Origin of the sequence: Paenibacillus planticolens (assembly GCF_013141725.1) — a bacterium.
GTDB lineage: Bacteria > Bacillota > Bacilli > Paenibacillales > NBRC-103111 > Paenibacillus_E > Paenibacillus_E planticolens.
Genome location: NZ_WHNZ01000015.1, coordinates 343,570 through 458,912, shown reverse-complemented (window position 1 = coordinate 458,912; position 115,343 = coordinate 343,570). Strand labels below are relative to the sequence as shown.

111 protein-coding genes, 2 riboswitches and 2 other annotated features (1 of these 115 running past the window's edge) are annotated in these 115,343 nt (G+C 48.1%); of the genes, 21 read left to right on the top strand and 90 right to left on the bottom strand.

The window, feature by feature from the left end; genetic code table 11:
* The 4 genes from GC097_RS08235 to GC097_RS08220 all read right to left on the bottom strand — a co-directional run.
* Positions 1 to 213, bottom strand: the 5' portion of a protein-coding gene (locus tag GC097_RS08235; RefSeq protein WP_246294041.1) for an MFS transporter. Its footprint begins 1,017 nt before the window's first position; 213 of the gene's 1,230 nt are visible here — the first part of the coding sequence; its start codon is at positions 211 to 213; its stop codon lies off the left edge, out of view.
* A gap of 111 nt (positions 214 to 324) precedes the next feature.
* On the bottom strand, positions 325 to 1,644 hold the full coding sequence (locus GC097_RS08230; protein ID WP_171682811.1) for an ABC transporter substrate-binding protein: 1,320 nt from the start codon (positions 1,642 to 1,644) through the stop codon (positions 325 to 327).
* 172 nt (positions 1,645 to 1,816) lie between these two features.
* Positions 1,817 to 2,653 (bottom strand): carbohydrate ABC transporter permease, encoded by an 837-nt coding sequence (locus tag GC097_RS08225; protein ID WP_171682810.1) that lies wholly within the window; start codon positions 2,651 to 2,653, stop codon positions 1,817 to 1,819.
* A complete protein-coding gene (locus GC097_RS08220; RefSeq protein ID WP_171682809.1) occupies positions 2,653 to 3,537 on the bottom strand; it encodes a carbohydrate ABC transporter permease in 885 nt (294 codons plus the stop codon). The genes GC097_RS08225 and GC097_RS08220 overlap by 1 nt, the downstream gene beginning before the upstream one ends.
* A 158-nt stretch (positions 3,538 to 3,695) precedes the next feature.
* Between GC097_RS08220 and GC097_RS08215 the strand changes: the two genes are divergently transcribed.
* From GC097_RS08215 to GC097_RS08200, 4 genes are read left to right on the top strand one after another with little or no spacing between them, the layout of a single operon-like run.
* Positions 3,696 to 5,519, top strand: a complete 1,824-nt coding sequence (locus tag GC097_RS08215; protein WP_171682808.1) for a cache domain-containing sensor histidine kinase — start codon at positions 3,696 to 3,698, stop codon at positions 5,517 to 5,519.
* Positions 5,519 to 7,147, top strand: coding sequence for a response regulator (locus GC097_RS08210; protein WP_171682807.1), 1,629 nt, complete (start codon positions 5,519 to 5,521; stop codon positions 7,145 to 7,147). The genes GC097_RS08215 and GC097_RS08210 overlap by 1 nt, the downstream gene beginning before the upstream one ends.
* A gap of 52 nt (positions 7,148 to 7,199) precedes the next feature.
* Positions 7,200 to 7,631 (top strand): hypothetical protein, encoded by a 432-nt coding sequence (locus GC097_RS08205; RefSeq protein WP_171682806.1) that lies wholly within the window; start codon positions 7,200 to 7,202, stop codon positions 7,629 to 7,631.
* Positions 7,631 to 8,698, top strand: a complete 1,068-nt coding sequence (locus GC097_RS08200) for a phosphodiester glycosidase family protein (RefSeq protein ID WP_171682805.1) — start codon at positions 7,631 to 7,633, stop codon at positions 8,696 to 8,698. The genes GC097_RS08205 and GC097_RS08200 overlap by 1 nt, the downstream gene beginning before the upstream one ends.
* Before the next feature lie 583 nt (positions 8,699 to 9,281).
* Here GC097_RS08200 and GC097_RS08195 read toward each other — a convergent pair.
* Both GC097_RS08195 and trmL read right to left on the bottom strand, forming a co-directional pair.
* Positions 9,282 to 9,536, bottom strand: a complete 255-nt coding sequence (locus tag GC097_RS08195) for an AbrB/MazE/SpoVT family DNA-binding domain-containing protein (RefSeq protein ID WP_171682902.1) — start codon at positions 9,534 to 9,536, stop codon at positions 9,282 to 9,284.
* 182 nt (positions 9,537 to 9,718) lie between these two features.
* The gene (gene trmL / locus GC097_RS08190; protein ID WP_171682901.1) at positions 9,719 to 10,183 is read right to left on the bottom strand and encodes a tRNA (uridine(34)/cytosine(34)/5-carboxymethylaminomethyluridine(34)-2'-O)-methyltransferase TrmL; all 465 of its coding nucleotides are present in this window, start codon (positions 10,181 to 10,183) and stop codon (positions 9,719 to 9,721) included.
* Positions 10,184 to 10,329: 146 nt separating this feature from the next.
* Here trmL and GC097_RS08185 point away from each other — a divergent pair, with 146 nt between their 5' ends.
* Positions 10,330 to 11,046, top strand: a complete 717-nt coding sequence (locus GC097_RS08185; RefSeq protein ID WP_281364255.1) for a response regulator — start codon at positions 10,330 to 10,332, stop codon at positions 11,044 to 11,046.
* 103 nt (positions 11,047 to 11,149) lie between these two features.
* Here the strand turns inward: GC097_RS08185 and nrdF are convergent, their stop codons facing one another.
* From nrdF to serC, 4 genes are all read right to left on the bottom strand, one after another.
* Positions 11,150 to 12,136: a class 1b ribonucleoside-diphosphate reductase subunit beta gene (gene nrdF / locus GC097_RS08180; protein WP_171682804.1), complete on the bottom strand. Its 987-nt coding sequence runs from the start codon at positions 12,134 to 12,136 to the stop codon at positions 11,150 to 11,152.
* Positions 12,137 to 12,158: 22 nt separating this feature from the next.
* On the bottom strand, positions 12,159 to 14,243 hold the full coding sequence (gene nrdE / locus GC097_RS08175) for a class 1b ribonucleoside-diphosphate reductase subunit alpha (RefSeq protein WP_171682803.1): 2,085 nt from the start codon (positions 14,241 to 14,243) through the stop codon (positions 12,159 to 12,161).
* Positions 14,230 to 14,589: a class Ib ribonucleoside-diphosphate reductase assembly flavoprotein NrdI gene (gene nrdI / locus GC097_RS08170; protein WP_171682802.1), complete on the bottom strand. Its 360-nt coding sequence runs from the start codon at positions 14,587 to 14,589 to the stop codon at positions 14,230 to 14,232. Before nrdI ends, nrdE begins: the two co-directional genes overlap by 14 nt.
* A gap of 630 nt (positions 14,590 to 15,219) precedes the next feature.
* Positions 15,220 to 16,308: a 3-phosphoserine/phosphohydroxythreonine transaminase gene (serC, locus tag GC097_RS08165; protein ID WP_171682801.1), complete on the bottom strand. Its 1,089-nt coding sequence runs from the start codon at positions 16,306 to 16,308 to the stop codon at positions 15,220 to 15,222.
* A 150-nt stretch (positions 16,309 to 16,458) separates the two neighbouring features.
* Between serC and thpR the strand changes: the two genes are divergently transcribed.
* Positions 16,459 to 17,079 (top strand): RNA 2',3'-cyclic phosphodiesterase, encoded by a 621-nt coding sequence (thpR, locus tag GC097_RS08160; RefSeq protein ID WP_171682800.1) that lies wholly within the window; start codon positions 16,459 to 16,461, stop codon positions 17,077 to 17,079.
* 98 nt (positions 17,080 to 17,177) lie between these two features.
* On the opposite strand, the gene GC097_RS08155 is transcribed toward thpR, so the two are convergent.
* The 20 genes from GC097_RS08155 to liaF all read right to left on the bottom strand — a co-directional run bounded on the left by GC097_RS08155 (position 17,178) and on the right by liaF (position 37,092).
* Positions 17,178 to 17,798, bottom strand: a complete 621-nt coding sequence (locus GC097_RS08155) for an NUDIX hydrolase (protein ID WP_171682799.1) — start codon at positions 17,796 to 17,798, stop codon at positions 17,178 to 17,180.
* On the bottom strand, positions 17,795 to 18,316 hold the full coding sequence (gene mug / locus GC097_RS08150) for a G/U mismatch-specific DNA glycosylase (protein ID WP_171682899.1): 522 nt from the start codon (positions 18,314 to 18,316) through the stop codon (positions 17,795 to 17,797). Before mug ends, GC097_RS08155 begins: the two co-directional genes overlap by 4 nt.
* 137 nt (positions 18,317 to 18,453) lie before the next feature.
* Positions 18,454 to 19,317, bottom strand: a complete 864-nt coding sequence (bioC, locus tag GC097_RS08145; protein WP_171682798.1) for a malonyl-ACP O-methyltransferase BioC — start codon at positions 19,315 to 19,317, stop codon at positions 18,454 to 18,456.
* Complete coding sequence (locus GC097_RS08140) at positions 19,295 to 20,044, bottom strand: alpha/beta fold hydrolase (protein WP_171682797.1); 750 nt, start codon at positions 20,042 to 20,044, stop codon at positions 19,295 to 19,297. The genes bioC and GC097_RS08140 overlap by 23 nt, the downstream gene beginning before the upstream one ends.
* The gene (gene bioF / locus GC097_RS08135) at positions 20,041 to 21,243 is read right to left on the bottom strand and encodes an 8-amino-7-oxononanoate synthase (RefSeq protein WP_246294040.1); all 1,203 of its coding nucleotides are present in this window, start codon (positions 21,241 to 21,243) and stop codon (positions 20,041 to 20,043) included. The genes GC097_RS08140 and bioF overlap by 4 nt, the downstream gene beginning before the upstream one ends.
* A 13-nt stretch (positions 21,244 to 21,256) precedes the next feature.
* Entirely contained in the window at positions 21,257 to 22,255 is a 999-nt protein-coding gene (bioB, locus tag GC097_RS08130; protein WP_171682796.1) for a biotin synthase BioB, read from the bottom strand.
* A 16-nt stretch (positions 22,256 to 22,271) separates the two neighbouring features.
* Positions 22,272 to 23,012, bottom strand: a complete 741-nt coding sequence (gene bioD, locus GC097_RS08125) for a dethiobiotin synthase (protein WP_171682795.1) — start codon at positions 23,010 to 23,012, stop codon at positions 22,272 to 22,274.
* Positions 23,009 to 24,364 (bottom strand): adenosylmethionine--8-amino-7-oxononanoate transaminase, encoded by a 1,356-nt coding sequence (gene bioA / locus GC097_RS08120; protein WP_171682897.1) that lies wholly within the window; start codon positions 24,362 to 24,364, stop codon positions 23,009 to 23,011. Before bioA ends, bioD begins: the two co-directional genes overlap by 4 nt.
* A 180-nt stretch (positions 24,365 to 24,544) precedes the next feature.
* Positions 24,545 to 25,096 (bottom strand): NADPH-dependent FMN reductase, encoded by a 552-nt coding sequence (locus GC097_RS08115; RefSeq protein ID WP_171682794.1) that lies wholly within the window; start codon positions 25,094 to 25,096, stop codon positions 24,545 to 24,547.
* Positions 25,097 to 25,298: 202 nt separating this feature from the next.
* Entirely contained in the window at positions 25,299 to 26,723 is a 1,425-nt protein-coding gene (glnA, locus tag GC097_RS08110; RefSeq protein WP_171682793.1) for a type I glutamate--ammonia ligase, read from the bottom strand.
* A 234-nt stretch (positions 26,724 to 26,957) separates the two neighbouring features.
* Entirely contained in the window at positions 26,958 to 28,001 is a 1,044-nt protein-coding gene (aroF, locus tag GC097_RS08105) for a 3-deoxy-7-phosphoheptulonate synthase (protein ID WP_171682792.1), read from the bottom strand.
* A gap of 130 nt (positions 28,002 to 28,131) precedes the next feature.
* Complete coding sequence (locus GC097_RS08100) at positions 28,132 to 28,647, bottom strand: DUF2062 domain-containing protein (RefSeq protein ID WP_246294070.1); 516 nt, start codon at positions 28,645 to 28,647, stop codon at positions 28,132 to 28,134.
* Between the two features lie 60 nt (positions 28,648 to 28,707).
* Positions 28,708 to 29,664, bottom strand: coding sequence for a 4-hydroxy-3-methylbut-2-enyl diphosphate reductase (locus tag GC097_RS08095; protein WP_171682791.1), 957 nt, complete (start codon positions 29,662 to 29,664; stop codon positions 28,708 to 28,710).
* 46 nt (positions 29,665 to 29,710) lie between these two features.
* Entirely contained in the window at positions 29,711 to 31,180 is a 1,470-nt protein-coding gene (locus GC097_RS08090) for a sensor histidine kinase (protein ID WP_171682790.1), read from the bottom strand.
* Between the two features lies 1 nt (position 31,181).
* Positions 31,182 to 31,871 (bottom strand): response regulator transcription factor, encoded by a 690-nt coding sequence (locus tag GC097_RS08085; RefSeq protein WP_171682789.1) that lies wholly within the window; start codon positions 31,869 to 31,871, stop codon positions 31,182 to 31,184.
* A gap of 147 nt (positions 31,872 to 32,018) precedes the next feature.
* A complete protein-coding gene (locus GC097_RS08080) occupies positions 32,019 to 33,605 on the bottom strand; it encodes a S1C family serine protease (protein ID WP_171682788.1) in 1,587 nt (528 codons plus the stop codon).
* A gap of 145 nt (positions 33,606 to 33,750) precedes the next feature.
* Entirely contained in the window at positions 33,751 to 34,164 is a 414-nt protein-coding gene (locus tag GC097_RS08075) for a YugN family protein (RefSeq protein ID WP_171682787.1), read from the bottom strand.
* An 86-nt stretch (positions 34,165 to 34,250) separates the two neighbouring features.
* A complete protein-coding gene (locus tag GC097_RS08070) occupies positions 34,251 to 34,901 on the bottom strand; it encodes a response regulator (RefSeq protein WP_171682786.1) in 651 nt (216 codons plus the stop codon).
* Entirely contained in the window at positions 34,894 to 35,958 is a 1,065-nt protein-coding gene (locus GC097_RS08065) for a sensor histidine kinase (protein WP_171682785.1), read from the bottom strand. The genes GC097_RS08070 and GC097_RS08065 overlap by 8 nt, the downstream gene beginning before the upstream one ends.
* 9 nt (positions 35,959 to 35,967) lie before the next feature.
* On the bottom strand, positions 35,968 to 37,092 hold the full coding sequence (gene liaF, locus GC097_RS08060; protein WP_171682784.1) for a cell wall-active antibiotics response protein LiaF: 1,125 nt from the start codon (positions 37,090 to 37,092) through the stop codon (positions 35,968 to 35,970).
* A gap of 272 nt (positions 37,093 to 37,364) precedes the next feature.
* Between liaF and GC097_RS08055 the strand changes: the two genes are divergently transcribed.
* Positions 37,365 to 38,651: an ammonium transporter gene (locus GC097_RS08055; RefSeq protein ID WP_171682783.1), complete on the top strand. Its 1,287-nt coding sequence runs from the start codon at positions 37,365 to 37,367 to the stop codon at positions 38,649 to 38,651.
* 412 nt (positions 38,652 to 39,063) lie between these two features.
* Here GC097_RS08055 and GC097_RS08050 read toward each other — a convergent pair whose 3' ends face one another.
* From GC097_RS08050 to GC097_RS08035, 5 genes are all read right to left on the bottom strand, one after another.
* On the bottom strand, positions 39,064 to 39,441 hold the full coding sequence (locus GC097_RS08050) for a hypothetical protein (RefSeq protein WP_171682895.1): 378 nt from the start codon (positions 39,439 to 39,441) through the stop codon (positions 39,064 to 39,066).
* A gap of 328 nt (positions 39,442 to 39,769) precedes the next feature.
* Positions 39,770 to 39,904, bottom strand: coding sequence for a hypothetical protein (locus GC097_RS34670; RefSeq protein ID WP_281364254.1), 135 nt, complete (start codon positions 39,902 to 39,904; stop codon positions 39,770 to 39,772).
* A gap of 75 nt (positions 39,905 to 39,979) precedes the next feature.
* Complete coding sequence (locus tag GC097_RS34665) at positions 39,980 to 40,615, bottom strand: 3D domain-containing protein (protein WP_171682782.1); 636 nt, start codon at positions 40,613 to 40,615, stop codon at positions 39,980 to 39,982.
* Between the two features lie 198 nt (positions 40,616 to 40,813).
* Entirely contained in the window at positions 40,814 to 42,748 is a 1,935-nt protein-coding gene (gene thrS, locus GC097_RS08040; protein ID WP_167061886.1) for a threonine--tRNA ligase, read from the bottom strand.
* A 344-nt stretch (positions 42,749 to 43,092) separates the two neighbouring features.
* Complete coding sequence (locus tag GC097_RS08035) at positions 43,093 to 44,034, bottom strand: putative sporulation protein YtxC (RefSeq protein ID WP_171682781.1); 942 nt, start codon at positions 44,032 to 44,034, stop codon at positions 43,093 to 43,095.
* A gap of 195 nt (positions 44,035 to 44,229) precedes the next feature.
* On the opposite strand from GC097_RS08035, the gene GC097_RS08030 reads away from it, so the two are divergent.
* Complete coding sequence (locus tag GC097_RS08030) at positions 44,230 to 45,330, top strand: GGDEF domain-containing protein (protein ID WP_171682780.1); 1,101 nt, start codon at positions 44,230 to 44,232, stop codon at positions 45,328 to 45,330.
* A 72-nt stretch (positions 45,331 to 45,402) separates the two neighbouring features.
* On the opposite strand, the gene mqnC is transcribed toward GC097_RS08030, so the two are convergent.
* The 4 genes from mqnC to metA form a co-directional block, all read right to left on the bottom strand.
* Positions 45,403 to 46,539, bottom strand: coding sequence for a cyclic dehypoxanthinyl futalosine synthase (gene mqnC / locus GC097_RS08025; RefSeq protein ID WP_171682779.1), 1,137 nt, complete (start codon positions 46,537 to 46,539; stop codon positions 45,403 to 45,405).
* A gap of 137 nt (positions 46,540 to 46,676) precedes the next feature.
* On the bottom strand, positions 46,677 to 47,849 hold the full coding sequence (locus GC097_RS08020) for a trans-sulfuration enzyme family protein (RefSeq protein WP_171682778.1): 1,173 nt from the start codon (positions 47,847 to 47,849) through the stop codon (positions 46,677 to 46,679).
* Positions 47,849 to 49,015, bottom strand: a complete 1,167-nt coding sequence (locus tag GC097_RS08015) for an aminotransferase class I/II-fold pyridoxal phosphate-dependent enzyme (protein WP_281364261.1) — start codon at positions 49,013 to 49,015, stop codon at positions 47,849 to 47,851. The genes GC097_RS08020 and GC097_RS08015 overlap by 1 nt, the downstream gene beginning before the upstream one ends.
* Before the next feature lie 40 nt (positions 49,016 to 49,055).
* The gene (gene metA, locus GC097_RS08010; protein ID WP_171682776.1) at positions 49,056 to 50,000 is read right to left on the bottom strand and encodes a homoserine O-acetyltransferase MetA; all 945 of its coding nucleotides are present in this window, start codon (positions 49,998 to 50,000) and stop codon (positions 49,056 to 49,058) included.
* 103 nt (positions 50,001 to 50,103) lie between these two features.
* A riboswitch (SAM riboswitch) is annotated at positions 50,104 to 50,232 on the bottom strand.
* A gap of 220 nt (positions 50,233 to 50,452) precedes the next feature.
* Here metA and GC097_RS08005 point away from each other — a divergent pair.
* Both GC097_RS08005 and corA read left to right on the top strand, forming a co-directional pair.
* Positions 50,453 to 50,680 (top strand): hypothetical protein, encoded by a 228-nt coding sequence (locus GC097_RS08005; protein WP_171682775.1) that lies wholly within the window; start codon positions 50,453 to 50,455, stop codon positions 50,678 to 50,680.
* A gap of 313 nt (positions 50,681 to 50,993) precedes the next feature.
* A complete protein-coding gene (corA, locus tag GC097_RS08000) occupies positions 50,994 to 51,929 on the top strand; it encodes a magnesium/cobalt transporter CorA (RefSeq protein WP_171682774.1) in 936 nt (311 codons plus the stop codon).
* Between the two features lie 62 nt (positions 51,930 to 51,991).
* Here corA and tyrS read toward each other — a convergent pair whose 3' ends face one another.
* Complete coding sequence (gene tyrS / locus GC097_RS07995; RefSeq protein ID WP_171682773.1) at positions 51,992 to 53,248, bottom strand: tyrosine--tRNA ligase; 1,257 nt, start codon at positions 53,246 to 53,248, stop codon at positions 51,992 to 51,994.
* Positions 53,249 to 53,314: 66 nt separating this feature from the next.
* Positions 53,315 to 53,577, bottom strand: a binding site (T-box leader).
* Between the two features lie 62 nt (positions 53,578 to 53,639).
* Positions 53,640 to 54,653 (bottom strand): HRDC domain-containing protein, encoded by a 1,014-nt coding sequence (locus tag GC097_RS07990; protein WP_171682772.1) that lies wholly within the window; start codon positions 54,651 to 54,653, stop codon positions 53,640 to 53,642.
* Positions 54,654 to 54,851: 198 nt separating this feature from the next.
* On the opposite strand from GC097_RS07990, the gene GC097_RS07985 reads away from it, so the two are divergent.
* Complete coding sequence (locus GC097_RS07985; RefSeq protein WP_171682771.1) at positions 54,852 to 55,145, top strand: DUF3055 domain-containing protein; 294 nt, start codon at positions 54,852 to 54,854, stop codon at positions 55,143 to 55,145.
* A gap of 58 nt (positions 55,146 to 55,203) precedes the next feature.
* Positions 55,204 to 55,509, top strand: coding sequence for a hypothetical protein (locus GC097_RS07980; RefSeq protein WP_246294038.1), 306 nt, complete (start codon positions 55,204 to 55,206; stop codon positions 55,507 to 55,509).
* A gap of 354 nt (positions 55,510 to 55,863) precedes the next feature.
* Here the strand turns inward: GC097_RS07980 and GC097_RS07975 are convergent, their stop codons facing one another.
* A complete protein-coding gene (locus GC097_RS07975) occupies positions 55,864 to 57,348 on the bottom strand; it encodes a tagaturonate epimerase family protein (RefSeq protein WP_171682770.1) in 1,485 nt (494 codons plus the stop codon).
* Positions 57,349 to 57,524: 176 nt separating this feature from the next.
* Here GC097_RS07975 and GC097_RS07970 point away from each other — a divergent pair, with 176 nt between their 5' ends.
* Complete coding sequence (locus GC097_RS07970; protein ID WP_171682769.1) at positions 57,525 to 58,373, top strand: helix-turn-helix domain-containing protein; 849 nt, start codon at positions 57,525 to 57,527, stop codon at positions 58,371 to 58,373.
* A gap of 95 nt (positions 58,374 to 58,468) precedes the next feature.
* The gene (locus GC097_RS07965) at positions 58,469 to 59,443 is read left to right on the top strand and encodes an aldo/keto reductase family protein (protein ID WP_171682768.1); all 975 of its coding nucleotides are present in this window, start codon (positions 58,469 to 58,471) and stop codon (positions 59,441 to 59,443) included.
* Positions 59,444 to 59,525: 82 nt separating this feature from the next.
* Here GC097_RS07965 and GC097_RS07960 read toward each other — a convergent pair whose 3' ends face one another.
* From GC097_RS07960 to GC097_RS07805, 32 genes are all read right to left on the bottom strand, one after another.
* Positions 59,526 to 60,401 carry a 5'-3' exonuclease gene (locus GC097_RS07960; protein WP_376768372.1) on the bottom strand — a complete coding sequence of 292 codons (876 nt, stop codon included), beginning with the start codon at positions 60,399 to 60,401 and terminating at the stop codon, positions 59,526 to 59,528.
* A gap of 120 nt (positions 60,402 to 60,521) precedes the next feature.
* The gene (gene ssuE, locus GC097_RS07955; protein ID WP_171682766.1) at positions 60,522 to 61,064 is read right to left on the bottom strand and encodes an NADPH-dependent FMN reductase; all 543 of its coding nucleotides are present in this window, start codon (positions 61,062 to 61,064) and stop codon (positions 60,522 to 60,524) included.
* Positions 61,065 to 61,224: 160 nt separating this feature from the next.
* Positions 61,225 to 64,440, bottom strand: coding sequence for a glycosyltransferase family 39 protein (locus tag GC097_RS07950; protein ID WP_171682765.1), 3,216 nt, complete (start codon positions 64,438 to 64,440; stop codon positions 61,225 to 61,227).
* A gap of 84 nt (positions 64,441 to 64,524) precedes the next feature.
* Entirely contained in the window at positions 64,525 to 64,752 is a 228-nt protein-coding gene (locus tag GC097_RS07945) for a DUF7667 family protein (RefSeq protein ID WP_167061928.1), read from the bottom strand.
* A 402-nt stretch (positions 64,753 to 65,154) separates the two neighbouring features.
* Positions 65,155 to 65,346 carry a hypothetical protein gene (locus tag GC097_RS07940; protein WP_171682764.1) on the bottom strand — a complete coding sequence of 64 codons (192 nt, stop codon included), beginning with the start codon at positions 65,344 to 65,346 and terminating at the stop codon, positions 65,155 to 65,157.
* A 208-nt stretch (positions 65,347 to 65,554) separates the two neighbouring features.
* Positions 65,555 to 66,733, bottom strand: coding sequence for a DNA sulfur modification protein DndB (locus GC097_RS07935; protein ID WP_171682763.1), 1,179 nt, complete (start codon positions 66,731 to 66,733; stop codon positions 65,555 to 65,557).
* Entirely contained in the window at positions 66,733 to 67,869 is a 1,137-nt protein-coding gene (locus GC097_RS07930) for a DNA sulfur modification protein DndB (RefSeq protein ID WP_171682762.1), read from the bottom strand. Before GC097_RS07930 ends, GC097_RS07935 begins: the two co-directional genes overlap by 1 nt.
* A 92-nt stretch (positions 67,870 to 67,961) precedes the next feature.
* Positions 67,962 to 69,137 (bottom strand): aminotransferase class I/II-fold pyridoxal phosphate-dependent enzyme, encoded by a 1,176-nt coding sequence (locus GC097_RS07925; RefSeq protein WP_171682761.1) that lies wholly within the window; start codon positions 69,135 to 69,137, stop codon positions 67,962 to 67,964.
* Between the two features lie 32 nt (positions 69,138 to 69,169).
* On the bottom strand, positions 69,170 to 70,273 hold the full coding sequence (locus GC097_RS07920; protein ID WP_376768371.1) for a site-2 protease family protein: 1,104 nt from the start codon (positions 70,271 to 70,273) through the stop codon (positions 69,170 to 69,172).
* A gap of 1 nt (position 70,274) precedes the next feature.
* Positions 70,275 to 70,640, bottom strand: coding sequence for an arsenate reductase family protein (locus GC097_RS07915; protein WP_216625685.1), 366 nt, complete (start codon positions 70,638 to 70,640; stop codon positions 70,275 to 70,277).
* 139 nt (positions 70,641 to 70,779) lie between these two features.
* Entirely contained in the window at positions 70,780 to 71,712 is a 933-nt protein-coding gene (locus tag GC097_RS07910; RefSeq protein WP_171682759.1) for an RluA family pseudouridine synthase, read from the bottom strand.
* Positions 71,709 to 72,278, bottom strand: a complete 570-nt coding sequence (locus tag GC097_RS07905) for a cob(I)yrinic acid a,c-diamide adenosyltransferase (protein WP_171682758.1) — start codon at positions 72,276 to 72,278, stop codon at positions 71,709 to 71,711. The genes GC097_RS07910 and GC097_RS07905 overlap by 4 nt, the downstream gene beginning before the upstream one ends.
* The gene (locus tag GC097_RS07900; protein WP_171682757.1) at positions 72,275 to 73,888 is read right to left on the bottom strand and encodes a cobyric acid synthase; all 1,614 of its coding nucleotides are present in this window, start codon (positions 73,886 to 73,888) and stop codon (positions 72,275 to 72,277) included. The genes GC097_RS07905 and GC097_RS07900 overlap by 4 nt, the downstream gene beginning before the upstream one ends.
* Entirely contained in the window at positions 73,878 to 74,984 is a 1,107-nt protein-coding gene (gene cobD, locus GC097_RS07895; protein ID WP_171682756.1) for a threonine-phosphate decarboxylase CobD, read from the bottom strand. Before cobD ends, GC097_RS07900 begins: the two co-directional genes overlap by 11 nt.
* 17 nt (positions 74,985 to 75,001) lie before the next feature.
* Entirely contained in the window at positions 75,002 to 75,838 is an 837-nt protein-coding gene (gene cobS / locus GC097_RS07890) for an adenosylcobinamide-GDP ribazoletransferase (protein ID WP_171682755.1), read from the bottom strand.
* Positions 75,814 to 76,755 (bottom strand): adenosylcobinamide-phosphate synthase CbiB, encoded by a 942-nt coding sequence (gene cbiB, locus GC097_RS07885; protein WP_446686395.1) that lies wholly within the window; start codon positions 76,753 to 76,755, stop codon positions 75,814 to 75,816. The genes cobS and cbiB overlap by 25 nt, the downstream gene beginning before the upstream one ends.
* Before the next feature lie 54 nt (positions 76,756 to 76,809).
* Positions 76,810 to 77,391: a bifunctional adenosylcobinamide kinase/adenosylcobinamide-phosphate guanylyltransferase gene (cobU, locus tag GC097_RS07880; RefSeq protein ID WP_171682753.1), complete on the bottom strand. Its 582-nt coding sequence runs from the start codon at positions 77,389 to 77,391 to the stop codon at positions 76,810 to 76,812.
* Between the two features lie 27 nt (positions 77,392 to 77,418).
* Complete coding sequence (gene cobT / locus GC097_RS07875; RefSeq protein ID WP_171682752.1) at positions 77,419 to 78,501, bottom strand: nicotinate-nucleotide--dimethylbenzimidazole phosphoribosyltransferase; 1,083 nt, start codon at positions 78,499 to 78,501, stop codon at positions 77,419 to 77,421.
* An 18-nt stretch (positions 78,502 to 78,519) separates the two neighbouring features.
* Positions 78,520 to 79,302, bottom strand: a complete 783-nt coding sequence (locus GC097_RS07870) for a heme ABC transporter ATP-binding protein (protein ID WP_171682751.1) — start codon at positions 79,300 to 79,302, stop codon at positions 78,520 to 78,522.
* Between the two features lie 5 nt (positions 79,303 to 79,307).
* Positions 79,308 to 80,345 (bottom strand): FecCD family ABC transporter permease, encoded by a 1,038-nt coding sequence (locus GC097_RS07865; RefSeq protein ID WP_171682750.1) that lies wholly within the window; start codon positions 80,343 to 80,345, stop codon positions 79,308 to 79,310.
* A complete protein-coding gene (locus GC097_RS07860; RefSeq protein ID WP_512699045.1) occupies positions 80,346 to 81,356 on the bottom strand; it encodes an ABC transporter substrate-binding protein in 1,011 nt (336 codons plus the stop codon).
* 154 nt (positions 81,357 to 81,510) lie between these two features.
* A riboswitch (cobalamin riboswitch) is annotated at positions 81,511 to 81,651 on the bottom strand.
* 66 nt (positions 81,652 to 81,717) lie between these two features.
* A complete protein-coding gene (locus GC097_RS07855) occupies positions 81,718 to 82,248 on the bottom strand; it encodes a hypothetical protein (RefSeq protein ID WP_171682748.1) in 531 nt (176 codons plus the stop codon).
* Positions 82,249 to 82,307: 59 nt separating this feature from the next.
* Positions 82,308 to 82,574 (bottom strand): aspartyl-phosphate phosphatase Spo0E family protein, encoded by a 267-nt coding sequence (locus GC097_RS07850; protein ID WP_171682747.1) that lies wholly within the window; start codon positions 82,572 to 82,574, stop codon positions 82,308 to 82,310.
* 67 nt (positions 82,575 to 82,641) lie between these two features.
* Complete coding sequence (locus tag GC097_RS07845; protein ID WP_171682746.1) at positions 82,642 to 83,847, bottom strand: aminotransferase class I/II-fold pyridoxal phosphate-dependent enzyme; 1,206 nt, start codon at positions 83,845 to 83,847, stop codon at positions 82,642 to 82,644.
* 15 nt (positions 83,848 to 83,862) lie between these two features.
* A complete protein-coding gene (locus tag GC097_RS07840; RefSeq protein ID WP_171682745.1) occupies positions 83,863 to 84,354 on the bottom strand; it encodes an Lrp/AsnC family transcriptional regulator in 492 nt (163 codons plus the stop codon).
* A gap of 176 nt (positions 84,355 to 84,530) precedes the next feature.
* Entirely contained in the window at positions 84,531 to 84,827 is a 297-nt protein-coding gene (locus GC097_RS07835; protein WP_171682744.1) for a hypothetical protein, read from the bottom strand.
* 146 nt (positions 84,828 to 84,973) lie between these two features.
* Complete coding sequence (cysK, locus tag GC097_RS07830; protein ID WP_171682892.1) at positions 84,974 to 85,885, bottom strand: cysteine synthase A; 912 nt, start codon at positions 85,883 to 85,885, stop codon at positions 84,974 to 84,976.
* 80 nt (positions 85,886 to 85,965) lie between these two features.
* A complete protein-coding gene (locus tag GC097_RS07825; RefSeq protein ID WP_171682743.1) occupies positions 85,966 to 87,279 on the bottom strand; it encodes an MFS transporter in 1,314 nt (437 codons plus the stop codon).
* 118 nt (positions 87,280 to 87,397) lie between these two features.
* Complete coding sequence (locus GC097_RS07820; RefSeq protein WP_171682742.1) at positions 87,398 to 87,898, bottom strand: hypothetical protein; 501 nt, start codon at positions 87,896 to 87,898, stop codon at positions 87,398 to 87,400.
* Between the two features lie 137 nt (positions 87,899 to 88,035).
* A complete protein-coding gene (locus tag GC097_RS07815) occupies positions 88,036 to 88,455 on the bottom strand; it encodes a DUF350 domain-containing protein (protein WP_171682741.1) in 420 nt (139 codons plus the stop codon).
* Between the two features lie 113 nt (positions 88,456 to 88,568).
* Positions 88,569 to 89,249, bottom strand: a complete 681-nt coding sequence (locus tag GC097_RS07810) for a PspA/IM30 family protein (RefSeq protein ID WP_171682740.1) — start codon at positions 89,247 to 89,249, stop codon at positions 88,569 to 88,571.
* A gap of 134 nt (positions 89,250 to 89,383) precedes the next feature.
* The gene (locus GC097_RS07805; RefSeq protein ID WP_171682739.1) at positions 89,384 to 91,744 is read right to left on the bottom strand and encodes an endonuclease MutS2; all 2,361 of its coding nucleotides are present in this window, start codon (positions 91,742 to 91,744) and stop codon (positions 89,384 to 89,386) included.
* Positions 91,745 to 91,996: 252 nt separating this feature from the next.
* Here GC097_RS07805 and GC097_RS07800 point away from each other — a divergent pair, with 252 nt between their 5' ends.
* Together GC097_RS07800 and GC097_RS07795 are read left to right on the top strand one after the other, a co-directional pair.
* Positions 91,997 to 92,365 carry a phage holin family protein gene (locus tag GC097_RS07800; RefSeq protein WP_171682738.1) on the top strand — a complete coding sequence of 123 codons (369 nt, stop codon included), beginning with the start codon at positions 91,997 to 91,999 and terminating at the stop codon, positions 92,363 to 92,365.
* Positions 92,366 to 92,565: 200 nt separating this feature from the next.
* A complete protein-coding gene (locus tag GC097_RS07795) occupies positions 92,566 to 92,952 on the top strand; it encodes a cupredoxin domain-containing protein (protein WP_171682737.1) in 387 nt (128 codons plus the stop codon).
* A 63-nt stretch (positions 92,953 to 93,015) separates the two neighbouring features.
* On the opposite strand, the gene GC097_RS35230 is transcribed toward GC097_RS07795, so the two are convergent.
* From GC097_RS35230 to pheS, 5 genes are all read right to left on the bottom strand, one after another.
* Positions 93,016 to 93,588, bottom strand: coding sequence for a transposase (locus GC097_RS35230; protein WP_376768370.1), 573 nt, complete (start codon positions 93,586 to 93,588; stop codon positions 93,016 to 93,018).
* A gap of 504 nt (positions 93,589 to 94,092) precedes the next feature.
* The gene (locus GC097_RS07785; protein ID WP_171682735.1) at positions 94,093 to 94,641 is read right to left on the bottom strand and encodes a CvpA family protein; all 549 of its coding nucleotides are present in this window, start codon (positions 94,639 to 94,641) and stop codon (positions 94,093 to 94,095) included.
* A gap of 11 nt (positions 94,642 to 94,652) precedes the next feature.
* A complete protein-coding gene (locus GC097_RS07780; protein ID WP_171682734.1) occupies positions 94,653 to 96,629 on the bottom strand; it encodes a hypothetical protein in 1,977 nt (658 codons plus the stop codon).
* Between the two features lie 91 nt (positions 96,630 to 96,720).
* The gene (pheT, locus tag GC097_RS07775) at positions 96,721 to 99,174 is read right to left on the bottom strand and encodes a phenylalanine--tRNA ligase subunit beta (RefSeq protein WP_171682733.1); all 2,454 of its coding nucleotides are present in this window, start codon (positions 99,172 to 99,174) and stop codon (positions 96,721 to 96,723) included.
* 25 nt (positions 99,175 to 99,199) lie between these two features.
* On the bottom strand, positions 99,200 to 100,234 hold the full coding sequence (gene pheS, locus GC097_RS07770; RefSeq protein ID WP_171682732.1) for a phenylalanine--tRNA ligase subunit alpha: 1,035 nt from the start codon (positions 100,232 to 100,234) through the stop codon (positions 99,200 to 99,202).
* Positions 100,235 to 100,303: 69 nt separating this feature from the next.
* Positions 100,304 to 100,555, bottom strand: a binding site (T-box leader).
* A gap of 192 nt (positions 100,556 to 100,747) precedes the next feature.
* On the opposite strand from pheS, the gene GC097_RS07765 reads away from it, so the two are divergent.
* From GC097_RS07765 to glsA, 4 genes are all read left to right on the top strand, one after another.
* The gene (locus GC097_RS07765) at positions 100,748 to 101,176 is read left to right on the top strand and encodes a MarR family winged helix-turn-helix transcriptional regulator (RefSeq protein WP_171682731.1); all 429 of its coding nucleotides are present in this window, start codon (positions 100,748 to 100,750) and stop codon (positions 101,174 to 101,176) included.
* Positions 101,177 to 101,220: 44 nt separating this feature from the next.
* The gene (locus GC097_RS07760) at positions 101,221 to 102,867 is read left to right on the top strand and encodes an MDR family MFS transporter (protein WP_312875633.1); all 1,647 of its coding nucleotides are present in this window, start codon (positions 101,221 to 101,223) and stop codon (positions 102,865 to 102,867) included.
* Positions 102,868 to 102,999: 132 nt separating this feature from the next.
* Positions 103,000 to 103,920: an aldo/keto reductase gene (locus tag GC097_RS07755; protein ID WP_171682730.1), complete on the top strand. Its 921-nt coding sequence runs from the start codon at positions 103,000 to 103,002 to the stop codon at positions 103,918 to 103,920.
* A 22-nt stretch (positions 103,921 to 103,942) separates the two neighbouring features.
* The gene (glsA, locus tag GC097_RS07750; protein ID WP_246294037.1) at positions 103,943 to 104,899 is read left to right on the top strand and encodes a glutaminase A; all 957 of its coding nucleotides are present in this window, start codon (positions 103,943 to 103,945) and stop codon (positions 104,897 to 104,899) included.
* Positions 104,900 to 104,973: 74 nt separating this feature from the next.
* On the opposite strand, the gene GC097_RS07745 is transcribed toward glsA, so the two are convergent.
* The 7 genes from GC097_RS07745 to GC097_RS07715 form a co-directional block, all read right to left on the bottom strand.
* Positions 104,974 to 105,159: a hypothetical protein gene (locus tag GC097_RS07745; RefSeq protein ID WP_171682729.1), complete on the bottom strand. Its 186-nt coding sequence runs from the start codon at positions 105,157 to 105,159 to the stop codon at positions 104,974 to 104,976.
* A 54-nt stretch (positions 105,160 to 105,213) separates the two neighbouring features.
* A complete protein-coding gene (locus GC097_RS07740) occupies positions 105,214 to 106,869 on the bottom strand; it encodes a copper resistance CopC/CopD family protein (RefSeq protein WP_171682728.1) in 1,656 nt (551 codons plus the stop codon).
* 12 nt (positions 106,870 to 106,881) lie between these two features.
* On the bottom strand, positions 106,882 to 107,286 hold the full coding sequence (locus tag GC097_RS07735; RefSeq protein WP_171682727.1) for a DUF2203 domain-containing protein: 405 nt from the start codon (positions 107,284 to 107,286) through the stop codon (positions 106,882 to 106,884).
* A gap of 167 nt (positions 107,287 to 107,453) precedes the next feature.
* A complete protein-coding gene (locus GC097_RS07730; protein ID WP_171682726.1) occupies positions 107,454 to 109,208 on the bottom strand; it encodes a response regulator in 1,755 nt (584 codons plus the stop codon).
* A 51-nt stretch (positions 109,209 to 109,259) separates the two neighbouring features.
* Entirely contained in the window at positions 109,260 to 109,634 is a 375-nt protein-coding gene (locus tag GC097_RS07725) for a response regulator (protein WP_171682725.1), read from the bottom strand.
* Positions 109,635 to 109,722: 88 nt separating this feature from the next.
* Positions 109,723 to 110,109 carry a gamma-glutamylcyclotransferase family protein gene (locus GC097_RS07720; RefSeq protein WP_171682724.1) on the bottom strand — a complete coding sequence of 129 codons (387 nt, stop codon included), beginning with the start codon at positions 110,107 to 110,109 and terminating at the stop codon, positions 109,723 to 109,725.
* 137 nt (positions 110,110 to 110,246) lie between these two features.
* Positions 110,247 to 110,534, bottom strand: coding sequence for a CD3324 family protein (locus GC097_RS07715; protein ID WP_167062066.1), 288 nt, complete (start codon positions 110,532 to 110,534; stop codon positions 110,247 to 110,249).
* Positions 110,535 to 111,216: 682 nt separating this feature from the next.
* On the opposite strand from GC097_RS07715, the gene GC097_RS07710 reads away from it, so the two are divergent.
* On the top strand, positions 111,217 to 111,366 hold the full coding sequence (locus GC097_RS07710) for a hypothetical protein (RefSeq protein ID WP_171682723.1): 150 nt from the start codon (positions 111,217 to 111,219) through the stop codon (positions 111,364 to 111,366).
* 191 nt (positions 111,367 to 111,557) lie between these two features.
* On the opposite strand, the gene GC097_RS07705 is transcribed toward GC097_RS07710, so the two are convergent.
* From GC097_RS07705 to GC097_RS07690, 4 genes are all read right to left on the bottom strand, one after another.
* Positions 111,558 to 112,319, bottom strand: coding sequence for a LamB/YcsF family protein (locus GC097_RS07705; RefSeq protein WP_171682722.1), 762 nt, complete (start codon positions 112,317 to 112,319; stop codon positions 111,558 to 111,560).
* Between the two features lie 69 nt (positions 112,320 to 112,388).
* Positions 112,389 to 113,381, bottom strand: a complete 993-nt coding sequence (locus GC097_RS07700; protein WP_171682721.1) for a 5-oxoprolinase subunit C family protein — start codon at positions 113,379 to 113,381, stop codon at positions 112,389 to 112,391.
* Positions 113,371 to 114,183: a 5-oxoprolinase subunit PxpB gene (gene pxpB / locus GC097_RS07695; RefSeq protein WP_246294036.1), complete on the bottom strand. Its 813-nt coding sequence runs from the start codon at positions 114,181 to 114,183 to the stop codon at positions 113,371 to 113,373. The genes GC097_RS07700 and pxpB overlap by 11 nt, the downstream gene beginning before the upstream one ends.
* A complete protein-coding gene (locus GC097_RS07690) occupies positions 114,156 to 114,959 on the bottom strand; it encodes an alpha/beta hydrolase (RefSeq protein ID WP_216625683.1) in 804 nt (267 codons plus the stop codon). The genes pxpB and GC097_RS07690 overlap by 28 nt, the downstream gene beginning before the upstream one ends.
* Positions 114,960 to 115,343: the final 384 nt, after the last annotated feature.

Below are 115,343 nucleotides of genomic sequence, written 5' to 3'. Positions count from 1 at the left end.
CAGGAGGTAAACGATAATGCTGTACGTTCCGTTTACGGCTACGCTGTGTGTTAAGCGCCAAAGATATAAATTCAGAAACACACCCGACATGGAAGCGCCGAATTGAAAAGTAGAATGAATAATGAGCGAAATTACAGCTTCGCGTGTTAATCTTTTCTCTTGCGGCAGAGAATTGCCTCTGCTTTGCAGCCAAGTCCTAAATCTTACGTTCATCGTAGCCCCCCGCTCCTCAGTCCTCCTTATTGTAACAGCCCGATTTCTTTCTGTTAAACGGCAAAAAGCCCCAGCATTGGCGCTGAGGCTTTATTACGACCCACTATGGTGTTACTTCTTCAAGCTATCCCATGTTTTCTGGAATTCATCCAGCATTTGATCCTTCGTATACTTCTTCGCGACATAACCTTGCATAATATCGCCGAATTTTTTACTGGATGCTTCGCCGCCTGGGAATTTGAACCAGTTCCAGCTCAATGTTTTACCGGCTTTGCTGTACGAAATGATGTCTGCTGCTAATGGTCCAAGAACTTTCTCGTCAGCAGGAATGGATTTGAACGCAGGGATGAATTTGAATTCATCAGTAATGTATTTTTTACCTGTATCGGAAGTTACCATCCAGTTCAGGAATTTCTTCGCTTCGTCTTTCACAGCGGAGTTTTTGTTGATTACCCAGTTGTTAGGTACGCCTACGAACAATTTATCGTTCGTTACAGCGTCATCCGTGATCGGCATTGGCAAGAAGCCAATTTTGATATTCGGGTTCGTTTTAGTAATTTGAACTTGTGTCCAGTTTCCTTGCTGTGTCATAGCCGCTTTGCCTGTAGCAAAGTCAGTTACTTGCGTGTTGTAGTCTGTTTGCAGCGGGTTTTTGTTGCCGTATTGCAGCGTCAGATCAAACAATTTCGCCCATTGGTTGAATTGTTCGTTGCCTGGAATTTTCGCTGTTCCTTTGTTCAGACCGTCAATGAAAGCATTTGAATCTTTTTGGTAAGCAAATGGAAGGTTTACAAAGTGGTTACCCAGTACCCACCACTCGCCATAGCCGTTCTCAAACGGTGTAATACCTTTGGCTTGAAGCTTTTTAGCGGCATCTTCCAGCTGTGCAAGTGTTTTTGGCAGCTCAGTGATGCCTGCTTGTGCGAACAGATCTTTATTGTATTGGAAACCGTATCCTTCAAGGTTAAGCGGCTGTCCATAAATTTTGCCGTTTTTCGTCATTGGCTCTTTCGCAACGTCTACCAGATCGTTCACCCATGGTTGATCGGAAAGATCTTCCAGGTTTTCAATCCATTTATCCAAATCCGAGAAGCCGCCGTTGTTGAAAATGTCCGGTTTATCGCCGGAGTTGAACTTCGCCAGCAAAGCTGCGCCATAGTCCGCACCGCCGCCAACTGTGTCAACTTGAATTTTCACGTTAGGATTCAGCTTTTGATATTCTGCAACCAATTTACCCAATTGGTCCGCAATTTCTACTTTGAATTGGAACATTTTAATTGTAACCGGTTTGCCAGCCGGAGCAGGCGTTGTTGTTGCTGCTGCTCCCGTTGAAGCCGTTGGCGCAGGTGTCTCTTCTTTCTTGCCGCAGCCAGCTGCAACCAATGATAATGTAAGTACGGTAGCCATACTGATCATCGTTAATTTTTTCATTAAGGTAAAGCCTCCCTTTTTTTGTTTACTCATCATACATGATCACGGGCAGAGGATTCATTTCTCTCGTCGTCATCAGTTCACATGGTTTATTGTAAACACTTTCTTAAACCCTTAACACAGAGAATATTGAACATAAAGGTGGAAGATTTTGAACCACTTTACAAATTTGTCACCCTTTTACGGAACCTGCTGTAATTCCTTCAACAATATGCTTCTGCATAGCAAGGAAGAAAATAACGATCGGCAATACGCCAAGTGTCAAACCGGCAAGCGCCAAATCCCATTGTTTCGTATACTGTCCAAAGAAGGAGAACGTCGCCAGTGGTATGGTTCGCAAACCGGGACTGTTTAACACCAGGGAAGGCAGCAAGTAATCGTTCCATATCCACAAGCTGTTCAAAATAATGACCGTCGTGGACATTGGTTTAAGCAGCGGGAAAACGATGCGCCAGAATACGCCATAGGGCGAACAACCATCCACAGTAGCGGATTCTTCAATTTCCATAGGAATCGATTTAATAAAACCGTGGAACAAGAACACGTTAAGGGAAACACCGAAACCAAAATAACAAATGATTAATCCCAATTTGCTGTCCATCAGTCCAACTTGACTTGCAACGCGTACCAGCGGAATCATGATGGATTGAAACGGAATCACCATCGCGGCTACGAAAGCTAGGAAAACCAGATTGTTGAATTTACTCGGCTTACGCACCATCCGATACGCCGCCATGGAACTGATGATGACAAGCCCTACGTTACTGAAAACCGTAATGATCAAAGAATTCATGAAGGCGCTGGGGAATTTCATGATCGTCCATACTTTTTTGTAGTTATCAAAATACAAGCTTTGCGGAAGCTTCGCTGTGCTTGCAGCCAGTTCCGGGAATGTTTTGAGTGAGTTGACAATGACAAAATAGAACGGAACCAGAAATAAGAGAGCGATCAGGATACCCAACACTTCAAGTGTGAATAACCGTCCTGAATATTTTTTGACTGTATCCATTACACTTCAACCTCCTTGCGTTTCGTATACATGACTTGGATGGTCGAAATGATGGCCACTACAATAAAGAATACTAACGCTTTCGCTGTTCCTAAGCCATAGTTGTTATTGCGGAACGCTTCTTGATAAATATTGATAGACACCGATTCCGTCGAGTTGAACGGTCCGCCTTTGGTCAAGGAGAAGTTCAGGTCAAACATTTTGAAGTTCCACGAAATGGTTAGGAATAAACATACGGTAACCGCCGGCATGATCAGCGGAACGATAATGTTTTTGAGTACTTGAAAACGGGTAGCACCGTCAATATACGCAGCTTCAACCATATCTTTGGGCACATTCGAAAGCGCCGCAATATAAATGATCATTAAGTACCCGGCACCCTGCCAAATACTAACGATGGCAATCGCCCAGAATGCGGTAGGAGCGTCGCCTAGCCAAGGCAGTTGAAAAAAGCTCCAGTTCGTCAACTCGCCGAGCGTTCCGAATCCTTTAACGAAAATAAACTGCCAAATAAATCCGAGCAGAAGTCCGCCGATGACGTTCGGCATGAAGAAAATCGTGCGCAGCACATTTCTCGTTTTCAATGCTTGTGTCAACAAAAGGGCCAACAGGAAACCGACAACGTTCGTAAGGATCACATCTGTCACGGTAATCCGCGTTGTGAACCAGAACGCATTGCGGTAATCTTTGTCATCAAAAAGAAGGTGCTTAAAATTGTCCAAGCCGTTGAACTTCACGCTTGTCGTTACACCGTTCCACTCTGTGAATGAATAATAAATGCTCATGAGAAAAGGCGCTACAACGATGAGGGCAAAAAATAGGAACGCAGGTCCGATAAATACCCACTGCTGTAATAGTCCTGATACCCCTTTGCTCTGTTTCATGGGAATTTCCCCCTTACGATTAGGTAACTATAACCTATAGTATAAAACCCTTTCCCCTGATGAAACACAGATTATCGTGATGCATTAGGTGGAATTTGTTGACCTCTACTGCTACAATATAGGGTGAAAAGTCCACGAAGAAACTGAGTTGATTCGACATGTTCCGTCATAGTATACGCAATAAACTGATCCTTTTTTTGCTGATCGCGACGCTCGTTCCGTTCATAACCTCCATCGTTGTCTCCTATTTATTCACGAAGGGAAAAGTCACCGAAGACACTATCACGAACAATTCTGCCCTGATCTCTCAAGCAAAATTGAATATATTAAACTATTTAAACGGGGTTGTTCAAACGTCCGCAACCATTTATACGGGACAGCATTTGTCTGAGCTTGGACAATTATACGACATCCTGGAACGCGAACGTGAGATCGACTATATGAGCGATAAAGTGATCAAAAGCGGTTTGCAAGTCATGTCGCATGCCGTTAAGGAGTTCAAACAAGTCTACTTGTACGCTTCCGTCAGCGACCGCTCCTTCTTATCCAGCAACGATTTTCAAGGAAGCACGACCGGCAAATATGAGTCTCTGCGTCCTTTTCCGGAAGACAAAACGGTGTATTTCGAGACCACCCATCTGAGCCACAATTACAACATTGCACTTAACGTGTATTCTGCTCCAACCCCTGTCCTGTCTATGCACCGCAAGCTGATGTATTCACCGAATAACACATCCATCGGAGAGCTGATTATCGATTTTCATTTGGACCTTATTTCCGAAATTTCACAAAACCTGTACACACATGACGAGGAAGAACTGTACATTCTGGATGATGCGGGCTATATTGTGTTCGGTCCCGATCCTTCGAAATGGGGGAAATTGCTGGAAGGAAACTGGGGAGATGAAGCCATTCACAGCACGCTGGATAAAGGGTCCTACGAGTGGAGCAAAGGGGCCTACGCGGGCATAAATGTTTACGAAAAAATGAAAACTGACTATGTCAGCTGGACGATGGTCAAACGTCTTCCTTATGAGCAATTAACGAAAAATGCCAAACAGTTGACGTTGATTAACTCTCTCGTATTGACCTTTTTCATGTTAATTGTCATTGGGGGAACCATTTTCATCTCTATTCGCTTTACAGCGCCTATTAAACAATTAATTCGTTATATTACACGCATTCAGGCGGGGCAGGTTCAGCTTGGCCAAATGCATAAAGACATTGAACTGACGCGCACGGACGAAATGGGCATTCTCGCCAATCGTTTTCATGGCCTTATGCAGGACTTGAATCAAATGGTCATGCGCGAATATCGCTTGGAGCTTGCCAACAAGTCGAATCAGCTGATGGCGCTGCAAGCACAAATCAATCCGCATTTCTTGAATAATGCGCTGCAATCCATCGGTACGCTAGCTCTGCAGCATGATGCGCCGAAGGTTTATGCCCTAATCGCCTCCCTCGCCAAAATGATGCATTACAGCATGAATACGAACGAATCCGTCGTTCCCTTAGGCAAGGAGCTTGAGCATGTCAAAGCCTACCTGGAGCTGCAGAAGCAGCGATTCGAGCATCAATTCCATATCGTCTATGAGATCGAAGAAGAAACCAAAGCACTCTCCGTGCCCAAGATGATTCTGCAGCCGCTTGTCGAAAACTATTTCAAACATGGCTTTAAGCCAAGTGCAGCCGATGTGGGACTACTGCGCATTCAAGCGACGAAACAATCCGCTGAAGGGTATGAATTTTTACAGTTGGTTGTAGAGGATAATGGAGTTGGCGTTACCGAGGCGCGGCTGCGCGAAATGAGAAACAGGCTGCTGTCCCCTTCGACCGGCAATGAAGCCTGTATTGGGCTAAGCAATGTATTAACCAGAGTAAAATTGTATTTCACCGATGATGCTGCTCTCGAGATTGAACATGCACAGCCCCGGGGTCTAAGGATCGTCATCCATATACCGATGAATAAGGGAGCTATCTAATGAAAGTATTACTTGTCGACGATGAAAAACATGTACGTGACGCCATCCGTCTGCTTGTCAATTGGCAGCAGCACGGTATCGATACGATTCTTGAAGCGCCGGATGGCGAAAGTGCCACCGAGCTGATTGCCCGGCATCGCCCGGAAATTATTATGACCGATATGATGATGCCCATCATGAACGGCGTGAAGCTGCTTGAATGGCTGCAGGCGAATGCGCCGGATTCCAAAACGATCGTCATCAGCGGGCATGACGATTTCTCTTTGTTGCGCCATACTTTGAAGTATGGAGGAACCGACTATATTCTAAAGCCCGTTGATCCCGACCAGTTGAATGATGCGCTGGATAAAGCGATTCAGGCTTGGAACAAAGAGGAAGAGTTCCGCCAAACTAACCGCGAGCTCAATATTGAAATGAATACAATTAAGCCGATGTATTGGGACAAGCTCCTATCCGGAATGATTGCTGAGCCAGCCACTTACGAAGGTGCAGCTGAACAACTCGACAAAGAGCTGAATTTATCCCGCAGCGTTGGCGAATGCCGGGTTGCCATTTTATCTCTGGACACGATGGAACGAAGCGTGAAAAATAAGTTCAGCCAGAACATGGATCTGTTATTTTTCTCCCTGATCAATATTTGCAATGAATTTCTCACAACGGACGGACGCGGCTACGCTTTCCGCCATTGGCACAGCGAAACTGAAATCGTCTTGTTGCTATGGAAGGATTTGCCGGGCGCCGAGGCTTTTCTTGAGAAAATTAATGAAGGCATGCGCACGACGCTGCACGCCCGCGTAGATTTTGGGATCGGACGCATTCACGCCTTCCCGGCTGACTTGACCTCGTCCTATCAAGAAGCTCGCGATGCGCTTAGAAAGCGAAACCTCAAAGCCAAAGACACGTGGATTCATAGCATGCTGAACCCGGTTAAGTCGCCTCAACCGTCTCTAATGTTCAGCCATTATGAAGAGAAAATTAATCTGGCGATTCGCAGCGGCAGCAGCGGGCAAATTGAGGAAGCCATTTCGCAGTGGATGGATTCCGTCAAGCAGAGTGAAGTCATTACTTTGGAACAGCTCGACCATTGGTGGCGGGAATTCAGCGTGATGAAACGGCGCTTTGTCCAACAGTTCTTCTCAGGCGCCAGTGAAGACAAAGTAAAGCAAGTGCTGTCCGACGAGCCTGCCAGCGTCATTGTCCCGCTGGACGAGCATGGGATTCTATCCCTGTCCCAATGGCAGCAAGAGCTTACCCGGAGTATTGTGCACATATCCAAACTGCTGCTCGAAAATCAACAGAAGGACAAAAATGTTATTTTTGAAATTGCCGAATATCTCGAAAAGCATTATCACGAAGATGTGACGCTGCAGGATATAGCAGGCCGTTTTTTTCTGAGCCGCGAGTATATTTCCCGCAAATTCAAACAGGAATTCGAGGTCAATCTTTCCGATTATTTAGGTCAAATCCGCATGAGCAAAGCAAAAGTGCTGCTGCGCAACCCGCATCTTCGGATTTCTCAAGTCGCCGAAATGGTCGGTTATCAGGACGAGAAATATTTCAGCAAGGTTTTCAAAAAATTAGAGGGCATCACCCCCAATGAATATCGAAAAACATCGAATTCTATCTAAAATTCTGCATAAAATTTGGAATATGTTATACTAGGAAACAGAGGTGATTATCATGAGCATGCAAATCGAGACAACGACTGCGAATTCCTTCCCCCGGGCTGCAAAAGCCACAAGAAATGGAAGAAAAACGTACGTTTACTTGTTTCTTGGTTGGGTCATGCTGATCGCAATCGGAGTGGCAGCAGCCATGCTGTATACAGAGCATTTGAGACAAAAAATAGCAACCGATATCGCACAGCAAACTCAGCAGCAACTGCAAATCGTACAGCAAGATTATCAGAAGCAGGTTTCCGAATTGAAAGACAGCGTTTCAACCGACATGAAAGCCATGCAAACCAAAGTAGACGCCCTGAATGAATTGCTTGCCTTCACCAAGGACAGCGCCAACAGCAAAACGGATAACAGCAACCAACTCTACACCCAACTGGCCGATGTGAAAAAGAAGCTGGATGAGCTGCAGAAGAATCTGGATGTGTTAAAGTAATGAGTGCTATTCAAGGAATCAATCGCGTCTTTCTCTTAGCTTGCGCCCCGTTCGTAGGTATGTTGATTTGGCTGCTTTTCGTTTCCGCGAGTATCCCGATCAGTCCTTGGGCAACGGAAGCGCCGCCCCCTGTATCGTTTCACGAAGAGGCGCTCTCCCTGGACAGCTTGCTGACGAAAGCAACGAATGACGCTGCGCAAACCAAGACGATCATTCAGCAATATTTTGAGTTGTATGAGAAGAGCACGGCGGAAGTGACGGCTGCTCTCCAGGTCGCCACAGCCCAAATTGCTAAGCCGGGCATCATTTATGACACAAGGATCACGGCGAAGCTCGGTAGTCCTGTGAGACAAGCTTCCTCTGGGAATATCGATTTAAAGCTGTTTTCATTGAATGAAAATAACTACAAAGGTTATGCTCTTAAAGTAAACCTCAAGAGTGATAAAGCCATTAAGCTTGTTTTGGGCAAAGACAAAATGGGTTCCAGCGAGACAACCTTGGAAGCCGTCTCGCGCTACGGCGCCATTGCCGGTGTGAACGCAGGAGGCTTTGCGGATGACAGCAAAGGCAAACGCTATCCGCTCGATACGACGGTGATGAACGGCAAGTACCTCAATGGCTTCTTCCCGACGAAGAACGATACGACCTTTATCGGTTTGAACAAAGACCGCAAGCTCATCGGCGGCAAGTTCAGTTCGCAGGCCGAGCTCGACAAGCTCAATCCGCTGATGGGATCGACCTTCGTTCCGACGCTGCTTAAGAACGGCGCCAAAGCGACCATCCCTTATCAATGGCAAAGCTCGCCGGCACGTGCAGCCAGAACCGTCATGGCCAACTACAAAAACGACCAGCTGTTGTTTATCGTTACAGACGGCTATGATGAGAGCGGGAACTCAGGAGCAACGCTCGCCGAGCTGCAGGACAAGATGCAGCAGTTAGGCATCGTTGACGCCTATAACCTGGATGGAGGCGGCTCTACGACCTTGGTTATGGGAGGAAGCGTCATTAACCGGCCGTCCGATGGAAGGCTGAGACCGCTGGCTACGAACTTCTTATTTTTCAAATAAACGAAATTATTCACACTTTATTCGTTTCTTTTTTAAGGATGGTTGGGTATAATAAGCCTTAACTATATGCTTTTACGTTCTTTAAACTTGTAGGGGGTGCAGCAATGTTTGGCTTATCAACAACATTTTGGCTCGTTAATTCCGTTTTTGTACTATTTCTCGTCGCTATGATGACGGCTTCCTATAACGAGGACAAAACTAAAGGCCTGTAAGTTTACCAAAGACCGCCAGAATGATTCTCATTCTGGCGGTCTTTTTAATAGGAAAAAGGACCCCTTTCGGAGTCCTCTTTGACGGTGAATAATTGGATTGGTTTTGCCTTTGCCTTACATCAGCTCGGTCTCTACCTCATTACACTATTGCAGTATTGGATACTACATTTAATGGCCTTTGGCACATCTCCTCGCTTCTATACGGATTCAACAACAACCTCCCGGGTGTACACTGTCTTTGACACAACACCTCTCTGCTTTCACCGTCGAAAGATAGTATGTCCGTTTCACGCGTGCATATGCAGTCCCCTCACAACAAAAAAAGCACCGCTCTCTCTAACGAGAAGGCAATGCTTTTCCATTTACACCGTTTAAGCTCTTACTTTGAGCATATTCATTTCAGTTACGCACGTATTGCATATGTAACGCTCTTTGAACTCACTCACCGTTTCCATACTGCCGCAAAAAACACATTTCGGGCGGTATCTTTCCAAAATGATATGATCACCCTGCACTAAAATCTCGACAGGATCTCCTTCATTCATTTGATATCGTTTACGTAACGATTTAGGCAGTACAATACGTCCCAATTGATCGACTTTACGAACGACTCCGGCTGGTTTCATCATAGGACTTCACCTCTCTTCCGTTCTCATTTTCTATGCCTAGCCAATTGGCTGAGCATGCCTATACGGACTGATAGGGAATACTATTCGCCGTTCGTTAAGAAACTCCTTCTAATTAACAGCTGAAATTTCTTTTATTGTCAAATTTGTCGACCCAGACCTAAATGAAATCGAATAAGACGTTAGTCAAGCCCAGCGAAGCCTGTCTGACGCAGGCCCTCATACAACATAATCGCGGCGGAGTTGGATAAATTGAGCGATCGAACGCTATCTGACATCGGGAGTCGAAGCAGTGTCTCTGGATGCTGGCGCAGAAGCTCTTCCGGGAGACCTTTCGTCTCTTTGCCGAATACGAAAAAGTCACCGTCCTGAAATGTAAAATCCGTGTAACGCTTCTTCGCCTTCGTCGTTGCAAAGAAGAAGCGGTGCTCCTTATACTTTTCAAGCACCTCATCGAACGAATCATGATACTCGAGTTTAACGGAATGCCAGTAATCCAGGCCCGCGCGTTTCAACGTCTTGTCGTCCGTCTGGAAGCCAAGCGGTCTAACCAAATGAAGATGCGTCCCTGTTGCAGCGCATGTCCGTGAAATATTCCCTGTATTCGCAGGAATTTCGGGTTCAACTAATACAATATGAAAAGCCATCTCTGTCAAATTCACCTCATCTTCTATCCTATTATATGTCCATGCGGATTGCAATTTTACACAGGGTTAACTTTATCTTAATATGTCGATGATAGAGCTCCTCCATAATAGAGTTATCCTTCTCGATAAAAGGAGTCAAACTAACCATGATGAAAAAAAAGATCCTCGTTGTCGATGACGAACCTTCCATCTCCATGCTTATAGAGTTTAACCTGAAGCTCGTGGGCTTCGAAGTACATTGCGTATTCGATGGAGAAGCTGTCTTCGATGCTATCCAGACGTTTCGCCCTGATCTTATCGTTCTGGACCTTATGCTGCCGAAAATGGACGGCTTCCAAGTATGCCGCAAGCTTAGAAACCAGAATAACCTCGTACCGATTATTATGCTGACCGCCATGCAGGACCTTACGGATAAAATTGCCGGGTTGGATAACGGAGCCGACGATTATATGACCAAACCGTTTTCGCCGCAGGAGCTCATTTCCCGTATCCACGCCATTCACAGGCGTATTCAAACCTTGCCGTCCGCAACGGAAAACGCACCGATTACAATTGGTCAGATCTCGGTGAAAGCCGATCAACGCGAAGTTACGATGAACGGCGCACCGATCGAGCTCACGCCCAAAGAATTTGAACTGCTGCTCTTCTTATGCAAGCACCGCGGCAAAGTTCTCAGCAGACAGCAGCTGCTTCATGGTGTCTGGGATTATCATTTCCTCGGCGATACCCGGATTGTCGATGTGCATATCTCCCATCTGCGGGACAAAATCGAGCAAAATGCTCGCAACCCGGAATATATCATGACCATTCGCAACGTCGGTTATAAGCTGACAGAGCCTGTGGTAAAGGAATCGTTAGCTTAGGCACATGCAAGGAATTAAATTTCCTGAGCCTTCACGAGAACCGTAAAAAACTACCTTGACACCGCATATGTGACGGCCTCAAGGTAGTTTTTTTGTCTAACATCTAGAAAACAAAATCATCATCCGTCAACGCTTCAACATGAATCGTACGCACATACCCGTTCCCTTTTTTAGAGAAAAAGTCATGCTGCTTCGTCTTCGTGCTGAGTCCGTTCAGAACAATCGGATTGATTTCTTCTTCCTCGAAAATCGGCTCTACGCCTAGGTTCATGAACGCTTTGTTGGCGTTGTAACGCAGGAAAGCTTTCACGTCTTCCGCCAATCCCAGAGGCCCGTAAAGACTCTCCGTATAGCCCTCCTCATTGGCATGAAGCTCCTTAAGCAATGCACTGAGTGTCTCATACGCTTCATCCTGCTCTTGAGGACTTAGCTCAGCATAGACCTCTTGAGCCAGTACGCCTATGTACAGACCGTGAATACTCTCATCGCGCAAAATCAAATCAATGATTTCGCCGCTGCTCGTCATTTTACCCTGTCCGGCCAAGTAAAGCGGGTAATAGAAGCCGCTGTAGAACAAGTAACTCTCCAGCAAAACCGACGCGGCCATCGCTAAATACAGCTCTTTAGTCGTTGTAATATTCTCATAATAATGGGAAATCTTAGACGCTTTAAACTGCAGATAAGGATTGTGCTCTACCCATGTGAACAGCTCATTGATCTCTTCCGTCGTGGACAGTGTCGTGAAAATGGAACTGTACGACTTCGCATGAATTTGCTCCATCATGCCCATGAAGCTTAGCACCGCTTTGCGCTGAAGCCCGTCAACATGTTCAAGAATCTTAGGCATGCCTACGCCGCCTTGCATCGTATCGAGCAGCGTCAGGCCGCCAAGCACCTTCATGTACAGCTCGCGCTCAGCCGGAGTCAAAGTGATCCAGGACATTTTATCGTCAGACAATGGGATTTCCTCGTCTGTCCAGAACTGCATAATGTTCTGATTCCAGAAAGTTATCGTGAAATCATCGTCCGGCCGGTTCCAGTTCACGGCTTTTTTGACGGTTGGATGATTAACCGTAGTTGCAGTACTCATCTATATACAATCCCCTTCCCAATTACACCGAGCAGCTTACGCATTCCTCAACAGATAGCTGGTTTGTTCGCGTGTAGTAGAGCGATTTAAGTCCTTTGTGTGCCGCATACAAATATAGTCTGGCCAACTGTCTCGTGGACACATCGCTATTTACGTGCAAAATAGTCGAAATGCCTTGATCCACATGCGCTTGAATTTCAGCAATGAGATCGAGAATTTTGAATTGGTCCATTTGATACGCGGATTTATAGTAGAAAAAATTGTCGCGCGCCATGAACGGCATCGGATAGTAAGTCGTTGAGTTCGCGTAAGTACGCGTCTCGATAGGCTCTACAATCGGCATAACGCTCGAGGTCGAATTTTGAATATACGAAATGCTTTGTGTCGGAGCAACCGCCAAACGGTAAGCATGATATAGACCGTGCTTCTGCACTTCATCCTTCAGCTTGCTCCAGTCGCTCGGAGACGGAATCTCCATCCCCTCAAACAAACCCTTCACCTTATCGGTCAGCGGACGGTAATCCGTTTCCGTATAACGGTTAAAATAAGCGCCATTCGCATATTCGGACAGCTCGAAGCCTTCGAAAACCTGCCCTTTCGCTTTGGCGATTGCCATACTTTGCTCAATTGAATAGTAGTTCATCGCCATGAAGAACGTACGGACGAAATCTTTCGCTTCATCGCTCTCATAGCTAATTTTATTTTTGGATAAATAGCCGTGCAGGTTCATGACCCCTAATCCGACGGAATGCAGCTCACGATTCGCTTTGGCCACACCAGGCGCATTGCTGATCGTCGTCATATCGCTGACCGCTGTCAAAGCTGTCATGCCTTCGTGGACGGTCTCCCGCAGCTTCTTGCGATCCATCACATTGGCAATATTCATGGAAGCCAGGTTACAGCTGATATCGCGTAAAATCAGATCGTCTTGGCCATAATCATTGATTTCCGAAGTTTCTTGCAGTTGGAAAATTTCCGTGCAGAGATTGGACATTTTAATCGTACCGATCCCTTTCAGGGCATGATCCTTGTTCGCATTCGTGCGATTCATGATATAAGGATAACCGGATTCCAGTTGGGTAGTAGCGATTTTGACCAGCATGTCACGGGCGCTCATCACGACTTTTTTCTTTACTTTCGGGTTCGCCAGCAGCTCATCATACATCTCATCAATATTCAAATCATCCAAATGCTTGCCGTAAGCTTGCAAAACCGTATAAGGCGCAAAAACGTGAAGAGGCTTGTTCTCCTCCGCCAACTTGTAAAACTTATTCGGCACAATCAAACCGATGGAAAGAGTCTTCAGACGGGATTTCTCATCCGCGTTAATTTTCTTGCTATCCAGGAACTCCATGAGATCCCAGCCGAAAATGTTGTAATAAGCCGCTCCGGAGCCTTTGCGCTGACCCATTTGATCCGCATAGGAGAATGCGTCCTCCATGAGCTTAAGCACAGGCATAATGCCTTTGGCTGCGCGTTCCACACCTTTAATGGATTCCCCGCGTCCGCGAAGCTTTGACAAGTTCACGGCTACGCCGCCGCCAATTTTGGACAGCTGCATGCAGGTCGCCAGCACATAGTTGATGGAGTTGAGGGAATCGTCCATTTCCAGCAGGAAGCAGGATACCATCTCGCCACGGCGGCTTTTCCCTGCGTTAAGGAAAGTCGGCGTTGCCGGCTGCAAGCGCTGCTCCATCATCGATACAGCAAGCGTACTGGCCGTTTCTACGTTGCCGCGCCCCAAGCATAGAGCTACAATCGCAACGCGATCCGGGAAATGCTCCAGATACAAGGTCTTATCGTCACTGCGCAAAGCATAGTCCGTATAAAATTTCGAAGCTGCCATGTAAGAGGCGAACTCGAATTGATGATCGTGAGCCACTTGATAAACTTCGTTGACTTCATCTATGGTGTAATGCTCATAAACGTTCTCGTAGTAGTTGTTATCAATCATATAACGAACTTTCGAAGAGGTATCGGGGAAAGTGAGGCTTTTGCTGTGTACGTCCGCCATAAATACTTCAACGGCTTCTTTATCCTTCTCTAGTTGAAAAAAACCGTCCGCTCCGCGTTGCATTAATAAATTATTCAGCTCAATGTGCCGCAATTGCATGTACCCCCTGAACAAATCGTTCTACATCATTTTTGGTGCCGGATAACTCAAATTTCGTTAACACAGGCACATCATACAGTTGTGAGATGGTGTCTGCGCTCTTGGCAAACCCGTCTCCCCAGTTGCGGTTCCCGCTCGCTGCCACTCCAATGAGTTTGGAGGCATTACTTTCCAGGAAGGAAGCAACCTTCTCAGGAACTTGACCAAAACCGGTTGTATAGGTAACAAGCACGAAAGGCTCGTCCACTTTCATCGCTTCCTCGATTTGAATCGCCGGCATTTTGAGCTTGGCAATAAATCGGCGAACATTTCCCGTTTTCGAATCATAAGCAATCAGCATGGCTCCGTCTCCTAACATTTCTATCGTTCATTAAGCTATTCTCGTTCTTGTGTTTCTCTTAAATGAAACAAACCATATGTAGTGTGTAATATAAATCTTACCGTCTATCCATATGTAGTAAATCCACCGTTCCATCGACAAAATAAACAGTTCATCACACGTGGGAAAACGGTTGAAATCAGGCGGTAAATCAGGGTTTTACGCCGCATTTCGCGGTATTTTAAGGGCGAGTCAAGATTCTGTGCAATTCGCTTTTTCCCACGACATCTAGTTGATAGATTCAAATTTATATCAATATATTGTGTTTGTCAACGTGTCTTATGACACATTTCTGGGCCCAAAATAGCCAAACCCAGGCAGGACGCGCCTCGCGAGGATTTGAAAAAAAATTTTCATTTTAGACTTGAAATTTTCACATTTGTCGAAAGGAACAAGGCCAATAATTTCCATAACCGCACTACTAGATTTAGAGTCTCCCCCCCATGCAAAAAAGCCTCTCAAACGGTCTCAGAAGCCCTATTAAGACATTGTAAACGAACAACCGACCATTCTAACCCGCAACAAAAAAAAGCTACTCACGCGCACACGAGGGTGCCATGAATAGCTCATGAACAGGTATTCGATTCGATGTTAACCGTTGCGTTTTTGGAAATCAATCATGAAATCTGCGAGCGCTTTGCAGGACGCGTAAGGAACCGCATTGTAGGTAGATGCTCTCAAGCCGCCTACGCTGCGATGACCTTTCAACCCGACAAACCCGTTCGCTTCGGTTTCCTTGATGAACTTCTTCTCCAGCTCTTCATCCTGCAAACGGAAAGTAATATTCATCGCAGAACGGCTGCCTTTATCAACAGGACCGCGGTAGAAGCCTCCGCTTCCATCAATTGCGCTGTAGATCAAGCCTGATTTCTCCAGATTGTTTTTCTCGATAACAGCTAGTCCGCCTTGCTCCTGAATCCATTTCAGCACGAGGTTCACCATATAGATGGAGTACACAGGCGGCGTATTGTACAGGGAATTGTTTTTGCTGTGAATTTCATAACGAAGCATCGTCGGGATTGTTTTCGGCAGATCCTGCAGAAGGTCTTCTTTGACAATGACAACCGTCACACCGGAAGGACCGAGATTTTTTTGAGCGCCGGCATAAATCATGCCGAACTTCGAAACGTCAACTGGACGGCTCAAAATATCGCTGGACATATCCCCAATGAGCGGCACATTGCCTGTATCCGGATAACTTTGGAATTGAGCGCCTTCGATTGTCTCGTTGGACGTCAAGTGCAGGTAAGCGGAATCCGGGTGAATGTTAATCTCGCTGAGATCCGGAATTTTCATGAATTTATTTTCTTTGGAGGAGGCTGCAATCGCCACTTCCCCGAACAGACTTGCTTCCTGTACCGCTTTCTCCGCCCAAGCGCCTGTCAGCACATAGCTGCCCACTTTGCCCGGCTTTAAGAAATTTAGAGGAATCATTGCGAATTGGGAGCTTGCTCCGCCTTGCAGGAACTGGACTTGATAGCCATCCGGAATCCCGAAAATTTGTTTCAATAATTGCTGCGTTTCATTATGTACTTGCTCGTATTCTGCGCTGCGATGCGAAATTTCCATGATCGACATGCCGATGCCTTTAAATTCGACAAGTTCCTCTTGCGCTTTCTGCAAAACTTCTAGCGGTAATGCCGCAGGCCCTGCGTTAAAGTTATAGGCCCGATTTCCCATGAATGACCACACCTTTGCTTTTGTATTATGGCTATGATAGCAATATTCTCCCCATGCATCAAGTAAAACCTTAGTTGGCAATGCTAGTTAAAGCAGCAAACCATCACCCTTACACCGGTCAAAAAAAGTCATAAAGGAGTCCTCATTTCCATGCATCCTTCCGACCATTCGACAAAAACGCTTTCATCACCACCGGTCAATTATCGGCTGTTTGTCGGCATCCAGCTTCCGCCGGAGTCCAGGCGGGCGCTCGCCTTATGGACGGGCAGCCTTCGCGAGGCGCTGCCCTTTCAAAAGTGGACGCATCCGCAGGACGTCCACGTTACGTTATGCTTCCTCGGCGACACGTCCGCCGAGACAGCGGATGCGCTGGCGGACGAGCTTCGCCAGCTTGCTGCAGCGGCGCTGCCGCTGACCTTGCACGCCGAAGGGCTTGGCGTGTTCGGACCTCCGGCGGCGCCGTCGGTGCTGTGGGCGGGCGTCGCCGGCGACCTGGACGCGCTGGCTGCGCTGCAGCGCGAGGTCGCGGGCGCCTGCGCCCGCCATGGCTTTCCGGCCGAGGCTCGCCCCTATCGGCCGCATCTCACGCTGGCCCGCCGATACCGCGCTGCGGCGGGTCCGTTCTCGCGCGCCGCCCTAGCGGCAGGCGCGCCAACGGGCGGCCAGCCCGCGTGGCGGGTAGAGGACATCGTCCTCTACCGGAGCCACTTGGGCCGGTCGCCGGCGTATGAGCCGATCGGTGTTTTTCCGTTCGGCTCCAGCGAAAAATAGCCATTATTTTCACGAATAATGGCTAGGCTTTCATTTCTGAACTTGTCTTCGATGAATTGGACCCCGATCCCCCGATGTGCCAGCTGAGACGTCGCGTGTTAATCCAACAGCACGTGAGAAGCCGGGCCGCTCGCAAGCTCAAACATGCTCTGCACTTGTTCCACAGTGTTCCGCTCGATCGAAAGAGGCGGCAGCTCGTCTGCACCGAAGAAGCCGACCTCCGTCGTTTCCAAGCCGGCTTCCAGCGCCTCCCCGCCCGTCAGCTCACACAAGATGAATATCTTGTATGTATGGTTGGGGGAAGGAGGATGGGCGTGGCGCTTCTTATCCAGAACCGCCAGCAAACGAACCGGCTTGACGTCGTATCCGGCTTCCTCGCGAGTCTCTTTGATGGCGACTTCGGTCGGTGTAAGGCCAATGTCCGCCCATCCCCCCGGCAATGCCCAGGCGCCGTCGATCTTTTCCTTCACAAGCAGCAGCTTGTTCTCCTGCAGGACAACGGCCCGAACATCGACCTTCGGCGTCTGGTATCCCTTGTCGCTAGCGAATAATTCGGTCACTTTGTCAATCGGTGTGTCTGTGAAGTAACTCATCATCTCCACGCTGATCTTGCGAAGCGCCTCGTAGCGTTCCAAATCGTAGCCGTTCTCGCCGTATGCGAGCCCTGCTTGACTGATCGCTTGAATTTCTTTAGCCCAATGCAGCCACGGTATATTCATTCTTTTTCCATCTCCATCCCGATAAATGACTTGATCCCGCGATAGATAGCGACCATTTCCTCCAGTTTCATCCGAACGAGCCCGCTGGAAGACGGGCAAACATACTCGACAACACCCTCTACGAGAGGCTTCTGCTGGCTGCCCCACTGCATGCCTCTTCGTCCGCTGTACTGCTCGTAAACTCCTTTGCCCACAAAACATACAACCCGCGGTCGATACTTCTGAATTTTCCCCTTTAAAATCAAGCGGCCTTCCCGATATTCCTCAGGTGTAATTTCAGCAGCCGTTAGCGAGGGTCTCGCCACGATGTTCGTAAACCCATATCCAAGTTCAAGTAAATCTTGATCTTCTTGAGGCTTGTAAAGCCGTGGCGTTAATCCTGCCTGATGCAAAATACGATAAAACCGATTGTTCGGATTCGCATAGTGATGGCCGGTTTCGCCGGACCGAATACTAGGGTTATATCCCACGAAAAGGATGCGTAAATGCTCCTGCAAATGATCCGAAATCGGCTCAATCCCCATCGCTTCAGCCCTCCTTCCTTCTGACTGACGAAAACTCCGTCTTTTCTAGTAGGTTACCATGAATTGTAAATAAAGCAAAACAAGAATGATAGCCCTTTGGACCTACTATTGAGAACGTTGCCTTAAGATCATCAGAACCCGTCCGATCCTCTATCCTGATTAGGAGCTACTCCTTGCATCAACAAAAGCTCATAGGTTGCAAAAATGCCTCCTGGTACGCTAAACTTCGCCTCGTACACTTCGTACATGCCGGCAAACAGCCGCCGCTTGCTTAAGCCGGGCACAGCCTCAGCTTCCGAGGTGCTGGCGCCCATTGCCTTGACAGCAAGCAAAAAATCCCTTGGCGTCGGGTACGTTTCAACGTGAAAAGAGGATTGCTCTTCAATGTGCGCAAAACCTGAGTCTGCGAGCATTCTCCTCCATTGAACCTTGGATTGAAAAGACAGACCGTGCCGCTGCGGCTGCTGTCCCCTGCTTTGATACACTTCCCTGAAGGACTCGTGAAGCTCACCAAATGTTTCCGGCCCAAAGGTCGTAAACACCAACGAACCGCCTGGGCGAAGCAGCCGCCGCAGTTGCTGAAGCGTTTGTACCGGATGCTTCAGCCATTGAAAGCAAGCGCTGGAGACGATCAGATCGAATGAAGCCGTCTGTGCAGCAGCTGACCATTCCTCTACATCACCTTGGATGAAGCGTATTTCATAACCAGCTTGCTGATCGAGCCGCTGTTCCGCCGCCCGAAGCATCCCGGGAGCAATGTCCAAAGCGGTAATCGCCGCTTCAGGCCATATGTCAACCAGCCTGCTTGTCAGATTTCCCGTTCCGCAGCCAATTTCCAGAATGTCGCATACAGACGTGCGGCCTCCTTCGCCCTTTGTCTCGCCGAGCTTAGCTGCCAACTGATCCGCCATTATTCGCTGAACATCCGCGTGCCGATCATAAGATCCCGAGGAGCTGCGGTTAAATTGACGCTTAACCTCCATACTGCTGTTCATGCCACCAGCGCCTCACTTTCTCTGCGATCTCCTTCTCTCTTCCCAGGAACGGTACATGCCCGCAATCGGGGATAGAAAGCAATTGGGCTTGTGGCAGCCCATCTGCAAGCTCCTTCGCTCCTTTATACGGGCAAATCTCATCCTCCATGCCGTGGACCAGAAATACCGGGCAGACGATCTTCGAAAGTACAGAACTTACTTCTTCATTCCTCAAAATATGAAGACCCGCAAGCAGCGCCGGCATTGTCCAGCTGCCTATGGGAGGAAACATGTCGCATATCCCTGCACTCCGCTCCGATTCTGTCCACAGACGCTGTCGAAATTTGATTTCGACTGCTGCCGAATCTTGCATGACTGCTCTCATCATCTGTCTGACGTAGGCATCCGGTTGACCCAACTCTCCCTCGTCCTTCGAACGGATAAACCGGGCCGTAGCCGCAAACAAGATGAGGCCATCCGTCAAGCCTTTAGCCGCTAATCCCAGCGCCAGCAATCCGCCGAGCGACCAGCCTCCAATGAAGAGAGGACGGTGTTCTCCCGAATTTGCCAAACATTTTGCAACCGCTGCTTCCGTTAGCATCATGATGTCATCCGGTGATTCGGCATCGCTGAAATCGATGAGCACATGATGATAATCGGGCAGCTCCTCCCGAAGCTGTTCGAAAACTACAGAGGACATGCTCCACCCAGGCAGCCATAAAATCGTTCCACTTCTTGTTGCGCTCATCGCCTAATCACTCCAAGCTGCAGCCCTGCCTCGCGAATGCATGCAATCGCATCCCGCAGTTCCTCATCCGTATGGATGGCGGATAACGAAAAGCGTATGCGCGCAGTTCCCGCCGGCACCGTCGGCGGTCGGATGGCGACCGCTGCGATGCCTTTCTCTTCCAGCGCGGCGCTGAAACGCAGTGCGGTCTCATTATCGCCGATCGTAATCGGAACGATGGGGGAATCGCCTGCTGGGATCTGAAAACCTAAGCTTAGCAGCGAATCTCGAAAAAAACGGACAGCCGATTCTAGCCGATCACGCCGCCAGTGCTCCTGCTGCACCAGTACTAAAGCTTGAGCAATGCCTGCGAGCAGCGCAGGCGGCATCGCCGTCGAATAAATAAGCGGCCGAGCCTTATTTACGAGGAAATCGGCGAGGGTTCGACTGCCGCACACATAAGCTCCGTAGACGCCGAAGGCTTTGCTGAACGTTCCCATATGAATGTCCACTTCATCCTTGATCCCAAGTAGGTGGCATAATCCCTCTCCCCGTCCGCCATAAATCCCTCCGCTGTGAGCTTCGTCCACCATCAGCATCGCTCCGTACTCGCGCTTGAGCAGCGCAAGCTCGCGCAGTCTGGCTTGATCTCCGTCCATGGAGAAAACGGCATCGGTCACGATCAGCTTTCGCCTTTTATCGCGGTGCTTATGCAGCAGCGCTCCCAAATGCTCCATATCATTGTGCCGATACCGGGCCAGCTCCGCCCGGCTCATCAGAATGCCATCTACGATGCTGGCATGGTTAAGCTGATCGCTAAACACCACATCGTCACGGCCGACTACGGCACGAATAACTCCGGCGTTCGCCATATAACCATTGGCGAAAACAAGCGCCGCTTCGCAGCTCTGCCATTCGGCAATAGCCTCTTCAAGGAAGGAATAAGCCATCCGGTTGCCTGTCACGAGACGGGAGGCTCCAGCTCCCGCGCCTTCCTTAAGCAGAGTGTCCCGCATCGCCTCGACGATAGCGGGATGCTGGGATAGTCCAAGATAGTCGTTGGCGGACAAATTAAGCAGGTTGTTGGGTCCTGTTCCGCGAACCATGCGCCCCGGTGACCCTGGAACCGCGCTGTTTGTGCGGAGGGATCGCCTGAGCGAAGCTTCTTCCAATGAAGCAAGCTCCCGTTCCATCCATGTCAAAGCTGACATCGTATTCATTGCCGGCACCACCTTACAGAGCGTTAAGTTCAATTTCAAAGCCCATATCTTCGATGATTTGGTGATCCACACCGACCGCTTGACCGGCCGTTGTCAGGTAATCACCGACAAAAAGCGAATTCGCCGCATACAGTGACATGGGCTGCAATGTACGAAGATTCACTTCGCGGCCTCCCGCAACGCGGATTTCTTTGGACGGACAGATGAAACGGAATAAAGCCAGCACTTTTAGAGCTTTCATCGCGGGCGTGCGGCCTGCATGCTCCAAAGGCGTTCCCGGGATGGCATTCAGGAAATTAACCGGAATGGAATCACTGTCCAGCTCGCGCAGCGCATAGGCCATTTCTACGATTTCTTGATTGGTTTCACCCATGCCGATAATGACGCCGGAGCAAGGTGACATTCCGTATGTTTTTACTTTTTCTACAGTCTCAACACGCTGGTCATAGGTATGGGTTGTCGTAATCGATGGGTAATTCGCTTTACTCGTATTGAGATTATGGTTATATCGATGAACGCCGGCATCTGCAAGCCGCTGTGCTTGCTCATCTTTCAAAATACCCAGGCAGGCGCATATTTTGAGCGGCATCGTCTCGCGGATTTCTTTTACCGCGTCCACCACTTGCTCGAGCTCCTTGTCTGTCGGGCCTTTCCCAGCCGCTACGATGCAGTAGGTTCCGGCTTTGCGCGCCAACGCCTCGCGAGCTCCGGCAAGCAGCGTATCTTTATCAAGCAGCGTGTATTTCTGAACTGGCGCCGTTGAGACGATCGATTGCGAGCAGTAGCCGCAGTCCTCCGGGCAGAGCCCGCTTTTCGCATTAATAATCATGTTCAGTTTGACTCTTTTGCCGTAGTAATGTTTTCTGACTTGAAAGGCGGCCTGCAGCAGCGGGAGCACTTCATCGTTGTCGGCTTCAAGTACAGCCAGCCCCTCCTCGATGGTCAAACACTCCCCCTGTAATGCTTTTTGAGCTAACAAATGCCAATCCCTTTGGGTTGAAATGGTGTTCATGTTCTCCTCCTTGGCGTTAATTGCGGTTTAGCTTTAACGCTTGTTTTATGGGTTCAAGTTGTATGGATTGCCGAACCGTATGTATTAAAAATTCCCTCTGCACGTCTGCAGGCAAGCGCGGGAAACGCCCTAGGACATTAAGACCGCCGTACTGCTCGATAAGTTCCGCATTGGTGGCAACGCTCGGATCGTCCGGAGAATCCGGGCCTTCGCCGTCATTAAGAATGACGCCGGCTATGGGGATTCCATAGTGCCTGAGAAAGGCTGCCGTCAGAATGGTATGGTTAATCGTACCTAGACCGGAACGCGCCACAATAAGTGCAGGAATTCGGAGCTCCGCGATCAAATCCACAATCAAGGCGTCATCGCTCAGCGGAACGGCAGCACCGCCTGCGCCCTCTACGAGCAGCGCTTCGTATCGCTCAACAAGCGGTTTGCCTGCGGCGATCAACTCCTGCAGCGTTAAGGTTGCGCCGGCAAGCTTAGCAGCAAGCATGGGAGCCAGTGGCGCTTCAAACGTATATGGCGCTACCGTTTCCGGCCGCTCATTGATTTCCGTTAGCTCCAGCAGCCGTTCGGCATCGGTTGCTCCGCTGCCCAGGCTTGCGCCTGACTGCACAGGCTTCCAAACGCCTGCCTCCCACCCTTCTGCGCGAAGAGCCGCTGTTAACGCTGCCGTCACCATCGTCTTGCCGACGCCAGTATCCGTGCCCGTAATGAACAGACCTCGTATCGGTTCTGCTTGAACGATGTTCATCGTAGGACGCATCCTTCCGTGACGTGAACAATCGATTGGGCCAAAATATCCGTCATCTCCGCGAGCTCAGACTCCGTGCTGGCTAACGGCGGAATGAAAACTATCACATTGCCGAGCGGCCTGGTCAGCATGCCCAGCTCTCTTGCCCGCTGACTCGCCCGAACGCCTACCCGCTCTGCCCACTCGTACGGCTCCCGCGTATCTTTATTACGGACGAGCTCAATGCCGATCATCAGTCCTTTTTGCCTGATTTCACCGACATGCGGTCTGTCCTTAAGGGGCTCAAGTCGATTTTGAATACTTAACGCCTTAGCACGCACGCCCTCCAACATGCTCCGCTCCTCAAAAAGCCTCAAGCTGGCCAAAGCGACCGCACATCCGAGCGGATTCCCCGTATAAGAATGTCCATGGAAAAATGTCTTCTGCTCGCTATAATCCGCATAAAAGGCATTATAAATCTCGTCCGTCGCCAGCGTCGCTGCCACAGGCAAATAGCCGCCGGTCAACCCTTTTCCGACCACCATCAAATCCGGCTGTACGCCTTCCAAATCACAAGCGAACATCTCCCCCGTCCGGCCGAAGCCCGTCGCCACCTCGTCGGCGATAAACAGGACATGATGCTTACGGCAAAGCTCAGCCATCTCGCGCAAGCAGCCCTCCGGCATCACGATAATCCCACTGGCCCCTTGGACAATCGGCTCTACGATCAGGGCAGCAATCTCGTCCGCCCGTGCCTCGAGCAAATCTCTCAACGCATGTAAGGTTGCCTCCTTGGCACCTTCCGCCCCTCCTTCATGGCGATACGCATAGGGATAAGGGATGGTGTGCGACTGGAACAGCAAGGGACGAAACACCTCATGATACAGCGGGATCGCACCGACGCTAACGGCCCCAACCGTATCTCCGTGATACGCCTGATTCATCGTAACAAACGACTTTTTACCACGCGCACCTTGATTATGCCAATATTGGAACGCCATTTTGATGGCAATCTCAACCCCGGTTGCTCCTGAATCCGAATAAAACACTTTGTTCAATCCATTCGGCGTGATTCTGGCCAACTGCTCAGCAAGCTCAATGGCTGGAATATTCGCCATGCCTAGCAGCGTTGAGTGAGCCACAAGCTCCAACTGGTTCGTAATCGCCCGATTAAGCTCGGGCACATTGTGTCCATGTACATTCAGCCAAACCGAGGAAAAACCGTCATAATAAGCTCGTGCCTGGACGTCATAGAGTTTAACGCCTTCGCCGCGCTCAATGATGAGAGGATCCTCGTTGTTATAGTCTTTCATTTGTGTAAAAGGATGCCAAACGTGTGACTTGTTTAAGGCAGCAAGCCGTTCATAGGACATTGACACAAAAATCCCCCTTTTCTAAAAACTAATTGTCAACTTCGTTTTTGTTGTTTTGGTTAACAATTGAATGTCGTAATTCTAGCAGATAACAAAAAAAAGAGCAACACAAAGCGTCAGGAACACTTTGCATTGCTCATCTATAAAAATGTAAATTTAAATACGTTATTGTCGAACAACCTATTGTCGAACGGACAAGGCTGCTGTCAAATCAAGGAATCCATTTACGACACGTCGAACGCGTTTATCGACATCAGGATGAATATCGCTGTAGGCTATTCCGGTTTGAAAGCTTTTCCGCTGATCGCCGCCAATCGAAACCCACTCCGGGCAATTGATGCCGTGAAGGTTTCGAACGATTGTTTGCAGCTGGGTTAGCGAGCTTACAGCTACGGCACCGCCCGATGAACTTACGGAAAGTACAGCTTTGTTGTTAAAATAATCTTGCCCGAGATGATCAAGCGCATTCTTCAGAACCCCCGAGATTCCGCTGTGATACTCCGGTGTAGCGAGCACAATGCCATCGGCCTCATGCATCGCACGCTTCAAATTCTCCAGCGCCTCAAGACCTCCATGCGCATCATCCGGTGAATAGAAAGGAACCGGCGTTTGGTGCAGATCAATCAAAGTTGCTTCATGTCCCTGCGAAATTACCAAATGCTTGATATATTCGACAAGTTTTGTACTTGTTGCCGCCTGGTGGTTGCTTCCTGCGATAAGGGTTACTTTCATACATATCTTCCTTTCTGTCTTATCCGCTATGAGTTTGGAAATATTGCTGAATGCTCTCATTATACCTCACATACATAAATTTTCCAACGTTATTTAGAATTATTATTAAAAGATATTCAGTATTAATGAAAAAAACTACTCCCACCATGAATGACCATGGCAGAAGCAGTTCTATGATTATGACGATATAAGTGCTAAAGAATTAGCAGTCGAAGTACAGGTTGTACTCGTGCGGGTGAATGCGGATTGCAACTTGTTTAGCTTCGCCGCGTTTCAATTCGATGTAGTTGTCGATGAAATCTTGTGTGAATACGCCGCCTTCAATCAAGAAGTCGGAATCAGCTGCAAGAGCGTCAAGAGCTTCATCCAGTGTGCCAGGAACGCTGCGAATTTCACCTTTCTCAGCATCTGACATTTCATAGATGTTTTTATCGAAAGGACCGTATCCAAGTGCACGTGGATCAATTTTCTTTTTGATACCGTCAAGACCAGCCATCAACATTGCTGCGAAAGCAAGGTATGGATTAGCTGTGCTGTCCGGAGTACGGAACTCGATACGGCAGCCTTTAGGTGTTACTGCTGCGATTGGAATACGAACTGCTGCAGAACGGTTACCTTTGGAGAATACGAGGTTAACCGGTGCTTCGTAACCAGGAACCAAACGTTTGAAAGAGTTTGTGCTTGGGTTTGTGATTGCAATCAAAGCCGGAGCGTGGTAGAGAATACCACCAATGTAGTTGATCGCCATTTCGCTTAAGTTCGCATATGCTCCTTTTTCGTAGAACAAAGGCTCGCTTCCGTCGAAGATGGACATGTGAACGTGCATACCGCTACCATTGTCGCCAAACAGCGGTTTAGGCATGAAAGTTGCAACTTTACCATATTCTCTAGCAGTGTTAGCAACGATATATTTGTATTTGAGCAGGTTGTCTGCTGTTTTAGTCAATGTGTCAAAACGGAAGTTGATTTCAGCTTGACCAGCTGTAGCCACTTCATGGTGGTGACGTTCAATACGAAGGCCTGCATCGGCAAGCTTGTTACACATTTCGGAACGAATGTCTTGTTGAGAATCGATAGGAGCTACTGGAACGTAACCGCCTTTAACCGGAACTTTATAAGCAAGGTTTCCGCCTTCTTCTTTGCGGCCTGTGTTCCAACCTGCTTCTTCGGAGTCAACTTCGAAGTAAGACTTGTTCATACCATTTTCGTAACGAACATCATCAAAGATGAAGAATTCGGATTCTGGCGCGAAGAATGCTGTCGTACCTACACCTGTTGTTTGAAGATATTCTTCAGCTTTTTGAGCGATGCTGCGCGGATCGCGGTCATAGCGTTCGCCTTCAGGTGTGTGGATGTTGCTCATAATGATTAATGTTGGATGAGCTGTGAAAGGATCTACATACGCAGTTTCCGTATCTGGCATCATTACCATGTCAGATTGTTCAATACCACGGAATCCTGGGATGGAGGAACCGTCAAAAGCTACGCCGTTTACGAATGTATCTTCGTCTACTTCAGAAGCAGGCAAAGAAATATGCTGCGCTTTACCGGAAAGACCTACGAAACGAAAATCTACCCACTCAATATTTTTTTCCTTGATAAGGTTCAACACGTTTTGAACTGACATTTAAAAAACCCTCCCATTTCCGTACATTCAACGTACTTTACATGATTAATGTTCAACTTTTTGTTGTTATCTTGCACATATTATATAGCGATTGAGCTTACACAGTCAATACTTATGTCAGGTATTTTTTATTGGTGTGTAAGCTATGCTCACACTAGTTCACATTGTTTTCTTATATACAAATAAAGGAAACGAGTTCTTCTATAGAAGAAACCCGTTTCCTTGAACGAAATTTTATGCCAAAATAGCTTCTTTTTCCGTATCGAACTTCTTGCCCAGCAATGGCGCAAGCTTCTCTAAATCAACCAGCAATTTCGCGAATTGGTCCGGGAACAGTGACTGGACGCCGTCGCCAGTCATGGAGTTGTCCGGGTCCGTGTGCATTTCGATGATCAATCCGTCCGCTCCTGCGGCTACGGAAGCTTTCGTCATCGGAACAACAAGTTCTCTGCGGCCCGTGCCATGACTTGGATCCGAGATGACCGGAAGATGGCTGAGCTGCTTAAGAACAGGAATGGCAGATAAATCCAATGTGTTTCGCGTGTAAGTTTCGAATGTTCGGATTCCGCGTTCACAGAGCATGACATTCGGGTTCCCGCCGGCAAGAATATATTCCGCTGCATTTAGGAATTCATCGTAAGTAGAGCTGAATCCACGTTTGAGCAGGACAGGCGTTTGAATGGTGCCCAGCTTGCGAAGCAGGTCAAAGTTTTGCATATTGCGTGTGCCTACTTGCAGAATATCAGCGTATTGCGCGCACACATCCACATATTCAGGAGTCATGACTTCAGTGATCGTTAGAAGTCCATGCTTTTTGCCGGCTTCCGCCATCATGATCAAACCTTCAACACCGACGCCTTGGAAGCTGTAAGGTCCTGTTCTTGGCTTGAATGCGCCGCCGCGCAATACTTGCCCCCCCGCCGCTTTGACCAGACGGGCGATTTCGTCGATTTGCTCCGGCGTTTCTACGGCGCAAGGTCCGCCCATAACAACAAGCTGCTCGCCGCCAATTTCTACGCCTTTGATCTTGATAACGGTATCTGCCGGATGGAAGTCACGGCTTGCTAATTTGTATGATTTTGAAATTTTCACGACTTGTTCGACTCCTGTCATTTGGCGCAGCTGCTCTGCTAATTTGGGATCTGCTTTACCGATAATTCCGATGACTGTGCGATCTTCTCCTTTGGAGACATGAGCTTGCACACCTTGCTTCTCGATAAACTGTACAATTTCTTGAATACGTTCATCAGACGTTCTGTTGGATGTAATGGCGATCATGATATACACGCTCCTTATTTATATGGGCTGTTCCACTTAATCACTTCAACGCTTGTTCGCTTCTACGCTTTTAATCACTAAAGTAAATATACAACGCTTGACGAAGATTCGTCAAGCGTTAATTTATGTGCTATTCTTCTGTGTTGGATGATACAAGTTGATCTTTGCGGATTCTGCGTTTTTCTTTGCGGCGATTCGTATGGTATTTGAGGAAGAGCACGACCGGGAAATAGGCGATGATACCTAGGACGGTTCCAACCACCATACCGCCAACAATCAAGTCCAAACCACTTCTAATGATATTGGAGAGAATATGCGGCAAATGATGGATCAGATAAAACTTAACGTGCTTAGGTACCAACCAACTTCCTACCTGTTTATTAAGAATGGAGAACGGGATATAAATCACTTTCCCGAATACAAACCCAATTAATGCCGCAGGCAAGTTAGCTCTTAACAAATAAACCAAAGGAAAAATAAGAACGAAAGCAAACCCAGCTGTAGGCAAGGTAAACATTTCTATTGCCAAACCAATTGAAAAGCCGCGCGCTACCTTAGACGGTCCGCCTTTGGCACGTAAAAGAAGTAAATATTTGTACCTGAACCAGCGTTTGCTGCTTTTCCAATCGTAGCGAGTTTTCATCATTTTCACCTTCTGAGTGCTCTGCATGCTGGTCACAATCCCGCCCTGTGAAATAAATAGGAATTACTCACTGCTAGCCGCTTTGGATTTAACAGCCGGAATGAGCTTCTTCATATTAATAGTACGTGTAACTGCCCAAGTGGTTTCATCTTTCGGATCGTAACTTTCTAGGTAAGATATGACTTCTTTGGTAATCGGCGTCGGCGTTGATGCCCCGGATGTCACACCAACTTTGCGAACATGGGTTAACCATTCGCGATTCAGTTCGGTTACATCACCTACTCTATACGCCCTCACCCCGGCAATCTCCTCTGAAACTTGCGCTAAGCGGTTTGAATTATTGCTTTTGGGATCTCCAACGACAATCACAAGGTCAGCTTCCTTCGCCTGCTCAGCCACTGCTTCTTGCCGCACTTGTGTCGCAAGGCAGATTTCGTTATGAATTTCCGCTTTAGGGAACAGCTCTAATAAGCGATTCATAATATGTCTGATGTCCCACTGGCTCATCGTTGTTTGATTCGTAATAATGATTCGCTCAGCTTTGATATTCAGATGTTCGGCCTCTTCAACCTTTTCAATCAGGTGCACCAGGCCGGGAGCAACACCAACTGCGCCTTCCGGCTCAGGATGCCCCTTCTTACCAATATAGATAATTTCATAGCCATCTGCTACTTTTTCGCGAATTAAATCATGTGTTTTTGTAACATCCGGGCACGTCGCGTCGACAACCGTCAAACCTTTGTCTCTTGCCAAACGTCTAACCTCCGGGGAAACGCCATGCGCGGTGAAAATGACGGTTCCTTTTTCGACTTGTTCCAATATTTCAAGACGGTTTTCGCCATCAAGCGTGATGACTCCCTCTTCTTTGAAAAATTCTGTGACGTGCGCATTATGCACAATCATACCTAATATATAGATAGGTCTAGGAAGATTTAAATTTTTAGCTGTCTGCATAGCTAGTGCCATTGCGTCTACGACGCCATAACAATAGCCCCTTGGAGATATTCGAACCACTTCCATGCCTTCCACCTGCCTGCTTCATCGGTTTTCCTTTTATTATAGCGGATTACACAGGTAGAGGAAAGTTTGCCGGCAGCCATATCATAAATGTACTGCCCTCATCCTTCCGTGTAGTCACTTCAACGGATCCGCCGTGTTCATCAATAATCCATTTAGCGATCGAAAGGCCTAGTCCTGTGCCCGCGGTGAGCCCTCTGGATAAATCAGCGCGATAAAATCTGTCGAAAATATGGGGAATCTCTTCCTTGTCCATCCCGATCCCCGTATCCGCGATTTGAATGCCGATAAAGGTATCCGTCCGGGACACGTGCAACGATACGTTCCCATTCGGCGTATATTTGAACGCATTCTCAATGAAAATGAACAACAGCTGCTGCAAATAATCTCGATTGCCTTGCACAATGGCATGGTCTAAAACCTGGAGGTCACCCACCTGCCAGTCCGCCGTATGATCCAGCAATTGAGCCCTTCTCACAACCTCCTGCACGAGCGGCAGCATTTCGACAGGACTCTTCTCCATAATCACACCGGCGTCCGCTCTAGCCAGTGCCAGCAGGTCGTTTACGAGCCTGCTCATCCGCTGGGCTTCCCCGGCAATATCATGCATTGCTTCCAGTGACATTTGCATCTGTTCAGGGGTAGCAAGCTCCGTCCCAGACGTTTTCTTCCACATTTTTTCCAGAAGATCCACATTTCCCCGAATGGTCGTGAGCGGTGTTCTCAACTCGTGAGAAGCGTCCGATACGAATCTGCGCTGTGCGCGGTACGCTTCGTCCAACTCAAGATAAGTAATCTGGATACGCGAAAGCATGCCGTTAATCGTTTGCGTGAGTCGTCCGATTTCATCCAGCGGTCCTTGGTACTCGATTCGCTTCTCCAAATCATCCCCGCTCCCAATTTGATTCGCAGCATCAATCACGCGTTCAATCGGTTGGAGCGCCTTCCGTGATAAGAACCATCCCAGCGAAGCCGCAACGATAATCGTAAGCAGTGCCCAGACCATCAGCGTATAGCGGAGGGTAACGGCCGTTTTCTCATAACTGCCTATGGGTACAGCGGCTTGCAGAACTCCGATCAGTTGGCTGGTTTGATCATAGATTCCTTGATAATAGATGAGAAAATCTTGCCCTAATACTTTTGCTTTTTGAAAAAAGCCGCTGTCATCCACCATTAATTTATCGATGCTAGGTTTCTCAATGGGCAGAGAGACATTGTAAAATTGCAAGTTTGCCGAGCGATTATAGCTTTTGAGCTTCACATTATATAATTGCAGGAACGTATTCGTAGAATAAAAATCTCTGTTTTCCAGCTCCAATTCCACGACAAGCCCCTTCTGTGAAAGGGCAAAGCTTTTCTGGATACGCAAAGAGGTATTCCCTGCTTCTCTTCTCAAGTCTTGACGGATCTGATCGTACAAAAAATAATTCAGGAAAAAGTACAACACGATTCCGAAAAGCAGCATAGTCAGTGCCAAAACTCCCGAATACCAGAGCGTCAGCCGCAAACGAAGCGACATATCAGGATTCTCCTCTCAGTACGTAACCCGCTCCCCGGACGGTTTGAATCAATCGTTTGTGGCCGAACTCTTCGGTCTTTTGGCGCAGAAGCGCTATGTACACCTCGAGTACGTTGGATTCGCCGCTGTAATCGTAACCCCATATTTTTTCCATAATAATATCGCGGGAGAGCACCCGCTTCGGATTCTGCATAAACAGGTGCAGCAAATCGAATTCTTTCGTAGTCAATTCAATCAATTTATCGTCACGAAAAACTTCGCGCGTATCCAAATCAAGTGTCGTATCTTCATAACTCAGTCGATTCGTCGGCTGTTCAGTTCTCTCCGTTCTCCGGCGCAGAAGAACTCGCACCCTTGCCAGAAGCTCCTCAAGCGCAAAGGGCTTGACCAAATAATCGTCGGCACCGAGATCCAGGCCTTTGACGCGGTCGCTGATTTCATCTTTTGCCGTCAGCATCAGAATCGGCACCTCGCTTCCGCTTTCACGAACGCGGCGCACAACCTCCCAGCCGTCAATGTGAGGCATCATGACATCCAAGATCAGCAAATTAGGCTCCGATCTTAGCATTTGTTTAAGCCCCTCCGCGCCATTGCTAGCCGTTTCAACGGAATATCCTTCAAAAGCCAAGCCTCGTCTCAGCATAGAGGTAATTTTCTCATCATCGTCGATAACCATAATATTTTCGCGCATCGTTTGGCCCCCCTTCATTCTCTTCATTGTATCAAAATCAGCGATCCAAGCAAAAAGAAGCGGAGCCTGCAAGCTTCAAGCCCGCGGGTCTCCACTTCCTTGTAACCGTACGTACTAACCTTTGTTTATCTCTACAGATGTTTTTTATTATTGAGCGGGTGTTTCGGCCAGTGCGTTTTTGTCTCCAACCGTAAGCGGCACTTCCATGCGCTTGCCGTCTCTGATGATGCCCAGCGTTACTTTATCGCCTACTTTTGTCGCTTGAACTTTCGTGATTAGCTCTTGAGAGTTCTTGATCTTCGTACCGTTAAGATCTACGATCACATCATATTGGCGCAGACCGGCTTGGAAAGCAGGACTTTTACGTTGAACGCTGCCAACTAATGCCCCATCCGTATTCGAAAGCTTCAATTCGCTAACCCAGTCTTTACCGATATCCTGCAAGCCAACCCCTAGGTAAGGAACAGGCTCTTTTGGAATTTGTACGTTATTTTTCAAGTTTTCCAATACCGATGAAATCGTGCTCGTCGGAATAGCGAAACCGATACCTTGCGCTTGGGAGCTTACCGCTGTATTAATACCGATAACTTCACCATTCAAGTTAAGTAAAGGACCGCCGGAGTTACCAGGGTTAATGGAAGCGTCCGTTTGCAGCAAATGTTTGTATTCACGTGTTCCTTTGGTATCCGGAATGGAGATTGGACGTTCCTTCGCACTCAACACGCCAACCGTTACTGTATGATCAAACCCGTACGGGTTACCGATTGCGACAACCCAGTCTCCAACGCTAACATCTTCTGCCTTACCGAGAGGTAGAATCGGAAATTCTTTGTCTCCCTCAATTTTGAGTACCGCCAAGTCTAAGTCATAGCTGTTGCCAAGCAGCTTGGCTTTGAAAGGTTTATCATAGCCTTCGACAGTGATTTGAACTTCATCCGCACCATCGACAACATGTTCATTTGTTAAAATATAACCGGTTTTTTCGAAAATAAATCCGGTTCCCATCCCCGCAGGTTGTAGCTCACCGCTGCCCGAATCTTGCGTGCCGCTCTTCGGTGACGTACCGCCGCCGTTATCTCCGAAGAATTGACGGAAGAAAGGATCATCGAAGAGCGAGTTGCCGCCGCGCGTGGACTGCTTCGGTTTCACCAAAGATTCAACCTTCACGATAGCCGGTCCGGCATTCTGAGCAATGGCGGCAATATTGCCTGGACGGACAACGTCTAATCCTACATTTTTCACCTCGCCGTTCGAGCTCTTCGCCGAAGCTGTAGTCGAGCTGCCCGAGGCTAGCGGCTGGTTGCCTGTGAACAAGTTCAATTTGTCAGCGCTGAACATCAGTGCACTTACGACCAATGCGCCTGCCATGAAAGCAGCGAAAACGCTTTTCACGGAAGAACGTTTCTTAGCGTGCGGATCCCAGTGGCCAGGCCCTTGACCCGAACTTACATCCGGACCGAAACTGAAAGGGCGCAAGTTCTTCGGCGGCGTGACCTCAACGCTGGATGTTCCCTCTGCTCCTGAAGCGGAAGTTGTAAGTGCTTCCTGCTGCTCGGGATTTTCGTTAAAAGCCGACTTATAAGGTCCGTAAGAATAATAGTAGGAAGGTCTTTCTTTATTAGGATCATGCGGTTCTTGATGGTCAGCTTCTTTACCATTCGTTGAATCGTTAGAATCGTTATTGTTATTCTGCGACTTGAAGAAGTCGCTGTAGTCTTTTTTGTTATCGTCCATACTTTCTTACCTCCACTTGTTTAATAAGTTATAATGTGCATTTTCATTAGTAGGCTAATGTCTTGCTGTCTATGGTTCTATCATGCACTCACAACCTTAAACGAATATTAAAAAACAATAAAATGGAGGTAAAAAAAGGACAATATTATTGAATCCAAGCTTGCTCAACCTTTTTAAGCAATCCCGCGGCTTCTTTCACCCATTTGTCTTCCACATCGGCATCCGGATCCAGCGGCGCTTGAAACTGATCAATCATCGCTCCGTAGGTTTCCGCTTCCGCCCCTTGATCAAGCCCTTCATTATAAACGTGCTTCAGCACAAAAGGCGTACCCACTTCCACAATGGCATCCGTCGCCTCTGAATCGCCATCGATTCTGCCGGTGATGACTTGAAAGGGAATGCGAAGCCAAACTTTATTCGCTTCATCTAAATGGCGGTCGAAATAACCATGATCGTAATCCCAGTTTCCCCCTAATGCAAAGTCAAACTCATGCAGGTGGTCACGCACACTATCGAAGGACTCTCTGACTTGCTCTAACGATGATGATAATGTTTTCATTCTGACACTCCTTAAGCGCTCATATTAGTTGCCGTACGCATAGAATGTGCCAAAATGTAGTTTTTATGTGTCAGGTTCCTACTTCATCAAACCCAACCTTTACGGTGTGCAAAAATAGCTAACTGTGTACGATCGTCCAACTCGCACTTCATCAATAGATTGCTGACATGCGTTTTCACTGTTTTTATACTAATAAAAAGTTCCTCCGATATATCTTTGTTGCTTTTGCCTTCCGCAATCAAAAGCAGCACTTCCTTCTCGCGGGAAGTCAGCCCCTCTTCCTCCGGCATCGCATTGCGCTGTCTTACACCTCTCGTTAAGGCCAAAGATACTTCCGAGTTCATCACCGGCATGCCGCGGTACGCGCTCTGGATGGCATGAATCAATTGCTCGGAAGAGACCGTTTTCAGCATATAGCTGATTGCTCCCGACTCCACGGCCTCAAGCACTTTCGTTTCCTCCAAGAAACTCGTAAGCATGATGATTCGGATCTCCGGAAACTTGCCGCATATGAGTTTGGTAGCCCCTATCCCGTCAAGCACGGGCATCGTAAGATCCATCAAAATCACATCCGGAAGTTTTTGGGACAACTCGCCGCCGTTTAACTTGTCGAAAGCCTCCTGACCATTCCCTGCTTCGCCCACAACCTCCAGCCCCGGTTCCATGGATATATATGTCCTTAATCCTACGCGGACCATATCGTGATCATCTACAATCATTACCTTTATGTTACTCATCGCCATTACCCTCTTTCTCCTTTGTGACAAGTCCGTTCTGTCCCGTAAAACGCGGAATGCGCACCCGAACGCGGGTACCTGATCCTAATTTACTATCGATTTCCACATCGCCGCCGAGCTTTTGCGCCCGTTCTCTCATTGTCGATAAGCCATGGGAGGCTGACGGAATATCCCTTCGCTCGAAGCCTTGGCCGTCATCCTGCAGCTGAAGCACATATTGATGCTCTCTTTCGTAGATCGCGAGCCGAACTCCTTTGGCGGAAGCATGCTTGACCACATTCGCAAGACCTTCTTGAATAATGAGGAAAAACTGATGCTCGATCGCTTCCGAGATGGCTTCATGCAGCGAAACATCAAGCTGGCCCTGCAGTTCATGAGTCCGGCAATATTCCGGAAACCATTTCTCCAGGGCTTCTTGTAAGCTCATATCGTTTAATTCAATTGGTCTAAGCTGCGAAATCAAACCGCGCATCTGCTTCTGGGCATGATGCGACATTTGAATGAGCTGATTCATCACAGTCGGAGCTGCATCAGGGTTTCTTTCCAGTATTTTCGGCAAAGAAGAGGCGGACATATGAATAGCAAACAGCTCTTGACTGACAGTGTCATGCAGGTCGCGCGCCAGGCGGCGCCTTTCCTCCATCACCGCATTTTCCGTAAGCTCCTGATCGCGAATAGCCTCTGCCTCGCCTAATTTCTGCAGCAGTTGAACGCGCTCTTCAACAGAGGCAGCCATTTTATTGAAAGCATCATATAAATACATGAATGGTTCTACAGGCTCAAGCTCAACGCGGCTGGAGAAGTTCCCCTTGGACAATTCAAGCATGGCCACATGAAGCTCATCGACCTTGCGCTGCCATCTCTTGGTTGCTACATATCCTACGGTTAGACAGAGCGCTAAAATGGCAATGAGAAACCACATCCGGAACTCCCATGACGCAAGCTCCCGGCTGTAGTACTCAAGCACGATAAAAATACTTGAGACGGTGAGTATACTCGATATCAGAAAGTAATTCAGCAGCTGCCACTTCATATTGAACATTCGCAATTTGTACATGCTCCATCCTTAACCTATCTTTTTGATTGTGATGTCACCAATAAACATGCTGGTTGTAACAACGAGCTTCCGGTCTGCCTCTTCATAGTGCGAGGTTTGCGTTCTCACGCTGCGCAGGAATCCGCTCTCACGCCGGTCAAGCACCTTCATGTCTCCAATAAAAGAGCTGGCCATAACGCGTACTTCCACATCAAGATCGTTCGGAATAAAAATTTTCACATCGCCGATAAATGCCGTGACATGAATCGTTGTTTCACCTAACGGAATTGCCGCACGGGTCAAGTCAATGACAGAATCTCCAATAAAATGTGAAATTTGAATCGGCTTTAATTCCCATGCTTCTTGACCGAGATGCACATCTCCGATAAAGCCGTGCCGATGGAGCACATCGCCGGAATCGAAATTTCGCACGAAATCATCGTATCGATGGCCGTGATGCATGTTCTGTGTTCTTGGCTGTTCCTGCTTATCAAGTCGAACACGCGGGGCCTTAGGAGCAGGCTCTTCAGAGCCGAGCCATTCCTCCGCATGCTTCGTGTGGAATTCGCCATGAATATCCTTCAGTACCTCTTTTTCCTCATCGCTAAGTGTATGCTTCGTTTCATTTCCCGAGAAATGATCCTGTTCTGTTTTTTCCTTAGGGAACGGCGCCTTTGCTGTATGCGGATGCCAATTCGAGGAATCCCACGGATTGCTATGTCTCCCGTGTTCCTTCCTCCTTGCCTCCCGTCTTTCTCTTCTTGCTTGATCTTTCGCTTCTTTCATCGCTAGCCAATCGGGAGACTCTTTACGACCCGGTCGGAAGAGCACATTCAAACCGAATAAAATTAAAGCAGCCGGAGCCAAAATTTTAAACATTTCGCCTATAGACCGATCGGTCAAGTTTAAATTCTTTAAAAGGAAGATCGTTCCGACACCGGCGACAAGCAAGCTCCAAATCGAGCCCCCCCAATGATACTTCCGCTGCCACAGGAATCCAACGAGGCCATAAAAGATGAGAATGACAGGCCAATACGTGGAAAACATATAGGCAAGATCAACATGGATGAAACCCAGTTGATTAAGTAAAAAAAGGATACCTGCCGTCACGAGGACAAGCCCCCAAATCATGCGTTGAAACATATGCGGATTCATACGTTCTTCCTCCATTTGTGTACATCGTTGTTAAGATACTTCTAGTCTATAAGATACAAGCAAGATTGAAAAGAGACGAGGGATTGAAGGCTCCCTCGGTCTAGAGACCGAGTTTTTAAAAAGCCACAAGCAGAATAACTGACATGGTTTCTAGAGGATACGAACATTAAGCTTCATATGTTATGTTTTCTTACGTATTCCGTTGACATCTTTATCATCAGAACCGTATAATTGTTCCATTAGAACGCGTCGAATATAAGGAGAGATTACAAATGGATCAAATCCAACAGCTTTCCAGCGGTCTAGATACCATATGGGTGGTTCTAACCGCTGCCATGATTTTATTGATGGAGGGGGGCTTCGCGTTACTCGAAGCAGGCTTTGTCAGACAGAAAAATGCCGTAAGCATCATTATGAAAGTGTTTGTTGATATCGCTTTCGGAGCACTTATTTTCTATTTTATCGGCTTTGCACTTATGTACGGCAAAGACGCTGGGGGGATCATAGGAACGAGCGGTTTCTTCATGGGAGGAGATTTGACACATATCGTTTTGAACATCTCACATGAAACCTACTGGCTGTTCCAATGCGCTTTCGTTATCGCTGTTATTTCGATCGTATCCGGAGCCGTTGCCGAACGCATCAATTTCCGGGCTTACATCCTCTACACAATTGCCATGACAGGTTTAATCTATCCGATTGCCGGTCACTGGGTATGGGCCGTAGGTGGCTGGCTGGGGAAATTAGGCATGGTTGATTTTGCCGGATCGGCTGTCATTCACGGCCTGGGCGGATTCTCGGCACTTGCAGCTGCGATGATAATCGGTCCACGAATCGGCAAATTTTCCGCAAACGGTTCAGCCAACATCGTTCCTCCCTCTAATTTACCGCTTGCCTCAGTAGGAGCCTTCATTCTTTGGTTTGGCTGGTTCGGCTTCAACTCCGGCAGTACACTGAGCGCCACCAATACATCGATTGGCCATATTGCCGTAACAACAATGCTGGCAGCAGCAGCAGGCAGCGCAACCTGCATTTTGTTTACCATGCTGCGCTACCGCAAAGCCGATCCGCCGATGGTCATCAACGGCGCACTTGCAGGTCTGGTCGGCATTACCGCCGGCTGTGCTTTTGTCAGCGATGCCGCCGCCATTTTCATCGGGGCCGTGTGCGGAATCGCGATGGTCTACGCAACAGAGATGCTGGAAGCCAGACAAATCGACGATCCCGTCGGCGCGTTTCCGGTTCATGGCATCAGCGGCAGCATCGGGACATTGGCTGTAGGCTTATTCGCACAGCCTGACGCCATCCGCGAAGGAACCGCAGGGTTATTCTATGGCGGCGGATTTGGTCTGCTAGGCGTTCAAGCGTTAGGCCTTGTTACGGTTTGTATTTGGGGTTTCGCCCTCACCTGGGGCGTTATGAAACTTATTAATTTGATTGTTCCTTTGCGTGTGAGCAGAGATGAAGAACTCGTGGGCTTGGATGTAGGGATTCACGGAGTTCCGGCATACAGCCAGGAAGACGGTTTTCTGGATTTGGAGCAATTGAAAAAAGGATAGATGGACGATGCTGTCCCAAAAGGAGTATGTGTACCGCGCGAAGAGGAACTACGATCCCTTATTATTCGAAAAGTCGATACTTCTGCAAGTTAGAGAGAACTACGATCCCCTATTTTGCGCATTCTGCCGGAATAGGGGTTTTTCATAGCAGATAAGACCCCGTAGTTCCGTCTGCAGCCAATAAGCAGCCCATCTAACTCAAATAGCGTCCTGTAGTTTCCACAACTTTACCTGCCAATGGATCTGGAGGAAGCGATGCCTTAAAATTGCGGGACCAAAGCTGGCAGCAATCTCAAGAAAGAAGCAATCAGCGCCAAAAGCAAAGGAGCTAAGCACATACTAGCCGCTTAGCTCCTTTGACGTTCAACTATTCACTTTTTTCTACCGTTTAGGATCGTATATATTGCACTCGCTAAGGAAGCAGTTCTTCAAATTCTTCCGGAATGGTGATATCATCGCCTGGCTTGGATTCATTCAGAATCTGTCTGGCACGTGCAATCTCTGCACGCAACTTATTTACTTGCTCCATCGGTTTCTTCACATAGTGGATATACTCTACAGCAAGATGATGGTCGGGTTTCTTGCCCGTGAACATGCGGCGAAGTGAAGACATCGCCTGATAAGCTCGCTCTTCCTTCATTCTCTTCCTTTCGTAACGCTCCACCACTTGCTCAATCTCTAAAGCCTGCTGCTCCTTGCGGGCAATGTAAGCTTCCAAGAATGGAAATACCTCCGCGGCTTTCCTCGGTGTCCTTTGAGAATCCCCGTCCAATCGCATAGCACTCAGCATAGTCACTCACCTATCTCCCCATGTCAACATTCATCACAGTAATCTTATTTTACACTAAACTAATGTATTTGAGAACTATTATTTCAAGATTAAATCGATTCTTACGACACCAAAAAGAGTTCCCATGTCATCTTTTATCGCTTTTGATAAGATAATACACTGTTTTTCATAATATCTGACATGCCATGCACTCCTACGAAATGAAAAAGTCCCGGGCCATCGCCCGATTCGATTGAAGATGTCCTATGTCTCATTACGCTTCGGACACAAAACAAAAACAGAGACCCTTCCGGGTCCCTGCTCTTTTTTACCTCTAAGTTTTTATTCGTTATTTGTTTTGATTTTGGTTTTGATTGTTGTTTTGTTGCTGCTTGTTAGACACCGCAGATTCCGTAGCAAATTCTACGTCTTGAGCTACTCTGGAGTTCAAGTTGTTGTTTTTGTTGTTCTTGTTCTTAGCCATGTTCAATCACCTCCTGTATGTATATCGTTCCCCAAACAGGATTTTTTATGATGAAAATGTTAGCCAAAACAAATTTTACAACGATTTGGTCGGAGATAAAATCTCGTCCTTCAACTGATTCCAAATGAGCTCAGTCACCTTGCCATTCCCCTGCTTGACGATAAAGACTTTGACGGTTTTTTTGCCCCATTCTTTGTAGACCTGATCTTTTGTGTCAAAATATAAATCAATTTTCTTCCCTTTAATTGCACTTCCCGTGTCAGCAACGACCCCATAGCCATAACCCGGGATAAATAAGACCGTACCCAGCGGGAAAACGCTCGTATCAGCGGCAATGGTCGATAAAGCTTTATCGTCCCGCTTCACTTTAATTCCCGAAAAAGTAATCCCGTACTCAGGATGATCCGGATTCTTGCCCGTGGATTCTTTGCCTGCGTAATATCCGGTGGCCGTCACTTCAACAGCTTTCAGTTTCGACAAATCTGAATCCAACCTCGGAACATAGCGATAATTGATTTGCTGCCCGCGATCTTGTGCTACCGGCACCGAAACAGGTTCCGTTTTCTCCGGAATATCCATTTGATGCGGCACTTGTATATGGCTTACGGTGTCGGCCGTGTTCCTTGTTTCTTGTCCCAAAAGCGCAATCAAAACATTCATGACCATCCATGCGCCAAGCCATTTGGGCTTAGTAAATAAGTCAGCAAACATCTTGTGAAACCTCCCCCTACTATTGCAGGTTGTCCAGTTCATTCCAGAATTAAACCTCCATATGCATACTCACTGTTTAAAGTGCCCCCTTTACGTTCCCTTATACATACCAAACCAAAATCATATAAATTGTTCTATGAACACAAAAAAAAGCAGAGAAGACGTCGTCTTCTCTGCTTCTTTTATATGAAAATTGACTTAAAGTTTTTTGCTTATCTCTTCATTGATCATGCCAATGACCTGCTCAATCGGGTGAGTACCCAAGTCCCCTTGCCCCCGTTTGCGGACAGAGAGGCTTTCGTTCGTCACTTCATTTTCACCGACAACAAGCATGAATGGAATTTTCTCGAGCTGCGCTTCGCGAATCTTGTAGCCCAGCTTCTCATTGCGGTTGTCCGCTTCAACACGGATGCCTGCAGCCAATAAACGCTCAGTCACCTTGTTCGAGAATTCCTCAAAGGCAGGCGATACCGGAATAACTTTGGCTTGCACCGGCATTAACCAAGTCGGCAGCGCACCTGCGAAATTCTCGAGCAGGAAGGCTGTCATCCGCTCCATAGTGGAGATGATCCCTCTGTGAATAACGACAGGGCGATGTTTCTGACCGTCTTCCCCTGTGTATTCCAACTGGAAACGCTCCGGCAGCAAGAAGTCGATTTGCGCAGTAGAAAGTGTTTCTTCTTTCTTCAGTGCTGTTTTGATCTGAACGTCAAGTTTAGGACCATAGAATGCCGCTTCACCCTCAGCTTCGTAGAACGGCAATCCGAGTTCTTCAACTACTTCACGTAGCATGCGCTGGGAAGTCTCCCACATTTGATCGTCTTGGAAATACTTCTCGGTATCCTTAGGATCCCGGTAGGACAAACGGAAACGATAGTCGGTAATTCCGAAATCCGCATAAACTTGACGAATCAAAGTGACAACGCGGGAGAACTCTTCTTTGATCTGATCCAAACGGCAGAAGATGTGCGCATCGTTGAGTGTCATGGCGCGCACACGGTGAAGTCCGGTAAGAGCGCCGGACATTTCGTAACGATGCATAGTGCCAAGCTCAGCAATCCGAACCGGCAGATCGCGGTAGCTGCGCATATCGCTCTTGTAGACCATCATGTGATGCGGGCAGTTCATCGGACGAAGGACAAGCTCTTCATTGTCCATCACCATTTTCGGGAACATGTCCTCATGGTAGTGATCCCAGTGACCGGAAGTTTTGTACAGCTCAACGTTAGCAAGCACCGGAGTGTACACGTGCTGGTAGCCCAAACGCTCTTCCAAGTCCACGATGTAACGTTCCATTGTGCGTCTTAGCTTGGCACCGTTTGGCAGCCATAGCGGCAAGCCTTGACCTACTTCGCGGGAGAAAGCGAACATTTTCAGCTCTCTGCCCAGCTTGCGGTGGTCACGCTTTTTCGCTTCTTCAAGCAAGTGCAAATGCTCATCCAGCTGAGCTTTTTTAGGGAACGCTGTCCCATAGATACGCTGCAGCATTTTGTTTTTAGCATCGCCGCGCCAGTAAGCACCCGCTACGCTCAGCAATTTGAAAGCCTTAATCTTGCCGGTAGACGGCAAATGCGGTCCGCGGCACAAGTCAAAGAACTCGCCTTGGTCATAAATGGTGAGGACTGCATCCTCCGGTAGATCACGAATCAACTCAAGCTTATACGGATCTTCCATTTCAGTGAAAATGCGAATCGCTTCTTCACGGGAAACGACGCGGCGGGTAATCGCCAGGTTCTCATTGGAGATGCGTTCCATTTCCTTCTCGATTTTCACCAAATCCTCGGGATTCAGCGGTGTTTCCAAATCGATGTCATAATAGAATCCATCTTCAATGACAGGCCCGATTCCCAATTTTACCGCTTTGTCGCCATAAATTCGTTTAATCGCTTGAGCCATCAAATGTGCCGTACTGTGGCGATACATTTCTAAACCCGCTTCATTATCAAGCGTCAAAATTTCAACGTCTGCATCATTTTCCAATGAGAATGACAAATCGACTGATTTTCCGTTCACTTTGCCGCCTACCGCATTTTTCTTAAGCCCAGAAGAAATGGATTCCGCCACTTGCTCAATGGTCGTTCCAACTGCGTACTCTCTCACTGCGCCATCTGGTAATTTCACTTGTACAACCATCTTCGTTCCTCCTGTATATGTGATTGAACGCAAAAAAGCACACTGCATCCCTTAAGGGACGAGTGCGCTCAGCTCGTGGTTCCACCCTAGTTCGATTCGCTGCATAACCACAGGGTATGGCGAATCCTCATCAGCATTCGATAACGGGAATGACTCCGGTGCTGTATACTAACAAGTCTGCCAATCAGACTGAATTCCACAACACGGCTACAAAGGGGTAAACCATCTGAATCGCTGAAGGAGATTGCAGCCTAGTCTCCTCTCTCTGAGCAGTTCTTGCAGAAAGTTCTTGTCTTTGATCTTAACGCCTTCGAACATTATTATAATTGGCTCTTCGTTCAAGGTCAAGGGGATAGTTGATCTTGTTTCTTGGGTTCCCCTAAATAGATGTCACAAGTACGGCAGTACGAACACACCGTCGTTCGGTCCTCAAAGATTTGCCTAATCGTTTTGATAACCGTCATGTCCGGATCTCTTGTGTGAATGTAGATGTTTGCAGGGGATACCGTTATGAGGGTGCTCACGATCATATCCTCGAAATTAATATCCTTCTCCAGCACTTCCAATTTAAACGTAGCATCAAATTCATTCGCATCAATGAGTTCCAACCGATCATTCAAAATAACAAACTCATGCCCGCCTTTATGAATGAGGTGAACAACCGGGATCTTGGCCTCCTGGATATATACAAAATATTGCAAAAGGGAAATAAATTCCTGGTATTGGCGATCCATCATATATTCATCAATCGCATATTCCGCTACTTCCCGCAGCTCGTCCGCATAATCCTGCAACCGGAAATGAAGAAAGCCATCCAAGCTAAGCCTTGATGTCTCCTCAAAAGCTGACATCAGCTGCTCGACTAATATTTGCTTGCGGCGCTGCAGCCCAAAGCTATTGCTTAGAACAGGTACATCCTCCATCCCGGATTCCGTATAAAGCGATTGCTTACAATACCCCTCAATGGCCTCTAGGTCTTCTTGGGCTTCATACTTAAATTCCTTGATAAGCAGGCTACGCAAAATGCTTGATTCCTTATCCGCGATGATGTGATCAGCCAAACAACCAGCCAAGCACGGCATCACTTGATTCCGGATTATTGGAGCCTCTAACTCCGTAAGATTTGCTTCAAGCCGGATATATGCATGTGTTTCAGTCCATTCGTACCCGATTGTCCATCCACTTTCAACGTTATGTAAAAGCTGCAGCTCACGTTCTATCTGAGCGCTTAGCGAGCGCACATATAGCTCATCAACCTTCATAACCACGATAGCAAACAGTTCCATGCCCTCACTCCTTCCATCAATACATCCTCCTCTTAAGAGTATATGGTCGATAGGTAGGAGATATACGACGAACAAATTGCCATTTACTTTCAGCTTTCTTTATCAAATCTTTATGTAAGGTTACTCCAATCCCGTAAGTTTTCATGCTATGATATTTATTATAGTGCTTTAGTCGCATATTTGGAGTGAGTATCCATGCAAATTGACGTATACCAATTGCACAGACATGCTTGGAACCGTAAATTACTGAACACGTACTGGTTTCTAGTGATGCTTCAACTGCCATTTGAGTTTCTCTACTCTTTCACAGCAAAACGGGACCTCCCCAGCACACTGAGCCATTTGGCCTCTTCTGTCCTTATCATGATTCTCATCCTAATCCTGCTAGAAACGACTAATAGGTATTATAAAAAGCTGCTAGACTATCAAATCATTAGCGGCGGCGCTATCTTGTCTTTTACCATTATTTACTTCAACTATGAAGTTGATCTGGTTGCCCTCTATATTTTACTCCCAATTTTCGTTTCTATCTTTTATCATCAACTTTCCAAAATCGTTTATTCTGTAACCTTAACTCTACTGTCATTCTTCATTCTTTTTACTGTAAGATGGAGTGTACTCTCGGATTATACGTTAGCGGATATGCTGACCATTCTACCGGTACTTAGTATCATTACGATCATCGTATCCGGGATTATGAAACGCGGCGTTGAAATTCTGGACGATTTACGGACAACGACCGAATTGAAACAAGAGCTGCTGATCAAAAATATTATCATGGACAAACTTTCCAAAACGGATGCGCTAACCGATCTATATAATCACATGACCTTTCATGAATACCTGGACGAACTTATCGAGCAAAACGCTTTAGGTCACTTCCGCATCCATATCGCTTTACTGGACATCGACAATTTCAAAAAAGTCAACGATACCTACGGCCACAGAGCTGGTGACGCTGTCTTAAAAAACGTGAGCAGTACTTTAAAAAACCACGTAGGTCTCAATGATTTTGTGGCTAGATACGGCGGGGAAGAGTTTGCCATCATTTTCACAGAGAAAAACACAGATGAAGTGTTTGATTTGCTTGAACGAATCCGTTGGCAAATTTCCCAAGCGAAACATGCGGAACTGAACGAACATGCGGTCACCATTTCTATCGGCCTCTGCGAGTATTTGCCGGGTACCTCCAAAGAACTGCTTTTCGCTGGCGCCGATCAATCGTTATATACAGCCAAAAAAACGGGTAAAAATAAAACCGTCATCCACAGCGCTCCCCTAAAAGAAGCGAATTGAACTTTTATAACACAGAAAAGCCTCCATCCACGGTGAATGTGGCATGAAGGCTTTTATTATGAACAAATACCCTTAGTTCTGCATCACAAAATCTTTATCGACTTTGATATTCTCGTCATCAAAAACGCGCAGGATCTGATACTTCGTATTCCGCTGCGCAGGAATTTTGCCCGCTTGGCGAATGATGTCCAGCGTGGAACTCACGTTGACTTTGTGCGTCGTTCCCGCCGCGGAAACCACGTTCTCTTCAATCATCGTAGAACCGAAATCGTTGCAGCCGTAGCTGAGCGTCTGCTTACCAACCTCAGGTCCCATCGTAACCCAAGAAGATTGGAAGTTAGGTACGTTGTCCAGCATGATTCGGCTAATCGCGAGTGTTTTCAAATATTCTTCTGGCGTTACTTTCTCCGCCTTCATGTTCGTATTGTCCGGCTGGAACGTCCACGGAATGAAAGCAAGGAAACCTGGCGTGTTCAGCTTCTGCATCAGCACATCGTCTTGAGCGTCACGAATGCGCAGCATGTGAAGCGCACGCTCTTCCATGGATTCACCGAAGCCAATAACCATCGTGCCCGTAGTATGCATACCGATTTTGTGAGCCGTTTGCATCACGTCCATCCAATCGCGCCAAGAGCCTTTGAGCTTGCTGATTTTGCGTCGGGTCCGGTCATCCAAAATTTCGGCTCCACCGCCAGGCAAAGAATCCAAGCCGGCTTCATGCAGTTGGCGAATGACTTCTTCCAGCGACAAGCCGTCAGAGACGTCTTTCATTTTCATAATTTCAGCCGGTGAGAAAGAGTGCATCGTAATATCAAAACGTTTCTTAATCTCCCGAAGAATATTCGTGTAATAACTAAATGGCAGGTTCGGATTCGTTCCGCCCTGCATCAGAATTTCAGTACCATTCACATCCAAAGTCTCTTGAATCTTCTGGAAAATGGTTTCATCCGGCAATACATAGCCTTCCGCCGAACCCGGCGCACGATAAAACGCGCAGAATCTGCAGTAGACGTCACATATATTCGTATAGTTGATATTCCGGCCAATGACAAACGTCGTGATCGGGTCCGGATGCCACTTCTTCATAATCTGATTTGCAGTGTCGCCAATTTTTTCTATTTGATCGGATTCGAACAGTGTAATGCATTCTTCTACATCAATTCGCCCGCCTGATTGTGCTTTATTTAAAATACGATCGATCGGTTTCATGGCTCTTCACTCCTTTAATTTCTGATAGCTCGTATCCATTTATCGTACCATACTCATGCCAAAAAAGCAGCAAAATGCTGCTTTTCCTCCGAAAGATCCATCTGCAAATATGACTATTTTGGGAATTCCATCACCGTTTATCCGCGGAGCGCTTGCTCCAAATCTTCAATAATATCTTCAATATCCTCAAGACCTACCGAATACCGGACAAGGCCGTCAGTGATCCCTCGCTGCAAACGAACTTCCCTTGGCATCGCGGCATGAGACATCATCGCCGGATAGGATAGAATGCTTTCAACCGCACCTAGGGAAACAGCAACGAGTGGAATGCGTACTTTGCTTAACAAGTTTTTCGCTTTCTCGCCGGAGCCAACATCGAACGAAACAACTGCCCCATAGCCGAGAGACTGTTTCTCGTGAATGTCTTTGCGAGGATGGTTCGGCAGGCCTGGATAGTAAACAACATCAATGTCCGGCTGCTCAGACAGCCATTGCGCCAATCGCCGGGCGCTTGTCTCGGACGCTTCCATGCGGGCTTTCAACGTTTTCATTCCGCGAATGAGCAGCCATGAATCTTGAATGCCCAGGACGTTCCCCAACCCATTCTGGATTTGCTTCATTCTGCGTCCCAGACTATCATTAGCAACTACGGCCAGTCCAGCCAGAACGTCGCTGTGACCGCCTAGGAATTTGGTGGCACTATGAAGCACAATGTCAATTCCCAGCTCGATTGGGCGTTGGTGATACGGCGTCATGAATGTATTGTCCAACATCGTCAGCAAATCGTGCTCTTTGGCAAAAGCAGCCACTTCTGCGATGTCTGTAATTTTAAGCGTCGGATTCGACGGGGTTTCAAGGAAGACCGCTTTTGTGTTAGAACGCAGCGCTGCACGAACTTGAGCAATATCCGTCATATCGACGAACGTAGACTCGACACCCATCCGATTCATAATTGTCGTAAGCAAGCGGTATGTACCGCCATAGACGTCTTCCGTTACAATGACATGGTCTCCTTGAGAAAGGAGCATGAAAGCCGAGGAAATCGCGGCCATGCCGGAAGCAAAGGCGAAGCCCCGGGTTCCCCCTTCGAGGACAGCGATGTAGTCTTCCAAAGCTTGACGGGTCGGATTGCCCGAACGCGTATAGTCATACTCCGGAGAAACCTCTAAATCGGCTTGATGGAAGGTTGAAGCCTGATACAGGGGCACGCTGGACGCCCCTGTCACTTCATCGATCTCACCTCCGAAATGGATGAGCTTCGTTGCGAATTTGCCGTGCGGCTTGCGTTTTTCTTTATGTGAATGGCTCATTACAGGGATTCTCCTTCTAATTCTGCTTGTGCTTGGCTGAGCGCATTCGCTAAATCAGCGATGAGGTCATCCTGATGCTCAATTCCGACAGAGAAGCGCAGAAGGCGGTCATCCACCCCGATTTGTTGGCGAATTTCAAGCGGGATATCCGCATGGGTTTGCACTGCCGGGTAAGTCATCAAAGACTCAACGCCGCCTAAGCTCTCAGCAAAGGCAATCAGCTGAATATGGCGCAGAATCGGCTCAATGAGCCTCGCATCCTTTACCTTGAAGGAGAAAATCCCCGTGTTCCCGCTGGACTGTTTATTTTGAATAGCATAGCCAGGGTGCGATTCCAAAGCCGGGTAGTATACGTCAGAGATCAGCGGGTGCTCCAGCAGGAAGTTCGCAATTGCGGTTGCATTCTGCTCATGACGCTCCATGCGAAGCGCCAACGTCTTCATCCCTCTCATTAGAAGCCAGCTGTCTTGCGGCCCAAGCACGGCTCCGATGGAATTGTGGAGGAACGCCATTTGTTCCGAAAGCTCCTTGCCCTTGGTCACGATAAGTCCGGCTAGAACGTCGTTGTGGCCCCCCAAATATTTGGTCGCACTGTGGACGACGATATCCGCCCCCAGTTCAATCGGGCGCTGCAGGTAAGGTGTCAATAGCGTATTATCGACAATGGACACAATACCTTTTTTGCGGGCCCATGTACAGACAAGCTCGAGATCCGTAATCATCATAAGCGGATTCGTCGGCGTCTCAATGATCAGCCCTTTGGTGTTCGGTTGGCAGGCAGACTCCAAACCGTCCAAATCGTTGGTATCTACATACGTCGCGGTTACGCCGAAACGTGACATGATTTTTTCCAGCAGACGGTACGTACCGCCATATAGATCCAAAGAAACAATCAGATGATCCCCTTGGCTGAAATAAGCAAAAACCGTTTGCAGCGCGGCCATCCCGGACGAGCAAGCGAAACCGGCATCTCCGGATTCCAGCTGTGCGATCGCATCTTCAAGCACTTTACGAGTCGGGCTTTTGGTGCGGGCATAATCAAAGCCAGTGCTTTGACCGAGCTTCGGATGACGGAAAGCTGTTGCTTGGTACACAGGGAAGGAGACTGCTCCTGTAACAGGTTCTTCAATAGAGCCAATTTGGGCGAGACGACTTTCGATTTTCAACAAAGGGGGTTCCTCCTCAAGATTTAGGTTCGAATTCACATTACAATTGCGCGCTTGCCAAGCTTTCGTTGATGTTCGTGTTAAACTCAAAAGGTGTTTCTTGATACACATAGTAGTTCAACCAATTGGAGAACAGCAGGTTTGCATGAGCTCTCCAAGTGTTATACGGCTGTCTGCTTGGATCATTGTTGGGATAATAATTTTTGGGGATTTCAATCGGCAGTCCCTTGCTCACATCCCGATCATACTCCCATTTCAATGAGTTGGCATCATACTCCGAATGACCCGTTACGAAAATATGTTTCCCGTCCCGCGTAGCCACGATGTACACACCAGAATCCTCAGACTCGGACAAAATCTCCAATTCCGTACATCGCTCGATATCATCACGACGAACGTCGGTATGACGCGATTGCGGCACATGGAACACTTCGTCAAAGCCGCGAAGAAGCTTCGTATTGGGTACCTCGACCGTGTGCGGGAATACGCCGAACATTTTGTTGTCCAAGGCAAATTTACGCACGCCAAAGTGATGATACAAGCCTGCTTGGGCTGCCCAACAAATATGCAATGTGGAAGTGACGTTTTCTTTGCTCCAATTAAGGATTTGTGTCAACTCTTCCCAGTAAGTCACATCTTCAAATTCCATCTGCTCAACCGGAGCTCCGGTAATAATCATGCCATCCAGCTTTTCTTCCTTGATGTCGTCAAATGTTTTATAGAACAATTCCAGATGCTCGGCGGACGTATTCTTGGAAGTGTGCGTTTTCGGATGCAGTAGAACGAACTCCACCTGCAGCGGCGTATTCCCGATCAGGCGCAGCAGCTGCGTCTCGGTCGTTTCTTTCGTTGGCATTAAATTTAGCAAAGCAATGCGAAGTGGACGTATATCCTGGTGATACGCGACAGATTCATCCATGGTGAAGATGTTCTCTTGGTTTAAAATTTCTTTGGCAGGCAGGTTGTCAGGAATCTTGATCGGCATCCTGTTCACTCCTCTTCATTGATTATTTTAGTGTAAATAAATACAAAAATGACCTTCTCCGGAATCAGAGAAAGGCCATGTGAAAGTCACTGTCAATGTCCTTCTCTTATCTCCCAGATTCGCTTTTTACAGCGTTTCCGCAAGAATTAGCACCGTGCATCCCTTTGCTTGCAAAGGTTTGTCGGTTGCCGGGTGTCATAGGGCTAGTCCCTCCACCTACTCTTGATAAGAAAATGAAACGTATGCGATTAAAAACATCATACTATAAAATGATGTAAAGTCAAGACATTAACCATACCTTAACAAGCCCAAAACGAAGAAATTGCATAAAGTGTCCCACCTATGATAACATCGATACGAAATGTATCCTGTTTTGATGTTTAAAACAACCTGAAAACGGGTTAAAAAGATATCAATAGGTTACATACTTGCCTAATAAAAGGAGGTCTATTATGTCCGCTCCGTCCTCGGATAGTTTCTCTGCTTTCGCTTCGTTGAACCGGTATTTCGCTTTAATCGAAGCCTCAAAACCGACATTGCAGCAAGCAGAGGAAGCTGCAGCCTTGTTATATCGAGTCTACGGTGCTAAAAGTGAAGAGGATCTGCTGCTCCGCGGGGATCCAGAATTAATTGAGTTGTATACAGAAATAAAAGGAAAGATCTTAGACGCCGCCATGTAACTTCATGGCGGTTTTTTTTTGGCACCAGCCCAGTCGTTATTCCATACAGTATCTAAAGCGCATTTTTCGCTTGTTTCGCCAAACTTTTTGGCTTGAAACGGGGTATATGAAGGGTTATACTAGACAAGTATTATTCGACACGGACGCAAAAGGGGGGCATACGTTTGGACGGGGAACCGAGGAGTAGCACCTGCAATGTTTGTATATTAAATAGTGTATATAGTGTAGGAATGCAGTCGGTTATTCCATCATCCGTAGCCTCGCGCAATCGATGAACTGAACCCGGCTGATTCCATGCAAAGGGGTGGATCAGATGAAAACACGATGGGTTCAGAATGGCATATTTACACTGGTCGATGACGTGTCTGTCGCACTTACACCTCCAGAAAAAGGCTTTTATTGGATTGATGCTGGGATCGAGGATTTAGAACTTCTTCAACCTATGTTCCATCTGCACGATTTGGCCGTGGAGGACTGCTTGAGCGAAGAGGAACAGCGTCCTAAGATTGAATTTTATGATTCGCATTATTTTATCGTTATTAATAGCATTCGTTTCGATGATGAAGAAATTTTTCTTCGCGCACTTAATCTATTCCTCAGCAAACATGTCATTATTACCGTTACCAGACAAAAAATCAATGAGCTGCGCGCCTTAAAGCCTTTCCTCTGGGAGGAAGAGGTCAATACCGCAGATCGTTTCCTTTACCATCTAGTCGATCTTGTCGTCGATAATTACGTTGCGGTTGGTGACCGTATCGAGGCCAAGATTGAAAAGCTGGAAGAAGATATTTTGGTCGCAACCAAAAAAACGCATTTAAATGAAATTATCGGACTTCGTTCGGAAATTCTCTGGCTCAAAAAAGTGCTCGTTCCGCAGCGCGATGTCATCGGCACCCTCGGCAAGAAGGATCTTAGGTTGATCGATCATCAGCTCCAGAAATATTTTGGCGACATTTATGAGAATGCCGTGAAAATTGTCGATACGTTCGATACGCTCCGCGATCTCATGGGGAACTTACGAGAAGCTTATCAGTCCAGCCTCGCTAACCGGGCGAATGATATCATGCGCGTCTTTACCGCACTGACTACGATATTCATGCCGCTGACGTTCATTACCGGTGTTTTCGGAATGAACTTCGATAACATTCTCGGGCTCCAAATCCCGCACGGAGATGAATACGTATTAGCTCTCATGGGACTATTAGGCATTGCGATGTATGTTTTGTTCCGTAAAAAAGAATGGCTGTAATCATCATATGAAAGGGCTTCTTGAATCAGTTGACTGCTGATCGGGAAGCCCTTTTTCTGATCCTAGCCCAGCTTTATTTTCACAAATTTACGTTTCCCCACCTGAATGATGTCGCCATCCTGCGGACGAAGTGACTCATGAATATTCGTGATTTTCGTTTCATTGATTTTCACGGCGCCTTGCTCGACACTGCGTCTTGCCTCGCCGTTGGATGTTTGCAGTCCCAGAAATACAAGCAGCTTTATGATGGAGATTTGGCCTGCTTCCAGCAGATTGCCGCTTATCAGCATTTCTTCGATATCGTCTGGCAGCGCCCGTTTTTGAAAGACGGTTATAAAATGCTGTTCAGCCTCTTGAGCCGCCTCCGCCCCATGGTACATATGAACGTATTCCTTAGCCAGTCTGAGCTTGGCATCCCTTGGATGGATAGAGCCGGCCGCCAGTCCCTCCTTCAGCTCTTGAAGAGCTTCGCTGGAAATCGCTGTCGTCAGCTCATAGTATTTGAGCATAATCCCATCCGGAATGGACATCGTTTTGCCGAAAATGTCATTCGGTGCTTCGTCGATCCCGATGTAATTTTTCAAGCTTTTACTCATCTTTTGTACGCCGTCCAGCCCTTCGAGCAGCGGCATCAGAATGGCCACTTGCCCCTCTTTCGCCTCGTATGCGCTTTGCAGCGTACGTCCCATCAAAATATTAAAGGTCTGGTCCGTGCCCCCAAGTTCAATATCGCTTTCGAGGGATACGGAGTCGTAGCCCTGCATGAGCGGGTAGAAAAATTCATGCACATGAATCGGCTGATTCGCAGCGTATCTTTTGGCGAAATCGTCCCGTTCCAGCATGCGCGCAACCGTCACCTTTCCAGCCAGCTTCAACACATCATCGAATCTCAACGCTCCTAGCCAACTTGAATTGTAGAAAAAGGTCGTTTTGGTGAAATCCAAAATTTTGGACAGCTGCGTCTGATACGTTTGCGCATTCTGCTGAACATCTTCTTCTGTCAGCTGCTTGCGCGTTTCGGACTTCCCAGTCGGATCGCCGATACGCCCCGTGAAATCTCCGATAATAAGCTGTACTTCGTGGCCCAAATCTTGGAATTGGCGCAGCTTTTGCAAAACAACCGTGTGCCCGATGTGAATATCCGGTGCGGACGGATCCAGGCCCAGCTTTACTTTTAACGGTTTTCCCGTTGCGACCGCTTGAACGACTTTCTGCTTGAGCGCGTCTTCCGGGATAATTTCAGCCGCTCCGCGCTTCATGATTTGCAGCTGGCGCCGCACTTCCTGCTGCTGTGCATCCGTTAGCTCATTCCACTTCATCTGCAATCCCTCCTTATTCTGAAAAAACATTGTTAGAAAAACGCAAAAAGACAACCTCATCGTCCACAAAGGGACGAGACGGTTGTCTCGCGGTACCACCCTAATTAAAGAGAGGGAGCCTGCGACTCTCATTCGCAGCCTTCTCTTTCACTTCGTTTACATAACGGCACAGGAGGGCCGGGTATAAGCTACTGATGCTCTACCTGAGCATGTTCCCTTATCCAACTCGGAACGGTAGTTCGGAGCCATACTTGCATCGGTTTGCACCTTCCACCGACTCTCTGCAGCAGCGGCATTACTCCTACTCAGGGATTCCCCTCTGTTCGTCATCGCTTTCTTTGCTATTTAGATTATTGACCATTTAATCATATCTGCCTAAACGTTGTCAATACTAGCTTGCGGCTTGGGTATTTACATTTTCCTTCTCCTTGCGGAAACGCAACCGGAGCAAGCGCAGCCACTCATAGGCGCGGTCAAGCTCTTTGCCTTTCAGCCCCTCTGTGCCGCCCATGCGCTGCAGCACCGGCTTCAAGTAGCGGTCGCCTTCCGATTCGAAGGCGTTCCAGGCTTTGATCTGTTCCTCCTCCGGGATCGAAACAAGCTCCGCTTCCACCAGCGGGTCCAAATCGTAGCCTTCCCGGTCCAATTCCTCCACCCAAAGCAGGAGTTCCCTGCGCGGCATCGTTAAATCAGCTTGGAGATCAGCCAAGCTCCCTCCCCGGGAGGCAATCTCCAGCAGCTTGCGCTTGCTGGCCTCACGGTCCAGCTCCATGCGCAGTTTCTGTTCCTTTTGCGCTAAGAGCCATGCTTCGAACTTCACCACATCAACGTTCTTGGGAACCCAATCTAATGGGAAGCTGTTCGTACGCGTGCTCTCCGCGGTTAGCTTGAGCACATCCCCGGCATACATACCGGTCTTCTGCTCACCAAAGCCGGGGATCTGCTGCAGCTCTTCCTTGCTTTGGGGCAAAAAGACGGAGATCATGCGCAGCACCCGATTCGTGGCGAGAATGTACGGCGCCTTCCCTTCGCGCGCAGCTTGTTCGCGTCTCCAAGTACGCAGCTTCTCGAACACCTCTTCGTTCGGATGTTCCTCGCAGTAATAAGTGAGCATCTGGGTTATCCTGGCTTTCCCGGAAAGAGCTTGCGCAGACTCCAAATCCGAACTCACGATCGGGCGGAAACCGCCGCGTATCTTCTCTTTCAAGCCTTGGCGGAACGTACTGAGCATCTCATCCCAGCTCATACCTTGATACCAATGAGCTTGCTGCGGCTTCCCTTTGTTATCGGGTTCATTCCAGAAAACATTCCAAATGCCCTGCTCCTCGCCAATCGACACCTGCGCCGATACTACGCGATGCTCCCCCGTTTCTTTCTCCAGTGTGTTTAGAAATACAATGTTCATGCGTCCTCCTCCAGACTGTAGCCTAAAATAGTTGTCGGAAAAAACGAAAAAGCACCTCTTCAGCTACGCTGAAAAGGTGCTTCCCTTTTTTCGATATCCAAATCATACCATGTTTGTCAGATAGGCGCAACCTATGTTTTGTAGACAAGCACATTTCGGTTATAATGAAAGACATACCAGAATGAAATGAGGGCCCTTATGTCTGATTATGACTTTTTATACGACCATCAAGAAGAAACGACAACGCGCTTTGTGTGCTTCGTCGGTCAAGCTCTGCACCGTTTTGACCTTGCAATTATGACAACAACCCGTTATTACGGCAAAAAGCTTGTCATTGATCTACAGTCAGGACGCAGCGCTGTTATTGGTCCCGATGACTTGGCTGAAGAAGGATACCTGGAATACGTATTCAAGCTCAATGAGGAGCAAGCCCAAGAGCTTAATGAATTCCTATCGCAAATTATCGGTTCCATTCATTTTACGGATATTTAGCGAAGCGGAGGGGGACACTGGAAAAAGCATGTGCAACCTAGACGAGGAGGCTTTTTCCATGAGTAATGAATCCCCGAATGACGAGTATACCGAAACAGAAGGTTTTATTTCTGAGCATCGAGATGCGTACACCGATTTGGAAACGGTCGAGTCCCAGCGAAATGACCTGATTCCCGAGGAATTTCCCGAAGGTCCCTATGGCACTAGCCTTAATACGGAATCGCTCGGGAAAAGCTCCCCGTGGCGGAAGGATCAACGCCCTCCGAACCGTTTCTCCTATGAAAATCATGAGCTGCATGAAGGCATCAAACGAGATTATCCGGGCGCAGATGATAGCCGGAATGAACCATTGAATCAAGAGTGAGTATTGAAAAGGGACTATCTTTAAGCGGATGCATCATCTTGAAGATTACCCCTTTTTGTGCTTAGAACTTCATCCATTTTCCGCCAATCTTTCGACGGAAGGGAACTAGAGGGCGCTATTTATCCCAAATCAGCCCCTTTCATGAGCAAGACGGAACTACAGGGACTTATTTGCCCACGGATGGTGTCAACGAGACCAAACATCGGCAAATTAGAGGATCAGAGTTCCCTTTCATGTGCGAAATGGCTGTTTTGAGCAAGAATAACGGACTATAGTTCCCTCTCCGCCAAGTTATCCTATATGGTAACCAGCAAAAAAGCCGACCTCCAACACCGGAGATCGGCTTTCATCTTTTTATTTACCCAGCAGCTCTAAATGTCTGCCGATATGATGGCGAAGACCGTCAGCAAACGTGTCTTCCTGTTCCGTCATCGTTTGGAAAAACTCGTCAGCGAAGACTTTGCTGCCATCGTCATTTTTCGCTTGCAGCAGAAGACCGTACGTAATGTGCAGCAATTGGCGGGCATTATTCTCTTCCATGTAGTCAGGCAGCTGCGCATCGGCAACTTCAGCCAGCGGAGCGATCGCTTCAATGTCTGTCGTAACATGATAATAGGCTGTCGCTTCTGTGAAATGATCCAACGCGAATTGATGCATGCGGCGGTAAAGGGATGGGTTCACCTTAGCCACAACACGTACAGCTTCAAGCCAATTCGTACCCGCTGTTTTGATATGGAACAGACCGTTGGTGTATTGACCGATCAGTGGGAATACGCTGAATTTGTCACTGCCGGAGTGGATGCTAAGCTTGTATTCAAAATGCACAGCAATCGCCGCATGGCTCGCCAGCTCACGCTCAAATTGTGCGATATCGCCAATATAGTCAATCCCTTTTTGGAATTCCCCGCAGAAGCGTGGCGCCATGCTGAAAATCGTAACTCCACGGTCACGAAGCTCGCTCGCAACCAAATAATGAGCCTCAGGCGAAGTCGGTGTTGCTGTTTCATCAATGGAAATTTCGAAATCGACCGCGCGATCCAGCGTCACGATATATTTACGGAAAATCGCTTCCATGAAATTAATCGCTGCGTCGTAGATCAGCACATCCTTTTGGAGCGCTTCGCGCGTATAGTTCAGTTCCGCACCCGGAACGTTAGCCGGCGCATCCAAATAGCGCTTCTCATAGTGCTCGCGCAGGCTGGCAGGCAGCTCAGCATACTTCGCTGCGATTTCAGCTGCGGACAACGTTTCAATCGTATTGTCGATATTTTCGGAGCAATCGAGCGTCAACATCGTGAAGCCAAGACGCAGCGCGTACTCGATGTCTTCTTCTTTCTTCAAATGGTCGCCGTCTGCGCCATAGCCATCTTTGTAGCCTTCTTGGAACACGGCAAATGCCGCTGCATCCAAGACGTCCTCATATGTTCGGCCTGTAAGCGCGAGCTCGCGAATGCTTTGCTGTGCCAGCACCGGACGAATGTCTTTGCCGCGGAGCGTTTGGATATGTCCTGGGCTTGCAATGCCGAGGCGGTCGCCCAGACCCATCGTAGCAACCTGTGTGCCAAATGCCTGCGGTGCCGTGTAAGGCAGATATTGATTTAGAGTCAAACGGTTTTCGTGGGATAACGGGGCAACTTTAGCGCCGTCAACGATTTCCCCCTGCAATTGATCGTACAAATCGCTTTCGCCAACCGCGAGCAGCTGTTTTCCAGCCTCAGTCCGTACCATAAGAAGCGAAGTGTTTCCAACTTGTGTAAAAGATGATGCGTATACTTTAACGCCAGGCGCCGCTAGCGCCGATGTATTGCCGGATTTAATTGCGTCTATAAGCTCTTTCATTGTGTGATCCTCCCTTATTTTGCAAACGTTTGCTAAATTCCTATAGCTTTATCATATCGCAAGTTAGGAGCGTTTTCTCTTCATCTATTCCTATTTTTAACGAAAACTGTTCATATTTTTCACTTCATATATGGTATACTTCCTGTAACAACGTTGAGAAATAAAGGAGTACTCCCATGCCCAGCACCGTCACCTTCGGCAATGAAGATGAAGGCCCATTTTATATCCAGCATATTCATCGTTCCGGTTCGTTTGAGAGGACTCAGCACATGCATGACATGTACGAGCTCTATTATTTGTACGAAGGAGAGCGCATGTATTTCATTCGGGACCGCTCGTATCTCATCCTTCCGGGAGATTTAGTGCTGATTAACCGGCGTGAGCTTCACGCCACTTCCGACTCCGATAAGCTTGGCCATGCGCGTGTCGTTATGAATTTCAGCGAGGGCTTCTTGGAGAGTGTGAAAGAGGATGCCCCTTTCCTGCTCGATGCCTTCACGCATGCGACGCCGGTATTGCGGTTGGATCTCCCAACCCGGCGATTTGTCGAAGACATCCTTGGCAAAATGATTGTTGAAGCGAAAGAAAACCATCTCGGGCAAACATTCGCTTTGCGTCATTTTCTGATCGAACTGCTGCTGTTCACCGCACGCTTTGTCCGCCAGCATCCCGTCACCTCACCTGAGCACGTTTCTCCTTTGCACCGGAAAATATCGACGATCGTGCGTTTTATCAATACGCATTTTGCCGAACCCATGCGGCTGGAGGAGCTTGCCGAGCGATTTGAAATCAGCCCGGCTTATTTGAGCCGGATGTTCAAGGAGATCACTGGATTTTCACTCGTCGAATATGTGAATCTTGTTCGCGTGCAGGAGGCGCAGAGGCTGCTGACGGAGACCAAAATGAAAGTCATTGCGATTGCCGAACAGGTCGGCTTCGGCTCCTTAGTCCAATTCGGCCGTGTCTTTCGGCAGATTGCCCGAACGACTCCCCTTCGCTACCGGCGGCAAACGGCAGTTACTTAACTATATGTAACTAAGTGAATAAATTGTGCGTCATTGTCAGCTATCCGTCCCCCTCTTATAATGACAGTAAGCAGCAGAATGAGAGGATGAGAGCGATGAAATATAGAAACGTTGGCAATAGCGGATTAAAAGTGAGTGAAATTGCACTCGGAAGCTGGCTTACTTACGGCACAGCCGCCGAGCAAAAAGCCGCCGATGCTTGTATTGAAAAAGCTTTCGAAAGCGGTATCAATTTCTTTGATACGGCTAATGCCTACAACCGGGGAGAAGGCGAGAAAGCGATGGGGGCGGCGCTGAAGCCGTATACGCGCTCATCCTATGTCCTGTCGACGAAGGTTTTCTTCCCGATGGGCGACGGTCCGAACGATCGCGGCCTCTCGCGGAAACATATCTTCGAGCAATGCGATGCAAGCTTGAAACGTCTAGGCGTCGATTATATCGACTTGTACTTCTGTCACCGTTATGATACTCAAACACCGCTGGAAGAAACGCTCCGCGCCCTGGATGACCTGACAGCTCAAGGCAAGATTCTATATTCCGCTGTCAGTGAGTGGACCGGTGCTCAGATTACCGAAGCGGCAGGGATTGCCGAGCGCTTGAACCTGCGCCCTCTGATCTCCAATCAGCCGATTTACAATATGTTTGAGCGCTATATTGAGCGGGAAGTGCTGCCTGTCTCAGCGAATAAAGGATTGGGACAAGTGGTATTCTCCCCCCTTGCTCAAGGCATTCTTACCGGCAAATACAAGCCGGGAGCAGCATTGCCGGCTGATAGCCGAGCAGCCAACAATTCCGTCAACAGCATCATTACCAGCTATTTGAACGATCAGGTGCTCCAAGTTGTTCAGGAGTTAGAGCAGGTAGCTCACCGGCTTGATATCTCCCTGGCACAGTTAGCGCTGGCTTGGGTACTCCGTCAAACGGGTGTGAGTACGGCTCTCATCGGAGCGACCAAACCTGAACAAATCGAAGAGAATGTGAAAGCCGTCGACATACAGCTTGAGTCTGAAACGTTGGAACAAATTGATGAGATCCTGAAGCAAGTCGCACATTTCTCGCCAAAACGCTAAACAAAAATAGACCCAGCGGATCGCATCATCCGTTAGGTCTATTTCTTTACAGGCTCATCTTCTGTGACAGGAATAACTGCCGTTAACCAATTAACTTGATTAAACCTTTATAGGCAATCTCCTCGAACTTCGCGATAACCTTCTCCCGCTCCATCGCCCAACCGCAGTCCTCCAGCGCACAAGCAACAGGCGCATCCAAGCGAATCGTCGCCAAATCACGCGATAAATGCAGCATCTCGAGCTCCGCTTCGATTTTGGCGCGAACGCCTTTCGGCAGCGCCGCCAAATTTTCCAAAATGCCTCCGATATCCTGATATTCGTTCAGCAGTTTGGTCGCTGTTTTCTCGCCGATGCCTTTGACCCCCGGATAGTTATCCGCCGTGTCGCCGGTTAGGCCTTTCAAATCAATAATCTGCGCAGGCGTCAGGCTTTTCTCTTCCATCAACGTTTCCAGCGTATAAACCATGTAGTTGGATTGACCTTTTTTCATAATAATGACTTCCGTGTTCTCATCTACAAGCTGGAGCATATCATGATCTCCGGTTAAAATTTGCACCTTGGTCAATGGGCTGTATGTACGGGCCAGTGTTCCGATACAATCGTCTGCTTCGTATCCGATTACACCGATATTCGGGATGTTAAAGCTGGCTGTAACCTCTTTTACCAAATCGAACTGAGGAATTAACTCCTCCGGGGCAGGACCGCGATTCGCTTTGTACGCTTCGAATTTCTCCGTGCGGAACGTTTTGCTCCCCATATCCCAGCAGCACACCACGTGGGTAGGCTTGAAGGTTTGAATAGCATCGAGTAAATATTTCAGGAAACCGTAAACGCCATTAATCGGCACGCCGGATTCTGTTCTCATGATGTAACCGCTGGATGAAGTCGCATAATAACCGCGAAATAATAAGGCCATGCCGTCTACAAGCAGCACTGAACCAGATGAATTCTCTGACAACATAATCGCTCCTATCAAAATAAATATAAGTCCAGTATAGCACGAGAGCGCTCTCCCCGGCACGCAAAAACCGCCATCAGCAAATGTTACCAATGGCGGCTGCGTCATATCTATTTCCTTTTAGCGGCTGGTATGCCAGTTAATTTCTTGTACAAACTGCGCCAAAGACTCGTGCAAACGCGTGGAGATTTCATCATCCAAAATGGCCTGACCCTGATCGCCCCAAGTCACTTGTTTATCCAGCACATAGACGCCTTGCAAAATATTTTGCGCGCCAAGTGCGGACAGCACCGGCTTGAGGGCATAGTCGATCGCGAGCAAGTGGGAAATCGTTCCCCCTACGGCAAGCGGGAGCACGATTTTGCGTTCCAACCCTTTTTGCGGGAGCAGATCGAGGAACGCTTTCAGCACACCGGTATAGGAGGCTTTGTAGATGGGCGTTGCTACGAGAACAGCATCCGCTGCAGCAACAAGCGCATTCGCGTTCACGATGGCTTCGCTGTCAAACTTGGCATATAACAAGTCCTCAGCAGGGATATCCCGTACTTTAATCCAGTCCACTGCAAGTCCTGCTTGTACCAGTTCGCTCTTTGCTTGTTCAATAACCCCGTGCAAGCGGGATGTGGGGGTTGGACTGCCTGAGATAATCACGACTTTCGCCATTTCATTCACTCTCCATTAGTTTTTGATGATAAAAAGAGACCCCGCTTCCTTTGTTCGATAAAAGGTGGGAGTCTCCTGCTGTTCGGTCGACTTTTTAATTCATAGTAATTTACTTGGAATTATATTACCATTGCTTATTGGGAACGTCAATACCTTTTCTTTAAAAGAAGTTCCACCCCGGCAGCCACCGGAGGAAGAAGGAGTAGGTCGATGGAATGATCATCCCCGAAAGGATCGGATAGAACAAAGCAAACAAAACGAATACGCCGGCTAAATAGCCGTAGACCCATCTTCTTTTGTGCAGCGGCCCCACTTCCAAATACTCTTTGATATAGTAAGTCAAAATGAGCACGAGGAAAGGCACCATAGCAAAATAATGATAAATGAAGGTCAGTCTTGGCACCAGCATCCACGGCAAATACTGCGAGCAATAAGCGATCAGCAGCATGCGCAGCAGCTTATCTTTCCTCTTAATAGCCACGTAGAACGATAAAAGGACAGCTATGAAGCCAGGCCACCATACGAGCGGATTTCCGAACGAGACGATGCTCGACAGCATGCCTTGCGGCATGAACTTCGCTTGATAATACCAGATGGGCCGAAGCATCATCGGCCACTCCCACCATGGCGAGGAGAACGGATGAGTCGCTACCAAATCCTTATGATATTTGTACATGTGCACCTGATAGGTGACGACGTCCTTCAACTGGTGTCCCGGTCCCGGAACCATCATGAATGGGATATAAGACAACGTATAGATGCCTAAAGGGACGACGACAAACATCAATACACACCACAGCAGCGTAAGGATTGTATTTCTTGCAAAAAGCTTCTGCACAAGCATCAGACGGCTTCGCTCCGACTCTGTGAGCGCCGGTTTCGCTTCCGCTTCATCGTTGTCCGCCTGGAGCGGAGGCGCTGTTTGAGGAGGAGCCTCCTCCTGCAGCAACCGCCGGGCGAACCGGTATTCGCTGAACCGTTCCATTAAAGATAAGAGCAGCAGCAGCGCAAGGCCTGCGCCGCCATAGATCACGATCCACTTGGAGGCGGCTCCGATTCCGAAGAATAGGCCGGACAGCCCCAAAGGGATCAACGTGGTCCATAGCTTTTCGCGATAGAAGCTGAGTGTCGTATAGCGGTACATGAAATAGAACATCAGCATGATAAAGAATACGCCGTATACATCGATGGTCGCTATACGCGTTTGCGCAAAGTGCATGAAATCAAACGTTAAGAGGAATGCGGCGATAAAAGCATATTCGGATCGGCCAAACATCCGCTTCGCAAACACATAGATGACGGGAATCATTCCGACGCCAAACAGCGTTCCGACAATACGCCAGCCGAACGGATTAAGTCCGAAAATGTAAATGCCGATGGCCATGAGCACTTTACCGAGCGGCGGATGCGTGCTTTCATAAGGCTCTATTTTGTGTATATGCTCGTAGGCCGTCCTTGCGTGATAAATCTCATCAAAATAAGTCCCGTTCATATAAGTAGGCGTGTACGGTACTATACTGGATTCATCGAATAGATTCGCTGTTTTCCCTTCGTCCGCCAAGTTTATATCTTGTTCCTTAACTTCCTTAATCGGCAAAATAGCCGAGCTGCCATCTCCGAAAATACCGATTTCATGCAGATGCAGCGGTGCGCTGTCCTGCCCGTCAATCACCATTTTGACGTAACGAGCGTCCTTATTCGGTTCCACCGTGTTCCAGGTGAAGACCTTGGTATGATCCGATTTCACGGCGATTTGATCCTGCCACTGCTGGCCATCCTGGGAAAACCAGAAGGAATAAGAGCCTTCCCCAACACCGGCAAAGGTATTAATTCTTGTAATGTTATGAGAGCTGCCCAAGTCAGCAATAACCGCTTCTCCTGCATTAGTCGGCTTCCAAAACGTTGTAGGCGCTTTGTGCCCGCCCAGATGGAATAAAGCGATGATCGTGTAAATGACCACCAGCAAGCCGAGATACAGCATATCTTTTTTCGAGAAAAAACGTCCCTTCGGGCTTCTTTCTACGCCGTCCTCGCTTGGCTTGAAAATAGCGTTCCAGCGCTCGCTCCATTTGTCCGTCGCCGGAGCTTTTGGAATCGGAACGGGTTCATCCTGTCGTTTCTGTTCTTGTTGTGATTGCACGAAAAGCCTCCATCCCAAAGTACAAGCATAAATAAATAATATAACATTGATCGCAGAAACAATCAGCATCAACGAATCATAGCGCGGAATGTGATAGTCTTGATGAAAGCTTCGCAGCAGCACATCCGCGATATTGATGAAATGTGTTAAGCTAAACCCAATAAACAGGCCTAGAATCCGGCGATCCTTGATATAAATAAAACTTGTAAGTGCCAGCAGCAAGCCGTAATGCAAATAGCGCTCATGCATTTTGGTCATGCACATAAAAACGGCTGTAATAAATAAGAAGGCTATGTATAAAACAGCACCGCGCTGACCTTTGCTGCGAATATATAAATAGCCCGTGTACAGAACGGAAAGAACCATGAGCACTAAACCTAATCTTTCGTAGGAAAGATGCAGGAAACTCGTTTTCATATCGATAAAATTGCCGCCAAGCAGCGCCATAAGATTAAAAGCATTCAAGGAAGCATAAGGATATGAGGACAACGTGCCTGAGTACAGCTCAATCAACCACCCATAGCCTCTTCCTATGGCAAAAGGCAGCGAAACGACCGCGATCGTCGCGATGCCGCTGAGCACACTCAGCAGGAATACCATCAGGTTGCGTTTGCGAATAACGTCAATGAGCAGAAAAATACCGAAAAGAAGCGCCTGCGGTTTAAGCAACAGAGCTAGCGCGATAAATACGGACGCTTGAGGAAGCTTCCCGCGCTGCTGCAGCAAAAATGTCGCCATAATAAACAGCATGAAAAACGAGTCGACCTGTCCCCAAATCGCCGAGTTCGACCAGATCGCAGGATTAAAAGCAAACAGCGCAGCAATGCCTATAGCTTGCAGCCATGTGCGTGCTCCGCCTTTCCAGCTAGAGGCCAGTCGAAACAATACGTATACGGTTACGATATCTGCCAGAATGGCAGGAAATTTAAGCAGCAGCAGCGACTGTCCGCTTTCCCATGGAATAGACAGCTTGTGGTGCAGCATACCAACGACATACAGGACATACATATAGCCGGGCGGGTAATCCAGAAAATAATCCTTAGCGTTGGTATACATGCCGGACAACCCCACGATATAGGCACGATCGGCCCACGCCAGGAAGGTTCGGACATCGGTATCGTAGCCCACCCAGATCGGTGCAAGATATAGTCTTAGTAATAGCGCTGTCAGTAGCAGTAAACCCAGAAGTAAGAATTTATAAGGCCTTTCGCCCACTTGCTTGAACCAGCTTACCATGCGGCATCTCCTTAAAAATAGACTACTACCATTATACCCGTCCACTCTCTAGCAGAAAAGGAAAAAAGCACCGACCCTTTCGGTTCAGTGCTTCGGTTCAATCTTTTCGATGCGCTCGCAAATTTCATGCAGCCAATCATAGTCTCCTGTAAGCGATGCACAAAGCGATAAATTTTCTAGTTTTAATCGGTTCCATACATATGTCGCGTTAGCTTCCATGCACAGCATTAACTCATCCTGCTCTGCTCGCGTCAACTCCCGCGCTCTGCGTAATGTCCATAACTCCGCCATACGTTGATGAACGGCCAACATGGTTTCATGACCCTCCTGCTTGATAAGTTGCTAACATTATGCAGTATGGACAAAGTTGGCGAGACTGAAACAGAAAAGTCTGCACTCCGGCATAATACCTGACAGGTACGACCCTCGTCATGTGTGGGAGGGAACTACAGGGCGCTATTTTTGCCATTCGTACTGCTTTCACGATCTTATGGGAAGTACAGGGCCTTATTTGACTCCATAAGCCTTCGCTTAGCTTGAAATCCGCAAAATAGCGGAACACAGTTCTCACTCAATTAGCGTAACGGCTGTTTTTAGTGGAATTAACGGACTGTTGTTCCTCAATGACACAAGCACTATCAAGGCAATACATAAAAAAGAGACTATCCATCAGATCATTTCTGACCTATCAAGACAGCCTCTTCCAATCTTTTTTTAAGGAATGTGGATTACGGCGATTTTATCGATCGGGAAGAAGAAGATAGTACCGTTATTACTTGCAAGTATAACATTACCGTGTTCAACACCAAGGAATTTGCCTGTGTGGTTCGGAGTAGTGCCAGCATGAATAGTGATGACAGTGCCAAAGCTGATGCGGTTTAAAGTAGCTAATACGGAGCAACTCATCGTTTTCTCCTCCTTTCAAGCTTTATAGTATATAGTATTCTAGCTTTCTATTTCTGATATAGACGAATGATAGAAGGAGTTCGTATATTTCGTCCAAATCTAGCATCCGCATGCATTGAAATACCTCAGGAAAAAGCCAAAAAACCCCTCACTCTTAACATTCGTTAAGAGTGAGAGGCTGGTAGTTTCCTTAGATTTAGCAGTAGATTTATGCAGTAGATTCTTCTTCCTCAGACGCACGTTCTGCATCCGTACCTTCGAGGAAAAATTGGACAAGCTTCACGTGCTTTTTCAATGATTTCTCGTGAATCAGGTTGATTTTACCATTATCCAAAGCGCCGAAGACATAGATCAATTCCTCATTCTCATGCGACCAGTCAAAGCCTTCAAGAATTTGGAGGCAATCTGTCCATTCTTCGTTGTAATGCCCATTCGGGAATAAGAAACGGTTTGAATAAAGCGCGATACTTTCCTGAATAACACGATTCGCTGACGTGTACTGCGCCAGACCCGGCTGCTCCGGCATCATCGGCAATAACGTATTGAAAAACTGGTGCAGAATTTCAACATACGTCGAAGGATCGTGGCGAATTTTACGCTGAAGCTCATAAGACGGCTGCATTCTGCCTGAAAACAACATCGTAGCTGTCGCGTATAACCAGCTGAAGCACGTGAAATTCTTGTTGAATGATGTCAAATTGCTGCGTCGCTCCACGCCAACAGCTTTGAGATACACGTTGTGATCAACGACTTGCTGAATAACCAAATTAAGCGGATCAATGGAATCGAAAGAGTGTCCAAGCTCCTTACTCACCAGTTGTACTTTGGAGTTGATGTCGCCGAATAACTGCTGCTCTTCTTCCTCCGTTAAGCCGATGTAGATCTGCACAGCAAGTTGTGTCTCCATTAAATCGAGACGTCTGCTTTCCAGTTGATTAATCGTGCCTTCCGTCTCTTCAACTTCTTGCTTAATATCCGCATCCTGCGGCATTTTACGCTGTTTGATTTTCAGAAGCACAAGCTTCTTCTCGTAGCGTCTTACTTCCTTCTGCATTTGCTCGTTTACATAACCAAGCGCAAGAATCCGGTGCTGCCCATCCAAAATAGAAAGTTTCGAGCCGTGTCTCAGCAGAAACTCCTTCTCACCCTTGGACAATTGATTCACTTCGCGAAGCGAAAGCGTAACCGGTCCGAAGAAAACATGGTCCAACTCGCGTTCTTGCAAATACGTAGAAATTTTGCGTCTTTGCATATTGCTAAGCTTCCGCTGCACCATAGGGTCGATCATCGTATAATTGAGCAAATCCTGCACGCGCAAGGCAACGGTGGAAAGTCCGAATTTTTCACAAAACGGATGAATCGTCATTTTAAGGCGTAATCCTTCCATTAGCTCACGTCCTCCTTATCGCTGATCAAGAATGCATTCTGTTCTTGATAGAAGTTTTTGATGAAATTGTAGGCTTTCATGATGCGGGTACGTCTAGGCAAACGATCCTTCTCGTCACCCGCGTAGATCCCGTTCCAGTTCACATGAGGAAGTATTTTCAAAGCATGTTCAAGCGCATAACGATTGAATTTGCCTGTTTTCGTAGCTTCTTCATGAATAAACAAGGCTAGAGCAATTTGGATATTTTCCGTCCAAACTAATTCGCCTTTAGCTGGTGCCTCCAAATAATTCAACAAGCCGTTGAAGTAGGTCCCCGCTAAAGACACCAGATCCTGCAGATCTTTATCCTCATACTGATAACCGTTATTTCGCGCAGCGGATTTCATTCTGCCTTCAAACAAAGCAACCAAGATTTCAATCAGCAAGTGATAGGAGAACAGATACTCCGGCGACTTGCCGCGTTCAGAGAACATATCAACCGTCAGCTTTTGCATGGCTGGCGCTTTAGCAGCAAGCTCCGTTGCAGCCACATGATAAAATCTGCGCTGGTCGCGAAGCACAGCCAGGTTACCGCCAAGTTTCCTTGGAAGCTTGTTAATGTCAGAGAACAGCTGACGCTCTTGACGGGCGTTAATGTCCAAATACGTCATGGTCGAAATCGGGAATGCGTACAAACGGCGCAGTTTCTCTGTAATTTCTTCCATTTTCTCATATTCCCGGCGGTCTTTGGCGCGAGCCATCTGGCTTTGCAACGTTTCCATAATGCGCTGGAATGCTGCCAGCCTATGCTGGCCGTCTACCACGTATAATTTTTCAATAGGCTGCAATCGAAGCGCTTGTTGCTCTTCATCATATTGACCTGCGCCTCTTGCCGAGAAAATGATTCCCGGGAAATAGATCGGTTGGCGATTTTCTAAATACAGATTGACATAATCGATTAATTTAGAAAGATTGCGTGGAATAATCGCACGCTGCACTTCTAAATCAACTTCATAGAGTGAAAATAACTTGCTCATAGGTAATGTAGCTGCAATTGTCGCTTGCCCAAACGTCTGGCCCAGGACTCCTGGAATTTCTACAAACGATGATGGCTTCTGCTCAGCTAAAAGCTCTGACAATGAGGAAATGGCGTCCATATGCTTGCCCCTTTCAACTATTAAGGTTTAATGTTACTCAATACGATTTAATATATCTCTCATTCTCCTATTTTTACCAAAATCTCTAACTTTCATTCTACGGTTCGAAGCCAATCTCCTATGCGCTTTGCCGCCTCAAGCAATCTGACTTCATCTTGCACCAGAGCAATTCGCACATAGCCTTCTCCTTCCGCTCCGAAAGCGTCTCCAGGTATAACGGCTACACCTGCACGATACAGCATTTCCCGGGAAATTTGTCGAGATGTCCATCCTTTTGGAATGGGTGCCCAGATGAACATGGTTGCCTTGGGGGGCGGTATGATCCAACCCGCATCCTTTAAAGCCGAAATAAATGTATTACGCCTTTTCTCATAAACATCGGCAACAGAATGATCGTGTTCCATATCTTCCTCTAATGCTGCAATCCCAGCCGCCTGAATAGCACCGAATACGCCATAATCAATATTTGATTTGAGCGTTCGCAGAGCCTTTACAGCAGCCTCATTACCGGTGAGGAAAGCGATCCGACAACCTGCCATGTTAAAGCTTTTGGACAGAGAATGAAACTCGACAGCAACCTCCTTAGCGCCTTCGATCTCCAAAATGCTGATCGGCTTAAAGCCGTCAAAAGCCATTTCAGAGTAGGCTAGATCGTGTACGACAAGCAACTCATGCTTTTTGGCATAGGCAATCAAATGCTCAAAAAAAGCACGATCTGCAACAGCAGACAGCGGATTGCTCGGATAGTTTAACAGGATGAACTTCGCCTTGGCAGCCACGTCTACTGGAATGTCATCTAATTGTGGTAAAAAATCATTGATTGCGCGCAGGGGTAGCAAGTAAGGCTCAACTCCCGCCAGCACAAGACTTGCCGAATATATGGGGTAACCTGGATCGGGAACAAGAGCGATGTCCCCAGGATCGCAGAGTGAAAGCGCCAAGTGAGCAAGACCATCTTGTGAGCCCATTAACGTTAAAATTTCATTCTCAGGATTAAGCTCTACGCCGAATCGGTACTGGTACCATCTGGCCACCGCTTCCCGAAAGGCTAAGCTTCCTTCCGATGTCGGGTATCCATAGTGCGCCGGGTTGCGCACAGCCTCAGTAATGGCATTCAAAATGCGTTCAGACGGGGGGAGATCAGGACTTCCTATACCTAAATCTATGACGTCTACCCCTTGGTTCATAACCTCTCTCTTCCAATCTGCCACTTCCGAAAAAATAGCCGATCCTAACTGACTAAGCCGTTTTGATCCTGTAAATGACATGGTAGTTATCCTCATTAAGTTATATTGAACAGTTAATCCATAATTCCTGCTTGATGAACCATCCTTATCATATAAAGCAGAAATAACACGAGACCCAAGTAGGCGGCGCCGAATTTCCAGCGTGTTTTGGCCGGAACCTCATAGTAACGATCCCCATTGCCCATAGGCGAGAAGTCGACCTGAACCTGCAGTCCCAAATAAAATCCGCTTTCTTTCTGCAGACGGTCTACCTTGACAAGCTGCACTCTCCGAATTAACGATTGCTGTGGCAAATAGGCATGACCTTCAAAGCCAATCCCTTGCCAGTACATGACGATCGTTTGCCGTCCGTCGCCTGCGCCCTGTAAATCTGAATATGTCGAAAAATCCAGCTCGCGCATATGATTTTCTCCAGGGATGATGTACCCTTGCTGGAGCAAATGATCGGCGGCAAATTCAAAGCGGGTGGAAACAGAAACTAACTGCTCTCTCTTTCTGTATTTCACATATTTCTTATACAAATCCCAGGCAAACATCGCCCAGATGACAAAGAAAATAAGCTGATTGATGTAGTGATCCAAATAAAAAATAAAAACTAAACCACCAATTAGGCCCAAAATCCATAACCATCGGGTTACTGCGGTTGCGATTCGCCCACCATCGAGCGGATGAATCGGCAGCAAATTAATTAAATTTAAATAAAACGCAGCATATGCTATAGAAACAATGACTGGGGAATCGGTATATACGCCCAAAGCAAATGCAGCAACGCCACCTAGAGTCCCCAATATAGGTCCTCCAATACCAATGAAAGCTTCCGTTGCTGCATCGGCCGGATTCTTTTTCATCATGATTAATGCGCCCAGAAACGGAATAAAGACAGGCGCCGAGACAGGAAGTCCTTTCAACCTTGCCGCAATAACATGACCGAGTTCATGAATCAGAATCATGACCACAATCCCGATGGCAGAAGAAAGCGGGGCCAGTTGGGCGTATGCCCAAACCGTAATAAACATCGAGATGACAGCTCCACCGACCTTGCCAACTTTTAAAAATGTCAAAAGCAGCTTTCCTTGCGAAAGCAGCACAGCCAGGAAACCGCCTATGGCTAACGGCGACTTTTTGCGTGATGGTTTCTGCTTCTCCTCCAACCTCACATCACCCCTTTGCCCATGCTTCCTCAAACTCTGCTTCCTTAAAGCCGACCGTAACCTTCGTGCCGTCCGTCACAATGGGGCGTTTGATCAACCTGCCGTTGGAAGCCAGCAGATCCAGCATTTGCTCCTGCGACATGCCGGGGAGCTTGTCTTTCAAATTCATTTCCTTGTACACTTCACCGGATGTGTTAAAAAACTTTTTGATGCCTAGCCCGCTATCGCTTAACAGCTTGGCCAATTCTTTCGCGGAAGGCGGCGTCTCGAATAACGGTACGTTCTCTGTCACGTCGACGTCGTGAGCTTTCAGCCACTTCACAGTGGCCCGGCATGTCCCGCATTTATCGTAACCATATACTTTTACTCCCATGATGTAAGGACTCCTTTATGTAAGTGTAAAGCTTATTTTGATAATTAATTAAAATTTTGGGCTAATTTATACAGAAAGTCAAGTTATTCGAAATAAAAACCACCCTAAAATTTGGATGGTTTTTGTAAAACTAGTCATTTTATTGTAACCAAGCTTGCAAAGCGGCTAAATCTGCAGGAAGCGGAGCGTTAAACTCCGTCCATTCCCTCGTTCCAGGATGAACAAAGCCCAGTTTAAAAGCATGCAGCGCCTGGCGGGTCAGCCGCTCACCGGCCTCTGCCGCAGCGGGGCTCGTCTCAAATTCAGGCAATGTATACATCTTGTCCCCAAGCAGCGGATGACCTAGATGCCGCATATGCACGCGGATTTGGTGCGTTCTCCCGGTTTCGAGCCATATGCGGACTAAGGTGGCCTGCGCATATTGTTCCACGACCTCGTAATGAGTCACTGCCGAATAACCCTCTGGAGTGACGATGCGCACATGCGGCTGCTCCGGATCCCGGTCGATGGGTTCATTTATCGTTCCTTTGGTATCCGTGAAGCGCCCCCATACAAAGGCCAAATATTCTTTTTTTACCTGGTGCTGAATCATCTGCTCCGATATTTGCTGATGAACGTAGGGCGTCTTCGCGATGGCCAATACGCCCGATGTTTCTTGGTCCAGCCGATGTACAGGGCGGAAACGGCATGTGATGCCGGCCTGCTGCCAGTGATGCACAACGCCGTTGGCTATCGTGTTCACGTAATGCCCGTGCGTAGGATGCACAATCATGCCTGCATCTTTGGCCAGAATCAGCAGATGCTCGTCTTCATGAAGAATATGCAGAGGAAGGTCTTGAGGCAGAATATCCTCAGATGCTTCCTCCTCCATCCGGATCTCCACACGGTCGCCGGCTTTCACTTTGATGTTGATGTATTGCCTGACCCCATTGACCGTAATCCCCTGCTCCGTCAATTTAATACGGGACAGCAGCTTGCGGGAGACCATCAATCTCTTTTGCAGCACCGTCTTCAGAATAAAGCCTTCTTCCTCGGGCGGTACGATATATACTAACGGTTCATAATAGCTCATGATTTACGTCTAAACACCTCTGCGCTGCGCACATATTCCACATCGGCAATCCCTTCGCGGTGATTCGCCGTGCGGGCAATCGTAAAGAACAGATCGGATAGCCGGTTCAAATACCGGCGCACTTCCGGATTAATTTCTTGCGTACGGGCCAGCGTAACGACCCGGCGTTCCGCTCGGCGGCACACGGTTCGGCAGACATGAAGCGTAGAAGAAACGCTTCCCCCGCCGGGCAAAATGAACCGCGTAATATCCGGCGTTTCGGCATCGTATTTATCGATCCAAGCCTCGAGCGCATCCACCATCGTCGCTGTAACTTTGTAGGGGCGCAGTTCCTGCTTCAAAAGAGCAAGATCCGAACCGCAATCGAACAGCTCATGCTGCACTTGCAGCAAATCCGGCAGCAAGTCCGGATATTTGGCCGGGTCCATGAAGCTCATCGCCTGACCTACATAACAATTCAATTCATCCGTCGTTCCGTATGCTTCAACACGAGCATCGTCTTTGTCCACACGGCCGCCAATTACGCCTGTCTGTCCGGCATCCCCGGTACGCGTATAAATTTTCATTCTTTAACGTCCTCCCTTTGACAAGGCTGTGATACTTTCATCATCTCATAAACGCGCTGCATATCCAAGTGACTTCTAACATGGTCAGCCAGCCTATCGAATGCGGCCTCTCTGCGCTCCTTAAAGCGCAAACCTCCAACGACAGGCGCCAGCCCTTTCACTTGCCGGATGCGGTTTAACCAAGCTCTTCGGAAATCATCGTTATGCAAAATCCCGTGCACATAGGTCCCCCAGATACGTCCCTGCTCCACTGCCGCCCCGTCACCATGCCGTTCGTTGTCCGAAGCATAGGCTACATCATTGGTATACGCCTTGATTTGAAAAGGCATGACAACTTCTTCCAGAAACCTTGTCCGTCCCATATGGATTTCATACCCGTCTATCATCAGTTCTTGACTGTCTTCCTCCATAAAAAGCGAAGCGCTTCCCTGCACCTGAACCGTGCGTTTGCTGGACGTAAACACCGTCTCCGTCGGCAAAAGGCTTAATCCCTCAAGCTCCGGATGATCGGATTCGTAACCGTGCGGATCAAGCAGCTTAACGCCAAGCATCTGATAGCCGGCGCAAATACCGGCGACCCATCCATTCTCGGCCTGTGCGAAAGCTTGAATGCGCGCTGCCAAACCGGACTCGTGCAAGTAACGCAGATCGTCCATCGTATTCTTGCTTCCCGGGAGTAAAACGACATCCGGATCGCCCCAATCGGAGAGGTGAGTAATATACCGGAAATACACATCCTTTTCTTCCTGAAGCGGATCAAAGTCCGTAAAGTTAGACAGGCGAGGCAAGCGAATCACCGCAACATCCAATTGATCTTTTGATTTCTCGGGCGTACTCTGTGCCCTTTTCTGCAAGCGTTTTGAATCTAAGGAAGCGGAGTCTTCATCCTCAATGCCCAGCTGAGGCAAATAAGGAATAACCCCTAATACGGGCTTCCCTGTCCGCTCCTCCAGCCAGTCCAAGCCCGGCTGCAGCAGACTAACGTCGCCACGGAACTTGTTGATAATGAAACCGTGCACCCGGTCTCTTTCCTCCGGCGTCAAAATTTCCAGCGTCCCGACGATCGAAGCAAACACGCCGCCTTTATCAATATCAGCGACGAGAATAACAGGCGCCTCTGCCCATCCGGCTAAGCGCATATTCACGATATCGCGATCCTTGAGATTCACCTCCGCCGGGCTCCCTGCGCCCTCCAGCACCACAATGTCATATTCGCTGCGCAGACGGCCTAAAGCGTCTTTGACAATGACTTCCGCCTGCGGCAGGTACGATTCCCGGTAGGTCCTTGCATCTAAATCGGAGTAAGGCTTGCCGTGCACGACAACCTGGGCGACCATGTCCTGTTTTGGCTTCAGCAAAATCGGATTCATATCCGTTGTCGCTAAAATCCCGCAGGCGTCCGCCTGAACCCCTTGCGCCCGTCCGATCTCCTTACCGTCAAAGGTGACGTAAGAATTGAGGGACATATTTTGCGACTTGAATGGCGCAGTATGCCAGCCGTCCTGAACGAGAATACGGCATAGTGCTGCCGTTAGAATACTTTTACCGACATCCGAAGCTGTTCCTTGAATCATCAGCGTTGCTGCCCTTGCCGCCGTTTTAGTCCTCATATTGTCCTCGATTCTGCGCCAAAGCTGCCAGCATGAGACGCAGCCCCTCGATTAACCGCTCATTGTCCTCGCGAAGCCGAATGGCAACACGGCAGTATCGTTCATTCAAGCCCTCAAAAAGAGAGGCGTCCCTTATCAAAATGCCCTGCTGCCCCATATGTTTTTGCGCCTGCTTCACAGTTATGCCCATTGGCTCAGGAAAGGAAAATAGGGCAAAATTCACTTCAGTGATCACCGCATCCAAGCCCAATTGCCTCAGCTGTCCGATAAGCCAGGTTTTCTCTTCCTGCAGCCAATGCCGGCTGTTTCGCTCAAACGCTTCATCCTCCAGCACAGCCGCACCGATGCGCTGAGCCAAATAATTAACACTCCACTGCACTTGCTGCCGGCTTATTTCCCGAATCGCATCCGGGTGCGCCACCATAAAACCTAACCGAATCCCCGGGATGGAATAAAATTTCGTCATCGACCGAATAACGAAAAGCTGCCGGCTCGTCGAAGCCAATTTCAAGAGCGAGTGCTCCTGCTCATTTGGCACAAAATCCATGAAAGCCTCATCGAGCACGCATTTGCGCCCGCTCTCCACAAGATGATCCACGATATGACGAGGAATCAGCTTGCCTGTCGGATTATTCGGATGTCCCAGAAAAAAAAGATCCACAGCCGGCAATGCAGCTTCTACATCGTGCTGCTGCAGCTCAAATTGGCAAGCGGATCGCAGCGGGATATTGTAAATGCCGCCGCCTGATTTGTGAATCGCTTCCTCATATTCGCTAAAAGAAGGTCTCACTAATCCAGTCATGGAAGGTCTCACCACTCTCGCTGTCAAATCGATCAACTCTGCCGCCCCGTTGCCAACCAAGATGCTCTCCTCGGGGATATCGTATTTGCGCGCAAGCTTGCTGCGCAATTCGCGTACGGCTGGGTCCGGATATTTGACGATATCCCGCCACGCGTCCGCCATGATTTGCTGAACAACGGGAGGAGGACCCAGCGGGTTCATATTCGAGCTAAAATCGAGAAATTCGTCCTTGGGCCGGCCGAATGCTTCTTCTGCGGTCCAGAGATCGCCTCCATGCCCATAGCGTTCTAACATGAGTTCCTCTCCTTTCTTTAATAAGTTGCAAAATGTATTACAAACACGACGACACCGAGCAGCAGCACAGCTTCTAGCAGCTCATTCAAGGCGCCGTACGTATCGCCGGTCAATCCGCCTAATTTGCGGCTCATGTAAGCCGCCATGAACCAACCTGCTATGCATGTGACGCTGGCAAAACAGATTAGTACAGGCCAAATAACCGTGCCGTCCCCTGCAAAAGCGAACCTCACAAATGCAGTAGTTGTAAACAGAGCTACTAAAAAAGAAATAAGCACATGCCCTCTGCTCACGCCTTGGAAAAAGCTGCCCAGCCCCGATTCTTTCCGGGCATAGGGCCAGCGCTGAATAGCCGCTGTCATAAACCATCGGCTCCAGATCGGAACGATGGCTAATAAAATGAGACCGCTAAAGGATTCACCCGTGTTCTTCATCTCCAATAGAGTATAAAGGAGCGAAAATTTGAGCAGCAGGTGAAGGACCGCTACGATGACTCCCATCGCTCCAACTCTGCTGTCCTTCATGATTTCAAGCATTTGTTCTCGGGACCGGTGGCTGAGAATGCCGTCAGCCGTATCCATGAGCCCATCCAGATGCAGGCCGCCCGTTACTATGATCCAAAGTCCCAGAAGCAGCACCGCTGCCGGCAGTGCAGGCAGCAACAGGCTCAGCCCTTCTCCTGCCAGGAGCAGCAGAAGACCGATCGCACAGCCGGCTAACGGGTAGAAGATCACACTGCGCCGGAAGACCAGGTTCGTATAATTAATTTGCACGGGAATCGGCAACCGGGTTAGAAATTGAAAGGCTGCGATGCAAGCACGCAGCCAATCTAGAACAATACGAGCAGTAGGCACAGCAATCCTCCCATCACTACAAAGCTGACGCCGTAGAGCATCCTGACGGCGTAGACGATATCCCGCTGCGTCCGCGGACGCAGCGGCCAGCCCAAGCGGGCGCGTTCGCTTGCGACGCCGCCATAGACGTTCAGCCCGCCAAGCTCAATTCCGAGTGCCCCGGCGACCGCCGACTCCGGAATTCCGCTGTTCGGGCTGGGGTGCAGGTGCGCGAAGCGGCGAATCGCCGCCACTGCGCGCTTCGCCGAGAGGCCCCGCTGCAGCAGGGCGACGAGGATCAGCAGGAGGCCGGTCAACCGGGCCGGAATCCAGTTCATCGCGTCGTCCCAACGGGCCGACGCCCAGCCGAAATGACGGTAACGGTCATTTCGGTAGCCGACCATCGAATCCAGCGTATTCGATGCCCGGTACAGCATGGCGAGCGGAGCTCCGCCGATCAGCGCGTAGAAGAGCGGCGAGATCACCGCGTCCACGATATTCTCCGCCACGGTCTCGACGACCGCGCGTGTCAGTTCTTCTTCGCCGAGCGCATCCGTATCACGGCCAACGATGTAGCCCGTGTACTTCCGAGCATCGGCAAGTTCGCCTTTGCGCAGCGGATTGTACACGAGATAAGCGGCGTCCTTCAGTCCCTTAATGGCAATTGTCGTTGAAATCAGCCATGTCGTGACCGCGTAGCCCAGCCACTCGTTGACGGCACGTGCAACTAGAATGATAGCGAGCACACAGCAGAAGCTCACCATCACAGTAGTAGTTGTAAGCAGAACTCCTTTTATCTTCTGCCTTTCCGGGCTATCGCCATCTTTGCGCAGCACGCCTTCCATCCAGCGTATCCAACGGCCGATGAGAATAACCGGATGTGTCGGCCATTTCGGATCGCCAATGATCCAATCTAACACAATGGCAGCAGCCGTCATACTGACGATCTCCTGCCAGGAATAAATCCACATAGTCATCACCGTTCCATGCTTCTAAGACTGTTTGCTTCCGCTTTCACCGAGCCGGTAAGCAATGCTCTTTAACTCGATGGGGATACCGACCGTTACAAGAAATACTTGCTCGCACACTTCGGCTAAACGCTGATTCATCCGTCCAGCCAAGTCGCGAAACCTGCGGCCAAGCGGATATTCCGGCACAATGCCGTCTCCGACCTCATTCGTCACCAGAATGAGCTGTCCGCGGTAGCGAGAGACGGTATCCACCAGTTCCTCAACACAGTCCATAACCAGTGCTGAAGCATTCTCTTCACCTTCATACCGGAGCAGCCAATTGCTTAACCAGAGCGTTAAGCAATCGACCAAGACAACGGCCTCCTCGCCGCTCTCGTCCAGCTGGTTCAAGAGCCCGCACAGCCGAAACGGCTCCTCTCGTGTATCCCACGGATACCCGGAGCTGAGCCTCGTCTGCCGGTGCAGACCTACCCGCTCCCTCATTTCCTCATCGTAGATGTGGGAGGTCGCGATATAAATCCCCCGCTCGCAGCCCTGCATCGCGAGCTTCTCGGCGAACGAACTCTTGCCGCTGCGCGCGCCGCCCGTTACCAAAACCGCCATGGCGCCTTCGCCTCCTTCCCCTGCCGCCTACTCTCGCGACACGCCTGCGCTTTCGAATGTCGCCATCTCTCTCATGATCTTGCCTGCAGCCTCGATCAAGTTAAAGACAAGCACCGCGCCTGTTCCTTCGCCCAGGCGCATATCCATCCGCAGCATCGCAGAGAGGCCGACAGCCTCGAGCATCTTCGCGTGCCCCTGCTCCTGCGATAAGTGCGAGGCGAGCATGTACGGCGCGCTTAGCGGCGCCAACCGGCTCGCCACGAGCGCCGCCGCCGACGAGATGTAGCCGTCGACGACAACCGGGCAACGATTCTTCGCGGCACCAAGAATCACGCCAACCAGTCCGGCGATCTCCAATCCGCCGACTTTGCTCAATACTTCAAGCGCGTAGTCGCCGCTTGAGCGGTCCGCCCCATTGTCCTTCGCCGGGCGCAGCCCGTTCACGTCCAAAGCCCTATTGACGACCGATTGCTTATGCAGCATTTTGGCATCGTCAATGCCCGTTCCGCGGCCTACGGATATTTCGGCGTCTACGCCTGCCAGCGCGCATAACATGGCTGCGCTCGCAGTTGTATTGCCAATCCCCATCTCGCCGGTAGCGAAGAGACGGTAACCCTTCTCCGCCAGCTCATCCACAATCTGGACACCCGCCTCTATCGCTTGTACAGCTTCTTCCAGCGTCAATGCCGCTTCACGCGCCATATTGCGCGATCCTTTCCTGACCTTGCGCGAAACTAGATTCGGGTGTTCCAAATCTGCGTTAACTCCCATGTCTACGCAAACTACATCTGCTCCCGCGTGTCTGGCAAGCACGTTAACCGCCGCGCCGCCGTGCAGGAAGTTCAGCACCATCTGCGGCGTGACTTCCGCCGGGAACGCGCTAATGCCTTCTTCGCAAACGCCATGATCGCCAGCCATCACAATGACCGCTTTTTTATCAAAAACAGGCTTGACCTCACCGGTAATCCCGGCAACTTGACGCGCAATATCTTCCAATTTACCTAAGCTGCCCTGCGGTTTGGTTAGTTGATTCAAATGATCATTCGCTTGATTTACCTTCTCTGAATAAATGGGTTCGATAGCTTCGATTATAGCTTGCAAGTGGCTCACATTTCATTCCTCCGTTGCTTATTCATTCTTTTCAGGCTGCAATAAAATCTGTGGCGCTTGGTTTACAGGGTGTTGCAGAACAATAGGCTCTGTTCCGTAAACCTCTGTAATCAGCTTGCTGGTAATGATCTCATCGGGCGTTCCTATCGCTGCCAGCATACCGTTATGTACCACCATCAGTCTGGTGCAATACTGGGCTGCCAAATTCAGATCATGCAAGACAGCTACAACCGTTAGCTGCGATTCGCGCTGCCATTGACGAATGTAGTCCATCATTTGCACTTGATATCCGATGTCCAGAAAGGTTGTAGGCTCATCCAGCATCAGCAAACGCGGCTGCTGAGCCATCACTTTAGCAAGCGCAACCCGCTGCCGCTCTCCGCCGCTGAGACGCTCAATCGTACGTTCGACAAGCCGTTCCAAATGCAGCTTCCGGATAATCCCTTCAATTAATTGTTCAGCCTCGGCCGTATCCTCGCCAAGCCAATTCTGGAAGGGGTAGCGGCCCATTTCCACAACTTCACGAATGGTAAAGCCAACCGGCGGCAAAGCATCTTGCTGCAGAACAGCCAGCCATCTAGCCAGTTCTTTTCGCGAATAGGAGGATGCCGGCCGGCCATCCAGCAGGACCGATCCGCTTTTTACCGCATCAATCCCGGAAAGAAGTCGAAGCAGCGTCGATTTCCCGCTTCCATTAGGCCCAATAATGCCAAAAAACTCACCGTGTTTGACCTCAAAGCTCATATTTTCAAGTACTTGCCGTTCATGAAAACTTTGGGAAAGCTGCTCCACTTTAATCATCTTGTTCAACCTCTTAACGTTTTCTTATCCTTATGAAGCAAATAAGCAAAGAACGGGGCGCCCAAAAACGCCGTAATGACACCAAGGGGAATCTCCGTCGGACTAAGCAAAGTACGGGCAAGCGTATCCGCCCACAAGACATAGATGCCGCCGCCAATCGCGGATAACGGAATAATGAGACGATAATCCGGGCCCACTAGCAGACGCACCAAATGCGGAACGATAAGTCCGACAAAACCGATGACCCCGGCTACGGATACAGCTGCTGCTGTGATGAAGGTAGCGACAATGAGCACAATCAACTTTGTTCGTTCTACATTCACCCCAAGATGGGCGGCCTGCCGCTCTCCCAGCGCCAGTAGATTCAATGATCGCGCATAACTAAGCAGTACAACTAAGCCTATGAATAAGTAAGGCGAAATAATCGTGATGTACGGCCACCCCCGCATGGCCAAGCTGCCCATTAGCCAAAAAATAATTTCATTGATCACTTGTTTGGAAATGGACACCATGAAGGATACAATCGCGCCAAGAAAAGCCTGCATGACGACACCTGACAAAATAAGCGTCTCCATCTTCAGCTTTCCATCGATTTGAGCCAACCTAAGAACCAAGAACAGTGACAGGAGTCCCGTGCCAAAAGCAACAATAGGAATGGTCCACTGGCCAAACCAAGCCATCTGAAGTCCGAAATAGATTAAAAATGCCGCTCCAACCGATGCGCCCGAAGAAACGCCGAGAGCATAAGGATCAGCAAGCGGATTCCGCAAAACGCCTTGGAAGGCAGCACCCGCTACTGAGAGGGACGCCCCTACGAGAATTCCGAGCAGCACGCGCGGGAAGCGCACTTTATTGATGATCTGCTCCGCCGATTGCTGCCAGCTGGCATCGATATAGTCACCTACCCATGGAATATGTTTACCCAGAATGCCCGCAATTTGGAGAACCGGGAGGTTGGCTGTCCCCATCGATAAACTTGCCAAAATAGAAAGAAGAAGGAGTATACCTCCTACTCCTCCCCACAGCATTAGTTTTCTTTTCATTTATTTCACCAGTTCGGGATAAATGCCTTTCGCCATTTCCAGCAGTCCATCCGTCAGTCTGGGTCCTGGACGGCTGAGCATGTTCTGATCTAAGCCGATCACCTGCTTATTCTTCACAGCATCAATAGCATCCCAACCGCTTCTTGTACGAATGATTTCATCCAGTGACTTCTTGCTTTTGCTATCAACGACTCCGTTCGCGAACAGAATGACCGCTGGATTTTGCGCAATGATTTTCTCTTCGCTGATTTGGTACCAGCCTTTTCCGTCGCCTGCTACATTAATGCCTCCGGATAACTTGATTAACTCATCCATGAATTCGCCGCTGCCGACAGTCCAACCCGGGCTGAATTCAATATATACTTTTTTCTTATTTTCCTGCTTCACGTCTTTCACAGCATTAACTACCTTCTGGCGGTCCGCCTTCATCTTGGCGACCACTTTCTCCGCTTGTTCCTGACGATCTGTAATTAAACCGTAGGTTTCAATGTTCGCCATAGCGTCATCCAACGTTTTAGGCTCCACTTTAAACACGTTGATATTCATCTGACGCAGCTTCTCCACCGTGTCAGCTTTCATCGAGACACCTGTAAATACGACACTTGCATTGGTGGCGATTAAAGCTTCCTGGTTGGGCTTTGTGATACTGCCTAGTTTCGGCTTCGACTTCGCTGCTTCGGGATAATCATCAAAATCAGATACGCCTACGATATTAGCATCTAATCCAAGGGCAAACAAAGCTTCCGTTTCTGCCGGGGAAACAGACGCAATCCGCTCTGGCGCTTTGTCAAAAGTGAACTCTTTGCCCGTTGCATCTTTAACTTTCAACGGATAGGCCGTCTTTTTTGCAGGAGCAGTCGCTGTTGTTGCGCTAGGCGCTTTCGTTCCCTCTCCGCCAAGCTTGGACGGATTCGTAATCTCCGCTTCTTTTTTGCCGCATGCCGCTAAACTGACGGCTGTTGTTAAGGCGACCGTTAGGATTAGCGCTTTCTTCATCCATTTCTTTTGCATTTGCATGATGCAACCTCTCTCTCACAATATTTTATTTCGATTGATCCTAATAAAAAGCCCCTCTGCTCCTAAGGAACAAAGGGGACGATAAATCGCGGCGCTCAGCAACCTGCCAGTTGCTTCCTGATTTAACGCGATCCTTTTCCTCGAAGGATGTCGTAACGGCACCATGGCAGGTATCCTGACTTTCCGGAAAACTTTGACCTTCCGGATTACAGTGGCGGGACCGCGCCGGACTTTAACCGGCTTCCCTTTTAAGCGGCAAATTGTTCGAAACACTCTCGCGTTTACGGAATTCGTTTGCCGGCACCAATGGCTGCATTTTGGACTATCAATCTATTTGTCGATTATAGACGTCTTGCTACTTTTGTGCAATCACTTTAAGCACTTGCTTTGCTTCTTCCAGCTTCGGCGCATTAACAGGAATGAAAGCAACGAGCCCTTTGCCTTCAAAGCCTTGTTCCTTCATCCACTTGTTCCCTGCGAGCGGAATTCCATACAGATGCTTCTGTGCAGGCTTGCCCTCTTCCGCAATTTCGATGACCCCGTCCGGGTAATCTTCAGGCTTAATCGTTTCGTCCAAAGAAACGAATCCTGCTTGGCTGCTCAATCCTTTGAACTGCTCGTCCGCCAGAATAAAAATGCCGTTGCCTCCTGCCGCCAGCTCGACGATCATTTTCTCCATGGAGAAAATAGGCGATGTATTCAGCTTGATGGTAGGAGCCTCACCGATCTTCGATTTTAACGACACCTCAAGCTTCTCTCCTGCGTCGCTCGGGAAACCATTTTGACCCATAACAAATATAGACACATCCGGCTTCGGTCCGCCGCACCCCGCAAGCAGCACCATAAGCGTCGACATCAGCATTACCAACAGCAATTTCAATTTCATGTTGTAAAAGTACCTCCGTATGATCTAATTATATCGATAGTCGCGAGAAAAGCCGGTTTTCACCGACTTTTCTTTCCATCATTCATATATTCATTTATTTTGAGATCAAGTAACGTACTGAGTTCTACGACGGAATCCGATGTCATTTCTTCCCCGTCGAGAACCATCTGCTCCAGCCTGCGCCGCAGAGAATGTATCTCTTCTTCCAGTAAGTTCAGGGAGTTACGTCTCTTAGCATGCTTAGTCAACCAACGTTGTCCGAAATCTTGTTCATTAATTTGCATATGTTTTCGATAGGTTGATAGTTGGTATTCCAAAAAAGCCATGCTCATCCCTCCTTACTACAAGAATACCAGTTTTCAGCCATAATGAACATAGATTTTTAGAGCAGAATTACAATTTTTTCAGAAATTTTCCGATTCTCTCCAGTGCTTCATTCAGTTGAGAAACGCTGTATGCATAAGAGCAGCGCAGGAAGCCTTCCCCGCCTAATCCAAAGACATCTCCCGGGACGGCAGCGACTTTAGCTTCGAACAAAAGCCTCTGGGCAAATTCATCTGAAGTTAGTCCTGTAGCGCTAATACTTGGGAATGCATAGAAAGCTCCTTGTGGTTCATGGCACTCAAGTCCTATGTCGCGGAACCCTTTGACGATCAAACGTCTCCGTTGATTATAAGACTCTATCATGCGGTCTTTCTCTTCCAAACCGTTCGTCAAAGCCTCATGCGCGGCAACCTGACCCATAACCGGTGCGCACATTACGGTATATTGATGGATTTTGGTCATCGCCGAGATAAGTTCTTGATGACCGCAGGCATAGCCCATTCTCCAGCCTGTCATTGCAAAAGCTTTGGAGAACCCGCTAACCAAGATCGTACGGTCCTTCATACCGGGAACAGCCGCAAAGCTCACATGTTTCTGGCCGTAAGTCAACTCGGCATAAATTTCATCCGAAATGACAATTAGATCGTTCTCTTCCACAACTTTAGCAATCGGCAGCCAGTCCTCATAAGTCATGATACCGCCTGTCGGATTGCTCGGATAGCAAAGAATTAAAATTTTGGAACGCGGCGTAATTACATCGCGGAGCGCCTTCTCCGTTAGCTTGAATTGATCCTTCGCGAAGGTTTCGATCCCGACGGGGACACCGCCGCTAATACTTGTAATTGGTGAATATGAAATATAGCATGGCTCTGGAATCAGAATCTCGTCTCCTGGCGTGACCAAGGCGCGCAGTGCCAAGTCAATGGCTTCGCTGCCCCCGACAGTCACTAAGACTTCATTCGACGGCTCATATTTCACCTTAAATGACGTATGCAAATAATCGGCAATGGCTTCACGAAGCTCAGGAATACCTGAGTTTGGCGTATATTTGGTTCTGCCTCGCTCCAAGGAATACACCGCAGCCTCACGGACGTGCCACGGGGTAGAGAAATCCGGTTCGCCAACGCCGAGAGAAATAATATCATCCTTGCTGTTGCTGACCAAATCAAAAAACTTCCGAATACCTGAAGGTTTCATTTCGCGTACGGCAGGTGCGAGGTACTCCTGCATCGATTTCACTTTGCTCGGCTCTATTATTGTCTCATTTTTGATCATAGCGTTACCTCTTCCTTACGGAGAGACCAGCATCCGATGATCATCTGCTTGATCCTCGAAAATGATGCCGTCTTGTTTGTATTTTTTTAAGATAAAATTCGTTTTGGTTGAAAGCACGCGATCAATCGGAGATAGTTTGTTAGATACGAAAGAAGCGACTTGTTTAAGGGAATGGCCTTCCACCTCAACAAGCAAATCATATGCCCCTGACATGAGATACACTGATTTGACCTCCGGGTATAAGTAGATCCGTTCCGCAATAGCGTCGAACCCGCGTCCGCGTTCAGGCGTAATTTGCACTTCAATCAGGGCAGTAACCTTTTCGTCATCCACTTTGCTCCAGTTTACGACTGTGGCGTACTTGACGATGACCTTATCCGCTTCCATCTCGCTTATCGCTCGCGCCACCTCGTCCTCCGCCGTTCCTAGCAATGTGGCGATGAGTTCCGCACTCCGGCGGGCGTCTTCTTTCAGTAGTTCGAGAATTTTAAGCTTCAAAGCATCCATGGTTAACCAACCTTTCTGTGATCGTATTCATTCATCCTTTAATCTTACAATGAATTGCTGTCCTAATTCAATTACTCCGCTTACCTAATTTTCAGATAATTTGTGTATAATCGATGTTTCCTGCAAAAAAACCAAAAAAGCCGCCTGAGACGAGGCAGCTTCATAGATGTAACGAGTTAGGATTGCGCGTGAACCATACCAAACTTGGATTCGGCTTTCAACAATTTGGACACCATATGCTCGATTTCACGATGTTCATACGCAGGACGCACATGAATGCTGGGCTCCATGGCCAAACAGCCGATTCCGACAAGCGTATCTTCATCGTAAACTGAAATCACATATTGGGATTGGAGACTGTCCCAGTCCACTTGATTTTTCGCTCCTGTTTTTATGCATTCATTTGTATATGTTTGTATAAATTCATGTAATTGTTCATTTTCCGGATATGCATTGATATAAGCTAATTTCAAGATAATCCACCTCTCTGAACGCGTGTTATTACTTTTATAATTATACTCAAACATGAATTTTTATTCAACATTTTTCTTATAAAACAGAAAAAAATACGGCGTCCAGATGATTGAAATCCCATTAGCCATATTTCGAAGCATATCGATTATTCAAAAAGGTCCATACTCAAATATCTTTCACCTGTATCCGGTGCGATGCAGATCACCCTTTTTCCCGCTCCCAGCTTGCGGGCGACCTGCATCCCCGTCCAAACCGACGCACCGGCAGAAGGCCCCACCAGGATGCCTTCTTTGCTAGCCAAGTCCCTCATGGTTCGAATGGCATCGTCATCGGCCACCTGAACGATATGATCGTAGACGCTTGTGTTCAAAATAGCCGGTACGAACCCTGGGCTCGTCCCCACAAGCTTGTGAGGACCTGGACTTCCTCCGGATAATACGGGCGATCCCTTCGGCTCCACAACATAAATCTGGATATCCGGCAGCTTCTCACGGAGCGCCTCGCCCGTTCCGGTGATCGTTCCGCCGGTGCCTGAGGTTGCGACGAAGGCATCCAGACGCCCTTCCATTTGCTCCAAAATCTCAGGAGCCGTCGTGATCCGATGAATGCTTGGATTCGCCGGATTCTCGAACTGCTGAGGAATATAGCTGTTCGGGATTTGGTCCCTCAGCTCTTTCGCTTTAGCGATAGCGCCCGGCATCCGCAGCGCGGCGGGAGTAAGAAACACCTCTGCCCCATAAGCCTTGAGCAGATTGATTCGTTCTTTCGTCATATTGTCCGGCATGATGAGAATGGCTTTGTAGCCTTTGGCTGCGGCATTCATCGCCAGGCCAATCCCCGTATTGCCGCTCGTCGGCTCAATAATCGTCGCCCCGGGGCGGAGCAGCCCGTCTTTCTCCGCCTGCTCGATTAAATTAAATGCTGCACGGTCTTTCACGCTGCCACTTGGATTAAAATACTCAAGCTTCACATACAATTCCGCATCACCTGGCTCAACCAAGCGGTTAATTCGTACCGCTGGCGTATCGCCGATCAGTTCAGTAATGCTGTTCACCATTTTTCTATGTCTCAAGGGTTGTCCCCTCCTCTTCCCATAACCAACTCTATACACATTTTTATCGGGAAGATCCTGAGATGTCAAGATTTAAGTACGGAAAGCTGCCTTTTCATAAAATACCAACTAAAAAGTGTAGAGCTGCCAATCATCAACAAAAGTATATTAATAACCAATGGCGCCTTGCTCCAGGAAATCACAATAATGAACAAGAGAACGCCGCAGACCCTGCCAACATTCAAGGCAAGCTCACGGAGCACGATGTACTCCTCCCTTTGCTTGGCGCTTTCTTCCGTCGAGCCAATCAGATCGAATACAGCTGAAACCATAGGCACGGAGTACATCGGGAAGAAGAGCGCAGAACCTAAACCAAAAATAAGCAAAGTGCTGTAACTCATCTTCCAGAAAAAAGGAACAATGATCGCCACAACCATAGCAGCACCGATAAACATACTTACATTGCGAAAACGCGGCTTGATAAACCGGCCTGCTGCCCAGAAACTAACGAGCGACACTGCCGAGGTAATCAGCACAAAATTTCCTAAGCTCGCTTCGCTCGAAGTGGAAATATAGACGAGCAGCGCAATCATGAAGCCAAAGACGCCTTCTCGAACACCTTGAAAGACCAAAGCCAAGCTTACACGCTTCCATGGCGTTTCCGCTTGCCGAAGGCTTCGAATGGGGAACATCCACTCGTATGTCCCTTGAACTTTTCTCTTTTTCAAAAAAAAGCTTATGATAACACCTAACAGAAAGATCCCTAATGAGATAGAGAAGATCAATCGGTAACCTGCAACATCCCCCAAGTTAACGATAAGCAACCCCGAAATCCATGGGGCGATGATGCCTGCGCCAGATCCAAGCAGTCCTACCGAACCGTTGAATCGATCGCGATTGTCAGGGTCCGTCACTTCAAAATAAACAACATTAAAAGCAACCCAGAACAACCCTGCAGAAATACCTTGCACGATGCCTAGCCAAACGAAATAATGAAAACTGTTTGCGCCCAGCCACAAAACCAGCATATAAAAAAGGGCCGAAACGGCGACACCTATGCGCAGACAGTTCATTTTATTATGCTCCTTCACCCATTTCCCTGCTAACCAGAAGGTGATGGCCATCGTTAAATGGGTTGCTAAAGTAAACCACCCGATTAAAGCGTAGTCATTTTTCGCCTTCCACAAATAAACCCCGACGAAAGTGCCCGATAGAGCATTAGCGCTGCCAAATAGCGTATGTACGATAAGCAAAAGAATCGCCTGTGAATCCAAACGGCCTTTTTTATGCGACTCGCTGTCCTGTGCAGGTTGTTTACCGCGGCCTTCAAAATAATTGCTTCTCTTGCTCTCACTTGCTTTACCGGGATGCGTTCCCTGCATACGATGATCGTTTTGCATACTTCTCCTCGCCTTTCCCCTGGATAAGAAATAGCTCTAGTTAAGCTTCCCCAATCCAGTGAAAATATGAGGTTTTTCCATATAAAAAACCGAATCCCTGAAGGACTCGGTTGTCTGCTTACTCCGATTTAATGCGTTCGACCATAAGTAAACGGTCTGTATCCGATAAGACTTTCTCAACTCTGAAGCAGGAAGGACAAACATACACATTCATCGTAAAGGGGCCTGTCAGGAAGGCACTTCCCAACGTTTTGGGGATTTTCGGCGTGAATGAGCTCTCGCTCACTACCTCATTCCCGGCAAGCAGCAGCAATTCATGGCAGCTGGAACACTCAGGCGCTTCTTCCTGCTCGTCGGTGATATGCTGTACCTTTTCCCCGTATTTATCAAGCGGCTCATCAGAGTCATCCCAAGCTAAAGACAGATCCTCATCGGAATCAGGGTATTCCTGGTCTTGGAAGCGGAGCGGCTGACCTGTTAGCTTCACCTTCAAGTCAATACTGCGATAATCATTCAACTCATTAAAGCAATGTGGACATTCATCCTCAGGTCCAATCTCAGGATCCCAAACAATTTCCGTTTGACACCAAGGACAAACAACTTCTTCGTTCGCACTCATTACACAATCCTCCACCTATCGCATTCAAGCAAATTTCATTAAATAATAAATCCCTGCCGCCATAAACACAAATGCAATGGCAAACAAGGTGCCCCACAGGTATTTCATGTTCAAGCCTCCAAGAATTATGTATGATTCTAAGTAACGCATGCACCCACTACATAAGAAAGGGAGCCGGATAGCGTCATGGACAGGAAACCTACAGCGCGATTATCTTTTTTGATTTCATCATCAATTTTAAAATAAGGCGTTAAAAACTCAAAAATAAAGTAGGCTACCAGCAGCAACAAAAATCCGAAGCCTGCCCAAATGAGAGAATGAATCATGGTGTCATTGTTCAAAATAGCAAACCGGAACAAGTTACAAATCCCAAAAATCTTCCCGCCTGTCGCCATTGCGACAGAGAGGTTGCCTTTTTTGATCTCAGCCCAATCATCATATTTAGTGACCATTTCAAATATCGTTAAAAAGACCACAAGCGCGATGACCGCGACGGCAAAAAAAGCAAGCGTCGATAAATACGGATTACTCAGCAACACATCCACCTCTTCGTTCATATCGTCTCCTGCCTTCCTTCCATTCAGAGAATTTAAACATCGTTTAAAGATCCCTATATACGGTAGAAGAGACTGAGCTGGCTCAGTCTCTCGCAGGTGCTATTAGTATATCATTAAGATTGTTTTTTTTCAGCAAGCTTTGCTTTCATGGCTGCCAATTCATCATCAATGCCGCTTTTACTAGCGCCAAGCCCGTCAAGTTCGTCGTCTAAGCTGCGGTTCTTAGCGCGAATCTCTCCACTTGCTTGCGCTTCAGCTTCCATTTGAAGCACTTTCTCACTCATGCGGTCAAACCCTTTAGCGGCGTTGTCCGTACCAAAACCAGACATCGCTTGATTGATTTGCTTTTGCGCTTTCGCTGTTTCTGCGCGCGCAATCAACAAATCTTTCTTGTTTTTCATTTTGTTGAACTCGTCTTTCATCTCAGACAACTGGCCGCGAAGCTGATCCGCATTCGTTTTGGCAAGATCATATTGGCGTTTCAATTCATCATAACGGCCTTGGTGCTCTTTCTTATCTTCCAACGCGCGGCGGGCCAGATCTTCATTGCCTGCTTCAAGAGCTTTCATCGCTTGCTCTGTGCGTTTGGTAACCATTTCTTCCGCTTCTTCAACCTGAAGCTTGAATTTCTTCTCGATGGCAATTTGCTTAGCTACCGCAGATTCTGCTTCCAAAATATCTTCTTCCATGTCACGCAAAAACTGATTTAACATTTTAACCGGGTCTTCCGCTTTGTCCAGCAGATCGTTAATCGAAGCCATAGTCATGTCACGAAGTCTTTTAAAAATTCCCATTTTGAAATCCTCCTAAAGTTTAACTTTTTTTATAATTGGTGTTGCGTTTTCTTTTCTAATCACCGGTGCTTACACACATTAAATACGCAATCCCCAAGCATGAGTTTCAAAAAGTTCGAAAAAAAATTTAGAAGTTATTTCAATTCGACAACGGTAACCCCGGCTCCGCCTTCGTTGTAGTTCCCCATCCGGTAACTTTTCACGTGTTTGTGACGGCGCAAATATTCCTGCATGCCTGTGCGCAGCACACCTGTTCCTTTGCCGTGAATCAAATACACTTGGCCCAAATTGCTCAGGAAAGACTCGTCAAGGAAGCGGTCTGCCTCAACTAAAGCTTCCTCCATGTTCAGTCCGCGCATATCCAGTTCCATTCGAACGCTGTCATCCCTTGTCCGTTTGACGGTAGTTGCCACCTGATGGACAGATTTTTTCTGAGCAGGACTGCCGATTTTCTCGAGATTGGACAACTCGACCTTCATTTTCATAATCCCAAGCTGCACGGTTGCTTCCGTGGAGCTAACGATCTCAACAACGTGACCCTTCTGACCAAGGCTCACGACACGCACTTCATCCCCGGCCTCGATTCGCTCCGGCCGTTTCTTCGCTGCGCGAACCTGCTTCTCGCGCAGTTCAGGCGCCGCCTGATCGAGGCGGCGCTTCGCTTCAACCAGCCGGTGGTCCTTGACCCCACCGGCCTCCTCCAGCGCCATGCGCCGCAGCTCAGCGATGACTTCGTCCGCCTCACGCCGCGCCTTGGCGACAGCCTCGCGCGCGTCGCGCTCGGCTTTCTCGAGCAGCTTATCGCGCTGCTCGTCGAACTTGAGCTGCTGCGCCTCCAGGGCTTGGCGCATCGTTTCCGCCTCGCGCCGTAGCCTCACGGCGCTCTCACGTTCAGCTTCGGCGATCAATCGGTTCTCTTCGAGAGACGCGATCATCGATTCCACGCGTTTTTCTTCTTCGCCTACCTGCGTGCGTGCATGCTCAATAATGCGGCGTGACAGACCTAGTCTTTCCGCAATAGCAAATGCGTTGCTTCGCCCGGGCACACCTACAAGCAAACGGTAAGTGGGACTAAGCGTTTGTATATCAAATTCCATACTCGCGTTAATTGTGCCTCGCGTTTGATACGCATAAGCCTTGAGTTCTGAATAATGGGTTGTTGCAATGATTCGGCAGCCTATTTGATGGATATAGTCCAGTATGGAGATCGCCAATGCTGATCCTTCGGCAGGATCCGTACCTGCCCCGAGTTCATCAAGCAGCACTAAGCTCTTAGGCGTCATATCCCGTAATATGCTAATGATATTCGTCATATGACTTGAAAACGTACTTAAATTCTGCTCAATGCTCTGTTCATCCCCAATATCCGCATAAATAGCATCGAATACACATAATTGACTGCCTTCCTCCGCAGGAACAAACAAGCCTGACATAGCCATCAAACTTAAAAGACCTACCGTTTTGAGAGACACTGTTTTGCCTCCCGTATTCGGTCCCGTCACAATAATTTGCGAGAAATCATTCCCTAATTCCAAATCAAGCGGCACAACAATATCCGCCGCGATAAGCGGATGCCGGCCTCGTTTAATTTTAATGAATCCGCGGTCATTCAGCCTAGGCATTGTAGCTTTCAGTTCCCTGGCCAGCCCTGCTTTGGCAAACGTAAAATCCAAGTCAGCCAACTGATCCACATCATAAACAAGAACATCCACCTGTTCAGCGACGAGCTCGGTTAGGGCACGCAAAATCTTCTCAATTTCAGCTTCTTCCTTAAACTTGAGCTCACGAATCTTATTATTCAATTGTACAATGGCATCCGGCTCAATATACAGCGTAGCACCCGAAGCCGATTGGTCATGAATCATCCCGCCAAAGTTAGAACGGTATTCGGATTTAACAGGAATTACATACCGGTCGTTACGAATAGTGATCAGCACATCCTGAAGCATCTTCTGCACGGACGAATTTCGAAGCATTTGCTCGAGCCGCTCGCGCACCCTGCTTTCACCTGTACGCAGTTCGCTGCGCACACGCCCAAGTTCAGGGCTGGCACTGTCAATTACAACTGCATTCTCATCGATGCAGCTATTGATTTTATCTTCTAAGGGCTTATTCTCTGTAAGCAATCCAACCTGTTCCTTGAGCATCGGAATCGAATACTCTTCGTGAACGGCCAAAACAAATCGTTTGAGTCTGCGGGTTCCAAACATCGTCGTAGAAATATCCAACAATTCCGTCGGGTTTAACATGCCTCCAATTCTGGCACGGTGCAACGCGGCTCTGATATCCCTAATCCCGCCAAATGGGGCGTTGCCTTTTAAACGTTCCACATTGACTGCTTCATCGGTTGCTTGCAGACGAAGCTTAACAAGTTCGAAGTCGCCGTTTGGTTCCAGCTTCTGAGCAGCGTCCTTGCCAAGGGAAGTAGCCGCATGATGAGCTAGTTTATGTAAAATCTTTTCGTATTCTAGTGTTTTAATTATTTTTTTGTTCAACTGTCCCTACCTCATTTCTCTACCCCTTATTATAAACCAAATCGGGTATGATTAGCTACGGAGACAATTGTTATATGGAAGATGCTGCCTACCATAATCTGTTCAACAAGTGGATACACTAAGTTGTGCACCCGTTCCTTCTGCCAAAGGAATCGAAATACATTGTAAAACACACCAAGCAAAATTCAACAAAAAATCATCTTTCTAGTTGTGAGAGAGCTTATCTCATAACAGAAAAAAGGAGGTTCTTGGATGCATCTTCTGGGACATCTGGTTAGGTTTATTGTATCTGCTTTGGTATTAATGTTTGTGAGCTGGTTAGTTCCAGGCTTTCAGGTCGGTGGATTCTGGAGTGCGTTTTTCCTTGCATTAGTCATCGCCGTTGCTGCTTGGATCATCGAAGGAGTTTTTGGCAAACAAATCACTCCCTTTGGCAGAGGAATCGTCGGCTTTCTGGTGAGCGCGCTGGTCATTTGGGCGGCCCAGTTTGTCGTAAGCAATGTATCGACAAGTGTTATAGGTGCGATTTTAGCCGCTTTAGTCATTGGAATAATCGACTTGTTCATTCCTGTGAAAACCCCTTTCGAACAAGGGATCACAGGAAGAGAAGAACGTCGATAGCCTTATCAGTCTTCCCCCTGATAGCCATGATAAAGCCCAAAAAAGATCGGTCTGCTGCGTATCCATTCGCCGGGCCGATCTTTTCTTTTGTTCGTACCCTCCGAACCTCTTTCACTAGTTTGTCACTGATTTTTCTAAATGGGTAATGTACAATTAAGAGGAAAACAAATACATTTTATATATCGGAGGGTATCCTAAGCATGAGAAAATTACTCGTTCTTTTTATGGGAGTTGCTATAGTTATTGCGATAACAGCATGCGGAAGCAAAGAAGCAAAACCCGCAGAAACAACGGCTCCTGCCGCAACAACACAAGCTGCCGATGGTCAAAATGTTGCTTTGAAAGCAACTAACTTCAAATTTGATCAAGCTGAATACCGTGTTAAAAAAGGTCAGCCTGTTACAATTACACTTGACAATTCTCAAGGCGTTCACGGTGCCTCGATCAAAGAATTCAATGTAAAACTCGACAACAGCAACAAAACGTTTACTTTTACGCCGGATAAAACGGGCTCATTTCCTATTACATGCTCGATCATGTGCGGAAGTGGCCATGCAAATATGAAATCAACTTTGATTGTTGAGTAACAAAAGCTTCTAAATTCAATGCCTTATCGCGAAAACCCGCGGTAAGGCATTTTTATATCCGCGCTAGAACAATTGATAGTACCTTAAATATACGGGATATAAATATACGGATAAGAAAGCATTCATCCACTTCCTAAACAAAATTTCCTCATCATACTTGATGTTCTTCGAATTTACGAAAATAAACTTACAAAAACTCGTAATTTTTTTGCTTGTACTGTTTTGAACAGTACTTATACGTCTATATTCCTTATTTAATGCTTGATGGATTTTCTCCAACATTAACTTAGCAGTCCGATAATTTACGTTCAACAGGCTCGCAAACGATCCAATAGTATAAGTCTCTTCTTCTTGAATTAGTGCTCGTATAGCTTTGAACCACAGCATTAAGGGCAATTTGGACTTATGCATAACAGTTCCAGCCGTTAGTGATATTTGAGTACGACATTCTTTACACTCCAATAAATTTCGAGTTTTTACTTTATAAAATAAATGATGGTCGCATTTCGGACAGCAAAAGCCATCTCCCCAACGTTTTTTCATCAAAAACCGCTCACAATCTTCCTCAGTTATGAAGGAGTCCTCCACGGATTCAAAAACAAATAAATTCACGAATATAACCTCCAAAGCGAACATTAGTTCCCATATCTATATTATAAAGAACATTCGTTTCCATGTAAAGTAAATTTTGTATTTTCCGGACATTGGTTATACCTTCAAACGCTATTTTCTGAGATATCTACAAATCGATATATTCTAACATCTGGGGATACAGCGGCTACACTCACTTCGAGTAAGGTTAGGAACTTTCGGATTCGGGTGGCGGGATATGAGGCGCGGGTACGATACGGTACTGGCGCTGTTACGTGGCGGTGCTGTCGGATGCAGGGGCTGTTACGTGGCAGTGCTGTTCGGTTGCAGGGGCTGTTGCGTGGCGGTGCTGTTCGGGAACTGGAGCTGTTGCGTGGGTGTGCAGGTACGAGAGGTTGCAGATATGGAGGCAGGTCGGTTCGTTTCAAGGTGCGGGTTGGGGGTATTGTAGATACTTCAGAAAATGCTTTTTCGACTTATACGGAGGGGGCGGGTTGGGGTGGCCATATAAAAGCCGCCTCTTTCTAGACAACTAGAAATCGGCAGCTTTTATATGGGTATTCCTTCCTTCCAAAGCTCTTGCAGTTTCCCTGCAACATTGGGCAATTCGTTAATTAAATATGGCGCTATTGTTGAGCTGGAAAGTAGTTTTTGAAGTCCATCTGAAGGAAAGATGGTGATGACATTAACGGCTATGATGATGATTAATAGGGCTTCGGCTAAGCCAAGAAATGCACCGCTCCAGCGGTTGATGAAGTTCAATCCAGGCGTTTTAGCTAAAATGTTTAACGCTCTTCCTATGAATACCAAGGCGAATTTCACGCCAAAAAACAAGATGGCAAAGGCTATCGCATTCAAGATATACGTATCCAGATTGAGCCCTTTTACGATAAATTCGTACTTCTGGTAATTTTGATAAGTGGGCAATGAGACAGCGTTACGAAGCAGCGGTGCAAAATCTTTATAAAAGTAAAAGGCTACTAAGTAAGCCAGGACAAAGCCTGAGAGAGAAACAATTTGGGCGATGAAGCCTTTGAAGTAACCAACCAGCAATCCTAAAGCGACTATAGCTAATATGATATAATCCAATTTGTTCATGATCACTCGGATTACCTGATAGGGCTGTCTGTTTCAACAAGCTCGATCCATTCATTGTACTCGTTCTGCAGCTTGGCATATTCCTCACGCAGTTCTCTGTACTCTTCTTTAATTTGTTGAAGTTCCTTTTGCTGAGCTTCATCATTCAAACTCTGGCTCATTAATTTTTCTTTTTCGCTGGCGAATCGTTCCAGAAGCTGCTCTTTCTCTTCTTCAAAATATTGATTCAACAACGCTCTTTCCTGCTGCTGCTGCTGAACTAAAGTTTCCATTTGAGCTTGATAATATTGAATAATGGTTGATTTCTGCTCTTCGAACTGCTTAATAATGTTTGTTTGTTGTTCTTGGAACCGTCCGATGATATCTACTTTTTCAAGCTCGATACGATGAATATTCGACTGCAGCTCCTCTTTGTGCAAGCTTTCCATAAGTTCGATTTGCTCCTGATGCTGCATATCGGCCGATTCTTTTTCCTGCAAATATTGCTGAACTAGCTCCTCTTTTTCCTGATGATATCGTTGATTTAATTTTTCTTTATCCTGTTCGTGCCGCTCTGATACGTTCATTGCTTCTTCAAGGTGCTGTTCGTTCAGCGCTTGAATTTGTTGAGTCAACTGCCGCTGCTCTTTTTCGAAACGCTGCTCTTGTTGTTGCTTCTCTCGTTCGAATTGCTGTTTACTCTGTTGATGCTGCTGTTTTTCCTGATCGAGCAGTTGCAGCGCTTGCGATGCTTGTTTTTTCTCTTGTTCCAACTGTTGTTTAATTTGCTCTTGAAGAAGAAGAACTTCTTCATTCTGCTGGCCAGCTTGTTGCAATTGCTGCTCCACTTGTTCTTGTACTTGTTTGCTTTGTTCCAGATGCTGCTTCAATTCCAACTGCTGCTGCATAGCCTGATCTTGCTGCTGCTTAGCTTGCCGTAATTGCTGCCTTAGCTGCTCTTGTTGTTGTTTGCCTTGTTCGATTTGCTGTTTGGCTTGTTGGTGCTGCTGTTTTTCTTGATCAAGCAGCTGACGTGCTTGCGCTGCTTGCTTTTTTTCCTGTTCCAGTTGTTGCTTGATTTGCTCATGGAGCTGATTGGCTTGGTCTTGCTGTTGCTTAGCTTGTTCGATTTGCTGTTTGGCTTGTTGATGCTGCTGTTTTTCTTGATCAAGCAGTTGCCGCGCTTGTGCTGCCTGTTCTTTTTCCTGTTCCAGTTGTTGTTTGATTTGCTCATGAAGCTGTTCGGCTTGTTCTTGCTGTTGTTTAGCTTGGTCTTGTTCCTGTTTCGTTAGTACCTGCTGCTGCTTCGCTTGCTGCAGTTGCTGCCTCAACTGCTCTTGCTGTTGTTTATCTTGTTCGATCTGCTGTTTAGTTTGTTCGTTCTGCTGTTTGGCTTGTTCAATCTGCTTTTTGGTTTGTTCGATTTGCTGTTTAGCTTGTTGATGCTGCTGTTTTTCTTGATCGAGCAGTTGCCGCGCTTGGGCTACCTGCTTTTTTTCCTGTTCCAGTTGTTGTTTGGTTTGCTCATAAAGCTGCTTGGTTTGGTCTTGCTGTTGTTTAGCTTGCTGGATTTGCTGTTTAGCTTGCTCATGCTCTTGCTTTCCTTTTTGTACTTCCTGTTGGAGCTGCTCCTGCTGATCTTTGAATTGGTCTAGTTTGGTTTTTTGTTCAGATAGAACGGTTTGCTGTTTATCATATTCATGCTTCAATTGGTTGTATGTAACGTTCACTTTCTCATAGGCGGCTTTGATTGCTTCCTGCTCTTTCTGTGCTGCGCTGAGCTCTTCCATGATTTCATTCATGCGGAAGCATTCATCCGCCATGTTCACAGCGGCAAGAACAGCAATTCTTTGCGAATCCAATCGTGGATATCCCTTGGCGATACGAAACATTTGGTCATTCACATATTCCGCAACACGCTTCATGTAGTTGGTGCTGGTGTCTGCTTTTAACTTGTATTGATTTCCATATATGTCAACGGTTATTTTCGTTTTGTCTTCAGTCGTCATTTTATTTCCCCCTTAGATGAAAAGGCTGGCCCTATCGAGGTTAATTTCGATAAGACCAGCCTGTTTTCCTGCAACTTACGTGAAAGTTGCTCTATTTTCTTAACTCTGCCTCGTATTGTTGTTCAAGGGTTTGAACGACTTTGGCATGGAGTTCCGTAACCTCTTCATCTAGGAGGGTTCTTTCAGCGTGACGGTACACGAGAGCGATAGCTACGCTCTTGCGGTTTGCCCCAAGACGTTCTCCTGTGTAGATATCAAAAACCTGGATGGACTCCAACAAATCTCCGGCAACTTCAGCGATCGTTTGCTCCATGAGACCGACCGGTACGCTTGCATTTACGACTACGGCAAGGTCGCGTCCAATGGACGGATAACGCGGCAGCAGTTTATAAACAATCGCATCGCCTGCGGCTTCCAGGATCGGAGCCAGCTCAACCTCAAGCACGTACGTATCATCTAGATCACGCTGCTGTTGAACGGTCGGGTGCAGCTGCCCTATGCGGCCAATAACCTTCTGACCTTCAGAAGTGGTTAGCAGAAGCTCAGCCGTCCGTCCCGGATGGAAACCGTCTGGCGACGCAGATGTGTAGGTTAGTCCTTTGACGCCTAGGTAGCTGATAAGACGTTCAAAGATTCCTTTGATGTCATAAAAATCAACTGCTTCCGACTTCTGTGCCCAGTGCGCCCCAGTCCGTTTGCCCGTCATTACGACGGAAAGGAGAAGCTTTTCTTGCGGCAAAGCGGTAAGTGAAGACTCATCTGTAACAAATGCTTTGCCGACTTCGAAAATCGCTACGTCATCCATTGTACGATTGCGGTTGTAGCTTACAACTTCCAACAAGTGCGGCAGCAAGCTCGTGCGAAGTTGGCTGCGGTCCTCGCTCATTGGCATCGCGAGCGAAATTGGTTTTGCCGCTGGATACAGTCCAGGCAGCGAAACGGTTTGATCCGGGTGCGTGAAGGAGTAGGTAATGACTTCATGCAGCCCGCTTTGGGTCAGCAGGTTCCGAGTTATACGACGGACCGCTTGCTCTTTGGACAAGGACCCAGGTGTTGTCACGCCGGTCATCAAGGTCGTCGGGATGTTGTCGTAGCCGAAGAGGCGCGCCACTTCTTCAATCAAATCCACATCCCGTGTGATGTCTCCGCGGCGGCTCGGCACGTGCACGAGCAGCTTGCCTTCTCCCGCCTGTTCGAAGCTGAAGTGCAGGCGCTCGATGATTTGACCCATCTCGGCCAAAGAAAGCTCGGTGCCGAGGTAGTTGTTCACACGGTCAGCGGCAAGCTCGATGCTCACCGGTTTGTGTGATCCGGCAACGGCTTCGACGATGCCGTCTGCGACTTGACCGCCAGCGTACTGCGCGATTAACGCAGCGGCACGGTTTAATGCCGGAAGCACCGCTTCCGGGTTCACTTCTTTCTCGAAGCGAAGACTCGCTTCGGAGCGAAGGCCCAGTTGGCGCGATGTGCGGCGCACAGAGGAGCCTGCGAACTTAGCGGATTCAAGCAATATCCGCGTGGTTCCGTCGGTCACTTCAGAGTTCGCGCCACCCATAACCCCAGCGATCGCTACAGGCTTTGTGCCGTCCGTAATGAGCAGCATGTGCGGCTCAAGCGTACGCTCCACATCGTCAAGCGTAACGAGCTTCTCGCCGGCCTCAGCGAGGCGTACGTCGATGTGGCCATTGTTCAGCTGCTCGGCATCGAAAGCGTGCAGCGGCTGGCCGTACTCCAACATCACGAAGTTCGTGATGTCTACGATATTATTGATGGGGCGGATTCCTGCCGCCATCAAGCGGTTTTGCATCCATAGCGGAGAAGTGCCTACGCGCACGCCTTCGATGAGGCGGGCTGCGTAGTGTGAGCACTGCTCGGTCGCTGTGATCTTCACGCTAATGCGGTCTGCCGCTTTCACACCGGCAGTTCCTGCCGTCTCAAGCGCTGCTTCCGCATCAGGAAGCTTAACGCTTCGGCCAAGGATCGCGGCTATCTCATAAGCTGCTCCGAGCATGCTCAAGCAGTCAGAGCGGTTAGGCGTCAGGTCGAGCTCCAGCACTTTATCATTGATGGCCAGAACATCGAGAATCGATTTCCCGATTTCCGTATCTTCCGGAAGTACCAAAATCCCTTCCTGGATCTCTTTGGGCAGCAGTTTGTCATTCAAGCCAAGCTCTTTGGCCGAGCAAATCATGCCTTGGGATTCAACGCCGCGCAGCTTGGCGCGTTTGATTTGCAGTCCACCCGGCAGAACAGCTCCGATCATCGCGACAGGCACTTTTTGGCCGGCATCGATATTTTTTGCTCCGCACACGATTTGCAAGTCTTCGCCTTGACCGGCGTCAATGACACAAACGCTTAATTTGTCTGCATCCGGATGCTTTTCACGGGATTTGACATAACCTACGACAACATTCGTTACGCCTTTATTTCGGTCCTCCACGATATCCACTTCAATACCGCTTCGGGTTAATTTTTCTGCTAATTCTTCAGCCGTGAAGCCTGATACATCTACATAATCGGATAACCATTGGTATGAAACATTCATGCTTAACCCCTCCTTTTCCTGTTGCTTACAAATGTAAGAATTGCTTTAAGAAACGCAAATCATTGGTATAGAAATGACGGATATCTTCGATACCGTATTTCAGCATGGCAATACGCTCAACGCCCATACCGAATGCAAACCCTGTATATTCCTTCGGATCATAGCCACTCATTTCTAGTACGCGAGGATGCACCATACCCGCTCCTAGAATTTCCAACCAGCCAGTTTGTTTGCAGGTACGGCAGCCAACGCCGCCGCACATCGTACAGCTGACATCGACCTCAACGCTCGGCTCAGTGAACGGGAAAAAGCTTGGACGCAAGCGGATTCTTGTCTCTTTGCCATACATTTCTTGCACAAATTGCAGCAAGGTGCCTTTCAAATCGCTCATCCGCACGTTGCGGTCGATAACCAGACCTTCGATTTGCGTAAACATATGGGAATGTGTCGCATCATCGTCGTCGCGGCGGTATACTTTGCCCGGGCAAATGATTTTGATCGGAACTTCGCCTCTACGTTTCTCCATCGTTCTTACTTGTACAGGAGAAGTCTGGGTACGCATCAAAATTTCTTCCGTAATATAGAACGAGTCCTGCATGTCGCGGGCTGGGTGGTCTTTCGGCAGGTTCAGCGCCTCGAAGTTGTAATAGTCCTGCTCAACCTCGGGACCTTCCGCAACGGTATACCCCATCCCGATGAAAATATCTTCAATCTCTTGAATAACTTTGCTTAAAGGATGTACAGCCCCTTGCTCGGACGGACGGCCCGGCAGCGTAACGTCGATCATTTCAGCACGAAGACGGTTTTCCGTTTCTTGCTGCTGATACGCCGCTTGTTTCTCCTCGATCACCGATTCAATCGCCGCTCGAACATCGTTCGCCACTTGCCCGATAACCGGTCTCTCTTCTGCGCTTAATGCGCCCATGCCGCGGAGAACCTCGGTTAACGGCCCCTTTTTACCCAAATACTTAATACGTAAATCGTTCAGCTCCTGCTGGCTTTGAACGCCGCTTAGCTCCTGCAGCGCTTCCTGCTTTAAAGCTTCTAACCGCTCTTTCATTGCAATCCCTCCTGAATTAGGCCCTGATTCAACCATAATGAAAACACAAAAAAGACTTCCCGCTCCCTCGCAAGGGACGAAAAGCCGTGGTACCACCCTAATTAGATTCAATTCCTGCCCATATTGGCCAAAAATGAATCTCACTTCATTCCAGATAACGGACGATGCGTCCGGTTCCCTCTACTTAAGAAAACTTGCTTCTGTTCAAAGGACTGCTCGGGAGCGAACTTCGGCAGCCTGATTCTCGGGGCCAGCTCTCAATCATCGGCTCACCCTCCCTGTCAAGAAGCACTGCGTACTCTTCTCCGTCAAAGCATTTTCACGTATATGTACCAGTTATTATATGCAAGATATGACTCATATGCAAGTACGCGAGTCTCCTATCTTGCAATTTTCCAGTTGACTAGGCAGGCAGATGAGTGTATATTTTGTTAAATAGTTTAAACATTAATTTATATAAATATTTCATTGTTTAATAATTCGACCCATTAATTAACCGGAAGGAGGATTTCAATGGAAGATGAATTGATGGCCTATACCAATCGCTTCCGCACAACTTTTGAAACTGCCCATCGAAAAATTAACAGCGTCGTATTTGCCGAATTGAATTCGGAGTTAACGGGACCTCAAATATTTATGCTTTACATGATCGCCAATATCGGAACTCCCAAACAAACTGCTCTTGCTGACAAAATGGGCGTTAAACCCAGTGCGATCACGGTAATGATTGATCGTCTTGTCCAAAGTGGGCATGTTATACGTAAGCATCACGAGACGGACCGGCGCATCGTGTTGGTGGAAAATACGGAACTAGGAAATGCGATCCTCTCCAAAGCCGAAACGGTCCAAAAAGAAGTGATAGCACGCGGACTTTCCAAGCTTCCCCCTGAAGAATTGGACGTTCTGGTCAAAGCCTTTGAAAAATTAACCTCTTATTATTAATTTCATTTTTTTATTTTAAAAAGGAGTGATTTACAGTGGAATCTATTCAAAAAACTGTCTCTGACGACAACCTTGCCGAATCAGCGGCGCCAGAACTCAAAAATCGCGGCCTCCTGCTGACAGGACTTATTATTGCCATGCTGTTTGGCGCTCTCGACGGTACGATTGTCGGAACCGCTATGCCGCGGATCGTCGGGGAATTAGGCGGACTTGGCCTCATGGCTTGGTTAACGACAGCTTACATGCTGACCTCAACCGTGGTTGTGCCGATTGCCGGTAAACTGGCTGACTTGATCGGCCGCCGCGTTATCTATGTAACGGGTCTCGTTATTTTTATCGCTGCTTCTGCGCTTTGCGGAATGTCCCAGAACATGACGGAGCTCATCTTATTCCGCGGCTTGCAAGGTCTGGGCGGCGGTATCATGATGCCGATGGCGATGATTATTATCGGGGATTTGTTCACCGGTAAGCAGCGTGCCAAATGGCAGGGGGTATTCGGTGCGATTTTCGGTCTATCTTCTGTTATTGGACCTCAAATCGGCGGATGGATCGTTGACGCCTTAGACTGGCGCTGGGTGTTCTATATCAACCTTCCTGTAGGTGTTCTAGCCGTTATCTTAATCGCCATTGCATTGCCTAAGCATAAAGCTGCCGGTAAAGTTAAATTCGATATTCCGGGGATTGCCACTATGGTAATCGGTGTCGTTTCCTTGCTGCTCGCCTTGACTTTCGGCGGTAAAGATTATGCTTGGTTGTCTTGGCAAATCATTGGACTTTTTGCAGTAGCTATCGTTTCTTTGGTATCCTTCGTCTTTATTGAAAGCAGAGCGGAAGAGCCGATTCTTCCCGTTCGATTGTTCAAAAACAGAACTTTTACAACGATTAACGGCGTAGGTTTCCTTATGGCTGTCGGAATGTTCGGAGCGATCATGTTCGTGCCTCTCTTTATGCAAGGCATTGTGGGAATCAGCGCTTCCGCGTCCGGTACCGTAATGACGCCGCTTATGATTACAATGATTGCAGCCAGCGTAGTTTCCGGTCAATTTATTCATAAAATCGGTGTGCGTAAACAAATGCTTGCCGGGATGATCATCATGGCCGTTGGCTTCTATTTCCTTAGCACAATGGGCATCGACACGACGAAGCTGACTGCTTCTACCTATATGCTGCTCTTAGGACTCGGTATGGGCCTTGTGATGCCGATTCTGACACTTGCTCTGCAAGAAAGCTTCCCGAAATCCGAGCTTGGCGTGGTTACGTCATCCAGCCAATTTTTCCGTCAAATCGGCGGTACATTCGGCATGACGATTCTCGGCGCGATTATGAACCACAAATCAACCGTGTTGTTGGAGCAAGACCTGACTCCGGTCGTGAAGCAGCTTCCCGCGGAAGCAAGCGAGTTGTCTGCGCAGATGACCAACATGATTCATACGAACCCGCAGAGCTTGTATTCTTCCTTGCTTAATCCTGAAACATTAGCCAAAATGCCAAAAGAATTCGTGCAGCATATGCTTCCGATTTTGAAAAACGCACTGGTCTCATCACTTCATCAAGTGTTCATTATAGGTCTGGTGTTCGTATTGCTTGGAGCCGTTCTTACGCTGTTTATCGGCAACATTAAAGTATCCGGCCGTAAATCCAAAAAGCCAGGTACAGAGGGTGAAAAAGAACTTTCCCCCGAACTCGCTTAATCTAAGCTCTCAGCTCCCTCCTTTTGTACAAGGATGGGAGCTTTTTTATACAAATGCTGGATTTAATATTTTGACATCAATCGGTCAATAGCGTTTAATGAGGTTGGATACTATATGAGGAGAGTGATCGCCATGAAATATCGCAGACTTGGGAAAACAGATTTAAAAGTTTCCATTGTTGGTGTTGGCACTTGGCAATTCGGAGGAGAATGGGGACTTACGTACACGCAAGCTGAAGCAGATGCTATTTTGGATCAAGCCGCTGATCTCGGCATTAATCTAATCGATACCGCGGAATGCTATGGCGACCATCTTTCCGAATCGTTTATCGGCAATTATTTATCCAGACGCAATCGCGAGAACTGGGTCGTAGCCACGAAATTCGGCCATCACTTCCACGATCTGTTCACCCGAACGGATGAATTCAATGCCGAGAGCGTCATCAAGCAGTTGGATGCTTCGCTCAAAGCTTTACAAACGGACTACATAGATTTATACCAATTCCATTCCGGGCCGGACAGCGTATTCGACAACGATGACTTATGGACAACCTTAGATAAGCAAGTTCAGGCAGGGAAAATCAGACACCTGGGAACGTCAATCGGAAGCAATGCCAACATTCATCAAACGGAAGCTTCCAGCAAAGTAAACTCGAAGGCAATTCAAGTCGTTTACAATCGTTTGGATCGAGCGCCGGAAGAGCTTGTCTTCCCTTCATGTGTGGATCAAGATCTTGGCGTTCTGGCGCGTGTGCCATTGGCAAGCGGCTATTTGAGCGGCAAATACAAGCCTGGTGCAGTGTTTAGCAATACCGATGTCCGCCATCGCCATGATGCGGAAAGCGTAAGGCAGAAGCTGGAGGACGTGCAGCGCATCCAGAAGGAAGAAGTGCCTGAAGGCATGGATATGGCGAAATGGGCGCTCGCCTGGTGCTTAAAGCACGATGCCGTAACAACCGTCATTCCGGGCTGCAAAAACCCAGAGCAAGTCATCGCGAACGCAAGCGCAACGGAGCTTATCAGCGACAATCATCCACAAGCCTGGAAGGGCTGAGCAGCAAGGAAGGAATGACTTCATGATGCATCAGAGCGAGCATACAACAACTTGGAAGCAGCTTAACGACCATTTGGCTGAATGGGTTGCGGCAAGCAAAGCCCATACCGCAGATGGCCATGTTGCTTCCTACATTCCTGAACTTGCGAATGCTCCCGCCGATATTTTGGGTATCTGCATCATGGATGCTGAGGGGAATACGGTTGCAGCAGGCGATACGCACTATCATTTTACGCTGCAAAGTATTTCGAAAGTGTTCACGCTTATTCTTGCTTTAATGGATAACGGCGAAGAGACCGTGTTTTCAAAAGTAGGCATGGAGCCTACCGGAGACGACTTTAATTCTATGTTAAAGCTGGAGCTTGTGGAGCCCGGAATTCCTTTTAATCCGCTTATTAATGCCGGAGCCATCGCGATTTCATCCTTGATAGCAGGCAGCTCGCCTAAGGAACAAATTGAACGCATTCTTCAATTTTTCCGAGAGATTGCCCACAATCCTGCGCTTGATATTAACCAGGATGTGTTCAAATCAGAATCGGACACCGCCCACCGCAACCGTTCGCTTGCCTACTTCTTGAAAGACAACGGCGTTCTGGACCGCGAGGTCGACGATGTTCTTCAGGTCTATTTCAGCCATTGTTCCATTCAGGTCAGCTGCGCGGATTTAGCCAGAATGGCTTTAGTTCTCGCCCATAACGGCGTCGACCCGATTCGCAATCAACGCCTCATTCCGCGGCGCTTTGTGCAGATCGCGAAGACGTTCATGTTCACTTGCGGGATGTACAATGCATCCGGCGAATTCGCAATGAACGTAGGACTGCCAGCCAAGAGCGGCGTGTCCGGCAGCATTTTGACGATGGTGCCCGGACACTACGGTATCGGCCTGGTCAGTCCTGCCCTGAACCGTAAAGGCAACAGTACCGCAGGCGTTCACCTCCTGGGGAAACTGTCGCAGGAATTTGACTGGAGCTTATTTTAAATAGCAAACGAGGCTGTCCCGCAAGTCATAGAAATGACTGGGGACAGCCTCGTTTGGCTTATATCACGTGCAGGCTATTGGATAGCTCGTTTTATTCGCTGCAAAGCTTCAATCAGCTCGTCGATCTCGCTTTCATTCAGGCGAATCGTTACGTAGTTAGGCGATATTCCCCCATCGTTAACTTCCAGCAAGGCAACCTCATCCTTGTTATCCAATTTAACGGTCAATTGTTCTCTTTCGAGCATGTTCATCCAAGCCATGACGGCACCTACCTTCGGGCAATGTTAGATTATTTCCTTATTATCCTTATAGCTCTAATATACGATGAAGTCTTTGCGGTATACCGTTTCATTATCATCCGCATCCATCACACGCATTTCCAGCTGCCAGTTCCCTCTGAAAGGAAGATAGGCTCCCTCTGCCCGATAACTGAACTTGGCAAAGCCGTAAGACTCTTCATCTTTCTTATCTTCGTATGCCGCTATTGGCACAGCAATAGGAGCAATTTCTTTATCGTCCATATAATGAAGAATCATAAGCACTTGCTTCGGTTTCCCTGAATTTTCCGGAAGAAACACTTTTGCTGTGAAGGAATTTGTTCCTTGAATTTTCGGTGTGATGTCCGCAGACACATGGACTTTTTCTCCCATTTGATGCCACTGCAGCGGCTCATTAGCCGGAATCGGTGCCACATAAGTGATGATGCCAACCAGCAGCACAATAATGACCATAAGCGTTAGATCTACCCTCACCCAGATGAAAGATTGTGCAGCCTTCTTCTTGCGCATCAGGAGTCGAATGACAAAAGCCGTAAGCACAACAAGGATAACCGCGCCAACTTTCACGAGCATCAGAATACCCCATCCGGAGTATAACAAATAGCGCAAACTCGGTAAGAATAGCACAACGGACAAGACTCCTGACAGCGTGAGCACCACAATGGAAATCAAAGCCATCTTCGAAAATTTGCTCATATACGCGCTAATGTCATTGCTCTTATGACGCCACTTGGCATAGAGCAGCACCAAGCCGCCTACCCACATCGCCGCGCCCACCAAATGAATCCAATCTAGCCCGATCGTCGCCCATACCGGTGAAAAGGACGCGGCGTGGCCGCTAAAGCTCTTGGCTGCTAGTAAACCTAATGGCCATATCCAATCCAACCATGCCAGTTTGCCAATTAGGACGAACCCGAGAAAAGATAAGACCAGCAGGATCAGCCAGGAAATACCGACGCCCGTCGAACTGAAAAGCTTCCATAGCTCATCCATCCCTCCGCCGCCAAGCAGATCCTCGATATGGGTAAAAATGAGCAGCAATAGGGCAACCAGTTGAGCACGCTGCAGATTCAGCGTCCATGAAGCTAAGGCGCTTCCTGTTTCTTTCCCGCCGTCTTTCCCAAGTACTCTTAACCAAATCACCCATCCTGTTAATGCGAGCAGCATCAGGTACCACAGACCGCGCGAGGCATACTGCAGCAGGACCTTGGTCGTCAGCGGACCTGATCCGTGATCGTGATTGGCATGAGCGGAAGGAAGAGCAAGCGAATCTTCTTGCGGCGGATTGCCGATCGTCAGCGGATAGCTGCCGCCAATCGGGTGACCGTCAGCCGAAATGACATGATAGCTGATCAAATAAACGCCTTCGGTCAACTTCGGAAGATCAAGGAGCACAGTTGTCTGCTCTTTGTTCAAATAAGCTTTATTGCTCGTCATTTCATTGCCGTCACGATTAAAAACTTTGATATAAAAGAGTCCTGCATCTAAAGATTCATTGAAGGTAATCGCAACTTGGGGCGGAGAGCTTTCCAGCTTTGCACCCGATTCCGGAATCGCCTGTACCAACGATGCATGAGCAGACACGGATTGCGGGACGACAAATGAACTTAAGAGCATCATAGCTAGTATACACATCAGAAATGCAGGCAAGAACCAAAAGCGTTGACGACTATTTTGTTGCTGTCTATTCATAGATAAGTTCCTCTAATCCATAATTGGTCTACGCCCGGCATAACCATCCTCTTTGCCGTGGTAGTAACGGATTCTGTCCTCTCCTTGTTTCCAACAAAGCAGCACTTCCTGACCCCCGATTAAAGACGGGAAATCCACAAGGCCTGTTTCTATATCCTTAAGCTCTACTCCCGTTTGCTGAAAATGCTGTATCAGCCCGCGCGCCTCGATCTGCATAAATTCAAGCTCCGCTTCCTGTAGAAAGAACGGGTCCTTCTCCGTGCCGGGCGTTTCAGCCAATTCATTTTTCTTTCTGCGCAGCTCGGTGTATTTCTCTTCAAAAGCACGCTTCAAGGCTTGCATTTTCTTTAATTCCTGATCCACGAACGGAAGCATTTCATTGGCTTCCTCCAAACTGAACCATTTTTTATCAGACATCTCGCACCTCCAAGCCTAATTTTATCAAAAAAAGAGAGCAACTTCGAATCCTACGCATACCTTTTACTCTACCAGAAAGTGACGGTGCCGCAAAATCTTTGCGTTTCATTCGAGGTGCAGCCAACCATATGGCAAAAGGGAGCGGACATAAGTCCAACCCCCTTCTGTTATATGAAGTTCATCAGTTTTTTCACGCGGACTTCCAGCTCTACCAGCGAAAATGGCTTCGTCATATAGTCATCGGCGCCCATTTGATAGCCTTTGAGCAAATCATCTTCCTTTTTCTTGCCGGAAAGCATGAGCACCTTCATATTCGTATTCGCTAAGCGGGAATCCTTGTGAATCTGATCCAATAAGGAGAACCCGTCCAACTTCGGCATCATCCCATCTAGAATGCAGGCATCGTAGCTCTTTTCCTTCAGCAAACCGAGCGCCTCTTCACCGTCGGAAGCATGGGTAATCGTAATCGGCAAATGCTCCAAATGCGAAGTGAGTATCGCTCTTAGAATCGGGTCATCGTCGACGATAAGCAAATTTTTCTTCTCAGGGTGAGGCAGCGCAGTCGATTTGTTCGGCTGAGCTTCTTTATCTGCAGATGCGCCTAGAATTCGGTTCCTGCCCTGCTGCTTGGCTTGATACATCGCTTCATCCGCTTTGGACACCCAATCAGCTACTGTCATTTCTTTCTGCCACTGGGCAATGCCTGCCGAGAAAGTAATGGAGAACGTTTTCCCCTCATACTGGGCAACCGGGTTGGAGCGAACTTTATTCAGGATGTTCTGCATCGTGAATTGCGCCTGTTCCAGGCATGTATTCGGTAGGGCAATCACAAATTCTTCGCCTCCGAAACGGGCCAGCAAATCGGTCGCGCGCAAATTGACTTGCATTAAGTGAGCCAAGCCTTGCAGCACCAAATCTCCCACGTGATGACCATACGTATCGTTAATTTTTTTGAAGCAATCAATATCGATGAAAACGAGCGAAATCGGCGCAGGATAGCGTTCGATCCGCTGCAGCTCCATGCCAATTTGAAGGTCAAAATAGCGACGGTTGAACACACCGGTCAGCGGATCGCGGAAAGCGAGCTGCTCGAAATTTTTCGTCCTTTTGAGCAGTCCGTAGATCCGCGCGGCTAACTCCTCATATTGAAACGGCTTTGTGACATAATCGTCAGCTCCCAGATGGAAACAGCGCACTTTATCATTCAAATCGTTTCGTCCTGACAAGACGATGAGCGGCAGCCACTTCAACGTAGGATCTTCCTTGAGGAATTCAAACAGCTCATACCCCGACTGCGGATGCATCATGAGATCGAGCGTCACGAGATCATACGTATGGGTACGCAGCAGCTTCATGGCGGACTCCACATCAGCGGCCTCATCGACAATACAATCATCAAGCTGAAGGCGCCTGGTCAAATAGGAACGGAGCACTTCGTCATCGTCGACAAGAAGCAGACGGCTTTTCAGCGTTCTAAGCATGGAACCTGCGCTTCGGTCCTTTTGCTCATCCATTTGAATTTCCGTCATGCCGATATCATATTCCATATTCATTTCACGAAGAAACTTGATGCTGCGTTCTATGCTTTCCAGAACCGGATTCATAGAAATAAACGACTCATCCTGCTCTTGATCGATAGCTTGCGTCCATTCCCACAGACGAACCAGATCTTCCGCCAGTCTGCCGATCCGGTCATAACCAAAAATCGGCGCACTGCCTTTAAGCGTATGGATGATGCGGTAAAATTTATTTAAGTCCTCCACTGCCGGCACAACGCGAATTGCATCCAACAGAGCTTCAAGCTCTTTCAGCTGTTTTTCAAACTCACGAATGAACAGTTTTCTGCCTTGCCTGAGAATTCTTGCGTCTTTATCCGATTCTGACCCGGGGCTCTTTGTGTGCTCTAGATTCGTATTATGCATGACGGACAATCACCCTTTTTACTTATAAAATTAATCTCTATAGAATTCGAATCAACTTTCTAATAATTGTCCGACCGTATTTAGAAGTTGAAGCGGACTGAACGGCTTGACAATATAAGTTGTGACGCCAGCCGCTTTGGCTTTCTCTTTATCTTTATCCAAAGCCTTAGCCGTAAGCAAAATGACAGGAAGATCGCGATTCGCATTATCGCTTTGACGCAGCCATTCACAGACCTCAACGCCCGTGCGCTCAGGCATCATATAGTCAAGAATAATCAAATCAAATGATTCAATTTGAAGCTGTTCAATGGCTTGCTGGCCGTCCTCTACCTCCGTAATTTCATACCCTTCATCCGATAACGTTTCCGTTAGCAGGAAGCGGAGTGCAAGTTCGTCGTCAGCTAGCAGTATTTTATAAACGGACATAAGTTTCTCCTCTAATAAATAAATTACTTTAATTATAGCATCATGCTCATAGGCAAGACAGGAATTTGTCGAAAAGAGTCAAAATAAATCATTTGCTTCGCCCAGCGTTATATGTTTTCCATGACGAGCCGTCAATTTCTTTGAGCCCTTTGACAGTGGGGTAGATGTACACCCAGCCTTCGCGCAGCCCGCTCACATCACGGATCCAGACACGTTCATACTCATTGGAGGCACCGGGTCCATGGTAGCCCTCCAGGGCATCCATCGCTTGCAAGCCCTCTTCGTTTACTTCCAGCCACTCTCCAACAACGTGCCGCTGGCTATCCCCTTCGGTTAACAAGAGCGCAGGATAAGGTCCTACATCAAACAAACGTCCATAAATCGTACCAGGCCGCACAGACTTCACATAAGGAGCAGCTACCGAGTGATTGCTCTCTCCAACGAGTAAGGTGCCGTAGACGAATACAGATATCATAGAAACTCCTCCTGTCGAAAAATGTAATCTCATGATCTCCTTTATTTCGCTAGCCTTCTCATTGATCCCTTTTAGATTCAACCAACATTTTACAATTTATCACAAAGAAAAAAGCAACATCGCAATGGATGCTGCTTCTATGCTTGATTAGCTGTTAATTCGCGTGTCTTCACAATAATTTTGCGGATGCTGTCTTCCGACAGATGGAACGTCTTGATCAGCTCCATCACGGTGGAGCCTGTTTGGTACAACCGGAAAATTTCTTGATTTCTACGCTCGATTATAATGCGTGTTCCGTTATTTTCTCCCCATCCGGCGCGTTTCTGCTCTTTCTTAGGGATATATACGATTTCACCTTGGATATATTCTTGTAATTGTTTTAATAGGTTAGGGGGAAGAACGTCTTTCCCGTTCTTGTAACTCATGGATGAAAACCTCCTCAAATTGTCGCAAAGATTAAACTTTGTTCGGATTTGCAGAGAGTAATCTCATCGCCCCTAAACCTCATACCATTCTTATCAAAATGGAATAAAAAAAACACGACCTAATCGTGCCTGTCGGTTGTATATGCGATTATACAAAATTCAGGTGAACGGTTATTCCACGAATGATATTCAGTTAGGAGACGGTTACCTCTGCGGCGGCCGCAACATTCATCGCTACTGTCATTGTCATTGTGTTCATTAAAAAGCACTCCTTTCACCTTATATTGGGATTTGTTGAGATTTGGTTGGAGAGCAAAGTCTCTCCTGTGTTGCTTGTGTTCACTTCGTGTTCACAATTCTCATTATATGTAAAAAGCTTCTCGCTGTCTACTCGCAAAGTTAAGAATATGCGGGGGCCCAGGAGCCCCCGGTTGAAACGATGATCTCTGCTTACGCAGAGATCACCTCCGCTTTTGTTGTAATCACCTTGATCACTCCTTTCCGAAGTCATTAGCCGGCCGGCTACTTCTCTATTTACTCATATTCCCTGCCCAAGCTCAAGTGAAAGAATCGTTATAAGGATTCTTTCCTAGTTGGACGGATTGTGGGAGGAGGAATTGAATTGAATAGAGGCAGGGATGGTGGTTTTTGATGGCGGAGGGTTGATGAGAGGGGAAATGAATTGAAAGAAGCAGGGATGGTGGTTTTCGATGGCGGAGGATGGATTGGACAACAGGATTGGTGCAAAGTGACGGGGGAATTGACTGCGTTCACGACATTTGACGCCACCAACGGACCTATTAGCCGTTATTTTGATTTTCAGCATCATTAGTAGGAGTTAACGGACTGTATGGTCTTTATCAGTTAATTTTAGGAAGGATATAGGGAATTTCGGACAGATAGCTGCACTCGAGTCCGTTATATTCTATTCCCATCCTAATAGTGGCAGATAGCAGCATCTCAGTCCGTTAGGCTCTGGGCTCTGGGCTCTGGGCTCTGGGTTCTGGCCTCTGGGCGCTGGGTTCAATCCCCCAGCGCCATTACCGCGATGCCGCTGCGGTTCAGCTGCGCGCGGATATCGCGCGCAAACGCCACGGCGTGTGCACCGTCGCCGTGGATACAGATCGTGTCCGCACGCATGCTCAGATCCTCTCCCTCCCGGGAGAGGACCTTCCCCTCGCGGACAAGCCGCACCACCTGCGCCGCCGCATCCGCTGCGCTCTCCAGCAGCGCCCCGGGCTGATCCCGGGGCGCTAAAGCGCCGTCCCGCCGGTAGGTGCGGTCCGCGAACGCTTCGCTCGCGGTTCGCAGCCCCGCGGCGGCGCCCGCCCGCAGCAGCTCGCTGCCGGGCGGGCCGAACAGCGTCAGCTCCGCGCTGACGCTGAGTGTCGCAGCCGCAATGGCCGCGGCGAGATCATGGCGCTTCGCCGCCATGTGATAGAGCGCGCCATGCGGCTTGACATGCTGCAGGCGTCCGCCTTCGGCGTGGACGAACGCCTGCAGCGCCCCGAGCTGATACAACGTCAGCTCGTAAGCATCGTCCGGCGTGATCGCGATCTCGCGCCGGCCGAAGCCCTGCAGATCGGGAAGGCCCGGATGGGCCCCGATCGCAACGCCCTTGCGCAAGCACAACTGCACGGTGCTGCGCATGGTGGCCGGATCGCCTGCGTGGAATCCGCAGGCGATGTTGGCGGAGCTGACGAAGTCCAGCAGCTCCGCGTCACTTCCCAGGCGATAGGCGCCGAAGCCTTCGCCCATATCGCAATTCAAATCTATACGCAGCAAGCTCACTCTCCCATCCCCTTCCATAACTCCGCGGTATATTATTTATGTCTTCATGTTTGGCGGTTGGCTTTACGATCCACTATGATCCTTGAACCACGCCAGTACGCCGGCTTCTAACAACTGCAAATCCATAGCTTGCAGCAAAAGCTGCTCCTGCGCCTCGCGCAGGCTGACTTCACGAAAGCGAAGCTTGCCCCCGGGTTTTACTTGCGCGATAATCGGCAGATGAGCCGTGATCACATGCGCAATGCGTGGATAACCTCCTGTTGTTTGGCAGTCGGAGAGCAAAAGAATAGGCTGACCGCCCGGAGGCACCTGAATCGTCCCTTGTACGACTCCTTCCGAGATCATTTCATAGGCAATATCGCCATTCGACGCTAAGGGCTCTCCCTCTAAGCGATATCCCATCCGGTCCGATTGTGGAGTGACCATAAAGCTTTTGCTCAGAAACTTACGCTTTGCGGATTCCGTAAAAAGCTCGGCCTCCTTGCCCCATACGACGTTTACAACCGGATTGTCTTCGTAATTTGGACAAATATAAGCACTCACAGCGCCTGAAACAGACAGACTGCCGATGTTCAAAGCTATCTTGCTGGCCCTGCTTACATTCAATTCATCACCGGCCACAAGCGCTCTGCCTTCGTGACCGCCTATTCCCGCTCGTAAATAAGTGCTTTTGCTGCCCATGCTGACTTTTGCCGCGAAACCCCCATGTACCGCTAAATAGGCTCGGCAGCCCTTAGCCGCGTATCCGATGTTCAGCTGTTCACCTTTGCGGATGAGAAAGGACCGCCATAGCGGCACCTTCCTCTCCTCCACACAGGCTTCCATCTCAGCTCCACACAGGGCCAAAAGCATATCCGTCTGCGCAACCATGCGGGGTCCTTGCAGCGTTATTTCTAAAACAGCGGCATCCGCCGTATTTCCTACAAGAATATTAGCGGTTCTATGGGCGAACAAGTCCATGGGACCTGATGCAATCACGCCATATTTGCGGAATCCATAGCGCCCTTCATCCTGCATGGTCGATAATAATCCCGGCTTGATGACTTTAAAGCCCATGTCCTTGGTTCCTTTCAGCGATAAAATGGAACTGTTCCGGCGTGATCGAGACGAACTTCACCAGATCTCCCGCACGTAGTAAAGATGGGGACTCAGAATCCGGCTGAAACAAAGCGATCGGCGTGCGTCCGATCAAATGCCATCCGCCCGGCGTTTCCAATGGGTAAATGCCGGTTTGCGCTCCGCCAATCCCTACGGATCCGGCAGGAATGCGGGGCCGGGGCACCGATTTTCTTGGTGTAACAAGCCCTTCGTCCATTCCCCCCAAGTACGGAAAGCCCGGCGCAAAGCCAATCATATAGACTGGGTAAATTTTCGCTGTATGCAGCGCTACAATCTCTTCTAAAGTCACACCGTGATGAGCCGCTACATCCGTCAGATCCGGGCCAAAATCTCCGCCGTAACAAACGGGAATTTCTATTGGGACCTCAGTCAGGCCGGATTGGATCGGACTATCGGGTTCAAAGTTTTCTAAAAGCCGTTGAATATGATGCAGAACTTTGTCACAGGGCAGCAAATAGTTCGCTCCGGCGAGATACTCCTGTTTGCGGAAGACTTCCGCTTCCGAAAATTGCCGATATACCGAGACGGCGTCATAATAAATCGTTATGGTTGTATAGGCAGCCACTGCTTCCGTGAAACCTTCGAAAGGATGTTTCTCCAGATAGGCTGTTACTTGCTTTACCAGCTCCAGTGTAGACGGCTCTATGCTCCCGCCAAGCGTAAGCACGATCGCCGAATCTCCGAGGTGATGGCATTCATAATGCAGCTTCGTCATGCGAACTGCTGCTTCTTCAGCCAATTTGCGCAAAGCTCCGGCCACAAATAAGCTTCGCCATGATCAACTGCCATGCCGATTCCATGCTTTCCACTCTCAAAAATGTGCAAATCGTACGGCACTTTATGGCGGCTTAGCGCTCCAGCAAACAGCAAGCTATTCTCTACGGGAACGGCACCGTCGTCTGCGGTGTGCCATAGGAAGGTCGGCGGCGTGTCGTCTGTGACTTGTTTTTCAGTGGATAGCAGAGTAACCAGCTCCTCATCCGGTGTTTCGCCTAATAAATTGCGTTTGGAGCCCACATGTCCATACTCGTAGAAGGAGATGACCGGATAACAAAGAATTAAAGCATCCGGACGACTGCTTTGTCTCTCGATCGGATCGGCCGCGTCTTGATTCCCAGCGTCGTAAAGAGTCCCCGCCGAGGATGCCAGATGTCCGCCGGCAGAAAAACCAAGGATGCCTACTCGCTTCGGATCAATGCCCCATTCCGCTGCGTGATGTCTTACGGTTCGAATCGCCCTTTGGGCATCTTGAAGCGGAACCGGATGTTCGTATGGCGCTACCCGGTAGTTTAAAACAAAAGCGGATATCCCTAGTCCATTGAGCCATTTTGCAACGGGCTCCCCTTCGTGGGCCGCACGCATGGCGTAACCGCCTCCCGGAAATACGATAACGGCAGCGCGCAAGCCTTCGCTTGCGACAGGATACAATGTCAAGCTCGGACATCCTTGGTTTACCTCACCGATGCTCTCCCGGGATGCTCCGGGCCATAACTCAATCGTTGTTGCTGTGCTCAATGCAAGAAACCCCCTTCTTCAATTTCATACTACGCTTATCATATCGAATCCACACCCGGTTCGCATAGAGAGAATTTCACAAAAAATCCTGCTCCAGAAGTAGATTTTTGATTGTTTCCAAATCCAAGCTTTACTGAAGAACACGAAGGTAGCTAACTGGAAAAACTCCATCTAAATTACTCGAAAGTTGACCTCGCAGGAAAATAACTGGAAAACCTCCCGTTAAATTGGCCGGATTTCGTAGGTTCTCACGAAATCGGCGCAAATAGTGGGAGTTTTTCCAGCTAAATGAATCTGACAAGCTTCTTCAGTCAAATTAGTGGGAGCTTCTCCCTTTATTTTGATTAGCGAAGTGCAAGTTGTGAAGTCAACTTGAAGTTATTT

Excerpts from the sequence above, each read along its gene's own strand:
- GC097_RS08220 (WP_171682809.1), bottom strand. The coding sequence starts at position 3,537 with ATGAAACAGAGCAAAGGGGTATCAGGACTATTACAGCAGTGGGTATTT.
- GC097_RS07845 (WP_171682746.1), bottom strand. The coding sequence starts at position 83,847 with ATGATCAAAAATGAGACAATAATAGAGCCGAGCAAAGTGAAATCGATG.
- nrdI (WP_171682802.1), bottom strand. The coding sequence starts at position 14,589 with ATGCTGATTGCTTATGATTCGAAAACGGGAAATGTTCGCCGATTTATT.
- GC097_RS07865 (WP_171682750.1), bottom strand. The coding sequence starts at position 80,345 with ATGAAAAGAAAACTAATGCTGTGGGGAGGAGTAGGAGGTATACTCCTT.
- bioB (WP_171682796.1), bottom strand. The coding sequence starts at position 22,255 with ATGAACACCATTTCAACCCAAAGGGATTGGCATTTGTTAGCTCAAAAA.
- GC097_RS08200 (WP_171682805.1), top strand. The coding sequence starts at position 7,631 with ATGAGTGCTATTCAAGGAATCAATCGCGTCTTTCTCTTAGCTTGCGCC.
- GC097_RS07810 (WP_171682740.1), bottom strand. The coding sequence starts at position 89,249 with ATGGGAATTTTTAAAAGACTTCGTGACATGACTATGGCTTCGATTAAC.
- GC097_RS08140 (WP_171682797.1), bottom strand. The coding sequence starts at position 20,044 with ATGAGCGCAACAAGAAGTGGAACGATTTTATGGCTGCCTGGGTGGAGC.
- GC097_RS34670 (WP_281364254.1), bottom strand. The coding sequence starts at position 39,904 with ATGGCTAAGAACAAGAACAACAAAAACAACAACTTGAACTCCAGAGTA.
- GC097_RS07780 (WP_171682734.1), bottom strand. The coding sequence starts at position 96,629 with ATGACGACTGAAGACAAAACGAAAATAACCGTTGACATATATGGAAAT.
- thpR (WP_171682800.1), top strand. The coding sequence starts at position 16,459 with ATGCATCCTTCCGACCATTCGACAAAAACGCTTTCATCACCACCGGTC.
- GC097_RS08080 (WP_171682788.1), bottom strand. The coding sequence starts at position 33,605 with ATGGACGATAACAAAAAAGACTACAGCGACTTCTTCAAGTCGCAGAAT.
- pheS (WP_171682732.1), bottom strand. The coding sequence starts at position 100,234 with ATGAAAGAGCGGTTAGAAGCTTTAAAGCAGGAAGCGCTGCAGGAGCTA.
- GC097_RS07700 (WP_171682721.1), bottom strand. The coding sequence starts at position 113,381 with ATGGGCTTTAAAGTCATCAAGCCGGGATTATTATCGACCATGCAGGAT.
- cobD (WP_171682756.1), bottom strand. The coding sequence starts at position 74,984 with ATGTTAGAACGCTATGGGCATGGAGGCGATCTCTGGACCGCAGAAGAA.
- GC097_RS07975 (WP_171682770.1), bottom strand. The coding sequence starts at position 57,348 with ATGAAAGAGCTTATAGACGCAATTAAATCCGGCAATACATCGGCGCTA.
- GC097_RS08085 (WP_171682789.1), bottom strand. The coding sequence starts at position 31,871 with ATGCGCGAAAATATTATGGTTATCGACGATGATGAGAAAATTACCTCT.
- mqnC (WP_171682779.1), bottom strand. The coding sequence starts at position 46,539 with ATGAAACCGATCGATCGTATTTTAAATAAAGCACAATCAGGCGGGCGA.
- GC097_RS07905 (WP_171682758.1), bottom strand. The coding sequence starts at position 72,278 with ATGAAAATTTATACGCGTACCGGGGATGCCGGACAGACAGGCGTAATT.
- GC097_RS07985 (WP_171682771.1), top strand. The coding sequence starts at position 54,852 with ATGTCTGATTATGACTTTTTATACGACCATCAAGAAGAAACGACAACG.
- tyrS (WP_171682773.1), bottom strand. The coding sequence starts at position 53,248 with ATGAAGTGGAATGAGCTAACGGATGCACAGCAGCAGGAAGTGCGGCGC.
- GC097_RS08155 (WP_171682799.1), bottom strand. The coding sequence starts at position 17,798 with ATGAATATACCGTGGCTGCATTGGGCTAAAGAAATTCAAGCGATCAGT.
- GC097_RS07900 (WP_171682757.1), bottom strand. The coding sequence starts at position 73,888 with ATGAGGACTAAAACGGCGGCAAGGGCAGCAACGCTGATGATTCAAGGA.
- GC097_RS08185 (WP_281364255.1), top strand. The coding sequence starts at position 10,330 with ATGATGAAAAAAAAGATCCTCGTTGTCGATGACGAACCTTCCATCTCC.
- GC097_RS34665 (WP_171682782.1), bottom strand. The coding sequence starts at position 40,615 with ATGTTTGCTGACTTATTTACTAAGCCCAAATGGCTTGGCGCATGGATG.
- GC097_RS08050 (WP_171682895.1), bottom strand. The coding sequence starts at position 39,441 with ATGCTGAGTGCTATGCGATTGGACGGGGATTCTCAAAGGACACCGAGG.
- GC097_RS07720 (WP_171682724.1), bottom strand. The coding sequence starts at position 110,109 with ATGATATCTGTATTCGTCTACGGCACCTTACTCGTTGGAGAGAGCAAT.
- GC097_RS07860 (WP_512699045.1), bottom strand. The coding sequence starts at position 81,356 with ATGCAAAAGAAATGGATGAAGAAAGCGCTAATCCTAACGGTCGCCTTA.
- metA (WP_171682776.1), bottom strand. The coding sequence starts at position 50,000 with ATGCCGATCAAGATTCCTGACAACCTGCCTGCCAAAGAAATTTTAAAC.
- GC097_RS07935 (WP_171682763.1), bottom strand. The coding sequence starts at position 66,733 with ATGGAAGGATTACGCCTTAAAATGACGATTCATCCGTTTTGTGAAAAA.
- GC097_RS07735 (WP_171682727.1), bottom strand. The coding sequence starts at position 107,286 with ATGTCTGATAAAAAATGGTTCAGTTTGGAGGAAGCCAATGAAATGCTT.
- GC097_RS07980 (WP_246294038.1), top strand. The coding sequence starts at position 55,204 with ATGAGTAATGAATCCCCGAATGACGAGTATACCGAAACAGAAGGTTTT.
- GC097_RS07740 (WP_171682728.1), bottom strand. The coding sequence starts at position 106,869 with ATGAATAGACAGCAACAAAATAGTCGTCAACGCTTTTGGTTCTTGCCT.
- GC097_RS07990 (WP_171682772.1), bottom strand. The coding sequence starts at position 54,653 with ATGAACATTGTATTTCTAAACACACTGGAGAAAGAAACGGGGGAGCAT.
- GC097_RS08075 (WP_171682787.1), bottom strand. The coding sequence starts at position 34,164 with ATGAAAACATTATCATCATCGTTAGAGCAAGTCAGAGAGTCCTTCGAT.
- GC097_RS07725 (WP_171682725.1), bottom strand. The coding sequence starts at position 109,634 with ATGTCCGTTTATAAAATACTGCTAGCTGACGACGAACTTGCACTCCGC.
- thrS (WP_167061886.1), bottom strand. The coding sequence starts at position 42,748 with ATGGTTGTACAAGTGAAATTACCAGATGGCGCAGTGAGAGAGTACGCA.
- pheT (WP_171682733.1), bottom strand. The coding sequence starts at position 99,174 with ATGAATGTTTCATACCAATGGTTATCCGATTATGTAGATGTATCAGGC.
- GC097_RS07730 (WP_171682726.1), bottom strand. The coding sequence starts at position 109,208 with ATGCATAATACGAATCTAGAGCACACAAAGAGCCCCGGGTCAGAATCG.
- GC097_RS07970 (WP_171682769.1), top strand. The coding sequence starts at position 57,525 with ATGCCCAGCACCGTCACCTTCGGCAATGAAGATGAAGGCCCATTTTAT.
- GC097_RS08205 (WP_171682806.1), top strand. The coding sequence starts at position 7,200 with ATGAGCATGCAAATCGAGACAACGACTGCGAATTCCTTCCCCCGGGCT.
- GC097_RS07715 (WP_167062066.1), bottom strand. The coding sequence starts at position 110,534 with ATGAGTTACAAGAACGGGAAAGACGTTCTTCCCCCTAACCTATTAAAA.
- serC (WP_171682801.1), bottom strand. The coding sequence starts at position 16,308 with ATGGGAAATCGGGCCTATAACTTTAACGCAGGGCCTGCGGCATTACCG.
- GC097_RS07945 (WP_167061928.1), bottom strand. The coding sequence starts at position 64,752 with ATGTTGGCCGTTCATCAACGTATGGCGGAGTTATGGACATTACGCAGA.
- GC097_RS07800 (WP_171682738.1), top strand. The coding sequence starts at position 91,997 with ATGCATCTTCTGGGACATCTGGTTAGGTTTATTGTATCTGCTTTGGTA.
- GC097_RS07915 (WP_216625685.1), bottom strand. The coding sequence starts at position 70,640 with ATGGGAGTAAAAGTATATGGTTACGATAAATGCGGGACATGCCGGGCC.
- GC097_RS07785 (WP_171682735.1), bottom strand. The coding sequence starts at position 94,641 with ATGAACAAATTGGATTATATCATATTAGCTATAGTCGCTTTAGGATTG.
- GC097_RS08225 (WP_171682810.1), bottom strand. The coding sequence starts at position 2,653 with ATGGATACAGTCAAAAAATATTCAGGACGGTTATTCACACTTGAAGTG.
- GC097_RS07965 (WP_171682768.1), top strand. The coding sequence starts at position 58,469 with ATGAAATATAGAAACGTTGGCAATAGCGGATTAAAAGTGAGTGAAATT.
- GC097_RS08100 (WP_246294070.1), bottom strand. The coding sequence starts at position 28,647 with ATGATGAAAACTCGCTACGATTGGAAAAGCAGCAAACGCTGGTTCAGG.
- GC097_RS07925 (WP_171682761.1), bottom strand. The coding sequence starts at position 69,137 with ATGTCATTTACAGGATCAAAACGGCTTAGTCAGTTAGGATCGGCTATT.
- GC097_RS07820 (WP_171682742.1), bottom strand. The coding sequence starts at position 87,898 with ATGAGTGCGAACGAAGAAGTTGTTTGTCCTTGGTGTCAAACGGAAATT.
- GC097_RS08065 (WP_171682785.1), bottom strand. The coding sequence starts at position 35,958 with ATGTACAAATTGCGAATGTTCAATATGAAGTGGCAGCTGCTGAATTAC.
- aroF (WP_171682792.1), bottom strand. The coding sequence starts at position 28,001 with ATGATCGCCATTACATCCAACAGAACGTCTGATGAACGTATTCAAGAA.
- GC097_RS08195 (WP_171682902.1), bottom strand. The coding sequence starts at position 9,536 with ATGAAACCAGCCGGAGTCGTTCGTAAAGTCGATCAATTGGGACGTATT.
- GC097_RS07930 (WP_171682762.1), bottom strand. The coding sequence starts at position 67,869 with ATGGACGCCATTTCCTCATTGTCAGAGCTTTTAGCTGAGCAGAAGCCA.
- GC097_RS07855 (WP_171682748.1), bottom strand. The coding sequence starts at position 82,248 with ATGAAATTGAAATTGCTGTTGGTAATGCTGATGTCGACGCTTATGGTG.
- GC097_RS07840 (WP_171682745.1), bottom strand. The coding sequence starts at position 84,354 with ATGGATGCTTTGAAGCTTAAAATTCTCGAACTACTGAAAGAAGACGCC.
- liaF (WP_171682784.1), bottom strand. The coding sequence starts at position 37,092 with ATGAATCCGCATATGTTTCAACGCATGATTTGGGGGCTTGTCCTCGTG.
- GC097_RS07755 (WP_171682730.1), top strand. The coding sequence starts at position 103,000 with ATGAAATATCGCAGACTTGGGAAAACAGATTTAAAAGTTTCCATTGTT.
- GC097_RS07940 (WP_171682764.1), bottom strand. The coding sequence starts at position 65,346 with ATGAGTTGCTCCGTATTAGCTACTTTAAACCGCATCAGCTTTGGCACT.
- trmL (WP_171682901.1), bottom strand. The coding sequence starts at position 10,183 with ATGGCTTTTCATATTGTATTAGTTGAACCCGAAATTCCTGCGAATACA.
- GC097_RS07745 (WP_171682729.1), bottom strand. The coding sequence starts at position 105,159 with ATGGCTTGGATGAACATGCTCGAAAGAGAACAATTGACCGTTAAATTG.
- glnA (WP_171682793.1), bottom strand. The coding sequence starts at position 26,723 with ATGTCAGTTCAAAACGTGTTGAACCTTATCAAGGAAAAAAATATTGAG.
- GC097_RS07815 (WP_171682741.1), bottom strand. The coding sequence starts at position 88,455 with ATGAACGAAGAGGTGGATGTGTTGCTGAGTAATCCGTATTTATCGACG.
- GC097_RS08230 (WP_171682811.1), bottom strand. The coding sequence starts at position 1,644 with ATGAAAAAATTAACGATGATCAGTATGGCTACCGTACTTACATTATCA.
- GC097_RS07950 (WP_171682765.1), bottom strand. The coding sequence starts at position 64,440 with ATGGTAAGCTGGTTCAAGCAAGTGGGCGAAAGGCCTTATAAATTCTTA.
- nrdF (WP_171682804.1), bottom strand. The coding sequence starts at position 12,136 with ATGAGTACTGCAACTACGGTTAATCATCCAACCGTCAAAAAAGCCGTG.
- GC097_RS07765 (WP_171682731.1), top strand. The coding sequence starts at position 100,748 with ATGGAAGATGAATTGATGGCCTATACCAATCGCTTCCGCACAACTTTT.
- GC097_RS08070 (WP_171682786.1), bottom strand. The coding sequence starts at position 34,901 with ATGAGTAACATAAAGGTAATGATTGTAGATGATCACGATATGGTCCGC.
- GC097_RS07870 (WP_171682751.1), bottom strand. The coding sequence starts at position 79,302 with ATGATTAAAGTGGAGCAGCTTTCCCAAAGTTTTCATGAACGGCAAGTA.
- bioA (WP_171682897.1), bottom strand. The coding sequence starts at position 24,364 with ATGTCCTATGAACGGCTTGCTGCCTTAAACAAGTCACACGTTTGGCAT.
- ssuE (WP_171682766.1), bottom strand. The coding sequence starts at position 61,064 with ATGGCGAAAGTCGTGATTATCTCAGGCAGTCCAACCCCCACATCCCGC.
- cbiB (WP_446686395.1), bottom strand. The coding sequence starts at position 76,755 with ATGACGGCTGCTGCCATTGTGTTAGATTGGATCATTGGCGATCCGAAA.
- bioC (WP_171682798.1), bottom strand. The coding sequence starts at position 19,317 with ATGAACAGCAGTATGGAGGTTAAGCGTCAATTTAACCGCAGCTCCTCG.
- GC097_RS08030 (WP_171682780.1), top strand. The coding sequence starts at position 44,230 with ATGCAAATTGACGTATACCAATTGCACAGACATGCTTGGAACCGTAAA.
- GC097_RS08035 (WP_171682781.1), bottom strand. The coding sequence starts at position 44,034 with ATGGAACTGTTTGCTATCGTGGTTATGAAGGTTGATGAGCTATATGTG.
- GC097_RS07910 (WP_171682759.1), bottom strand. The coding sequence starts at position 71,712 with ATGAGCTATTATGAACCGTTAGTATATATCGTACCGCCCGAGGAAGAA.
- cobU (WP_171682753.1), bottom strand. The coding sequence starts at position 77,391 with ATGGCGGTTTTGGTAACGGGCGGCGCGCGCAGCGGCAAGAGTTCGTTC.
- GC097_RS35230 (WP_376768370.1), bottom strand. The coding sequence starts at position 93,588 with ATGTTCGCTTTGGAGGTTATATTCGTGAATTTATTTGTTTTTGAATCC.
- corA (WP_171682774.1), top strand. The coding sequence starts at position 50,994 with ATGAAAACACGATGGGTTCAGAATGGCATATTTACACTGGTCGATGAC.
- GC097_RS08005 (WP_171682775.1), top strand. The coding sequence starts at position 50,453 with ATGTCCGCTCCGTCCTCGGATAGTTTCTCTGCTTTCGCTTCGTTGAAC.
- GC097_RS07825 (WP_171682743.1), bottom strand. The coding sequence starts at position 87,279 with ATGCAAAACGATCATCGTATGCAGGGAACGCATCCCGGTAAAGCAAGT.
- bioD (WP_171682795.1), bottom strand. The coding sequence starts at position 23,012 with ATGAACATCGTTCAAGCAGAACCGATACGAGGTCTGTTCATTACGGGC.
- GC097_RS08055 (WP_171682783.1), top strand. The coding sequence starts at position 37,365 with ATGGATCAAATCCAACAGCTTTCCAGCGGTCTAGATACCATATGGGTG.
- GC097_RS08090 (WP_171682790.1), bottom strand. The coding sequence starts at position 31,180 with ATGTCGCTTCGTTTGCGGCTGACGCTCTGGTATTCGGGAGTTTTGGCA.
- GC097_RS07795 (WP_171682737.1), top strand. The coding sequence starts at position 92,566 with ATGAGAAAATTACTCGTTCTTTTTATGGGAGTTGCTATAGTTATTGCG.
- cysK (WP_171682892.1), bottom strand. The coding sequence starts at position 85,885 with ATGGTGAACAGCATTACTGAACTGATCGGCGATACGCCAGCGGTACGA.
- GC097_RS07850 (WP_171682747.1), bottom strand. The coding sequence starts at position 82,574 with ATGGCTTTTTTGGAATACCAACTATCAACCTATCGAAAACATATGCAA.
- glsA (WP_246294037.1), top strand. The coding sequence starts at position 103,943 with ATGATGCATCAGAGCGAGCATACAACAACTTGGAAGCAGCTTAACGAC.
- GC097_RS08215 (WP_171682808.1), top strand. The coding sequence starts at position 3,696 with ATGTTCCGTCATAGTATACGCAATAAACTGATCCTTTTTTTGCTGATC.
- bioF (WP_246294040.1), bottom strand. The coding sequence starts at position 21,243 with ATGAATACGATGTCAGCTTTGACATGGATGGAACGGGAGCTTGCTTCA.
- GC097_RS08210 (WP_171682807.1), top strand. The coding sequence starts at position 5,519 with ATGAAAGTATTACTTGTCGACGATGAAAAACATGTACGTGACGCCATC.
- GC097_RS08020 (WP_171682778.1), bottom strand. The coding sequence starts at position 47,849 with ATGAGCCATTCACATAAAGAAAAACGCAAGCCGCACGGCAAATTCGCA.
- GC097_RS08115 (WP_171682794.1), bottom strand. The coding sequence starts at position 25,096 with ATGAAAGTAACCCTTATCGCAGGAAGCAACCACCAGGCGGCAACAAGT.
- GC097_RS08095 (WP_171682791.1), bottom strand. The coding sequence starts at position 29,664 with ATGGAAGTGGTTCGAATATCTCCAAGGGGCTATTGTTATGGCGTCGTA.